At 42.5% G+C, this 115,343-nt stretch carries 112 protein-coding genes, 2 tRNA genes and 5 pseudogenes; 12 read left to right on the top strand and 107 right to left on the bottom strand.

What is annotated here, in order from left to right; translation table 11 throughout:
• Positions 1-33: 33 nt before the first annotated feature.
• The 10 genes from G4407_RS00585 to murB form a co-directional block, all read right to left on the bottom strand.
• A complete protein-coding gene (locus G4407_RS00585; protein ID WP_173687346.1) occupies positions 34-489 on the bottom strand; it encodes a DUF1700 domain-containing protein in 456 nt (151 codons plus the stop codon).
• Between the two features lie 261 nt (positions 490-750).
• The gene (locus G4407_RS00580; protein WP_173687345.1) at positions 751-2,865 is read right to left on the bottom strand and encodes a glutamine synthetase III family protein; all 2,115 of its coding nucleotides are present in this window, start codon (positions 2,863-2,865) and stop codon (positions 751-753) included.
• A gap of 205 nt (positions 2,866-3,070) precedes the next feature.
• Positions 3,071-5,191 (bottom strand): glutamine synthetase III family protein, encoded by a 2,121-nt coding sequence (locus G4407_RS00575; protein WP_173687344.1) that lies wholly within the window; start codon positions 5,189-5,191, stop codon positions 3,071-3,073.
• Between the two features lie 152 nt (positions 5,192-5,343).
• Positions 5,344-6,210: a class II fructose-1,6-bisphosphate aldolase gene (gene fba / locus G4407_RS00570; RefSeq protein WP_173687343.1), complete on the bottom strand. Its 867-nt coding sequence runs from the start codon at positions 6,208-6,210 to the stop codon at positions 5,344-5,346.
• A gap of 40 nt (positions 6,211-6,250) precedes the next feature.
• A tRNA-Glu gene (locus G4407_RS00565) sits at positions 6,251-6,322 on the bottom strand.
• Between the two features lie 96 nt (positions 6,323-6,418).
• Positions 6,419-7,315: a diacylglycerol/lipid kinase family protein gene (locus tag G4407_RS00560; RefSeq protein WP_173687342.1), complete on the bottom strand. Its 897-nt coding sequence runs from the start codon at positions 7,313-7,315 to the stop codon at positions 6,419-6,421.
• A gap of 122 nt (positions 7,316-7,437) precedes the next feature.
• Positions 7,438-7,701 (bottom strand): HPr family phosphocarrier protein, encoded by a 264-nt coding sequence (locus G4407_RS00555; protein WP_117558570.1) that lies wholly within the window; start codon positions 7,699-7,701, stop codon positions 7,438-7,440.
• Positions 7,698-8,657, bottom strand: coding sequence for a DNA-binding protein WhiA (whiA, locus tag G4407_RS00550; RefSeq protein ID WP_173687341.1), 960 nt, complete (start codon positions 8,655-8,657; stop codon positions 7,698-7,700). Before whiA ends, G4407_RS00555 begins: the two co-directional genes overlap by 4 nt.
• Before the next feature lie 8 nt (positions 8,658-8,665).
• Positions 8,666-9,547: an RNase adapter RapZ gene (rapZ, locus tag G4407_RS00545; RefSeq protein WP_173687340.1), complete on the bottom strand. Its 882-nt coding sequence runs from the start codon at positions 9,545-9,547 to the stop codon at positions 8,666-8,668.
• Between the two features lie 2 nt (positions 9,548-9,549).
• Positions 9,550-10,461: a UDP-N-acetylmuramate dehydrogenase gene (murB, locus tag G4407_RS00540; RefSeq protein ID WP_173687339.1), complete on the bottom strand. Its 912-nt coding sequence runs from the start codon at positions 10,459-10,461 to the stop codon at positions 9,550-9,552.
• A 288-nt stretch (positions 10,462-10,749) separates the two neighbouring features.
• Here murB and G4407_RS00535 point away from each other — a divergent pair, with 288 nt between their 5' ends.
• A complete protein-coding gene (locus G4407_RS00535) occupies positions 10,750-12,042 on the top strand; it encodes an HlyC/CorC family transporter (protein WP_173687338.1) in 1,293 nt (430 codons plus the stop codon).
• A gap of 286 nt (positions 12,043-12,328) precedes the next feature.
• A complete protein-coding gene (pckA, locus tag G4407_RS00530; protein WP_173687337.1) occupies positions 12,329-13,933 on the top strand; it encodes a phosphoenolpyruvate carboxykinase (ATP) in 1,605 nt (534 codons plus the stop codon).
• A 546-nt stretch (positions 13,934-14,479) separates the two neighbouring features.
• Here pckA and G4407_RS00525 read toward each other — a convergent pair.
• Positions 14,480-15,169, bottom strand: coding sequence for a hypothetical protein (locus tag G4407_RS00525; protein WP_173687336.1), 690 nt, complete (start codon positions 15,167-15,169; stop codon positions 14,480-14,482).
• Between the two features lie 390 nt (positions 15,170-15,559).
• Here G4407_RS00525 and G4407_RS00520 point away from each other — a divergent pair, with 390 nt between their 5' ends.
• Complete coding sequence (locus G4407_RS00520; RefSeq protein ID WP_173687335.1) at positions 15,560-16,513, top strand: N-acetylmuramoyl-L-alanine amidase; 954 nt, start codon at positions 15,560-15,562, stop codon at positions 16,511-16,513.
• 172 nt (positions 16,514-16,685) lie between these two features.
• Positions 16,686-17,621 carry an Rpn family recombination-promoting nuclease/putative transposase gene (locus G4407_RS00515; protein ID WP_173687334.1) on the top strand — a complete coding sequence of 312 codons (936 nt, stop codon included), beginning with the start codon at positions 16,686-16,688 and terminating at the stop codon, positions 17,619-17,621.
• Between the two features lie 165 nt (positions 17,622-17,786).
• On the opposite strand, the gene G4407_RS00510 is transcribed toward G4407_RS00515, so the two are convergent.
• The 3 genes and pseudogenes from G4407_RS00510 to G4407_RS17105 all read right to left on the bottom strand — a co-directional run.
• Positions 17,787-19,484, bottom strand: a complete 1,698-nt coding sequence (locus G4407_RS00510; RefSeq protein WP_330585901.1) for a glycoside hydrolase family 43 protein — start codon at positions 19,482-19,484, stop codon at positions 17,787-17,789.
• Between the two features lie 42 nt (positions 19,485-19,526).
• Positions 19,527-20,013 (bottom strand): annotated as a pseudogene (locus G4407_RS17110) (glycoside hydrolase family 5 protein); the annotation flags it as partial.
• Between the two features lie 150 nt (positions 20,014-20,163).
• Positions 20,164-20,355, bottom strand: a pseudogene (locus G4407_RS17105) (FadR/GntR family transcriptional regulator); the annotation flags it as partial.
• 215 nt (positions 20,356-20,570) lie between these two features.
• Between G4407_RS17105 and G4407_RS00500 the strand changes: the two are divergent.
• Positions 20,571-21,353, top strand: a complete 783-nt coding sequence (locus tag G4407_RS00500) for an HAD family hydrolase (RefSeq protein ID WP_173687333.1) — start codon at positions 20,571-20,573, stop codon at positions 21,351-21,353.
• Between the two features lie 592 nt (positions 21,354-21,945).
• Here G4407_RS00500 and G4407_RS00495 read toward each other — a convergent pair.
• From G4407_RS00495 to G4407_RS00455, 9 genes and pseudogenes are all read right to left on the bottom strand, one after another.
• The gene (locus G4407_RS00495) at positions 21,946-22,812 is read right to left on the bottom strand and encodes a phosphatidylserine decarboxylase (RefSeq protein WP_173687332.1); all 867 of its coding nucleotides are present in this window, start codon (positions 22,810-22,812) and stop codon (positions 21,946-21,948) included.
• A 96-nt stretch (positions 22,813-22,908) separates the two neighbouring features.
• A pseudogene (locus G4407_RS00490) lies at positions 22,909-23,549 on the bottom strand (CDP-alcohol phosphatidyltransferase family protein).
• Positions 23,543-24,580, bottom strand: a complete 1,038-nt coding sequence (locus G4407_RS00485; protein ID WP_173687331.1) for a lysylphosphatidylglycerol synthase transmembrane domain-containing protein — start codon at positions 24,578-24,580, stop codon at positions 23,543-23,545. The pseudogene G4407_RS00490 and the gene G4407_RS00485 overlap by 7 nt, the downstream one beginning before the upstream one ends.
• The gene (locus G4407_RS00480) at positions 24,570-25,109 is read right to left on the bottom strand and encodes a phosphatase PAP2 family protein (protein WP_243259074.1); all 540 of its coding nucleotides are present in this window, start codon (positions 25,107-25,109) and stop codon (positions 24,570-24,572) included. The genes G4407_RS00485 and G4407_RS00480 overlap by 11 nt, the downstream gene beginning before the upstream one ends.
• A gap of 253 nt (positions 25,110-25,362) precedes the next feature.
• Complete coding sequence (locus G4407_RS00475; protein ID WP_330585898.1) at positions 25,363-26,106, bottom strand: amino acid ABC transporter ATP-binding protein; 744 nt, start codon at positions 26,104-26,106, stop codon at positions 25,363-25,365.
• Entirely contained in the window at positions 26,096-26,785 is a 690-nt protein-coding gene (locus tag G4407_RS00470; protein ID WP_173687329.1) for an amino acid ABC transporter permease, read from the bottom strand. Before G4407_RS00470 ends, G4407_RS00475 begins: the two co-directional genes overlap by 11 nt.
• A gap of 24 nt (positions 26,786-26,809) precedes the next feature.
• Positions 26,810-27,583 (bottom strand): basic amino acid ABC transporter substrate-binding protein, encoded by a 774-nt coding sequence (locus tag G4407_RS00465; protein WP_173687328.1) that lies wholly within the window; start codon positions 27,581-27,583, stop codon positions 26,810-26,812.
• Between the two features lie 120 nt (positions 27,584-27,703).
• A complete protein-coding gene (locus tag G4407_RS00460; protein ID WP_173687327.1) occupies positions 27,704-28,522 on the bottom strand; it encodes an undecaprenyl-diphosphate phosphatase in 819 nt (272 codons plus the stop codon).
• Positions 28,523-28,534: 12 nt separating this feature from the next.
• Positions 28,535-29,377 (bottom strand): Cof-type HAD-IIB family hydrolase, encoded by an 843-nt coding sequence (locus tag G4407_RS00455; RefSeq protein WP_243259072.1) that lies wholly within the window; start codon positions 29,375-29,377, stop codon positions 28,535-28,537.
• A gap of 146 nt (positions 29,378-29,523) precedes the next feature.
• Here G4407_RS00455 and G4407_RS00450 point away from each other — a divergent pair, with 146 nt between their 5' ends.
• Positions 29,524-30,651, top strand: a complete 1,128-nt coding sequence (locus G4407_RS00450) for a cell wall hydrolase (protein WP_173687325.1) — start codon at positions 29,524-29,526, stop codon at positions 30,649-30,651.
• A 97-nt stretch (positions 30,652-30,748) separates the two neighbouring features.
• On the opposite strand, the gene G4407_RS00445 is transcribed toward G4407_RS00450, so the two are convergent.
• The 54 genes from G4407_RS00445 to rpsJ all read right to left on the bottom strand — a co-directional run bounded on the left by G4407_RS00445 (position 30,749) and on the right by rpsJ (position 76,097).
• Positions 30,749-31,765 (bottom strand): M20/M25/M40 family metallo-hydrolase, encoded by a 1,017-nt coding sequence (locus G4407_RS00445; protein ID WP_173687324.1) that lies wholly within the window; start codon positions 31,763-31,765, stop codon positions 30,749-30,751.
• A gap of 17 nt (positions 31,766-31,782) precedes the next feature.
• Positions 31,783-32,427, bottom strand: coding sequence for a beta-phosphoglucomutase (gene pgmB, locus G4407_RS00440; protein ID WP_022220168.1), 645 nt, complete (start codon positions 32,425-32,427; stop codon positions 31,783-31,785).
• Positions 32,399-33,304 carry a DMT family transporter gene (locus tag G4407_RS00435; RefSeq protein ID WP_173687454.1) on the bottom strand — a complete coding sequence of 302 codons (906 nt, stop codon included), beginning with the start codon at positions 33,302-33,304 and terminating at the stop codon, positions 32,399-32,401. The genes pgmB and G4407_RS00435 overlap by 29 nt, the downstream gene beginning before the upstream one ends.
• Before the next feature lie 21 nt (positions 33,305-33,325).
• Positions 33,326-35,638, bottom strand: coding sequence for a glycoside hydrolase family 65 protein (locus G4407_RS00430; RefSeq protein WP_173687323.1), 2,313 nt, complete (start codon positions 35,636-35,638; stop codon positions 33,326-33,328).
• Between the two features lie 21 nt (positions 35,639-35,659).
• Positions 35,660-38,653 (bottom strand): glycoside hydrolase family 2 TIM barrel-domain containing protein, encoded by a 2,994-nt coding sequence (locus tag G4407_RS00425; RefSeq protein ID WP_173687322.1) that lies wholly within the window; start codon positions 38,651-38,653, stop codon positions 35,660-35,662.
• 86 nt (positions 38,654-38,739) lie between these two features.
• Positions 38,740-39,561: a carbohydrate ABC transporter permease gene (locus G4407_RS00420; protein ID WP_117823731.1), complete on the bottom strand. Its 822-nt coding sequence runs from the start codon at positions 39,559-39,561 to the stop codon at positions 38,740-38,742.
• A complete protein-coding gene (locus G4407_RS00415) occupies positions 39,561-40,496 on the bottom strand; it encodes a carbohydrate ABC transporter permease (RefSeq protein ID WP_173687321.1) in 936 nt (311 codons plus the stop codon). The genes G4407_RS00420 and G4407_RS00415 overlap by 1 nt, the downstream gene beginning before the upstream one ends.
• A 68-nt stretch (positions 40,497-40,564) precedes the next feature.
• Positions 40,565-41,803 carry an ABC transporter substrate-binding protein gene (locus tag G4407_RS00410; protein ID WP_173687320.1) on the bottom strand — a complete coding sequence of 413 codons (1,239 nt, stop codon included), beginning with the start codon at positions 41,801-41,803 and terminating at the stop codon, positions 40,565-40,567.
• Positions 41,804-42,129: 326 nt separating this feature from the next.
• Entirely contained in the window at positions 42,130-43,119 is a 990-nt protein-coding gene (locus G4407_RS00405) for a LacI family DNA-binding transcriptional regulator (RefSeq protein ID WP_173687319.1), read from the bottom strand.
• A 270-nt stretch (positions 43,120-43,389) separates the two neighbouring features.
• The gene (gene araA / locus G4407_RS00400) at positions 43,390-44,889 is read right to left on the bottom strand and encodes an L-arabinose isomerase (protein ID WP_173687318.1); all 1,500 of its coding nucleotides are present in this window, start codon (positions 44,887-44,889) and stop codon (positions 43,390-43,392) included.
• Between the two features lie 398 nt (positions 44,890-45,287).
• Positions 45,288-45,974 carry an L-ribulose-5-phosphate 4-epimerase gene (araD, locus tag G4407_RS00395; RefSeq protein WP_173687317.1) on the bottom strand — a complete coding sequence of 229 codons (687 nt, stop codon included), beginning with the start codon at positions 45,972-45,974 and terminating at the stop codon, positions 45,288-45,290.
• A gap of 39 nt (positions 45,975-46,013) precedes the next feature.
• Complete coding sequence (locus G4407_RS00390) at positions 46,014-47,609, bottom strand: xylulokinase (protein WP_173687316.1); 1,596 nt, start codon at positions 47,607-47,609, stop codon at positions 46,014-46,016.
• Positions 47,610-47,659: 50 nt separating this feature from the next.
• On the bottom strand, positions 47,660-48,766 hold the full coding sequence (locus G4407_RS00385) for a GntR family transcriptional regulator (protein WP_179963079.1): 1,107 nt from the start codon (positions 48,764-48,766) through the stop codon (positions 47,660-47,662).
• A gap of 430 nt (positions 48,767-49,196) precedes the next feature.
• A complete protein-coding gene (rpiB, locus tag G4407_RS00380) occupies positions 49,197-49,640 on the bottom strand; it encodes a ribose 5-phosphate isomerase B (protein ID WP_173687315.1) in 444 nt (147 codons plus the stop codon).
• Positions 49,641-49,814: 174 nt separating this feature from the next.
• Positions 49,815-50,840, bottom strand: a complete 1,026-nt coding sequence (locus G4407_RS00375) for an ABC transporter permease subunit (protein WP_173687314.1) — start codon at positions 50,838-50,840, stop codon at positions 49,815-49,817.
• Positions 50,840-51,907: an ABC transporter permease gene (locus tag G4407_RS00370; RefSeq protein ID WP_173687313.1), complete on the bottom strand. Its 1,068-nt coding sequence runs from the start codon at positions 51,905-51,907 to the stop codon at positions 50,840-50,842. Before G4407_RS00370 ends, G4407_RS00375 begins: the two co-directional genes overlap by 1 nt.
• Positions 51,907-53,418 (bottom strand): sugar ABC transporter ATP-binding protein, encoded by a 1,512-nt coding sequence (locus tag G4407_RS00365; RefSeq protein ID WP_173687312.1) that lies wholly within the window; start codon positions 53,416-53,418, stop codon positions 51,907-51,909. Before G4407_RS00365 ends, G4407_RS00370 begins: the two co-directional genes overlap by 1 nt.
• Before the next feature lie 142 nt (positions 53,419-53,560).
• A complete protein-coding gene (locus G4407_RS00360; protein WP_173687311.1) occupies positions 53,561-54,658 on the bottom strand; it encodes an ABC transporter substrate-binding protein in 1,098 nt (365 codons plus the stop codon).
• A gap of 137 nt (positions 54,659-54,795) precedes the next feature.
• Positions 54,796-56,283 (bottom strand): sensor histidine kinase, encoded by a 1,488-nt coding sequence (locus G4407_RS00355; protein ID WP_243868731.1) that lies wholly within the window; start codon positions 56,281-56,283, stop codon positions 54,796-54,798.
• A gap of 3 nt (positions 56,284-56,286) precedes the next feature.
• Positions 56,287-56,802 (bottom strand): helix-turn-helix domain-containing protein, encoded by a 516-nt coding sequence (locus G4407_RS16455; protein WP_243868730.1) that lies wholly within the window; start codon positions 56,800-56,802, stop codon positions 56,287-56,289.
• 9 nt (positions 56,803-56,811) lie between these two features.
• Positions 56,812-57,903 (bottom strand): response regulator, encoded by a 1,092-nt coding sequence (locus G4407_RS00350; protein WP_243868729.1) that lies wholly within the window; start codon positions 57,901-57,903, stop codon positions 56,812-56,814.
• Positions 57,904-57,918: 15 nt separating this feature from the next.
• Entirely contained in the window at positions 57,919-59,256 is a 1,338-nt protein-coding gene (locus G4407_RS00345) for a substrate-binding domain-containing protein (RefSeq protein WP_173687310.1), read from the bottom strand.
• 159 nt (positions 59,257-59,415) lie between these two features.
• Positions 59,416-59,952, bottom strand: a complete 537-nt coding sequence (locus tag G4407_RS00340) for a bL17 family ribosomal protein (RefSeq protein WP_022220184.1) — start codon at positions 59,950-59,952, stop codon at positions 59,416-59,418.
• Between the two features lie 147 nt (positions 59,953-60,099).
• Complete coding sequence (locus G4407_RS00335; protein ID WP_008372575.1) at positions 60,100-61,059, bottom strand: DNA-directed RNA polymerase subunit alpha; 960 nt, start codon at positions 61,057-61,059, stop codon at positions 60,100-60,102.
• Between the two features lie 146 nt (positions 61,060-61,205).
• Positions 61,206-61,799 carry a 30S ribosomal protein S4 gene (gene rpsD, locus G4407_RS00330; protein WP_022220185.1) on the bottom strand — a complete coding sequence of 198 codons (594 nt, stop codon included), beginning with the start codon at positions 61,797-61,799 and terminating at the stop codon, positions 61,206-61,208.
• 26 nt (positions 61,800-61,825) lie between these two features.
• The gene (rpsK, locus tag G4407_RS00325; RefSeq protein ID WP_008372572.1) at positions 61,826-62,221 is read right to left on the bottom strand and encodes a 30S ribosomal protein S11; all 396 of its coding nucleotides are present in this window, start codon (positions 62,219-62,221) and stop codon (positions 61,826-61,828) included.
• Positions 62,222-62,262: 41 nt separating this feature from the next.
• Positions 62,263-62,631: a 30S ribosomal protein S13 gene (rpsM, locus tag G4407_RS00320; protein WP_022220186.1), complete on the bottom strand. Its 369-nt coding sequence runs from the start codon at positions 62,629-62,631 to the stop codon at positions 62,263-62,265.
• 457 nt (positions 62,632-63,088) lie between these two features.
• Positions 63,089-63,202: a 50S ribosomal protein L36 gene (gene rpmJ / locus G4407_RS00315; protein WP_005339020.1), complete on the bottom strand. Its 114-nt coding sequence runs from the start codon at positions 63,200-63,202 to the stop codon at positions 63,089-63,091.
• A gap of 119 nt (positions 63,203-63,321) precedes the next feature.
• Positions 63,322-63,540 (bottom strand): translation initiation factor IF-1, encoded by a 219-nt coding sequence (gene infA, locus G4407_RS00310; RefSeq protein WP_004607275.1) that lies wholly within the window; start codon positions 63,538-63,540, stop codon positions 63,322-63,324.
• Positions 63,541-63,801 carry a KOW domain-containing RNA-binding protein gene (locus tag G4407_RS00305; RefSeq protein WP_173687309.1) on the bottom strand — a complete coding sequence of 87 codons (261 nt, stop codon included), beginning with the start codon at positions 63,799-63,801 and terminating at the stop codon, positions 63,541-63,543. It lies immediately after the preceding gene.
• 19 nt (positions 63,802-63,820) lie between these two features.
• Complete coding sequence (map, locus tag G4407_RS00300; RefSeq protein WP_173687308.1) at positions 63,821-64,585, bottom strand: type I methionyl aminopeptidase; 765 nt, start codon at positions 64,583-64,585, stop codon at positions 63,821-63,823.
• Between the two features lie 3 nt (positions 64,586-64,588).
• Positions 64,589-65,233, bottom strand: a complete 645-nt coding sequence (locus G4407_RS00295) for an adenylate kinase (protein ID WP_173687307.1) — start codon at positions 65,231-65,233, stop codon at positions 64,589-64,591.
• 86 nt (positions 65,234-65,319) lie between these two features.
• The gene (gene secY / locus G4407_RS00290) at positions 65,320-66,672 is read right to left on the bottom strand and encodes a preprotein translocase subunit SecY (protein ID WP_173687306.1); all 1,353 of its coding nucleotides are present in this window, start codon (positions 66,670-66,672) and stop codon (positions 65,320-65,322) included.
• The gene (rplO, locus tag G4407_RS00285) at positions 66,672-67,112 is read right to left on the bottom strand and encodes a 50S ribosomal protein L15 (protein WP_008372558.1); all 441 of its coding nucleotides are present in this window, start codon (positions 67,110-67,112) and stop codon (positions 66,672-66,674) included. Before rplO ends, secY begins: the two co-directional genes overlap by 1 nt.
• Before the next feature lie 22 nt (positions 67,113-67,134).
• Positions 67,135-67,317 carry a 50S ribosomal protein L30 gene (gene rpmD / locus G4407_RS00280; protein WP_008372557.1) on the bottom strand — a complete coding sequence of 61 codons (183 nt, stop codon included), beginning with the start codon at positions 67,315-67,317 and terminating at the stop codon, positions 67,135-67,137.
• A gap of 13 nt (positions 67,318-67,330) precedes the next feature.
• The gene (gene rpsE / locus G4407_RS00275) at positions 67,331-67,840 is read right to left on the bottom strand and encodes a 30S ribosomal protein S5 (RefSeq protein ID WP_055297548.1); all 510 of its coding nucleotides are present in this window, start codon (positions 67,838-67,840) and stop codon (positions 67,331-67,333) included.
• A 15-nt stretch (positions 67,841-67,855) separates the two neighbouring features.
• Entirely contained in the window at positions 67,856-68,224 is a 369-nt protein-coding gene (gene rplR, locus G4407_RS00270) for a 50S ribosomal protein L18 (protein ID WP_008372552.1), read from the bottom strand.
• Between the two features lie 19 nt (positions 68,225-68,243).
• Positions 68,244-68,786: a 50S ribosomal protein L6 gene (gene rplF / locus G4407_RS00265; RefSeq protein WP_173687305.1), complete on the bottom strand. Its 543-nt coding sequence runs from the start codon at positions 68,784-68,786 to the stop codon at positions 68,244-68,246.
• 132 nt (positions 68,787-68,918) lie between these two features.
• On the bottom strand, positions 68,919-69,320 hold the full coding sequence (gene rpsH / locus G4407_RS00260; RefSeq protein WP_008372548.1) for a 30S ribosomal protein S8: 402 nt from the start codon (positions 69,318-69,320) through the stop codon (positions 68,919-68,921).
• Positions 69,321-69,339: 19 nt separating this feature from the next.
• Entirely contained in the window at positions 69,340-69,525 is a 186-nt protein-coding gene (locus G4407_RS00255) for a type Z 30S ribosomal protein S14 (protein WP_008372546.1), read from the bottom strand.
• Between the two features lie 13 nt (positions 69,526-69,538).
• Positions 69,539-70,078, bottom strand: coding sequence for a 50S ribosomal protein L5 (gene rplE, locus G4407_RS00250; protein WP_008372545.1), 540 nt, complete (start codon positions 70,076-70,078; stop codon positions 69,539-69,541).
• 23 nt (positions 70,079-70,101) lie between these two features.
• Positions 70,102-70,413: a 50S ribosomal protein L24 gene (gene rplX / locus G4407_RS00245; RefSeq protein WP_022220190.1), complete on the bottom strand. Its 312-nt coding sequence runs from the start codon at positions 70,411-70,413 to the stop codon at positions 70,102-70,104.
• 12 nt (positions 70,414-70,425) lie between these two features.
• Positions 70,426-70,794 (bottom strand): 50S ribosomal protein L14, encoded by a 369-nt coding sequence (rplN, locus tag G4407_RS00240; protein ID WP_008372541.1) that lies wholly within the window; start codon positions 70,792-70,794, stop codon positions 70,426-70,428.
• 36 nt (positions 70,795-70,830) lie between these two features.
• Positions 70,831-71,085, bottom strand: a complete 255-nt coding sequence (gene rpsQ, locus G4407_RS00235; protein ID WP_022220191.1) for a 30S ribosomal protein S17 — start codon at positions 71,083-71,085, stop codon at positions 70,831-70,833.
• 29 nt (positions 71,086-71,114) lie between these two features.
• Positions 71,115-71,321: a 50S ribosomal protein L29 gene (gene rpmC / locus G4407_RS00230; RefSeq protein WP_008372537.1), complete on the bottom strand. Its 207-nt coding sequence runs from the start codon at positions 71,319-71,321 to the stop codon at positions 71,115-71,117.
• Positions 71,311-71,748: a 50S ribosomal protein L16 gene (rplP, locus tag G4407_RS00225; RefSeq protein WP_008372535.1), complete on the bottom strand. Its 438-nt coding sequence runs from the start codon at positions 71,746-71,748 to the stop codon at positions 71,311-71,313. The genes rpmC and rplP overlap by 11 nt, the downstream gene beginning before the upstream one ends.
• On the bottom strand, positions 71,748-72,404 hold the full coding sequence (gene rpsC, locus G4407_RS00220; protein ID WP_008372532.1) for a 30S ribosomal protein S3: 657 nt from the start codon (positions 72,402-72,404) through the stop codon (positions 71,748-71,750). Before rpsC ends, rplP begins: the two co-directional genes overlap by 1 nt.
• An 11-nt stretch (positions 72,405-72,415) precedes the next feature.
• A complete protein-coding gene (rplV, locus tag G4407_RS00215) occupies positions 72,416-72,802 on the bottom strand; it encodes a 50S ribosomal protein L22 (RefSeq protein WP_008372530.1) in 387 nt (128 codons plus the stop codon).
• A 31-nt stretch (positions 72,803-72,833) separates the two neighbouring features.
• A complete protein-coding gene (rpsS, locus tag G4407_RS00210; protein ID WP_008372528.1) occupies positions 72,834-73,115 on the bottom strand; it encodes a 30S ribosomal protein S19 in 282 nt (93 codons plus the stop codon).
• Between the two features lie 25 nt (positions 73,116-73,140).
• Complete coding sequence (rplB, locus tag G4407_RS00205; protein WP_055261675.1) at positions 73,141-73,983, bottom strand: 50S ribosomal protein L2; 843 nt, start codon at positions 73,981-73,983, stop codon at positions 73,141-73,143.
• Positions 73,984-74,052: 69 nt separating this feature from the next.
• Positions 74,053-74,358: a 50S ribosomal protein L23 gene (gene rplW / locus G4407_RS00200; RefSeq protein WP_008372525.1), complete on the bottom strand. Its 306-nt coding sequence runs from the start codon at positions 74,356-74,358 to the stop codon at positions 74,053-74,055.
• Positions 74,358-74,978: a 50S ribosomal protein L4 gene (rplD, locus tag G4407_RS00195; RefSeq protein WP_008372524.1), complete on the bottom strand. Its 621-nt coding sequence runs from the start codon at positions 74,976-74,978 to the stop codon at positions 74,358-74,360. Before rplD ends, rplW begins: the two co-directional genes overlap by 1 nt.
• 30 nt (positions 74,979-75,008) lie before the next feature.
• Positions 75,009-75,689 (bottom strand): 50S ribosomal protein L3, encoded by a 681-nt coding sequence (gene rplC, locus G4407_RS00190; RefSeq protein ID WP_173687304.1) that lies wholly within the window; start codon positions 75,687-75,689, stop codon positions 75,009-75,011.
• Positions 75,690-75,779: 90 nt separating this feature from the next.
• Positions 75,780-76,097, bottom strand: a complete 318-nt coding sequence (rpsJ, locus tag G4407_RS00185; protein WP_008372521.1) for a 30S ribosomal protein S10 — start codon at positions 76,095-76,097, stop codon at positions 75,780-75,782.
• 469 nt (positions 76,098-76,566) lie between these two features.
• On the opposite strand from rpsJ, the gene G4407_RS00180 reads away from it, so the two are divergent.
• Together G4407_RS00180 and G4407_RS00175 are read left to right on the top strand one after the other, a co-directional pair.
• Positions 76,567-77,109: a nitroreductase family protein gene (locus tag G4407_RS00180; protein ID WP_173687303.1), complete on the top strand. Its 543-nt coding sequence runs from the start codon at positions 76,567-76,569 to the stop codon at positions 77,107-77,109.
• Between the two features lie 427 nt (positions 77,110-77,536).
• Positions 77,537-77,728 carry a hypothetical protein gene (locus tag G4407_RS00175; RefSeq protein WP_117834853.1) on the top strand — a complete coding sequence of 64 codons (192 nt, stop codon included), beginning with the start codon at positions 77,537-77,539 and terminating at the stop codon, positions 77,726-77,728.
• A gap of 507 nt (positions 77,729-78,235) precedes the next feature.
• On the opposite strand, the gene G4407_RS00170 is transcribed toward G4407_RS00175, so the two are convergent.
• Entirely contained in the window at positions 78,236-80,776 is a 2,541-nt protein-coding gene (locus G4407_RS00170) for a hypothetical protein (RefSeq protein WP_173687302.1), read from the bottom strand.
• 196 nt (positions 80,777-80,972) lie between these two features.
• On the opposite strand from G4407_RS00170, the gene G4407_RS00165 reads away from it, so the two are divergent.
• Positions 80,973-81,602: a TetR/AcrR family transcriptional regulator gene (locus G4407_RS00165; protein ID WP_173687301.1), complete on the top strand. Its 630-nt coding sequence runs from the start codon at positions 80,973-80,975 to the stop codon at positions 81,600-81,602.
• Between the two features lie 195 nt (positions 81,603-81,797).
• Here the strand turns inward: G4407_RS00165 and G4407_RS00160 are convergent, their stop codons facing one another.
• The 7 genes from G4407_RS00160 to G4407_RS00130 all read right to left on the bottom strand — a co-directional run bounded on the left by G4407_RS00160 (position 81,798) and on the right by G4407_RS00130 (position 88,154).
• A complete protein-coding gene (locus tag G4407_RS00160; protein ID WP_173687300.1) occupies positions 81,798-82,271 on the bottom strand; it encodes a glycine/sarcosine/betaine reductase component B subunit in 474 nt (157 codons plus the stop codon).
• A gap of 11 nt (positions 82,272-82,282) precedes the next feature.
• Complete coding sequence (gene prdD / locus G4407_RS00155; protein ID WP_173687299.1) at positions 82,283-83,047, bottom strand: proline reductase cluster protein PrdD; 765 nt, start codon at positions 83,045-83,047, stop codon at positions 82,283-82,285.
• A gap of 273 nt (positions 83,048-83,320) precedes the next feature.
• Positions 83,321-84,046, bottom strand: a complete 726-nt coding sequence (gene prdB, locus G4407_RS00150; RefSeq protein ID WP_173687298.1) for a D-proline reductase (dithiol) protein PrdB — start codon at positions 84,044-84,046, stop codon at positions 83,321-83,323.
• Between the two features lie 21 nt (positions 84,047-84,067).
• Positions 84,068-84,352, bottom strand: coding sequence for a CBO2463/CBO2479 domain-containing protein (locus G4407_RS00145; RefSeq protein ID WP_420314992.1), 285 nt, complete (start codon positions 84,350-84,352; stop codon positions 84,068-84,070).
• 5 nt (positions 84,353-84,357) lie between these two features.
• A complete protein-coding gene (prdA, locus tag G4407_RS00140; RefSeq protein WP_173687296.1) occupies positions 84,358-86,229 on the bottom strand; it encodes a D-proline reductase (dithiol) proprotein PrdA in 1,872 nt (623 codons plus the stop codon).
• Between the two features lie 77 nt (positions 86,230-86,306).
• On the bottom strand, positions 86,307-87,635 hold the full coding sequence (gene prdC / locus G4407_RS00135) for a proline reductase-associated electron transfer protein PrdC (RefSeq protein ID WP_173687295.1): 1,329 nt from the start codon (positions 87,633-87,635) through the stop codon (positions 86,307-86,309).
• Positions 87,636-88,056: 421 nt separating this feature from the next.
• Positions 88,057-88,154 (bottom strand) — tRNA-Sec (locus G4407_RS00130).
• 145 nt (positions 88,155-88,299) lie between these two features.
• On the opposite strand from G4407_RS00130, the gene G4407_RS00125 reads away from it, so the two are divergent.
• The gene (locus tag G4407_RS00125; protein ID WP_173687294.1) at positions 88,300-89,331 is read left to right on the top strand and encodes a proline racemase family protein; all 1,032 of its coding nucleotides are present in this window, start codon (positions 88,300-88,302) and stop codon (positions 89,329-89,331) included.
• A gap of 136 nt (positions 89,332-89,467) precedes the next feature.
• On the top strand, positions 89,468-90,055 hold the full coding sequence (locus G4407_RS00120) for a TetR/AcrR family transcriptional regulator (RefSeq protein WP_173687293.1): 588 nt from the start codon (positions 89,468-89,470) through the stop codon (positions 90,053-90,055).
• A 143-nt stretch (positions 90,056-90,198) separates the two neighbouring features.
• Here G4407_RS00120 and G4407_RS00115 read toward each other — a convergent pair whose 3' ends face one another.
• The 19 genes from G4407_RS00115 to yedF form a co-directional block, all read right to left on the bottom strand.
• Positions 90,199-91,401, bottom strand: coding sequence for a Wadjet anti-phage system protein JetD domain-containing protein (locus tag G4407_RS00115; RefSeq protein WP_173687292.1), 1,203 nt, complete (start codon positions 91,399-91,401; stop codon positions 90,199-90,201).
• A 6-nt stretch (positions 91,402-91,407) separates the two neighbouring features.
• On the bottom strand, positions 91,408-94,776 hold the full coding sequence (locus tag G4407_RS00110) for an ATP-binding protein (protein WP_330585892.1): 3,369 nt from the start codon (positions 94,774-94,776) through the stop codon (positions 91,408-91,410).
• Positions 94,760-95,386 carry a DUF4194 domain-containing protein gene (locus G4407_RS00105; protein WP_173687291.1) on the bottom strand — a complete coding sequence of 209 codons (627 nt, stop codon included), beginning with the start codon at positions 95,384-95,386 and terminating at the stop codon, positions 94,760-94,762. Before G4407_RS00105 ends, G4407_RS00110 begins: the two co-directional genes overlap by 17 nt.
• A 27-nt stretch (positions 95,387-95,413) precedes the next feature.
• Positions 95,414-96,772, bottom strand: a complete 1,359-nt coding sequence (locus G4407_RS00100) for a Wadjet anti-phage system protein JetA family protein (RefSeq protein ID WP_173687290.1) — start codon at positions 96,770-96,772, stop codon at positions 95,414-95,416.
• Positions 96,773-97,134: 362 nt separating this feature from the next.
• Positions 97,135-97,761, bottom strand: a complete 627-nt coding sequence (ttdB, locus tag G4407_RS00095) for a L(+)-tartrate dehydratase subunit beta (RefSeq protein WP_173687289.1) — start codon at positions 97,759-97,761, stop codon at positions 97,135-97,137.
• The gene (ttdA, locus tag G4407_RS00090) at positions 97,761-98,660 is read right to left on the bottom strand and encodes a L(+)-tartrate dehydratase subunit alpha (RefSeq protein WP_173687288.1); all 900 of its coding nucleotides are present in this window, start codon (positions 98,658-98,660) and stop codon (positions 97,761-97,763) included. Before ttdA ends, ttdB begins: the two co-directional genes overlap by 1 nt.
• 56 nt (positions 98,661-98,716) lie before the next feature.
• On the bottom strand, positions 98,717-99,985 hold the full coding sequence (locus G4407_RS00085; RefSeq protein WP_173687287.1) for an SLC13 family permease: 1,269 nt from the start codon (positions 99,983-99,985) through the stop codon (positions 98,717-98,719).
• Between the two features lie 432 nt (positions 99,986-100,417).
• The gene (locus tag G4407_RS00080; RefSeq protein WP_173687286.1) at positions 100,418-101,062 is read right to left on the bottom strand and encodes a GntR family transcriptional regulator; all 645 of its coding nucleotides are present in this window, start codon (positions 101,060-101,062) and stop codon (positions 100,418-100,420) included.
• A complete protein-coding gene (locus G4407_RS00075) occupies positions 101,059-101,676 on the bottom strand; it encodes a GntR family transcriptional regulator (protein ID WP_243259068.1) in 618 nt (205 codons plus the stop codon). Before G4407_RS00075 ends, G4407_RS00080 begins: the two co-directional genes overlap by 4 nt.
• Before the next feature lie 252 nt (positions 101,677-101,928).
• Positions 101,929-102,165: a DUF3343 domain-containing protein gene (locus G4407_RS00070; RefSeq protein WP_008372464.1), complete on the bottom strand. Its 237-nt coding sequence runs from the start codon at positions 102,163-102,165 to the stop codon at positions 101,929-101,931.
• Positions 102,165-102,368 carry a sulfurtransferase TusA family protein gene (locus tag G4407_RS00065; protein ID WP_022220208.1) on the bottom strand — a complete coding sequence of 68 codons (204 nt, stop codon included), beginning with the start codon at positions 102,366-102,368 and terminating at the stop codon, positions 102,165-102,167. The genes G4407_RS00070 and G4407_RS00065 overlap by 1 nt, the downstream gene beginning before the upstream one ends.
• Positions 102,369-102,437: 69 nt before the next feature.
• A complete protein-coding gene (gene yedE / locus G4407_RS00060) occupies positions 102,438-103,535 on the bottom strand; it encodes a YedE family putative selenium transporter (RefSeq protein ID WP_173687284.1) in 1,098 nt (365 codons plus the stop codon).
• 199 nt (positions 103,536-103,734) lie between these two features.
• Positions 103,735-104,874 (bottom strand): aminotransferase class V-fold PLP-dependent enzyme, encoded by a 1,140-nt coding sequence (locus tag G4407_RS00055; RefSeq protein WP_173687283.1) that lies wholly within the window; start codon positions 104,872-104,874, stop codon positions 103,735-103,737.
• Positions 104,875-104,887: 13 nt separating this feature from the next.
• Positions 104,888-105,805 carry a selenium metabolism-associated LysR family transcriptional regulator gene (locus G4407_RS00050; RefSeq protein WP_173687282.1) on the bottom strand — a complete coding sequence of 306 codons (918 nt, stop codon included), beginning with the start codon at positions 105,803-105,805 and terminating at the stop codon, positions 104,888-104,890.
• The gene (gene selB, locus G4407_RS00045; protein ID WP_173687281.1) at positions 105,802-107,718 is read right to left on the bottom strand and encodes a selenocysteine-specific translation elongation factor; all 1,917 of its coding nucleotides are present in this window, start codon (positions 107,716-107,718) and stop codon (positions 105,802-105,804) included. Before selB ends, G4407_RS00050 begins: the two co-directional genes overlap by 4 nt.
• Positions 107,715-109,109, bottom strand: a complete 1,395-nt coding sequence (gene selA, locus G4407_RS00040; protein ID WP_173687280.1) for an L-seryl-tRNA(Sec) selenium transferase — start codon at positions 109,107-109,109, stop codon at positions 107,715-107,717. Before selA ends, selB begins: the two co-directional genes overlap by 4 nt.
• Before the next feature lie 24 nt (positions 109,110-109,133).
• On the bottom strand, positions 109,134-110,177 hold the full coding sequence (selD, locus tag G4407_RS00035; protein ID WP_173687279.1) for a selenide, water dikinase SelD: 1,044 nt from the start codon (positions 110,175-110,177) through the stop codon (positions 109,134-109,136).
• An 85-nt stretch (positions 110,178-110,262) separates the two neighbouring features.
• Positions 110,263-111,183 carry a selenium metabolism-associated LysR family transcriptional regulator gene (locus tag G4407_RS00030; RefSeq protein WP_173687278.1) on the bottom strand — a complete coding sequence of 307 codons (921 nt, stop codon included), beginning with the start codon at positions 111,181-111,183 and terminating at the stop codon, positions 110,263-110,265.
• 357 nt (positions 111,184-111,540) lie between these two features.
• Positions 111,541-112,143: a sulfurtransferase-like selenium metabolism protein YedF gene (gene yedF / locus G4407_RS00025; protein WP_173687277.1), complete on the bottom strand. Its 603-nt coding sequence runs from the start codon at positions 112,141-112,143 to the stop codon at positions 111,541-111,543.
• A gap of 444 nt (positions 112,144-112,587) precedes the next feature.
• Here yedF and G4407_RS00020 point away from each other — a divergent pair, with 444 nt between their 5' ends.
• Positions 112,588-113,445 (top strand): class I SAM-dependent methyltransferase, encoded by an 858-nt coding sequence (locus G4407_RS00020; protein ID WP_055261631.1) that lies wholly within the window; start codon positions 112,588-112,590, stop codon positions 113,443-113,445.
• A 241-nt stretch (positions 113,446-113,686) separates the two neighbouring features.
• On the opposite strand, the gene G4407_RS00015 is transcribed toward G4407_RS00020, so the two are convergent.
• From G4407_RS00015 to G4407_RS00005, 3 genes and pseudogenes are all read right to left on the bottom strand, one after another.
• Positions 113,687-114,148 (bottom strand): low molecular weight protein-tyrosine-phosphatase, encoded by a 462-nt coding sequence (locus tag G4407_RS00015; RefSeq protein WP_173687276.1) that lies wholly within the window; start codon positions 114,146-114,148, stop codon positions 113,687-113,689.
• 174 nt (positions 114,149-114,322) lie between these two features.
• Positions 114,323-114,493, bottom strand: a pseudogene (locus tag G4407_RS00010) (tyrosine-type recombinase/integrase); the annotation flags it as partial.
• A 121-nt stretch (positions 114,494-114,614) separates the two neighbouring features.
• Positions 114,615-115,343: pseudogene (locus tag G4407_RS00005) on the bottom strand (recombinase family protein); the annotation flags it as partial.

The raw sequence follows: 115,343 nt of genomic DNA, 5'->3' as shown, positions 1-115,343 counted from the left end.
TGCAGAAGAATCTTATACCTCCGGCTTTTTTAATTACCATCGCCTTCTCAGCATTCTGACCAGCAGTATGATCACCAGAAGAGGGATCAGTACCGGTGCGATCAGGCTTACAATCCCGCTTATCACCGCAAAGATCACAACGATCACAGCCACAACCACAAGAATCAGCAGAAGTTTCTTCCACCAGCTATCCAGGCTCCACACATGGATATTGCTGCTTCCTTCTGTGCTGCTGTTGTCTCTGTAGGTCCTTCCATCCGAATCATAGATCACATCTTCTACACTTTCTTCTCCCTGCGCATCCACGATCGTTTTCGCAAGAATCCACGGATCTCCAAGTTCCGCCAGTACCTCACTCTCCGTTCTTCCTTTTCTGATCTCATCATCAATATACTGACTATAGTAGTTCAGATTCTCCTGCAACACCTGTGGTGTCACACCGGAAGAAAGTTCAATTCTCAGTTTTTCAAGGAACTCTGCTTTCGTCATCTTTCTTTCTCCTCTATTCTCATCATTTCATTGTTTATAATTATATTCCGATACAAAAATGTGCCTTGGCACATTCCCGCGCCTGTGATCGTTGCCTGCGACATCTTCCCTGTATCACAGTGCACATCCCGCCGAAGACTTTCTATATCCGGAAATACATTTCCGGATACAGAAAAGAACCTCAGACTTAGAGTAGCATAATTTCTGCTTCTTTCCAAGTCTAAGGTCCTTAAATTTCTATAAGTATTTTATATGTATTTTCTAAACTTCAAATAAAAGATCTCCGTAAGAAGGCATTGGCCATACTTCTTTATCCACGATCATTTCCAGTTCGTCTACCGGTGTACGGAGTCCTTCCATAGCCGGAACTACACTGAAGTGATAGAATTCAGACTGTACTTTTCCTTCTTCTTTTCCTGCTGCTTCTTCTGTGACTGCTTCCAGTTTCTTAAGGGCAGCCTTTGTTTCTGTCAGAAGTCCTGAAATGTCAGCGAGCATTTCTGCCTGTACAGATGCATCTGCTCCGGCTTCTTTTACTGCAAGAACCGTATCTGCAAGCTCTTTTGTATATTTTACAACTGCAGGAATGATCTGTTTTGCAGCAATATCGATCATAGCCTTTGCTTCGATATTGATTGCCTTTGCATAGTTCTCATATTTGATCTCTGCACGGGATTCCAGCTCTGCCTTGGTAAATACACCAAATTTTCCGAACAGATCTACCGCTTTTTCAGTCGTCAGTGCCGGGATTGCTTCTACCATGGACTTGATGTTCGGAAGTCCTCTCTTTTCTGCTTCAGCTACCCATTCATCAGAATATCCGTTGCCGTTGAAGATAATTCTCTGATGATCTGTCAGATATTCTTTGATCAGGCTGTGTACAGCTGTATCAAAATCATCTGCTTTTTCCAGGACATCGCATGCCTCTGCAAATGCCTCTGCTACGATTGTATTCAGTACTACGTTTGGTCCTGCAATGGAATCGCGGGAACCTACCATACGGAATTCAAATTTATTTCCGGTAAATGCAAATGGTGAAGTTCTGTTTCTGTCGGTTGCATCCTTTGTAAGATCCGGAAGGGTTGTTACGCCTGTTTCCAGCTTTCCACCATTCAGGCTGTGTGTTGCCTCACCTGTGCTGAGGAGCTGTTCTACAACGTCCTGAAGCTGTTCACCAAGGAAGATAGAGATGATTGCCGGCGGTGCTTCGTTTGCTCCAAGTCTATGGTCATTTCCCGGATCGGCAGCCGATTCACGAAGCAGGTCTGCGTGTACATCAACGGCTTTCAGGATACATGCCAGTACCAGAAGGAACTGTACATTTTCATGAGGTGTCTTTCCTGGATCCAGCATATTGATTCCGTCATCTGTTGTGATTGACCAGTTGTTATGTTTACCTGATCCGTTGACTCCTGCAAACGGTTTCTCGTGAAGCAGACATTTCAGTCCATGCTCGCATGCTACCTTTTTCAATGTCTTCATGATGATCTGGTTGTGATCTACTGCAATATTGGCCTCTGCATAGATCGGTGCGAGTTCGTGCTGTGCCGGTGCCACTTCGTTGTGCTGTGTCTTAGCTGCAACACCAAGTTTCCATAATTCTTCGTTGACATCTTTCATGTAAGAAGCAACTCTCTGACGGATTGTTCCAAAGTAGTGATCGTCAAGCTCCTGTCCTTTCGGTGGCATTGCTCCGAAAAGTGTACGTCCTGTGTAAATAAGGTCTTTTCTCTGTAAGAATTTCTTTGCATCTACAAGGAAGTATTCCTGCTCCGGTCCTACAGAAGGTGTTACTTTCTTTGATGTTGTATTTCCGAACAGACGAAGCAGTCTGATGGATTCTTTGTTGATTGCTTCCATAGATCTGAGAAGCGGTGTTTTTTCATCCAGCGCCTCACCTGTGTAAGAGCAGAATGCTGTCGGGATGCAAAGGATTGCTCCGGCTGCATCTTTTCTTACAAATGCCGGTGATGTACAATCCCATGCTGTATATCCTCTTGCTTCAAATGTAGCACGAAGTCCTCCTGACGGGAAAGAAGAAGCATCCGGCTCTCCTTTGATCAGTTCTTTTCCTGAAAAGCTCATCAGAACCTTTCCGCTTGGAAGAGGAGCTGAGATGAAGGAATCATGCTTTTCAGCAGTAACTCCTGTCAGTGGCTGGAACCAGTGTGTATAATGGGTTGCACCTTTTTCGATTGCCCATTCTTTCATCTCATGCGCAATTACATCTGCAGTCTCAAGATCCAGCTCTTTTCCTTCTTCAATTGTCTGTTTTAATTTTTTGTATACTTTTTTCGGAAGTCTCTCCTGCATTACTGCATCGTTAAAAACATCTTCGCCAAAAATTTCTGCCACGCTTAACCATTCACTACTCATAATTACCTTCCTTTCTCTAACGCAAAAAAACGAGGAAGCTCCACTTTGTGGAACTTCCTCGTTCATTGTGATCTCTGTTATTTAAGATACATTTACGATACTCTTTTTTCTTTCAAATTTCAAGACCAATTTTTTAATTTGTGTATATTTTCACAAAACTTCATGAGTTTTCAACTTCTTTTTCAACATTTATACCAGTCACTTCTTAGACCTCGAACAGCAGATCTCCATAAGAAGGCATCGGCCACATATTCTTGTTGACGATCATTTCCAGTTCATCCACTGGTTTTCTTAAAGCTTCCATTGCCGGTACAACTTTCTGCATGAAGAAGAATGCCTGTTCTTTTCCTTCTGTCTCCGGTACTTCTGCCACAACAGTTTCCAGTGCTCTGAGTGCTTCTTTTGTGTCTTTCAAAAGATCAGCCGACTGTACAAGAAGCTCTTCCTGTACGCCTGTATATGCTGCAGTGCATGCCTGTTTTACCTGGTTGATCGAATTAGCCAGCGAAGTTACATACTGGATCACAGCCGGGATAATATGCTTGCTTGCGATATCGATCATGGAACGTGCTTCAATGTTGATTGCCTTTGAGTATGCCTCATATTTGATCTCTGCACGGGATTCCAGTTCTGCACGGCTGAATACATCGAATTTTTCAAACATTTCAACCGCATTGTCATATGTCAGGCATTCAATAGACTCTACCATGGTCTTAATATTCGGAAGTCCTCTTCTTTCGGCTTCCTTCACCCACTCATCAGAATATCCGTTGCCATTGAATACGATTCTCTGATGTTTGGATGCATATTCCTTGATCAGATCATGGACTGCAAGATCAAAATCTTCTGCTTTTTCGAGTACATCGCAGGCATCAGAGAAGGACTCAGCCACGATTGTATTTAATACTACGTTCGGTGCTGCCACCGAGTCTCTGGATCCTACCATACGGAATTCAAATTTATTTCCTGTAAATGCGAATGGTGAAGTACGGTTTCTGTCAGTTGCATCCTTTGCAAAATCCGGGAGCGTACTTACACCGGTATGTAATTTGCCGCCTTTTAAGCTGTGTGCAGCTTCTCCGGTATCAATAAGCTGTGCAAGCACGTCTTCAAGCTGTTCTCCGAGGTATGCGGAAATAATTGCCGGCGGTGCTTCATTTGCTCCAAGTCTGTGATCGTTTCCTACGTCAGAAGCAGATTCACGGAGCAGGTCTGCATGCAGGTCTACTGCACGGAGAATACAGGTCAGAACCAGAAGGAACTGAATATTATCATGAGGTGTCTTTCCCGGATCCAGAATGTTGATCCCATCATCTGTAACCAGCGACCAGTTGTTATGCTTTCCGGAACCATTTACACCTTCAAACGGCTTCTCATGAAGCAGGCAGTGAAGGTTATGACGATATGCCACTTTCTTCAGCGTCTCCATAATCAGCTGATTATGGTCAACTGCTACGTTGCACTGTGCATAGATTGGTGCAAGTTCATGCTGACCAGGCGCTACTTCGTTGTGCTGTGTCTTTGCAGATACCCCCATCTTCCAGAGCTCTTCATTAACATCGGTCATAAATGCTGCGATTCTCTCGCGGATCGCACCAAAGTAATGATCGTCCAGCTCCTGTCCCTTCGGAGGGTTTGCACCGAATAAAGTACGTCCTGTAAATACAAGGTCTTTTCTCTTAAGATATTTATCTCTGTCTACCAGGAAATATTCCTGCTCAATTCCAACAGAAGGTGTAACCTTCTTAGAAGTTGTATTTCCAAACAAACGGAGCAGACGAATAGACTGCTTGTTAATTGCTTCCATTGAACGAAGAAGCGGTGTCTTCTGATCCAATGCTTCTCCTGTGTAAGAACAGAACGCTGTCGGGATATAAAGGATCGTTCCTTTTCCATCCGGGTTTTTCTTTACAAATGCAGGGGATGTACAATCCCACGCTGTATAACCTCTTGCTTCAAATGTGGAACGCAGTCCTCCTGACGGGAAGGAAGATGCATCCGGTTCTCCTTTGATCAGCTCTTTTCCCGAAAACTCCATCAGAATCTTTCCATCTGACTTCGGTGCTGAAATAAACGAATCATGCTTTTCAGCTGTTGCTCCTGTAAGAGGCTGGAACCAGTGCGAATAATGAGTGGCACCCTTTTCAATCGCCCACTCTTTCATCTCATGTGCAATAACGTCTGCTGTTGCAGCCTGAAGCTCTTTACCTTCTTCGATCGTCTTTTTCAGCTCTTTGTAAGTCTTCTTTGGAAGTCTTTCCTGCATAACAGCATCATTGAAGACGTTTTCTCCAAATATTTCTGCTACACTAATCCATTCGCTCATCCCATGTACCTCTCTTTTCTACTACTCATTTTCTACTACTCATACAAAACGGTCGTTTTTTGATTCAAATAAAGGAGTCTTGCACTTACGCAAAACTCCTTTTATACCGTTTTCTTCGGACGCCTTTGTCCATGATATTATCAAAAATCAGACTATTCAGCTTTTCCGTCAGAACCGAACAGAATCATTTTCTCTTTTACTTTTTCAACGATTGCATCTGCACCCGGTTTCAGAAGTTTACGTGGATCGTATCCTTTTCCTTCAAGATCTTTTCCTGCTTCAATGTATTTGCGGGTAGCTTCTGCGAATACCAGCTGACATTCTGTATTAACATTGATCTTAGAAACTCCAAGGTCAATTGCTTTCTTAATCATATCATCCGGAATTCCTGTACCTCCGTGAAGTACGAGCGGAAGTTCTCCTGTGAGCTCCTGAACTGCTGCAAGAGTCTCAAAACTGAGTCCTTTCCAGTTTTCCGGATATTTCCCATGGATGTTACCGATACCTGCTGCAAGGAAATCAACACCAAGGTCTGCGATCATCTTGCATTCCTTAGGATCTGCGCATTCGCCCATTCCAACAACACCGTCTTCTTCTCCACCGATAGAACCAACTTCCGCCTCGATAGAAAGTCCTTTTCCATGGCAAAGTTTAACAAGTTCTGTAGTCTTCTCAATGTTTTCTTCGATCGGATAATGAGATCCGTCAAACATAACTGATGAGAATCCTGCATCTATACATTTCAGGCAGCCTTCATAGCTACCATGATCAAGATGAAGTGCAACCGGAACTGAAATGTCCATTTCTTTGATCATTCCATTTACCATTCCTACAACTGTTCTGTATCCAGCCATGTATTTTCCTGCACCTTCAGACACACCAAGAATAACCGGTGATCTTAATTCCTCAGCTGCAGTCAGAACTGCTTTGGTCCATTCAAGATCGTTGATATTAAACTGTCCTACTGCGTAATGACCTGCTTTTGCTTTTTTTAACATTTCTGTTGCTGAAACTAACATTTTGTATTCCTCCACTTCTCTGTTAAAGGCTTTTATAGGCTGACCCCCAGGGGAATCGAACCCCTGATTCGACCGTGAGAGGGTCGCGTCTTGACCGCTTGACCAGGGGGCCAGATGTACGTTCATTAGCCGTCTTGCTAACTCACTTGCTTAGTATAGCGTACTTCTTTTCATTTGACAAGCCTTTTTTTTATTTTTTATTGCTTTTTTACTGCTCCTCTTCCGGAACTACGATTTTAAGTGCCTGCTTCGCATTCTTGATGCAGACGCTGTCATGCTCCCCACCGAACTCTCCATCCAGCGTCCACGGGATCTCTTCCACTGATTCAAAATGGATCTCACCTGTCTTAAATGAATAAATGTGCTTCGTATTGATCTGGCTGCTCAGAAGTGCCCCGATGATCTCCTGAAGCGCGATCGGGTTCTTCGGTGTCCGGATCAGGGTAACCTCAAATTCTCCGTCATCAAAGACTACATTCTTCCCGATCATATTACGGAAACCGCCTACAGATCTGGAATTCGTCACCATACCATAAATAAATTCGTCCTCGATCGTTTCACCGTCATGTGTCACTTTTAATTTATATGACGGGATATCAAAAATTCTGGTTGCTCCTTCCAGCACATATGCCAGATGTCCCAGAACATTCTTCATTTCCTGCTTTGTCTCATAAGATACATCCGTGAAGAGTCCGAATGCTGCAATGTATACGAACACATCTCCGTTAAACCGTCCGATATCACAAGGGAATTCTGTTCCCCCTGCTGCTGTACTTGCCGCCTGGAGAAGATTCTTCGGGATATGGAGACTGCTTGCAAAGTCGTTGGTCGTTCCTGTCGGTATGTAGCCGATCGGAATCTTTTTTTCTCTCTTCATCATTCCGGTTACGACCTCATCAAGTGTTCCGTCACCACCACTGCAGATCACACGGTCATACTCCTCTGTAAATGTCTTTACTTTATAATAAGCGTCTTTATATTTCTGCGTCGGATATACAACCACTTCATATCCTGCTTTTACAATAATGTCAATAATATCAGAAAGCTTCGGTTTTAAAAGTCCCTTTCCTGCATTCGGATTATAAATAAACAATGCTTTTTTCATACGTCCGTCCTCCTGTTATCTGTTCTTTTCTCTGTAAGGCCTTGTCCCCACAGCTCCTTACGGATACATGCATTATAGCATAAAGAGCCTGCTTTTGGCAGACTCTTCAAAGTTTTATGCAATTATCTGTTCTTAACGTTCACAAGAAACCTTTCGATACCAGCTGCTGCTTCCTTTTCATCTGTTCCGTTCGCAACAACGGTGATTTCCTCTCCCGGCAGCAGTGTCAGACTCATCATCCCCATAATGCTCTTTGCATTGACTTGCTTCTGGTCAACTTCGATATACACCGAACTTGAATACTGACTAGCTTCCTGAACAAGAAGTGCAATCGGTCTGGCGTCTAATCCCTCGGACAATTGAATCTTAACAGGTTTTTTGATCATAATGTTCCTCCTTGCTTAGCCCTTATCTCTTCCGCCATTTCACTTAACTTGCGCAATCTGTGGTTCACTCCGGACTTGCCTACCGGATTTTGCAGAAGTGCGCCTAACTCTTTTAAAGATGCCTCCGGATATGTAAGTCTTGTAAGGGCCATGTCCTTCAATCCTTCCGGCAGCTTATCGAGTCCTTTTGTTTCCTCAATATACCTTATATCTTCGATCTGCTTTACAGCAGCGGAAACCGTTTTATTGATATTCGCAGTCTCGCAGTTCACTTTTCGGTTCACCGTATTCCTCATATCTTTCAATATGCGGATATTCTCCAGCTCCATCAGTGACTGATGTGCCTCCATCACATTCAGCACATCCACGATCTGAGCTCCTTCTTTCAGATAAACCACAAATGATTTCTTCCTTGATACAATCTTTGCGTCCAAAGCAAAGCATCTCATTATCTTCTGAATCTGCTGTGCTTTTCCCATCGACGCACAGACAATTTCAAAATGATAGGATTTCTCCGGGTCGCTCATGGATCCTGATGCAAGAAAAACGCCTCGCAGGAAAGCCCGCTTACAGCAAGTCTCCTGAATCACGACATTCTTTACTACAGAAAGCTCTTCTTCCACCTCTCCATAAGGATTGATCAGCTTTGCCGCCTGAAGAACCCTGACAGCATCTTCGTGTTTTTTTACAACTATATAATAGTAGCTGCTGCCTTTTTCCCGGTTCACCCGAATAGCGATATCAACCACTATATTAAACGTTCTTCTCAATAAAGTAAAGCTTTTTCTTGCAACTGCCAGATTTTCCGTATGAATCTTAAGTGCCGCATGACCTCTGCTGTCGATCATGACAGCCCCGCACATGCTGATGATCGCTGCAAGTTCTGCAATCTGGCAATGCCTTGCAGGACTTAACTGGCGCGATATTTCTTCTTTAATATTTCCAGAAAAAGACATACTATCACCTATTTTGCTTTCGTAATTGCATCTTTCTCGATATCACGATGCTCTTTTCTTACACCGTACTCTTTCTCTGCCACAGACAGCCGTTCATACAACTCATTGGAAAGTGTCACGGAGCGGTGTTTTCCGCCGGTACATCCGATTGCGATCACAAGCTGGTTCTTTCCTTCTGCAACATAATTCGGAATCAGGAACTCAACCATGTCGACCAGCTTCTTCAGGAATTCTTTGGAAATATCGTTGTTCATCACGTAATCCCTGACCGTTTTGTCATTGCCACTCTGCGGGCGAAGTTCATCAATATAATACGGATTCGGAAGGAATCTGACATCAAATACCAGATCTGCATCACTCGGAATTCCATATTTAAATCCGAAAGATAGCACGGTAATGTACAGATTCTTGTATTCTTTATTCTCGGCAAAAATACGGTTCAGTTCACTGCGCAGCTCCCTGGTCAGCATCCGGCTTGTATCCAGGATATAATCTGCCCTTTCTTTTAAAAAGGCAATCTTCTTACGTTCTTTGGCGATCCCGTTCTCAATTCTTCCACCCTTTGAGAGTGGGTGATTCCTTCTTGTCTCTTTATATCTTTTCACCAGTGTATCGTCATTCGATTCAAGGAAAAGAATCTCCAGTGGTATCTTGGCTTTTTCAAGTTCGTCCAGAACCTGATCCAGTGCACGCAGATTCTGGCCACTGCGGATATCAAGCCCCAGAGCGATTTTCGTGATCTCACCATTTGGAACGATCAAAAGTTCTGCCAGTTTTGTCATTAAAGGAATCGGCATATTATCCACACAAAAATATCCCATGTCTTCCATCATTTTCAAAGTTGTACTTTTCCCTGCTCCGGACATTCCCGTTACAATTACGAATCTCATCCCTAAAATTCTCCTATTTGTTTCACTTCCGGTTCCATCGTAACACCGGTATCTTCTTTCACTTTCGCTGTTACCTGCCGGATCAGCTCCATCACATCAGCCGCCGTCGCATTTCCTTTATTGATCACAAATCCACTGTGCTTTTCAGAAACCTGTGCTCCACCTATTGTAAATCCTTTCAGTCCACTGTCCTGGATCAGTTTTCCTGCAAAATATCCTTCCGGACGCTTAAATGTGCTGCCTGCACTCGGATACTCCAGTGGCTGCTTCGATACCCGCTTCTGACGGAGATCATCCATCTGCGCTTTTATTTCTTCTTTTTTGCCTTCTGTAAGCGAAATCACGGCACCCAAAACGATATATCTTTTCTCCGGGATAATGCTTGTACGGTATCCGAGTCCCAGTTCTTCTGCCGGAAGCTCCATGATCTCGCCCTCTTCTGTCATAACCCTGACACTTGTCAGTACATCCTTCATCTCTCCGCCATACGCGCCGGCGTTCATCACAACCGCTCCGCCAAGCGTTCCCGGAATACCTGCTGCGAACTCAAATCCGGTCAGTGCTGCATCAAGTGCTGCATTTGCAATCTGCGCAAGCGAACATCCTGCCTGCGCCGTGATCTGATTTCCTTCTACCTGAAATGTTCCCATACTCTTATAAAGCTGGATGATCGCTCCTCTGAAGCCTTTGTCTCCAACCAGAAGGTTGCTTCCATTTCCTACTATATATATAGGTATCGAAAATTCCCGGCATACCCGGACTGCCGCTGTCAGTTCCTTTTCATTCGATGGCATGATAAAATAATCTGCCGGACCACCGATCCGGAAGGTTGTATGCTTCTTCATCGGTTCATCCTTCTGTACTTTGGATGCATCGATCACATTATACAAACATGTCTCAAAATTCTGTTCCATTTTCTTCTCCTAGTATCTATAAATATTCTATGCCATTCTTCTTTTTTTATTTAACAGGAAATTGCCATTGGCCCTCCCGCCAAATAGAAGTTACTACGTGCCAAAGCACGTTTTAATATCATCCTCTAATGATGTAAGTGTCAAAAGTAAATTTTGACACTTACATCATATAATACACCAAAAAATATGCAAGTTCAACGCGCTCTTGCAAAATTAAGAGAAATGCGATATAGTAGGGCATAACATAGAAATTTTATCATTATTTTCAAAAAGGAGTGATTTTTAACTGTGGACTCGAGTGTCTCGCAAATACTTATTTTGCTAGTCCTGCTGCTCTTATCCGGCATATTTTCGTCCGCTGAGACAGCACTTACAACCTACAATAAAATCCGGATGCGTGCCCTTGCAGACGAGGGTAACAAGCGTGCCAGCGCCGTACTTGCCGTAACTGAGAATTCAGGCAAAATGCTTAGCGCGATTCTCATCGGCAACAACATTGTGAATACTGCCGTGGCATCCCTTGCCACCACAATCGCATACCGCCTCGGCGGAACTGCCGTTGCAATTGCAAGTGGTCTCATGACCCTTCTCATTATCCTTTTCGGGGAGATTACCCCGAAGACGATGGCTACCATTCACGCCGAGAAGATGGCTCTCTTTTACGCACCGGCTATCAATATTTTCATGAAGATCATGACTCCGTTTATCTTCATTGTAAACGGCCTCTCCACCGGTCTTCTGATGCTTCTCCGCATCGATCCGAATGCCAAAGACAATACCATGACCGAAGCTGAACTCCGAAGTGTGGTAAATGTCAGCCATCAGGACGGCGTGATCGAATCAGATGAAAAAGAGATGATCTACAATGTGTTTGATCTCGGTGATGCCATTGCCAAGGACGTCATGGTTCCCCGTGTCAACGTAACTTTTGCTGATATTGACAGCAGTTACGACGAACTGATCGACCTGTTCCGGGAAGACAAATTCACCCGTCTTCCGGTTTACCAGGAAACAAAGGATAATGTTGTCGGAACGATTAATATGAAAGATCTTCTTCTTTATGACAGTAAGAAAAGTGAGTTCCAGATTAAAGACATTCTCCGTGAAGCCTACTTCACTTATGAATACAAGAGCATTTCCGAGCTTCTTGTTGAAATGCGTCAGGCCTCGTTCAATATCGCAATTGTCCTGGATGAATACGGTGAAACATCCGGTCTGATCACCCTGGAAGATATTCTTGAAGAGATTGTTGGCGAGATCCACGATGAATATGATGAGAATGAAGAAGAAAATATCAAAGCGGTAGGCGAACACGAATATATTATTGAAGGTTCTACCAATCTTGACGATCTCAATGATTCCCTGGATCTGAATCTGGAATCGGAAGATTATGATTCTCTCGGAGGCTTTATCATCGAAAAGCTGGACCGTCTTCCAAAAGCCGGTGACTCCGTTTCCACCGAAGACGGAATCCGTATGGTCGTAGAAAAGCTCGACAAAAACCGGATTGAGACAGTTCATCTGTATCTTCCGGAGAATTACCGCGAACATACGTCTGACTCGTTGGAAAATGACGACTAAGCAGACCTCCCGGGAAGAAATCCTGACAGATTTTTTCTTTATATTTTGCAGGATATACAACAATTTCAGGGCAGTCCAAAGTGGGCTGCCTTTTTCTTTTTCGGATTTCGTTATTTTTTAAACAATTTTTTCAAGAAATATTGGTTTTTTATTGATTTTATTGCGTAATTATGTATAATTATGGTAAATGGGTGAAGAATTTTACTTCATCAGATGATAAAATCTGCGCTCACAGCTTTTATCATTTAACCATTTAACTAGAATTAGGAGAAAGAGGTTAATTGCAATGGCAGAAATCAATTTAAGCAAGTATGGTATTACTGGAACAACAGAAATCGTGCACAACCCTTCTTACGAATTATTGTTTGAAGAAGAAACAAAAGCAGGTCTTGAGGGATTTGAAAAAGGTCAGGTCAGCGAACTTGGTGCTGTGAACGTAATGACAGGTGTATACACCGGACGTTCCCCTAAAGACAAATTCATCGTAGTTGATGAAAACTCTAAAGACACTGTATGGTGGACTTCAGACGAATATAAGAATGACAACCATCCGGCTTCACAGGAAGCATGGGAAGCTGTAAAGGAGATCGCCAAGAAAGAACTTTCTAACAAGAAACTTTATGTTGTAGATGCATTCTGCGGCGCCAACAAAGATACACGTATGGCAATCCGTTTCATCGTTGAAGTTGCCTGGCAGGCTCATTTCGTAACAAACATGTTCATCAAACCAACAGCTGAAGAACTTGAGAACTTCGAACCAGACTTCGTAGTATACAATGCTTCAAAAGCAAAAGTTGAAAACTACAAAGAACTTGGACTTAACTCTGAGACAGCTGTTTTATTCAACATCACAAGTAAAGAACAGGTTATCGTTAATACATGGTACGGCGGAGAAATGAAGAAAGGTATGTTCTCTATGATGAACTACTACCTCCCACTTAAGGGGATCGCCGCTATGCACTGCTCAGCAAACACAGATCTGAATGGTGAAAATACAGCAATCTTCTTCGGACTTTCAGGAACAGGTAAGACAACACTTTCTACAGATCCTAAGCGTCTCCTGATCGGTGATGACGAACACGGCTGGGATGACAACGGAGTATTCAACTTTGAAGGTGGATGCTACGCTAAAGTTATCAACCTTGACAAAGAATCTGAACCAGATATCTACAACGCAATCAGACGTGACGCTCTTCTTGAGAACGTAACTCTCGATGCTGAAGGAAAAATTGATTTTGCTGATAAGAGTGTAACAGAAAATACACGTGTATCTTATCCGATTAACCACATTGAAAATATTGTACGTCCGGTTTCTTCTGCACCGGCAGCTAAGAATGTAATCTTCCTGTCTGCAGACGCTTTCGGAGTACTTCCGCCGGTATCTGTACTGACTCCGGAACAGACACAGTACTACTTCCTGTCTGGATTCACAGCTAAACTTGCCGGTACAGAACGTGGAATCACAGAACCTACACCAACATTCTCTGCTTGCTTCGGACAGGCATTCCTTGAACTGCATCCGACAAAATACGCAGAAGAACTTGTTAAGAAGATGGAAAAGAGCGGAGCAAAAGCTTACCTCGTTAACACAGGATGGAACGGAACCGGAAAACGTATCTCTATCAAAGATACCCGTGGTATCATTGATGCTATCCTGAACGGGGACATCTTAAATGCACCGACCAAGAAGATTCCTTTCTTCAACTTTGAAGTACCTACAGAACTTCCGGGAGTTGATTCAGGAATCCTTGATCCTCGTGACACATATGCTGATGCTTCTGAATGGGAAGAAAAGGCTAAGGATCTTGCTGCAAGATTCGTTAAGAACTTCGCTAAATACGAAGGAAATGCTGCTGGTAAAGCACTTGTATCTGCTGGACCGCAGGCTTAATATGCGATTTGAAGAATGGATGTGGGAGAGAGTTTCTCCTGCATCCATTTTTTTGTGTATACGATGAGCCAAGTGCAGATTTGTGCTTGCACAAGGATCTGCATTTGGCGAATGTACATCATCGAGCTGTCAAGCGAGATGGTGTACAAAGTATACCAATCGAGTAGGCGTCAGCTTACTCGATTGTGCGAAGGGACGAGGGAGAGGCTGCAATAACCTCATCTGCTTCGTTGCACTGACCACTCCGATGAGCCTCTTAGGGCGAAAATTGTGTCAGCAATGGCTTCCACAATTTTTGAGTCTCATCTCCGTAGTGCAAAATGTCAGCAGACGAGGTTATTGCAGCCTCTCCCTCTGGTTTTTCAAGACAAAACAGAATTGAATGATTTATGAGAAACAGAACCCACAGCCATCTTCGGGCTGTGGGTTCTGTTGACTGTTGAAGTTTGTTGGTTGCAGCTATTCTTTTCGTACTTTTAGAGTATGACGATAGTGTAATATCAACTACATGTATTTATGTAAAATATTTTTTTCTGCAGTATATTTCTACTTCTCTTCCGGTGGAAGTTCTTCCCCTGCCAGTTTTAGAATGTCGCTGATTTCATCTTCTGTGATGTCGAGAAATTCTTCTAATTCGTCTACGCTGACTTTACGTCCCATTTCTTCAGAAAGTTTTTTGATCTGTTCGTCAAGATCATTCACTTTTTCCACCATACGGTTATCCTGTTTTTTGGTTTCTTCCTGGGATTCTAAGAGCGCCTGCATGCTTTCTTTTGCCATACTTAAAAGCGCTTCCATATCGCCTTCATGCTCTTCCATAGCAAGCATAAGTCCCATGTTGCCTTCCTGAACGAGATCTCCGATGTAGATATCTGTTCTGTGCATCTCTTTTGCCATAGACAGAATTGCCGGAAGGAGTTCTTTTAACGGATCCCCCTCTCTTAAGCCTTTCAGATCCTGTTCGTAAAGATTTAAATAATCCTGCTCTTCCTGGGTATATCTGACTACATCCTCTGGTTTTTCTGCGTTCTTAATGGATCCACCGGCTTTGACGTAGCCTTTTACGATCACTTTTTGAGAAAGAAGGTAATCAAATACCAGTTCCATCTGTTCTTTCGACAAATTGTCTTCTGCAAAATATTCTTCGACTGTAGTTTTATCTGTTATGTTATTCTGGCTCGCGCAAAGTGCAAGGATTCCTGCCAGTTTTTCACGAAATTCTAATCTTTCTGCCATGTTTTGATTCTCCTGACTATTATAGAAATAACTATTCCGCAGTTTTGCGGTACAGAATAATCATAACATTATATTTTCAGGCTGACAATTTATTTTTCATCAGATGCTTTTTGTCTGATTATTTTGTTCGAGGTATTCGGCTATTTTTTCTAAGAGATATGTGCCGCCTGCTATGATTGTTGTGCCTCCGATGATTCCGATGATAAATGGTGCCATGTCTGTCATTCCTTCCGTTTGTTCTTGTGTGGGTTTCTTTTGACGGTTTTATTGTACTATTTATCGTGGAACGGAACTATCATGATTGGTTTAAATGTTTGTAAAATCTGCTTCTTTTCACCCTTTTCATAGATTCACATATATTATATAAAATCTATCTATCGAGGTATATCTATGCCTGTATCTATCATGCTCGATGCCGGTCACGGGGGACGTGATCCGGGAGCTGTGTATAATGGTCGCCAGGAAAAGGATGATGTACTGAAGCTGGTGCTTGCGATCGGAGAAATTTTACAGAACAGCGAAATTGATGTGGAATACACACGGACAACGGATATTTATGAGACACCTTTCCAGAAAGCAACAGAGGCAAACGAAGCCGGTGTGGATTTCTTCATATCGATCCACCGGAATTCCAGCCCGCTTGCCAATCAGTACATGGGCGTGGAAAGCCTGATCTACAATCTATCCGGCATCAAATATGAAATGGCGGAAAATATCAATGCACAGCTGGAAACAGTTGGGTTCAAAGATCTCGGAGTAAAGGCGCGCCCAAATCTGGTTGTCCTCCGACGCACAAAAATGCCGGCGATCCTGGTCGAAGTCGGTTTTATCAATTCGGATTCTGATAATACAATCTTTGATAAGAACTTTAATGATATTGCGCAGGCGATTGCGGACGGAATTCTGGATACCTTAGAAGAAAAGGGACTCTGGAAACCGGAGGGGGCAAGAAACAGTTCAACAGAATCGGAGTTTTCTGGTGATTCCCGTGAAAATTCTTCTGATGATGATTCCAACTCAGAATTCCCAGGCACCTCTGATTCTGTCGAGCGCACCATGCCAAATACCAATTCTCAGCCTCCTTCAAACTCTGAAAACCGTTCTACCGCTTCGACTGTAACCTACAGTGTACAGATAGGCGCATTCCGCAATCCAGCTTACGCCAGACGGCTTCTTAACGAACTTACAGAAATGGATTTCCCTGCCCGGATTGATGACAGCAGCCAGTATGACCGGGTTCTGGTCGGTCAGTTCGATGTATTGAATGATGCCGCCATGATGGAACGAAGACTAAAACAAAGCGGATATCCAACTGTGATTGTGAGCTTTTCTGAAGAAGTCTGATTGATTTTGTGGAAAATTCACAAATCATTCTAAGTACAAAAGTAATATTTACAATTTCGGTTAGTGTAGGAACGAAGGTATTCCACGCATAACGAGATTCTTCGAAATTGCTTTTAAAGTCAACGGATTTTATACTTATATACCAAACACAAAAAACAAAGGAGGAAATGATATGTCACTGAGAAATACAGCGAAAGCGGATATTGTCCTGAAAAATTTCTGGAAAGACAATGCTCACTTCGCCGATTTGTTCAATGCAGTTTTGTTTAACGGGGAACAAAAACTGCACCCGGAAGATCTGAAAGAAGCAGACGTAGATCTTTCATCTGTCCTGAAATTCAACGGACATTTAGAAACAATCCAGCGACTGAGAGATGTCGTAAAAAAGACAGCCTATGGAATGGATTTTGTAATCTGGGGTATTGAAAACCAACAGAAAATCCACTATGCAATGCCACTAAGACACATGATAGAGGATGCACTTTCATACTTAAAAGAGTATAATGAAATTGCAAAAAAGAATCTGGATGAAAAGACCACAAATACAAAAGATGAATTTCTGTCCAGATTCAAAAAGACGGATCGGCTTCATCCGGTAATCACTCTGTGCGTTTATTACGGAGAAAAGGAATGGGATGGGGCAACCAGTTTGAAAGAAATGCTGGAACTGCCTGACTATATGGAACGTCTTGTGCCTGATTATAAGATGAATCTGATACAGTTCAGAAACAGCGAAAATCTAAATTTCAAAAATCAAGATGTCCGGACAATCTTTGATGTAAGCCGGTTGATTTATAGCAAAAATTATGGCAAAATTACAAGTATCTACAAAGAACAAAATTTAACCAATGAGTTAGGAATTGTGATCGGAGCAATTACAGGCTCGCAAGAACTGATAAACTATGCAGCATCAGAAAAAGAAGGAGGTCAATTTAATATGTGTACAGCTTTAGATGAATTAGTAGAATCTGGAAAAGAAAAACTACTTACTGAAATGGTAAAAAAGAAACTTGCCAAAAACAAAACTCCAGACACGATCGCAGATGAACTGGAAACAGATCTTTCTGTAATCAAAAACATTATCGAAAAGATTGAGAAAAGCGCATAAACAATAACCCTCTCGTTTTTACAGGATGGTTATTTTTTCCATTGCACCATGTAGTCAATTAAAAATCTCATTTCATTAAAAAGATCCCGTATAAAACCACTGCCTAAGCAAGCCTTGATTTTATCAGGATCTTTTTTAGCATCTCACAAAGATACACTTACATTTCTATCTCGGCATCCCTTTCTCCTCATCCGCAACATACTCGAAGAAATCAAAATCCGCATAATGCTTATGCAGCACTCTGTCCGCACAGGTCAGTCCTACAAAGGTTCCTGTAAACTCACCGTATTTGCAGTATTCATCCGAGAATTTTGTTGTATCAAATGGTCCGCCGATTTTCACAAACTGCTCTCCGTCATAGCTCCACTCAAACCAGGACTTTCTCCCCTCAATATTCAGCCGCAGATAGATCGGTACATCCTCTACCGGAATACGGGTATTCAGAAGTTCTGTCTTGGTTCCATTTTCCAGATGGATGATGGAAAGTGCACTCTGTCCCAGTGTCTGGCTGTAATATTTACGAAGGTTGATGTAGTTCATGTTGTCATAATACATGATCAGTCCGGCGCTGTGCTGATGGGTTTCCGGCTTGAATTCCATTTTGGTTGTCGCCCGTGCATAGACGCTGGTCAGCTTTCTTGCCAGAATACTTACTTTGTTCAGAGAGGTTCTGGATTCCTGTCCACGGATTCTCACATAGCCTGGACGAGCCTTCACATCTGCAAATCTCTGCGGCATGATTCTCGGCGCATAGTACCAGTTGCCAAGCTCTTCTCCATCGAAATCATCAAAAGAAGGAATCTGCGGAACCGGGTACTCTGGAAGCCTGCTCTCTTCCACATACTCTTTTGCAAGATTGTCATCATCATACATCCGAAGCCATCCGTCTTCTGTCCACTTCATTTTCTGGATCGCAGTCTCACGTCCCAGTGTACAGCGCAGCTCCGGTGCAAATGGTCTTGCGCACAGATGGACAAGATATACTTCTCCAAGGGAAGTTTCCACATAGCTTGCATGACCGGATTTCTGAAGAACGCTGTCCGGATTATAATATTTCGGTTTCAGATGATCCGGATCCTGACGTTCATAAGATACGCCCGGTACACTCGTTACGATTGGGTTCATCGGATCGCCTTCATATGGTCCCCATACATTTTTTGACCGTCCCATGGTAACACAGTGATTGTATCCGGTTCCACCTTCTGCGCACATAATGTAATAATAACCATTTCTCTTGGTCAGATGTGGTGCTTCGATACATCCCCGGTCGGTTCCACCGTTCCAGATACGCTTTGGATATCCGATCACTTCCTGCTTCTCCGGTGAATATTCGATCATGCAGATTGCTCCCGGCTTCTCATAGCCTTCACGGGTCTCCCACTCCAGAGATACTACCCATTTTCTTCCGTCATCATCGTGGAACATGGAAGCATCAAATCCTGCTGAATGCAGATAGACCGGTTTGCTCCACGGTCCGCGGATGTCTTTTGCCGTAATCACATAATTGTCCACATCAAAGTATCTTGCGTTCATGGAATTCATCACTCCATATACGACATAGAACAGATCCTCCTGCTCGCAATAAGTCAGGCACGGCGCCCAGATTCCCTTTGCTGACGGAAGCTTTTTCAGATCGACTTCTTCGTCATCTGTCAGTACATGTATGTACAGTTCCCAGTTCTTCATATCCTTGGAATGGTAAACCGGAATCCCCGGCATCCATTCAAATGTTGATACTGCTATATAATAATCGTCCCCTTTTCTGCAAATGCACGGGTCCGGGTTAAATCCTTTGAAAATCGGGTTATGAATCATGATTTCTCCTCCTATATGACCAGATGCCGTTCTCTTTTTCTCTGGCATCCCATTATCACCTTGCTATTAAAATCGGTCAGAACATTTCTGGCTTCCTGTATTCCATGCCGCAAGCTGCGCTTCTGCCACTGCCTGATAGATTTTTTTCTTTTCTTCATCACTTACGGAACTTTCCACTTCCCCGTCCAGACCATTCAATACGGACTGTCCTCCTTTGGTATCCCATCCACAAGCCAGAGAATTGAACAGGCACCATTCTCCGCAGATCACCGGGAAATATTCTTCCATTTCCTGAATATCTTTCTGAAAATGTTCTCTGATATAATTCAGATATCCTTCCATTGTCTGCTCGCAGCCATTTGCCTCTGCAACCATCAGATACTGATGGTTATCTCTCCGGTACCTTCATGGTTTCCCACATATTTTCTGTCACCGGTTCATTGATCACTTCAATTCCCCATAAGCCTTTTCTTTCCCCGTAACGCTCTGCCAGACGCTCCAGTACAGACAGGACAAATTCAACCTCTTCCGGATGCTTTGACCATTTACATACGCCGCAGATTCCTCCGTTGTCAAATGTCGCTTTTCTGCATGCCCAGGTTACAATTTCCGGTTCAATCATCAGACGTACATCAAACAGATCCAGTGCCAGCCTGTAACGATCCTCCACATTTCCAAAGCCCAGCACATCATTTTCCATATAACTGGTACTGATGACATAAGTCCCGTCTCCTCTGCGCACTTCCAGAACACCTCTTGTGACCAGACCTTTTACTGCCTCTCTTACCGTACTTCGTCCAACTCCAAACAATTCCGTCAGTTCGTATTCATTCGGGATCTTCTCGCCGATTTTTACCGGTTTATCCAGAATATATTTCATCAATCGGTCTTCTGTCTGCTGTCCCAGCGTCTGTTTCATTCCATTTTCACCCTTTTGCATCTGCACATCTCCGAAACCTCTTGTTTTTCTAAAATTTTATCATGCAATTTTTCCCATTTCAACTCTGCATTGCCAGTCTCTGGCATTTTTGCTATACTGTCGATGTAGTTTTACAACAGTGAGTGGCATAATTTGTTTTTTGACACTCACATCATTTTTATTAAGTACATTCAAATTTACTACTGGAGGTTATTATGATCAAATTAATTGCAAGCGATCTGGACGGCACTCTGCTCCACGATTATCAGCAGACTGTTCCGGAAGATATATACGATACCATAAAAGCTCTTCACGACAAAGGAATCCTCTTCACAGCTGCCAGCGGACGTCAGTATGCCAATATCCGCAGACTGTTTTCCCCTCTGGGCTTCGATATTCCCTATATCGCAGAAAATGGTTCCCTTTGCATTTATAAAGAAGAAGTCCTTGCCACCGGCCTGATTCCATCCGAGACGATCCGCCACATTCTGGACGTACTGATGGAATACCGGAAGATCTATCACACCGGACACTGTATCCTTTCTGTAAAAGATACTTATTACAGCGACTCAACCGATGAACGTTTCATTGATTATATGGAAAATGATATGCATAACATTGTTACCTACGTGCCGGATCTCTATGCAGTCAAAGAACCGATCATCAAAGCTGCTATCTGTGATTTTAACGGTACCCAAAATCTGGCACCATTCTTCCAGGAGCGCATCGGAAATGAAATCAGTGTCGTAACCTCTGCCGATCACTGGATCGACTTCATCGCACCAAACGCAAACAAAGGAAGTGCACTAAAAGTACTCATGAAAAAATTCGGGATAAAAAAAGAAGAATGCATCTGCTTCGGAGATCAGCAAAATGATATCGAGATGCTGAAGGCTGCGGGAACAGCGTATGTCATGGCAACCGGCCATCCTCTCGCCAAGAAGGCGGCGGATTACGTTGTGGACTCGCCTTTGCCGGTGATGCAGGGGTTGTTGTAGGTTGAAATGGGGGGACGCTCCATATAAAGAATTGGACTGGTAACTGTTTCGGAATATAAGAATCTCTAAGGCCACAGAAATTTATTAAAAGCATTCTGAAAAATCCATAACTCGCTTCGCTCAGACAGATGGATTTTTCAGAATAACATAAATTTCTGTAATCTAAGAGCTTCTAATATTCTTCCAAATGTTACCAGTCCAATTCTTTATATGGAGCTGTTTTTTCAAGACAGACAACTCCTGAATGATGGAGGGGCGGTGACTCCAGAACATAATGGAGAAAGTGCGCCTGTAACCCGAGGAGCGCTGGACGGCTGCGGAGCAGCCTGCAGCTAAATAAGCTAAACATTTTTCTGAAATGAACAGCGCAGCTGAATGTTTCCGTCTTGACGGCATTTGAGACTTTTAGGGAATCTTAGGTTTTGAGAAGATGCGTTAGGGGAAGAAATCCACACTGTCTGAGCGACAGCGAGTTTGTGGATTTCTTCCCCTGTTTTTAGCATCTTTTCAAAATTTTAGAGTCCCTTAATGCCTCAAGCCTGTCCGGCAAGATGGAAACATTCAGCTGCGCGTCCCTTTTGAACCAGCAAGCTTATATAACTCCCCCAATCCGTTCTCCCATCTTCACAATGGTTTCTGCTCCCTGCAGCGTGTTCTGGATCAGATCACTGTCTGGCAGCACTTTTCCCGGTTCCAGGAGCAGCACAACCGTTGAACCTCCGAATTCAAATCTTCCTTTTTCTTCGCCGCGTTTTACCTGGCAGCGTTCTTTTTTATAATTCCGGATCTTTCCGACCATCAGTGCACCGACTTCCATCATCAGGACGGTGCCGAGTTTTTCATTTTTTACAAGACAGTATTCTCTGCTGTTCATTTTGTAGATTTGGCAGATATCATTTGCGATCGGATTTACAGTGTGAAAAATTCCCGGAATCCTTCTCTGATAGGTCTTTTCTCCATCCGCCACGTAGCAGTATCTGTGGTAATCGTCTACTGTAAGACGGATCACTACCGCCCAGCCTCCCATATAATGTCTGGCAAGCTTCGCATCGCGGATCAGGCTGTGGGTTGTATATGGTGTATGTTTAATGAAGAATCGTCCGTTTTCGTGAATTGGATAGACACTCACCTTCCCGTCACATGGACTGATCAGTACGGTATCTTCCCTGTTAACCGGGCGTTCCTCAGCTTTTATTTTCCTGGTAAAGAAATCATTATAGGAATCAAATTTCTGTTTTTCATATTTGTTCAGATCGATCCCGTGGGTTCTGGCAAATAGTCCGGCAAAAACAGCGGATACTTTTGTATTCAACAGCTTCCCTCCAAGTCTGGATACTGCCGGTAAAAGAAGTGGACGCATCAGAATTCTGGTTGCCGTATGGGTATAAGCAACTTTCAAAAGCTTATCCTGTCCGGTTGTCTTTTTTATCCGATGGCCTTCTCTGTCCATATAATCCATTTTTCTACCTCCTGTCCGTCTTATCCATGCCTGATAATGCAGCTGTCAGGCAGATCTCTGCCCTTCACTTTGCTGCCTGCTCATAACCTGGTTTCATTACATCATGCTCATATAACGCATATAGTGCCGGACCAGAATAGCAATCACTGCCATTGCCACAACAGCTACAATCGCACCCATGGTTACATTTTTCGGCTTTTTCAGTTTGAAATTGGTGATAAACAAAATGCCGACCACCAGCATGACCACATGAAGCGCAAGCATAAATTCACAACCTAAAAATGGTTTTAATACAACCACGATCGGAAGTGCGATCGCCATCGAAGTGATTGGAAGTCCCTGGTAGCATTCTCTCTTCTCTGAGGTTTCTTCCTGCCGCTGTTCTTCCATTACATTGAACCATGCAAGGCGGATCAGACCTGCAAGCACATAGAACATCAGGATTGCCACACCGATCACACCCCGAATTCCGGCACAGTAACAAAGAACCGCCGGTCCTACTCCGAAACAGACGATATCGCTCAGCGAATCGATCTGGATCCCAAAACGCTTTTCCACCTCTGTCCGGTTCTTTTTCGTCCGTGCGATCTTTCCATCGAACATATCACAAAGCCCGGAGATTGCAAGGCACATCACCCCAGATGCAGATGCCCGTTCACTGCAAACATCATTCCTCCGACCGATACCATCAAACTGACATATGTAAGTATTACCGTATAATCATAAACCCCTAACATTTTATCTCCCTCTTCTTTCTTCCTATCGTAAAATTCGCCACAATCGTAAGTATAGCACTTAATCCTAATTCTGTATAATACCCAAGCCCTCTGCTGAGAATCATTCCCGGCAGAAGCAGATGGCTTCCGAATACCGGAATAAAGATCATGGTAAACAGTTTTTCACTGATTCCCATACCTCCCGGAAGTGGAAGCATATCCACAGACACTGCAATAACTGCCTGCAGTGTAATGACCACAATTGCCTTTGCATCACTAAGTCCAAACGCCTTATAAACAAACCACGTTGCTGTAAACAGCGCAAACCTCTGGAACATGGTGATCGCAAATACATTGACAATCACCTGCCTGTGTTCTTTCAGATAAACAGCTGTATCACGGTACTGATCCATAGACGCATTGAGTTTCTCAAGACGCGATCTCTTATGTCTCAGAAAATGCAGTTTTTCCAGCAGTGCCATTCCCTTCACAAGAATCGCCCTTGCCAGTACCGGATGAAACACCAGCACCAGCATCGCCGTCACGCAGAAAACGTTCAGAGCTGTCCCCAGATAAAAGATATGCCGGATACTCCAGAGATACTTATGGATAAATCCCTGTCCGAACAGTACCAGCCCTAATCCGACAACCACAAGTACCAGCTTATAGGTGATCGTAACGATCATCAGCACCAGCGTCGAAACCGGTATTGGTATCTTTTCTTTTTTCATATAATAAATCTGTGCCGGCTGTCCTCCGGATGCCGAAGGTGTAATGCAGCTGAAAAAGAATCCAACCGATGAAAAAAGGAAACAAGTCCACTTTTTCAGCCGGATTTTCAGTGTCCGCATCATATAATAGATAATGATCGATTCTCCCCAGATAAAAATCACAACACAGATCACTCCCGGAATCAGCCATAATACATTGACCTGCCCCAGGATCTTCACAATTTCACCAATATCTTCCCCATGAAATACGCCATACATTGTACCGGCAAATACCACCAGCAAAAATATGACATTGAAGATCGTCTTCTTTTTATTTTCCATCTCTCTTCATTCCTGTCCGGTTTCCAAGTTTATTTGCTATTTTTTCTGTCAGACGCCGATAAATCCGCCATCCATTTGTCCGTCTGCTGATCTGCCAGGTTACTTCTGCAAGAAGAATTCCTGCTGCTGCATCTTGCCATACATGCTGCCTAAGCGCCAGTGTCGATATCACAACCATTACCGTCATCAGGACAGAAAAAGCTTTATACCAGTTGGGAATCTTCCGATTCTTCCTGACCGCAATACAGCTGAACCAACTTGCCATGCAGTGAATGGACGGAAACAGGTTGATCGGCTTATCAACCGTATACAGAAACCGTACTGCCTGCGTCCAGATATCCGTCCCTGTCAGAACCGGTCTCGTATTCGTGGTCGGGAAAAAAATAAAACACAGCATACATACCAGCCGCGCATAAAAATCCGCAGTAAAAAACTGGTATTTTACCTTTTCTTCCCGCATCGATGCCATGAAATAGTTCACTACCCAGAAAAGATAACACCCAAAATAAATAATAATAAACTGTGGCATAAAAGGAATCGCCTCATCCGCCGGACCAGAAAGATTATGAGTCTTAATTCCCGTCCGTAGTAGCGGCACTCCCCAATACACCACAGCATTCATACAAAATGTAATAATAAGTGGAATTAAAATTTTTAATTTTTTCTTCATACTGACTATACTATACACAAATAAAAAAATAGCAAGTGTTTTTAATAATTCTTAAAGAAAAAAGTCCTGTCTCTTAAGAAAACAGAACTTTTTCTTTCATATTTCTTTAGTTTTACAAAACCTTTGACAAAAATTCTTTCAACCGTTCATCTTTCGGATTTGCAAAGAACTCCTCCGGAGTCCCCTGCTCTTTTACTCTTCCTTCATCCACAAACATGACACGGTCAGCAACCTCTCTTGCAAATCCCATTTCATGTGTAACGACAACCATGGTCATGCCTTCCTGGGCAAGCTGTTTCATCAGCTCCAGAACCTCTCCAACCATCTCCGGGTCCAGTGCGGATGTCGGCTCATCAAAGAGCATTACATCCGGGTTCATGGCAAGGGAACGCACGATCGCGATCCGCTGCTTCTGTCCACCGGAAAGCTGTGACGGATAAGAATCTGCCTTCTCTTCCAGTCCGACTCTCTTAAGAAGTTCTCTTGCTTCTTTTTCTGCCTCTGCTTTATCCTTTTTCAGAAGTTTGATCGGAGCCAGTGTGATATTTTCAAGAATCGTCTTATGTGGGAAAAGATTAAAGTGCTGGAACACCATTCCCATCTTCTGACGATGTTTGTCAATATCTACCTTTGCATCTGTAATATCCACACCTTCAAAATAAATATGACCCCCGGTCGGCACCTCCAGAAGGTTCAGGGAACGGAGGAATGTAGATTTTCCGGATCCTGACGGTCCGATGATTACCACAACTTCTCCTTTGTGGATCTCTTCTGTAATTCCATTCAGTGCATGAAAATCGCCAAATGCTTTCTGCAGATTTTCTACACGGATCAATACATCTCCATTAGTGGTCACTGTTCCTTAACCTCCTTTCCAGCATACTTACCAGTTTACTGAAGATCATAACCATAACCAGGTAAATGATCGCAACTGCCATCAGCGGCATAAACGCATCATAGGTTCTGCTTCGGATGATATCTCCACCCTTTGTCAGATCCTGAAGGGCAATATATCCGGCAACAGAAGTCTCTTTTAAGAGAACGATAAATTCGTTTCCAAGTGCCGGAAGGACATTTTTAAATGCCTGCGGCATGATAATATAGATCATCGTCTGACAATAATTAAATCCAAGGCTTCGTCCTGCCTCAAACTGTCCGTTATCAACTGCCATAATACCGGAACGGAAAATCTCAGCAACATAAGCACTGGAGTTCATACCAAATGACAGAATCGCTACGATTGTCTTACTGACATCAACACTTGCAAAAATTACAAAGTAAATGATAAGCAGCTGTACAACAGCCGGTGTACCACGGATGACCGTAATGTAAATCTGGCAGATCAGATTCAGGATCTTCAGCTTGCCGGTCTTATCGTATGTGGAACGGACAATTGCCAGAAGGAATCCGAGAACTACACCGATCAGGACAGCACAAAAGGTTACAATTAATGTAACCTTAAGTCCGTCTGCAATGTAGTGCCACCTGTCATCTTTTATAAAATTCATTATAAATCTTGCTTTAAAATCACTCATAAGACACCACCAGTCTGTACCCGATTAGTCTGTAATATATTTTGCAACGATTTCATCAAATGTTCCATCTTCTTTTAACTCTTTGATCGCATCATTGACTTTCTTAACCAGATCATCATTACCTTTTTTGATTGCCAGTGCATAATCTTCTTCTACATAAGAAGTCTCCAGGATCTTCAGACTTTCATTTTCTTCTACGAATGTCTTAGCCGGCTGGTTATCAATGATCACTGCATCGATCTTGCCCTGCTGCAGAGCCTGTACAGCTTCCATACCTTTGTTGAAACGCTCTACGTTATCATCACCGAAATCATCTGTAGAATAAATATCCCCTGTTGTTCCCTGCTGAACACCAATCTTCTTTCCTTTCAGATCATCCGGTCCTGTAATATCACTGTCATCTGTTACAATGATAACCTGAACTCCTGTGTAATAGCTGTCAGAAAAATCAACCTGTGTAGCACGGTCTTCTGTTACAGTCATACCTGCTGCTCCGATATCTGCTTTTCCGCTCTGAACAGCCGGGATAATAGAATCAAATGCCATATCTTCGATCTTCAGATCCATTCCAAGCTTGTCAGCGATTGCTGCTGCGAATTCTGCATCGATTCCGACAACTTCATCTCCGTCATAGTATTCAAATGGTGGGAATTCTGCGTTTGTAGCCATAACAAGCTTTTCTTTCTTGTCTGATTTTGCAGAGTCACTCTTTGATGAATCACTCTTTGATCCACAAGCTGCAAAACTGAATACACATGCACATGCAAGTACAACACTGATTACTTTTTTCATTTTCATAATACCAACCTCCAAATTTTATCCATTTCCCCTATTCTATCATGTTATAAAGAAAAAACAAAGTGGGTTTTTATACATTTTTCTGCATAAATTCCCACCTTTTTTCGTGATTATTCTCTTTTAGCCGAAGATCAGGAAATAAAGAAGTACCAGAACCCCAAGTACGATACGGTAATAACCGAATGCCTTAAAGTCATGCTTCTTGATATATCCCATCAAAAATTTGATCGCAAATACGGATACGAAGAACGCTACCAGACATCCCACAAGCAGAATGACCACTTCGATCGCGGTATAATGGAATCCGAATTTGATAACCTTTAAAAGACTTGCTCCGAACATAACCGGGATCGCAAGGTAGAAGGTAAATTCTGTTGCCACATAACGGGATGTTCCGATGAGCAGCGCTCCAAGGATGGTTGCTCCCGAACGGGAAGTACCCGGGATCAGTGCCAGGACCTGGAAACCTCCAATGATCAGTGCCATCTGATAGGTAAGCTCTGTCAGCTTTGTAATCTGCGGTCTGGTGTGTTCATTCTTTTTCTCGATCAGAATGAAGAAGATACCATAAATGATCAGCATCAGTGCAACAACTACATAATTGTAAAGATACTTGTCAAGGATATCATCAAATAACAGCCCGATCACAGCTGCCGGCAGACAAGCCACAATGATCTTGCACCACAGGTTGATCGTATTTCTCTTCTGCTTCGCTGATTTTCTCTTTGAAAACGGATTCAGCTTATTGAAATACAGAACAACGACCGCCATGATCGCACCGAGCTGTATCACAACACGGAACATACTGTTGAATTCATGACTTGTACTCATATGTAAAAACTGCTCTACCAGAATCATATGCCCTGTACTACTGATTGGAAGCCATTCTGTGATACCTTCCACAATCCCCAGAATGACAGCAATTAAAATATCTAACATTTTTCCCTCTTTCTATCCCCTCTCGGGATTCAATACAAATTTTTCAATGGCAGCCGCCACGCCATCCTCCTCATTGGACAATGTGATATAATCTGCCACCTCTTTTACTTCATCTGCTCCGTTTGCCATCGCAACACCAAATCCGACTTCTTTTAACATCATCAGGTCATTGTTGCCATCCCCGCATGCCATGATCTCTTCCCGTTCAATCCCAAGAAGCCTGCCAAGCTGGATCAGTCCCATGCCTTTGTTGACTCCCGGTGCATTGATCTCCAGGTTCGTTCCCATCGAATCACTGATGCTTAAATCCCCAAGCTCCATGATCCGCCGCTTTGCTTCCAGCCGTTCGTCCTGGTTCTTAAAAAGTGCATGGATCTTATCCATCTCATGCCCATTCATCTCTTCCATCTTCTCCCAGAGACTCGTAATGCCTTTGCGGGTGGTTCGGATATAATCTGCCATCGCGGGATTTTGCAGATACTCTCCGACCTTCAGAAGTTCATCTGCCTGCACGAAACCTCTTCCATCAAAATAAATCTCCTTGAACGTATCATAATCTCCAAAAATCTTAAGGATCGCCGCGCCCATCTCATACGACAGCATGTTGGCATAAAGTATTTTATCTTCCTGCAGGTCCAGGATCCTTCCGCCATTCGATGTCAGTGCATAACGCATACCCGAAAAATTACGGAGCACTTCCGGGATTCCTGTCACCGGACGCCCTGTTGCAACCAGTACTGTTACTCCCTGATCGATTGCACGTGTAAGTATTTCTCTTGTGTGACTGGTCAGTTCTTTCTTATCATTCAGTAAAGTACCATCCAGATCAAGCCCTATCATTTTTATCTTTTTCATGAATAATTCCCTCATTTATGGCAAAGCTAAAAATACATTTCAAATCTTAGTATAACACGATTCCCCGTGTATGTATAACAAAATTTGCGGATTCAGGCATTTTGTAGTATACTGATAAAGGCTCAATTTTGAAGAAAGGAAGAATTATGAAGAAAAGGTTAAAAGCATTTTCAAGGACAACCATCGCACTCCTTACCGCTGCCCTGGTCTGTTCCCCATTTACAAAAGCTTACGCCGATGACACTGTAGACTCTCTCGAAAAGCAGACAAACGGTCTTCAGAACCAGCTCGACTCTCTGAATCAGGACCTCACAAGTCTCAGCGCTGAGATCACAGATCTTGCATCAAAAATTGAGGATACGGATGCTTCCGTACAGAAAGTAGAACTGGATCTTGCCGCCGCAAAGCTGGACGAGCAGTTACAGTACGCTGCGATGAAGAAAAGGATCAAATATATGTATGAATCGGGAAATACTTCCTTATTACAGATCATCTTTTCTTCCGAAAGCATGGGAGATTTTCTAAACAAAGCAGAATTTGTCAAGAACATTACAGAATACGACCGAAATATGCTGGATGAATTACAACAGGTTCACGATCTTGTCGCGAAGAAAGACGCTGATCTGAAAGCAGAGCAGGCTTCTCTGGCAGAGATGAAAACAAATCTCGACCAACAGGAACAGGAACTGAATGACAAGATTTCCTCTACTTCCGGTGAGCTTCAGGCTTCATCCGAAGCACTGGCGAAAGCAAAAGAAGCGCAGGCAGCCGCTGCTGCTGCACTTAAGAAAAAGCAGGAAGAAGAAGCCGCTGCCGAAAAGCAGAAGCAGGAAGAAGCTGCTGCAAGCAATACCTCAGGCAGCTCCGGGAACACGGATTCCGGTAGTTCCGGCGGTAATACGACGATCACAGTTCCGGATACACCTGCTGAGACAACCGACCTTGTTCTTTTTGCTGCAATCCTGCAGTGCGAAGCCGGCGGATACAACTATGACGGTATTCTCGCCGTTGCAACGGTCATTATGAACCGTATGGAAAGTCCTGCATATCCGAACACTATAAGCGGTGTCGTCTACCAGAGCGGACAGTTTGCTCCAACCTGGGATGGAAGCTTAAGCCGCGTCCTGCAAAGCGGACCTGTATCCTTATGCTATCAGGTCGCTCAGGAAGCGCTCGGCGGAGCACGGCTCGCATCCGTAAGCGGATGCTACCAGTTCCGAAGCGCAAGTACCGGTGTGTCCGGGATCAACGTTGGGGGAAATGTATTTTTCTAAATCCTGTCCCTGTGGATGTGCGTTTGATTCATTCACAGGACAGAATACAAAAACGGTATTTACTCATCTTCACGAGTAAATACCGTTTTTGTATTTTTTACGCATTATAGTTTGCAAGAAACTGTGCAATCAATTCTACACAACCTTCCACATCTTTTTCATCTGCTACCTCTGCAGGCATGTGCATATAACGAAGCGGGATTGATACCAATACCATCGGTACTCCCTGATTTGAAAAATGAATCTTATCTCCATCCGTATAACTAAGCCTGCTTGCAGCTTCTCTCTGAACTGGAATTCCTACTTTTTTTGCACATTCTTCCATTTTGACATTTAAAGTTTTTACCACGATCGGACTGTTGCAAAGAACCGGTCCACCCCCCAGAAGAACCGTTCCCATCTCAGCCGGATCCATTCCACTGCAGTCGCTTGTGTAAGTCACATCCACAACAATCGCAAGTGTCGGATTAATCCGTGTACTTGTCCAGAAAGCTCCGGTTTTCGTTGTCTCCTCTCCAGTTGTAGAAGCTCCATAGACACCAACTTTACATCCAAGTTCTTTCGCTCTCTTGATTGCTTCCATAATGATATAAACACCAAGTCTGTCATCCAATGCTCTGGCTGTAAATTTACCATTTGTCATCTTACGAATATGTGTATCCGGAACAATCGGATCTCCCAGACTTACATTCTTTAACGCATCTTCTCTATCTTTCGCCCCAATATCGATCAGAAAATGCTTTGTTCCCAGATTTTCTTCTTTGAACAAATCACGATATGCTTCGACAACACCGTAAACCTCTCCGTTTTTTGTCTTGATACGCACCTGACGTCCCGGATAAGTTGCCGGAACAATTCCGCCTCTGTCGATCACCTGCAGTCTTCCATCTTCCCGGATGTTCGAAATCATAAGTCCGATTTCATCTGCATGGGCCGAAAGCATGATACGTACATCGCTTTCCGGATTCAGAATACATGTCAGATTCTGCATCTCATCACGGCGAATCTCATCTGTATATTCTTTCATTTCTTCTGTTACAACATCCTGCACCTGCTCCTCATAACCCGATACAGAAATACTGTTAAGAAGGTTCTTTAAAAATTTTTCATTCATTCTACTCATCTTCTTTCTTACTTAGCCGTAACTTTCAGAAGATCTGCAAATGCAGACAGATTATAGGTTCCAAGTCCACTTGCAACTGCATCCCCGATAGCAGCACAATCCATTCCCCCTGCGATTGCTGCCTGCAGCCCTGCTTTTGCGTCTTCTACAACCAGACACTTATCAGCCTGTTCGTCTACATACTCTGCTGCTTTCACAAATACTTCCGGATCCGGCTTTGATTTTGAAATATTATTTCCGTCTGAAATTGCATCGAAATACTCTCCAAGTCCCAACTGCCCGAGAATAAATCTTGCGTTTTTGCTGGATGATCCAATCGCCAGTTTATGTCCATTCGCACGAAGATCATCCAATGTTTCCTTTACTTCTGCAGACAGATCTGCAGGACTCATATTTTTCAGAAGTTCTTTATAGATATCATTTTTCTTTGTTGTCCAGCATTCTTTCTCTTCTTCGCTCATTTCTCCTTCATAGCGTTCCAGAATAATTTCAAAGCTTTCCATACGACTCACCCCTCTGAGCCGGTTATTGATTTCTTCATCAAAATAGATTCCCAGTTCATCTGCAACTGCTTTCCATGCCTGATAATGATATTTATCAGTATGACAGATTACTCCATCCAAATCAAAAATTACTGCATTGTATTTCTTCATCTTTTGCTTCTCCTTCTGTTTCAGACAAGTTAGAAATGATGACAGCGGCCAGGATGATCGCACATCCGATCACCATGCGAAGTGTAATCACTTCATGCAGAATGATGATAGAAAAAATCGTTCCAAATACAGATTCCATTGAAAGTACAATCGCTGCTTTTGTCTCATCTACATACTTCTGGCATGCGGTCTGGAGCAGATAACATACAGTCGTACTGATTACACCCAGATACAAAACACTTAACCATCCCTGTGTTGTGACCTGAAAATCGGTCTCTCCAAAAATCACAAGACTGACTGCCGATAATACAAATGCTGTGATCATCTGCACCATATTCAGTACAGATGCCGGATATTTTTTCACAAATTCTCCGGTAAAAAAGATCTGGAACGCAAATCCTACCGCACAGAGAAGTGTAAGACCATCTCCCAGACTCAGTGTAAGATTTCCATTCAAAGAAAGCAGTGCTACTCCAATAACGGACATGATTGCTCCAATGATTCCTTTCATGCCTACTTTCTTCTTCAAAATTATAAATGCAATGAACGGCACTATAACTACATTCAGTGCTGTAAGGAATGCATTTTTGGAAGGTGTTGTATATTGCAGACCGATAATCTGAAGTGCAAATCCTGCAAAAAGTGCAATTCCCATCAGAATACCTGCTTTTATTGCACCTGCGCGGTCCTCAAGTTTCCCTTCTTTTTTATGCTGTCCCATGCTGATCATCCCCATCAACACAGATGCCAGCAAAAATCTTACCATCATAATCTGGAAAGGCTTCATGCTTCCCAGTGCCATATCACTTGCGACAAAGCCGCCTCCCCATATGACCGTAACCAGTATAAGTCCTCCGATTGCCAGCCATTTTTTCATCATATATCCTCCCGTCTCTTTTTAGATTGTTGTTACTTTTCCATTTATTTCAACTTCTACAGGTTCTCCTGCAAGACGACTGACCTTTGCCTGATTACTACTATCTGCCGTGATTTCAAGCCATGCCCCTCTATAATGCAGACGGAATGTTAATCCCTGCCATTCCTTTGGCATATTCGGATGAACTTTCAACATACCATCTTCTCTTTGCGCTACACCTGCAAATCCAAATACAATTGTCTGCCATACTCCACCAGTATTTGCCGCATGGATTCCTTCTCTTGTATTTCCCTGCATATTTAACAGGTCAATAAAGGCTGCGCGGCGAAGATACCGATATGCTTTTGAATCATCCCCTACTTTAAGCCCCATAACAGAGAAAATACTCGGACTCAATGAAGAACCATGAAGTGTACGCTTTTCGTAATAAGCGTAGTTTTCTTTAATTGTTTCTTCATCAAATTCATTTCCCATAAGGTGCAACAGCATAACAACATCTGCCTGCTTATTGATCTGTGTCTCTCTTGCCCTTTTTGTCTTAAGTGCTTCCGGACGTACTGGCCAGTCATTCTCATCATATTTTTCGATTGTTACATTATCCAGCTCGAAATATCCTTCAAACTGTTCCAGAAGTCTTGTGCCTTCTTTTCTTGGCAGATACATCTTTTCCTGCACTTCTTTCCAGTGTGCAGTTTCCGCCTCTGTAAGTCCTGTCTTTTCGATCAGGATGTCATACGCTTCCTGATTCTCTTTCTCGATTGATGCAAGCAGTGAAAGAACATATCCGAGATTCCATCTCGCCAGATAATTGGTATAGAGGTTATTATTAACCGGTTCATGCCATTCATCTGGTCCCGTTACCTGATTGATTTCATAACGATCCTGCTCTTTGTTGTACTCACAGCGGCTTGCCCAAAATCTTGCTGTCTCTGTCAGAATCTCCGCTCCTTTACTGTAAAGGAAATCCATATCCTGTGTGATCTTAACATAATTATAGATTCCATAAGCAACTGCTGCTGTTACATGATGTTCATATACCGCAACATAACATCTATAACAGGTTCCATCCGGTTCGATGGTCCAGTCCGGGCACTGCTCTGTCCCGTCATCTGCTGACTCCCACGGATACTGTGCTCCTTCATATCCATTCTTATGTGCATTTGCACGCGCTGCGTCCAGAAGATGGTATCTGTAATTTTCCAGATTCTGTGCAGTCTTCGGAAATACCCATGAGAAAAACGGAAGCATAAAAAGTTCGGTATCCCAGAAAGCATGTCCACCATATTCTTCTCCTGTCAAAAGCTTTGCCCCAACATTCACATGGTCATCATGTTCATTTCCCGTACTCATCAGATGGAAGATGTTAAAACGGACTGCACGGTTCAATTCATCATCCCCTGTAATCTGAATATCTGCATTTTCCCACATATTCTTATAAACATCTTCATGTGCTTTCAGTTCCTGATCAAATCCCGTTTCAACAAATCCTTCAATTTCTTTTTCGATTGTTGTATGAAGGGCATAAGCCGGGCATTCTCTTTCTGTATACATCGAAACATATTTTACGATTTCTACTTCTTTTCCTTCTTCTACATGGATGTCACCAAATTCCACACTCTGCTCACCGAATCTGCTTATCATTCTGTTTCCAAGAATCTGTTTTCCATCTGCATAAGCTTCGATACGGCATCCACAACCTACATGCAGATGATTTTCTCTGGTTGCAACTTCCACATAACAGCCATCTGCTGCCAGTTTTTCATTCGCTGTCATATAAGTATGTTTTACCTTAAAGCGTGGTGCATCATAAAAATTAATGATCGTACCATCAATAATACTTTCTACTTCAATAATTCCACTGTAGTTGAGCGGTGTCACATAAAGCCGAATTCCCATCCGGTGTACATTATTTCTGCTCACAAACCGGATTCCTTCAATCAAAGTCTCTCTTCCTTTTGAGTCCTTCAGACGAACTCTTTTTCCAAGAAAAGCTCCTTTCATATCAAGCACTCTTGAAAATTCCAAAATTTCACAGTCTTCAATTCCAATCAATTCTTTTTCTACATAAAGTCTGATTCCAAGCCAGTTCGGAAGTGTGGAAAGTTCACGCATAAATGTCTCTGACTTGTCAAACACTCCATTGATATAAAGATATGGAAGTGTAATCTTTGTTCCTTCCTCATGACTTCCCCGGATTCCAAGGTAGCCATTGGAAAGTGCAAACAAACTCTCATATTTGAGATTCTCTTTTGCCTCATACTGATCCTGCCAGATGAGCCATTCATCGCTATGTAATCTGTTTCTCAGATTTTCTGAAAACATTTCTCTGCTCATATATGATTGTCTCCTTTATTCTTAATCGATGTACTGTTTTCTTGCTTCCCGGATTTCGGTTCCGCATTCTGCTGCCTGTACAGTAAATGCCATTGCAAAATCCTGAAGTTTTACTTTATTTTCTTCCAACTGTTCTTCTCCACAGCTGTTGCTTCCAAGTCCTGACTGGCGATAATCCAGATGGATAATCACATCATCCGCTTTCTCAATTTCAAATGGATGCTGTGCTTTTTCCAGACTTTCATCGGTATAATTTGCAAGGTTCAGACCAAGCTTCTCCTCCATCTTGCATAACAGACCATCTTTTCCATCTCCAATACGGAACCATTTTACCTGTTCACGATGTCCGTTTTCCTGTGGGAACACATAATCTGTCATCATTCCGTCGACTGTATTTTCATAAACTCCCATAACAGATGCAGCCTTGCTGTCTACATAGCTTTCACCAGGTCCCATACCATACCACATTGTCTTCTGGAAGTCTTTATTTCCCTTCATAACAATGCCGATTCGTGGGAAGAATGCCGGTTCCAATTTTCCTCTCTGCACTGCCTTACCCTGCAGTTCAACTTTCATCTGACCACATGAATAGATTTCATATGTATAGTCACATTCAAATCCCCAGGACTGGTTATAGCAACTGAAGAATGTTCCGATCTGGACGATCACCTTATCGACTTCTTCCTGGCAACTGACATACTCTGTCTCTTCTACCGGTTTCTGAATGAAATATTTATTCATCCAGTCCTCTTTCTTGTACATATCGTTATCGATTGTTGCACGATATACGTTCATCCTCGGTCCTTCAGTCAGATATTCTTTTCCATCTTTTCCAAAGGAAACTAATTTTCCAAATACAGTACTGAATTTTGCTGTCACACGACTGTTCTGTACGGTAAGAACTCCCTGACCTTCTGTTACCTGAAGCTTATCAGCTGTTTCTCTTACTGAAAATTCATCTTTTCGGATCTGCATCGGAATCTGAACTTTCTTGATTTCATGTCCTGCCGGTGCATAGCTCCTTTCTTCTTTCTGGCATACAGTCAGATTCAGATAATAATCTGTATTTGCCTGTAATTCAAATGCAGTAAGCGGTAAGGTAATGATCTTTCCTTCATGTGGAGCAACAGAAAGTCTTTCAATAGTTCCTTCCTGTACCGTCTGATCTTCAGCCTTCACTTCCCAGTGAATCATTACGGTATCCAGATTCAGGAAATCATAATAATTCCGGATCTGAATTTTTCTCATGCTTCCTTCAACAGCCATAATTTCTACCGGTGCAATGATCTGTTTGTATTCTTCCATTCCCGGAGACGGTGTTCTGTCCGGCATCAGAATCCCATCGATACAGAAGTTCCCATTAGTTGGAAAATCTCCATAATTTCCACCGTATTTATAATACTTCTTATCCTCTTCTTCAGTGTAAATTCCATGATCATACCACTCCCAGAGAAATCCACCCTGAAGACGTTTGTACTTGCGATACATATCCTGGTATGCTTTTAATCCTCCAGGACCGTTTCCCATCGCATGTCCATATTCACACATTACGTGTGGTTTATCCCCTTTGATCTGATATTCAGCAATCTCTTTGAGACCTTTCAGTCTGGTATACATCGTAGAATATACATCTGTCACTTCTGCCTCAAAATCTCCCTCGTAATGAACCAGTCTGGTATCATCCAACTCACGGATTGCTTCTGCTGCACTGCGGAAATTGCATCCGAATGCGGATTCATTTCCCATAGACCACATAATAATCGATGGATGATTTCTGTCTCTCTTTACCATACGGACACTGCGGTCTACATAGGCATCTTTCCATGTCTCATCATCTGTGATCCATGTATAATTTTCTACCCATTCAAATCCATGGCATTCCAGGTCTGCTTCATTGATCACATAAAGTCCATATTCGTCACACAGATCATAAAAATATTCATTTGCCGGATAATGCGAGCAACGAACAGCATTGATATTGTACTGTTTCATCAGACGAATATCTGATTCCATCTGCTCTCTTGTCACTCTTCTTCCTTCTCTTGGATTATAATCATGATGATTGACTCCGTTCAGAAGGATTACCTGATTATTGACACGGAAGTTCTTATCTTTGATCTCGATTTTGCGGAATCCACATCTGACTGTTACTTCCTGTTTTTCTGTCATTACTGTAAATTCATATAACTCAGGTGTCTCGGCTGTCCATGTATGAACTTCCGGAATCTCAGCCTCAATACATATATCTTTTCCTTCTGAAACAAGTTCACCTTCAAGAACAGTCTTTCCTTTATAAGAAAGCTTCCAGCCAAGATTTGTACCAGCCTGTTTCATTGTAATTCCAGCTGTAAAAAGACCATTTTTGTAGCTGTCATCCAGTGTTCCATTTACCCGAAGATCCAGAACTGCATTCTTTTCCTCATTGATCAGTTCTACATCCCTGTAGATTCCTGATAACCACCACATATCCTGATCTTCCAGATAAGTACCGTCTGACCACTTATATACACGAACGGTAATGTCATTTTCACCTGTTTTTACAAACCCGGTAATGTCAAATTCTGAAGGCAGTCTGCTGACTTTTCCAAATCCAACATGGTTTCCATTTACCCATACATCAAATGCACTGTCAACACCGTGGAATTTCAGAACCGTGTCTTTTTCCATCCACTGTTCATCTAATACAACTGTCTTTTTATAAATTCCAGTTGGATTTTCATCTGGTACATACGGTGGGTTTACCGGAAATGGATATAACACATCTGTGTAATGCATCTTGTCATACCCTCTAAGCTGCCATACGGACGGAACATCAATCTTATCCCATCCTTCACATGCCCTTGACTGTTCAAATCCTTCCGGTGATAATTCCGGTGCATCAACATATTTAAAATTCCATTCCCCATTTAAACTGATTTTCTTTTGCGAATCTTTATAAAAAGCCGTTCGTGCTTCTCTTCTCCCAATTCCGGTAATCCGATGGTCTTCCCATCTTTTTACTGTTTTTCTTGCCATAATTTTCTCCTCTCAAGCGGTATCCCATATAAGACAACAACAGCGGTCAGACAGATACAGTCTGCCTGACCGCTCCATACGCCTGTCTATTTGATAGAACCACTGGTTCCTTCAACAATATATTTCTGCGCGATAATGAAAATAATGATCGGCGGAATAATCATAATAATCGTAATACAGAGCATCGGAATAATCTGTGTACTGTGAACTCCTTTAAATGAAGCAAGTCCAAGTGCCAATGTATATTTGCTTCTGTCCTGTAAGAAAATGAGTGGTCCAAGATAGTCATTCCATACAGTCAGCATATTAAGTACACCGACAAGAATCAACGAAGGTTTCATGATCGGCATGAAAATCTTCCAGTAAATCTGGAACTGATTTGCGCCGTCAATTCGTGCTGCTTCCTCAAAATCCTTCGGGATTCCCATAAGGAACTGTCTCATCAGGAATACATAATAGGCAGATCCGAACCATGCCGGCACGATCAGCGGCTTCAGTGTATTGATCCATCCGAATAAGTTGAATTCCATGTACTGCGGAATCATGGTAACATCCCATGGAATCATCATTGTTGAAAGCAGGATCATAAAGAGAATATTTTTCCCTTTAAAGTTAAATCTTGCAAATCCATAAGCAACCAGTGAACATGAAAGAACCTGTCCGACTGTTGTCAGAACTGTTACAAGAATTGAATTCCAAAGATATGTTCCAAACGGCTGTGATTTCCATGCATTAATAAAGTTCTCAAAATGCCATTCTGACGGCAGAAGTTTCGGTGGATATGCAATTGCTTCTCCTTCTGTCTTAAATGCAGAAAACAGCATGTAAATAAACGGTGCAAGAAAGTAAATGGCTACCAGTCCGAGTAATATGTAAATTACAATTTTTGATTTTTTAGACATCTTCATTACTTTCTACCCCCTTTTTTCTTTTTTGTTTTCTTTGCTCCGCTGTTTTTAGCTTCTGTCTCATAGAATACCCATGCGGATGATGACTTGAATACCACGGCAGTCAGCAGCAGAATGATGATAAACATTACCCATGCGTTTGCACTGGCATATCCAAGTTTGTGATGTTTGAATGCGTTATTGTATGTAAACAGTCCATAGAAGTAGGTAGATTTAAGCGGTCCGCCTCCGGTAAGAAGCATAACCAATGTTACCTGTTGGAAAGAACTGATAATTGACGTAATCAGGTTAAATAAAATTGTAGGTGTAATAATCGGAAGTGTAATACTGAAAAATTTCCTTGCAGGACCTGCTCCATCAATGGATGCAGCTTCGTATACATCAACCGGAATATTTTTGATATCTGTGTAGAAGATAAGCATCATCGTTCCAACACCAAACGCACTTGCAATTATAACTGCAAGGAGTGCCCATGCCGGATCAACCAGCCACTTCGGTCCTTTGATTCCCAGAAGAGATAACAGATAATTCAATACACCATAATCTCCGTTGAGGATCCATCCCCAGATGATAGAAACCGCTACACCTGAGATAACTGCCGGAATATAGAAAATTGTACGGAATACTTTTACTCCTTTAACCGGCTGTGTGATCAGCATTGCAAGGAACAATGCAATAATCATGTTAAGCGGTACGAAAATTGCCGCATATTTCAAACTGATTATAAGGGATTTCCAGAACTGTTTGTCCTTTGTAAACATATCAATATAGTTCCCAAGTCCCCTGAATGTTGGCGCTGTTGTAAGCGGCCAGTCAAAAAAGCTCATGATCAAAGACAGAATCAGGGGACCGATTGTAAATACAAGGAATCCGATAATCCACGGCATAATAAACAAATACGGTGTGGCCGTCTTCAGGAATTTTCTCTGCTTCATTTTTCTTCTCTCCTATTTATCGACGCCGGAATCATAAATTGTTCCGGCGCCGGTTTGTTTGTATGCTATTACTGTGCGTCTGCTGCTTCTTTTAAAACATCTTTTACATCCATGTATGAGCTTGGATTGAAAATCTGTTCAAATGATAAGCTGAGGTTTTCTGAAATTTCTGACCAGTCTTCAATCAGGAAGCTTGCCGGAGTATGTCCGTCACTCTGCTCAAGCATCTCATAGAATGGTGCATATTCTGGTTCATCCATGATACCCTCAGATTCTACAACACTGTTAAGTACCGGAAGTTCCATACCGATTCTTGCTTTGTTGCATTCTTCGCCTGTCCAGTATTTTACGAATTCCCATGCAGCATCTTTGTTCTTGCTGTCTTTTGAAATAGAAAGTCCTGAAGAGCTCAGAATACTTACAGAGGTCTTTCCGTCAAAAGAAGGAATTTTTGCCACACCATAATTCATTCCATCCTCATTAAGAGAAGCAATTGACCATGATCCATATACATACATTGCTGCTGTACCGGCACGGAATTCATCAGTTCCGTTCTTTTCTGTTGCAATTGCATATCCGTCTTTTTCCATATCCTGGAACATTTTAAATACTTCCTGAGATTCTTTTGAATCAATCTGACCTGCCATCTGTCCGTCTTCGTCACAATAAGCAGTTCCATTGCTCCACAGATACATTTCAAAATCATACGGATCTGGTTTCATCTGGAATGCAAAACCTTTCTGACCTGTCTTTTCTTCAATTGTCTTGGCAGCTGCCTGAAGATCTGACCATGTCCAGTCATCTGTAGGTTCTTCTACACCAGCCTGTGCAAAAAGGTCTTTGTTATAGAAAAGTGAATGTGTTGTAAATCCCACTGGAATACCATATGTTGTTCCGTCTAATGAGTTGTAATTCCACAATGTGCTGTAGAAATCATTCTTATAGTCATCGCCTTCTTTGTCGATATACTCATCCAGAGGTTCAAGACCATCTGCATATGCCGGATAGTTCCACATATACATAACATCCGGTGTATCTCCAGATCCCATACCTGCACTGATTTTTGTATCAAAATCACTTCCGTATGCTTCCAGTGTTACTTCAATATCATCATGTTCCTCATTAAATTTATCTACAAGTTTCTGCTGAGCATCTACATCATCAGCTACATCCCATGTTGCAAAACGGATTGCTGTCTTTCCGTCACTTGTCTTTCCGTCATTACTGTCTTTCTTGTTTCCACAAGCAGTCAACATCATTGTTCCTGTAAGTGCAAGTACGCACATTACTGCAATTTTCCTCTTCATAAATCATTTCCTCCTTTGATTCACTTATTTTATTTGGTAAAACCAATATACTATTTTACTGGTTAAATGTAAATACTTTTTACCCTATAAATATTTTTTCTCTATTTTACCTATTATTTACACCATATTTTTATATACTTTTCACAATTTTTATCTTGGTAAAACCGTATCTTATTTTAAATAAAATTATATATTTTTACTTGGTTGATTTTAACTCTTTATTTTCATCAAAAAATCATAATCAAACAATCTGTCATTACTCGATCTGTATATATAAAGAGGCTATAGGACACACTCCGTTCCATAGCCTCTTACTTTTTACCTTATTAAAATTTTTTAACACTGTCACGTATATAAAGTTTAGTCGGGATTGAAACTTTTACACAAATCTCTCTTCCATGCATAATTCGCTCTTCCAGAAGTTTTACTGCATATTCTCCCATGAACTCCATGTACAATCTCACTGTAGTAAGTGGAGGAACCATGTATTTCGCAGTTGGGATATCATTAAAGCCAATAATACTGATATCATCCGGTATTTTAAGCCCAAGTTCATATGCAGCCCGATAACTTCCTGCTGCCATCGAATCATTCGCAACAAACAAAGCAGTCGGCAGATTTCCTTCCTCGTAAAACTCTTTCAGAAGTTTGTATCCATATTTTGCATAATAAGCACCAAACTTTGTATATTCCGGGTGATACAGTCCCCGTTTTTTCAAAGCGTCTTGAAAATGCTGTATTCTCGTATCCAGTACTTCATCCCCCTCCTTATCAACTTCTCGACAGCCGATCATCCCTATTTTCGTATGTCCACACTCTACCAGATAGGAAACAATCTCTTCTACTGCCCGTCTATAGTCTACCACAATTGAATCGAATCTCTTTGGGTTTGGATCTGCATCAATAAATATAACCGGGCATTCCCATATCTCTATTGCTTCTACCATTTTTTTTGTAAATGTACCAGTACAGATTACACCATCTAATCCGTTGATCATCTCCGGCGAATCATCCAGTTTCACAATCACCTTTGTATATCCTTCTTCTTCCAGTTTTTTTTCTATAGCAAGTCTGATACAAAGATAATAAGGATCTTGAAGTTCTTCTTCAGGAGAATAAGAATAAAATACACCTATCTTCAGTTTTCGCCTTCGTTTTTTCTGTGCGCGTACTTCGTATTCTAATTCCTCCGCAATTTCAAAAATTCTTTTTTTTGTTTCTTCCTGCGCATTCAAAGTTTCATCATGATTCAACACTCTGGATACTGTCGCTATTGAAACCCCCGCTTTTGCCGCAATGTCCTTAATCGTCGCCATGTCCTTCCCCATTATTTCTCTTTCTTTTTATTTTCTTTCAATATTGCCTTAATGCATTTTCCCTTGATGACTTTCCTTTGCAATTTATTTAATTCATTATAGCACACATTTCGGAGAAATAAATCACTTTAGTAAAATTTAACTTTTTTACTGTTCTGTTTTCCAACTTTTACTTTACCTAGAACTTTATACGTTGTAAAAAACCGGGCAGTTCACTTTTAAATGTGCTTCTGCCCGGCTTTCTATTCCTTAGAATTCATCTGCTGCCATTTATTTTCTATACGCAGCTTCATTCCATCTTAATTCATTTTTGAAATCTCTGATCTTTGTATCTTTATCAATATAAACAGCTTCAATTCCCATTTCTTCTGCCCAGTCACCCATCTGTTCCGGTGTCAGGTCATAAGAGAATGCTGTATGGTGAGCTCCACCTGCCAGAATCCAAGCTTCTGCGCCTGTTCTGAGGTCTGGCTGTGGTGTCCAGAATGCAGTTGCAACCGGAAGCTTCGGCATCGGTTTCTCTGTCTTCTTGCAGTCTACACTGTTGATGATCAGGCGGAATCTGTCGCCAAGATCAACAAGTGATGTTGCGATAGCCGGTCCTTCTTTGGCTGTAAATACAAGACGTGTAGGATCTTCTCTGTCACCCATGCTAAGTGGCTGGCACTTGATGCTGATCGGTCCGTCTGCGATTGTCGGGCAAACTTCCAGCATATGAGCTTCCAGGATGCCTTCTTTTCCAGGTACAAGGTTGTATGTGTAGTCTTCCATGAAGGAAGTTCCCTTTGCATCTTTCTTGCCCTGTGTCATGATCTTCATTACACGGACCATAGCTGCTGTCTTCCAGTCACCTTCCGCACCGAAACCATATCCTTTTTCCATCAGTCTCTGCATTGCAAGTCCCGGAAGCTGCTGAAGTGATCCAAGATCTCCGAAGTGTGTAACAATTGCCTGATAATTGTTTGCTTCGAGGAATCTTTCAAATCCAAGTTCGATCTGAGCCTGAACTGCTACATGTTTTCTGAATTCAGCTTCATCTCTTCCTTCAAGAAGGATCTGATATTTGTCATAATATTCTTCAACAAGAGCATTTACATCGCCCTGTCCAACCTGAGCTACTGCGTCAGCAACTTCATTTACCGGGTAAGCATCAACTTCCCATCCGAATTTGATCTGAGCCTCTACTTTGTCACCTTCTGTTACGGCAACGTTTCTCATGTTGTCAGCTACACGCATAACACGTACATGGCTGCTTTCGATGACGCCAACTGCTGTACGCATCCAGTCACCGATTCTTTCCTGTATTTCTTTGTCTTCCCAGTAACCCATGATGACTTTACGGTTCTTATGAAGGCGTGTGAAAATGTGTCCGAATTCACGGTCGCCATGAGCTGCCTGGTTCTCATTCATAAAGTCCATATCGATGGTGTCGTATGGGATTTCACGGTTGAACTGTGTATGAAGATGAAGTAATGGTTTTCTCAGTTCCTTTAATCCGAGGATCCATGATTTTGCCGGTGAGAATGTATGGCACCATGTAATAACACCTGCACAGTTTTCATCTGTATTTGCTTCGTTGAAGGTTCTTCTGATTACTTCATTCGTGATCAGGGTTGGTTTCCAGACTACTTCGTATGGAAGAATTCCTGATTCGTTGAGGGCTTTTACGATGATCTGTGAATGTTCTGCTACGTGTGCGAGGCATTCATCTCCGTATAAATCCTGTGATCCTGTGCAAAACCAAAATTTGTAATCTTTCTGTACTAACATGTTTTTATTCTCCTTTTTATTTAATTTCTTTGTTGAATGATTTACTACGCTATGTGGGCGCATCTCGCGAGCACAGCTCGTTCGATGCTCATTGGCATTCGCATGAAAACCGTAAGATAGCTAACTGTCAGCAAGCTGACTGTGTTGTCTGAATGATTTACTCTATCTTCCCAACACAAGTTCGGTCTTACTAAGCTCGCGGTCGCATACGCTCCCGCTCACTAAGTGCGCCGAACAGGCAACGCACTAAATTCATGTGTCGAATGATTTACTACGCTATGTGGGCCATCTCACGAGCACAGCTCGTTCGATGCTCATTGGCATTCGCATGAAAACCGTAAGATAGCTAACTGTCAGCAAGCTGACGCCAGCTATCTCCCGGTTTTCGCCCTCATAGCTTATTGTCCATAGTACGCGTCTTTACCGTGTTTTCTGTAGTAGTGTTTATCCTGTAATTCCTGTGGGGCAGGTTTTACGTCTGGATTGATCATTTCACAGCGGGCTGCCATTTTTGCTACTTCTTCGAGTACGACTGCGTTGTGAACTGCATTGTGAGGATCGGTTCCCCAGGTGAACGGTCCGTGGTTCTTGCAGAGTACTGCAGGCATTGCCATGTATTCTGTGTCTTTGAAATGTTCCACAATGAGAACTCCTGTATTCTTCTCATATGCTTCGTCGATTTCTTCTTTTGTCAGATTGCGGACACATGGGATCTCACCGTACATATAGTCGGCATGTGTGGTTCCGTAGCAAGGAATTCCTCTTCCTGCCTGTGCCCAGCTGGTTGCCCATGGGGAATGTGTATGGACGATACCCCCCATCTCCGGGAACGCTTTATAGAGTTCCAGATGTGTTGCCGTATCAGAAGACGGATTTAAGTTGCCTTCCACGCGGTTTCCTTCCAGGTCTACAACAACCATGTCATCTGCTGTCATTTTGTCATAATCCACACCGCTCGGTTTGATCACAACAAGCCCGCTTTCACGGTCGATTCCGCTGACATTGCCCCAGGTAAATGTGACAAGTCCATACTTAGGCAGAAGCATATTGGCTTCATAAACCTCTTTTTTCAGTTCTTCTAACATTACTTTAGCCTCCTGTGTTTATGTAAAATATTTCGGGTTCTATTTCATAGTCTCTGTTGCAGCTTTCATGATCGGAAGCGTCTTCTTGAAGCGTTCGATAAATGCATTGTATCCTTCTACATCCTTCGGATCCGGATTCATCTTTGTACCCTTCTGTCCTGCAAATACTTTTGCATCCAGATAATCATCCAGAGCCTCGCCTTCTGCCTTGTTGTTCATGTAAGATGCAAGAAGTGCGATTCCCCATGCTCCGCCTTCTCCGGCTGTCTCCATAACAGATACCGGTGTGTCAAGTGCTGCTGCCAGGATGCTCTGTCCAACGCCTTTTGTCTTAAAGAGTCCGCCGTGTCCGAGGATCTCATCAACAGCTACTTTCTCTTCTTTCAGAAGAATGTCCATTCCGACTTTCAGGACTTCCAGAGATGCATATAAGTTTGCTCTCATGAAGTTTGCAAGATTGAATTTGCTGTCCGGCATACGAACAAATAACGGACGTCCTTCGTCAAATCCAACAACCGGTTCTCCTGCGAAGAAGTTATAAGACATCAGACCGCCACAGTCTGCGTCACCTTCCAGAGCTTTGTTGTAAAGAGTTCCGAACAGATCGTTCATATCGACTTTCATACCGAATGCTTCTGCAAATTCTTTGAAAATATTTACCCATGCATTCAGATCTGAAGTACAGTTGTTGCAGTGAACCATTGCCACGGCATCTCCTGCAGGTGTTGTTACCATATCGATCTCTTCATGTACTTTCACAAGTGCTTTTTCAAGAACAACCATTGCAAATACGCTGGTTCCTGCTGATACATTACCGGTGCGGACTCTGACGCTGTTCGTAGCTGCCATACCGGTTCCTGCATCACCTTCCGGAGGGCATACCGGAATGCCTGCCTGAAGCTTTCCTGTTGGGTCCAGAAGCTTTGCACCTTCTTCGGTAAGTGTTCCTGCCTTTTCACCTGCAACCAGGACTTTCGGAAGGATATCTTCTACTTTCCAAGGATATCCCTTCGGTGCAACCAGTTCATCGAACTTGGCAAGCATCTCTTTATTCCAGTTACGTGTTGTGCTGTCGATCGGGAACATTCCGGATGCGTCACCAACCCCAAGGACTTTCTCCCCTGTCAGTTTCCAGTGTACATAACCTGCAAGCGTTGTAATAAAATCAATATCCTTTACATGCTCTTCTTTGTTCAGGATTGCCTGATACAGATGTGCTCCGCTCCATCTCTGTGGCATATTGAACTGGAATAATTCTGTCAGTTCTTTTGCTGCCTGCTCTGTCATTGTATTTCTCCATGTACGGAACGGTACAAGCTGTTCTCCTGCTTTGTCAAATACCATATATCCATGCATCATGGCACTGAATCCAAGTGCTCCGACAGTAGTAAGCTCAACGCCATACTGCTTCTTCACATCTTCGGCAAGATCTTTGTAGCAGTCCTGAAGACCTGTCCAGATATCCTCTAACGTGTAAGTCCAGACACCGTTGTCAAGACGGTTCTCCCATTCATGGCTTCCCGAAGCAATCGGTGCATTATCTTCTCCTACCAGAACTGCTTTGATTCGTGTGGAACCAAACTCGATTCCAAGGGAAGTCTTTCCTGCTTCGATCATACTCTTTACATCACTCATTTTTTCTTTACCTTTCCTTTCATAAAATATATTTGATTTGATAAATATTTTTATTTGATAATTTTTACAGAACTCCGGTTGATAATCTCCGGTTTCAGTTCCACACTGTCCGGCACTTCTTTCTCCTGCATAAGATCAAGGATCTCTTCTGCTGCCTTCTTCGCAAGCTCCCGGATCGGATTTTTCACAGAAGCAAGCGGTACTTCGCAATAATTTGCCAGATCAGAATCATCGATTCCAATGATCGACATCTTGTCCGGCACTTTGATCTTCTGTTCCAGACATGTCGCTGCAAGACTGCTCGCGACCTCATCGTTGTAGCATACACATGCCGTACATCCCTGGATCCTTCTTAAGATCCAGCTGCTTTCCTCACGCATATTGCGATTGCGCACATCTTCGGTATCAATCCAGACAACCCGTTCATCTTTGATCCTGATATCTGCTTCCATCAAAGCTTCGATATAACCGGCATACCTTCTGTGTCCCTGCCCGTCATCTGCCTTGAAAATCGCTGCGATCTCACGGTGTCCGCACTGGATCAGATATTCCGTCGCCATCTTTCCTGCCATCTTGTCATCAAGACTTACATGCGGCGCTTTCAGTTCCGGATAATAGCTGTTGATAAAGATTACCGGGATTCCCTGCTCCATGATATGCCTGTACAGATCAAGATTTGGATTAGGAAGACCACTCTTTGTCGGTTCCGCTATAATTCCATCCACTCTTTTCTTATCCAGAATGCTTTTCAATATAAAACGTTCTTTTTCTACAGAATTGTTGGTGATGGAAATCTGGATTCCATATCCGGCGCTTGACATCTTGTTCTCGATTTCCTGAATAATACCAGAAAAAATGTATTCCTGAACAAAAGTTGTCATCACTGCGATCTGCATCGTCTTTTTTCGTCTCACCCCGATGATGCCACTTTCCTTTATATAAGTCCCACTTCCACGGCGTTTCTCGATCATACCTTCTTTTTCCAGAACAGCGATCGCATGTCGGACGGTCTGACGACTTACCCCAAAACGGTCACAAAGCTGGTATTCCGACTCTATCCGCTCTCCCGGCTGCAGTTCTTCCGCTTCAATCTGTTCTCGGATCCATCTTACAATTCCTTCATACTTTGCTGATGTTTCTTTCACTTTTTTCTTCATCCCCCCTGATTTACGTACAAATCCCCTGCTCTCGTTATCTCTAATATACCTTAAAAAACACCTGATTTTCAACCCGTAATATGTTACAAATTATCGTACAACTTTTGTATGTTTTTGCTAAGTTGTATTTATCATATGCGTACAACTTGAATACATATTTGCATTTTATTGCCGTTCCAACTTGTATTCTTCTTTTTGTACCTTTTGTACACTTCTTATAAAACATTAAGTAATATGGAATTGTTTTTTGACACCACCAAAACAAGTATAACAAGCTTTTTCCGGTTCCTGCACTCCTGTAACACCTTCCCTTCACCAGATACAGAACCTTGTGCAGCCACAAATCTGCACTTGGCTCACCGTATACACAAAAAGAGCAGATAAAAGCTTTTTCATTGCCTTTATCCGCTCTTTTTGTTTTTCATCCACTCTACTGATTATCTTCGATCGCCATAATCATATCTACACGATCCTGGTGACGTCCCCCAAGGAACTCTGCACCAAGAAATGTATCAAGGATCATCTTTGCCATCTCGATTCCAATTACTCTTGCACCAAACGCAATCACATTTGCATTGTTATGTTCTCTTGCCATCTTTGCCGTATATGGTTCAGAACATACCGCTGCGCGAACACCGTGAACCTTATTGGCTGCCATTGAAATTCCAAGACCGGTACCACAGATTGCAACTCCGAGATCCACTTCTCCGTCTGCAACTGCTTTTCCAATCTTTTCTCCATATTTCGGATAAGGACAGCTCTCATAAGAATCTGTTCCGTAATTGACAACTTCGTATCCTTTTTCCACAAGATACTCTACCACCTGCTTTTTCATATCCACTGCAGAATGGTCATTCGCAATCCCAATTTTCATATCTTATCTTTCTCCTTCCACTTTATACTCAATACTTACAAAAAGAACACCGGATGTACGATATGAACATCCGGTGTTTAAATCCTACTTTTTTATTATAGGCAATTAAAAAGTTTCCGTCAATACCCGTCGTTTTCTCTTTTCGCCTGTAATGTTTAAAGTACTGTTCTTTCTTTAGTTTTTCTTCTTCAGGCTTGCAAATACAGACTGCAGAACGATGAAGAAGCAGAGGAGTGCGGAAAGTACGATTCGTACCCACCAGCTTGAAAGTGTTCCCTGTGTTGTGATCAGGCTGGAAATCGTTCCTTTGATCAATACACCGAACAGGGTTCCGAATGGAGTTCCGACACCACCACTAAGCAGTGTACCACCGATAACGGCGGATGAAATCGCATCCATCTCAAGACCTTTTGCCTGCTCTACGAATCCGGCACAGCTGTTCATACAGAAGAGGAATCCACCAAGTCCTGCAAGGAAGCCGTCCAGAAGGTATGCACACATTTTTGTTTTCTTAACATTCAGTCCCATCATAAGTGCACTCTGTTCATTTCCACCGATCGCATATACAGAACGTCCGAATTTTGTATACTTCATAATGATCATGATCACGATCAGAACGATGATTGCGATGATAACCGTCGGGTAAATATATGCCGGGAGGAATTTTCCTCTCTTACTGTAAGAACCAAACGGCATGTAAATTTTGTATTTAGCCCATGCCATGAAAGTTGCATTTTTGATAGAAATCATATCTGTACTGATGATCGATGTCATACCACGTCCAAAGAACATACCTGCCAGTGTTACGATGAATGGCTGGATCTCCAGATAAGATACCAGGAATCCCTGAATCAGACCAAAGAGAAGTCCGATCACCAGCGCCATAAGAAGTGCTGTATAAGCGCTTGCGCCGTGATTTTCCATCTGGTTTGCAGCAACCATACATACAAGTGCTGTAACGGAACCAACTGAGATATCGATTCCGGCTGTGATCATAACAATTGTTTCACCCATTGCAATGACCAGAAGACCTGCATTGGAAATGAACAGGTTCAGGAACATCTGCGGTTTCGCAAAACCTTTATCGTTGAACACGATCATACCTGCTGCATACATTACAACAAACAGTAAAATTGTGATCATAAGGAGGAATGTCGTTCCGTTAATTTTCTTTTTTGTTCCGGATACTTTTGCTTTCATTAGTTAGCTCCTCCTTTCACTGCAGCCTTTGATGTTCTTTTTTCTTTCTGTACTGCAATAAATTTCTTGAATACCGGGCTCTGAAGGACAACGATGACTACAACAACGATTGCCTTGTAGACTGGAAGCTGATCGGCTGATACATTCAGTCCGTAAAGAACTGTTGTAAGTGCCTGGATTGTATAAGCTCCGATTACAGATCCCATCAGGCTGAACTTACCACCACCAAGGGCGTTTCCACCGAGGGCAACTGCAAGGATGGCATCCATTTCAAGGTTCAGACCAATGTTGTTGGCGTCTGCAGAATAGATACGGCTGGAAGCCACAAATCCTGCAACACCTGCAAGTACACCACAGATCAGGTAAGTAAGGAATTTGATCATGGTTGAGTTCAGTCCGACCAGTCTGGATGCGGTTCCGTTAATACCAACACTCTCGATGTAAAGTCCAAGAGCTGTCTTTTTCAAAATTGCATATGCAATGATAACTACGATAATCGCAATTACAACCGGCATCGGAATCGGGAATTTTCCGGCATAGCTTCCGAATACCTGATAAGATTTTACACGGATATATGTAATCTGTCCGTCTGTGATCAGCTGTGCAATACCACGTCCTGCTGTGTAAAGGATCAATGTTGCGACCATCGGCTGAATGTTCAGCTTCGCAACCAGCAATCCGTTAAATGCACCGCAGATTCCTGAAGCAACCAGTGCTGCAAGAAATGCAACGATGATCGGTGCTGACAGAGAGTTTACAGATACTTCTCCACCGGAAAGAATCTGGCAGCATACAGCTGCGGCAACTGCCATAACAGCTCCGACACTGATATCCTGTCCACCGGAAGCTGCTGTAACAAGCGTCATACCAACAGCCAGGATAACCAGCTCGGACGCACGGTTGATAACATCGACCGGATATCCGTATGGAACTCCATTTTTAAGAGATATACTTAAGAATCCCGGAATTGTAATTGTTGCTACGATAATGATTGCAAGCAGACATACCAGTGGCATGAAAAGTCTCATAGAGGTAAGCTTTTTCCATCCTGATTTATTTGTGCTCATTACTCTTCACCTCCTGCGATTGCTTTCATGATGCCTTCCTGTGATAATTCATCACCGGAAATTTCTCCAACCTTCCTGCCGTCTCGCATGACTGCCATACGTGAGCAGGTACGGAGCATTTCTTCTACTTCAGAAGAAATAAATGCAACTGACATTCCCTGATCTGCAAGATCAAGTACCAGCTTCTGGATCTCTGTCTTGGTTCCGATATCAATACCTCTTGTAGGTTCGTCCAGGATCAGGAAATCCGGATTGGTAAGAAGCCATCTACCGATGATAACCTTCTGCTGGTTACCACCTGACAGACTCTTGATCGGAGTCTCACGGCTTGCTGTCTTAATCTGAAGCATCTTGATGTATTTATCTGCTGCTTCATCCATCTCTTTTCTGCTCATTGGATGGAACATACCTTTTTTCGCCTGAAGAGCGATAATGATGTTTTCACGCACAGACAGGTCTGCAATGATACCATCTTTCTTTCTGTCCTCCGGAAGATATGCCATACCAAGCTTCATTGCATCGATTGGAGCATGGATCTTTACTTCTTTTCCATTTACTTTCAATTTACCGGAATCTGCTTTGTCTGCTCCGTAAATTGCACGGACAAGTTCAGAACGTCCGGATCCAAGAAGTCCTGTAAATCCGACAACCTCACCTTTATTGATCGTCATATCGAACGGTTTGATCGTTCCTTTATGACCAAGTTCCTCAGCTTCGATAACCGGGATAAACTCTTTGAGTTCTGCATGATCACCTTTGATATCTGCAAGATCGTCAAAGTCTTTACCCATCATCTTGGCTACGAGCATAACTCTTGGCAGATCTTTGACTTCATATTCTCCAACCAGTTCACCATTTCGCAAAACAGTGATCCTGTCGCAGACTTCATATACCTGCTCCAGGAAGTGGGTTACGAAAATAATACCTACGCCTTCTCCTTTCAGTCTGTTCATCAGTTTGAACAGCTTTGCAACCTCATCATCATCCAGAGATGAAGTTGGTTCATCAAGGATCAGAACCTTACATTTCATATCAACTGCACGTGCGATTGCGATCATCTGCTGTCTTGCCAGAGAAACCTCTTCCAGCTTCTGTGTTGCTGAAGCATCGATTTCAAAACTTTCAAGCAATTCTGTTGCACGCTTGTTCATTGTACGCCAGTCAATAAATCCTGCTTTTCTTGGTTCGCGTCCAATAAACAGATTTTCTGCCACCGTCAGGTTCGGACAAAGGTTAACTTCCTGATATACAGTACTGATACCATTATTCTGTGCGTCCTGTGGTGATCTATTGATAATCGGACCGTCTTTTCCATCCAGACGGATCTCGCCATTTTCAAATTCATGTACACCGGTAAGAACTTTGATCAGTGTAGATTTTCCTGCACCGTTCTCACCCATCAGAGCGTGAATCTCGCCCTTGCGAAGTGTAAAATCAACATGCTGCAATGCTTTTACACCGGGAAATGTCTTGGAAATATCCCGCATTGTAAGTACAACATTACCCTCCATACTCTTCCACCTGCTTTCCTTTTTTCAATAAAGAGGGCGTAGTATAAATACCCGGCACATTCCGATTATTATCTACCACGCCTCTCTATTAGTTCACCCTTATGTGTCTGTCAGATGATGTATCCGACTCTCCTAGTGCATCTTAGTATGCACGTCCGTCAAGAATATCCTGTGTAAGTGGTGTTACGTCAAAATCTTTTTCTTCGTCTAAGCTGTTTGTAGCTTTTACAGATTTAACTGTATCATCTTTAGCAAAGATTTCTTCATCTACATAGTTCAGTTTTTCAACGTCTTCGCCAGCTTCAAGTTTTTTGATAAGTTCTTCAGCACGTGGTCCGTGAAGTGGGTTACACTCAACGTCACATTCGATCTTTCCGTCAAGAACATCCTGAAGTCCTGCATGTGTTGTATCGAAAGAAATTACCATGATTTCGCCGTTAGCGATATCAGATCCAACTGTCTTACCAGCTGCTTCAATTGCGTCGATTGCTCCGAATGCTTCGTTATCATTCTCGCAGTATACTACGTTGATGTTGTCATACTGTTTCAGCATAGACTCCATAACTTCCTGACCTTTAGCCTGTGTAAATTCACCTGTCTGCTGAGCTACAAGATCCCATCCGTATTTTTCAACGCCTTCTTCAAGACCTTTTGTACGTCCGATCTGAGCTGTAGAGCCGATTGTTCCCTGGATATCAGCGATATGGATATCAGATGCTGCGATTCCTTTTGCTTCTGCAAATCCGTTCAGCCATTCAGCTGCTTTACGGCCTTCGCAAAGAGCATCGGTTCCGATCCATGTTGTGTAAAGGCTGTCATCAGATACATCAACCATACGGTCAACGATGATTACCGGGATGTCTGCATCTTTTGCTTCCTGAAGAACTGTATCCCATCCTGTCTCTGTAACAGGTGCAAGAAGGATGTAATCAACCTCCTGCTGGATGAAGTTACGGATTGCTGTGATCTGGTTCTCCTGTTTCTGCTGAGCATCATCAAAGATCAGGTCATATCCGTTTTCTTTGCTGAATGTGTCTTTCATTGACTGAGAGTTTGCTGTACGCCAGTCAGATTCTGCACCTACCTGTGAAAAACCTACTGTGATCACATCATCGGATGAGCTTGATGAATCACTGCTCTTGTCGCTGCTGTCAGATCCTTTACTTCCACCGCATCCAACTGCTAAAGCTGCTGTCATCGCTGCACATAACAATACTGCTAACACTTTTCTTTTTTTCATTTTACATGTTCCTCCTTTATTGGGTTTCCTCAACCTCTTGATGTACTTATAATAATAAAAAATATATAATTTTTAAACGGACATTTTTCCTTTATTTGTTAAAAATCTTCCACTTTTCAGCAAAAAAGTAGGATTTTTTATGATGGAGGTTGAATATTTTTCGCTGCTATAATGATCGTTGCATTCGTACCTTCATTTTCCTTACTTTCAAAGAACACTCCGTATTCATCCCCGTAATAATACTTGATTCTCTGATTGACATTTGACACACCAAAGCCCTTTTCCTCATTTCCTGTATCTGTTCCTGCCATCTTTTTCCGGAGATTGTTCAGCTCCTCTTCCGTCATTCCTTTTCCATTATCAACAACCTGGAAAATGATCTTATCCCCCTGTTTTTCCCCGGTGATCAGGATTTTCCCTTTTCCACGCTTATTCTTAATTCCATGATAAAGTGCATTTTCAACCAGGGGCTGAAGTGTCAGTTTCGGTATGATATAACCATAGATCTCCTCATTCATCCGGATCTCATAATCCAGAATATCCTGATACCGGAACTGCTGGATCTCCAGATAACTCTCGATATGGGTTCTCTCTTCCTTCACAGTAATGTAATCATGTCCTTTGCTCAAAGTTGTGCGGAAGAAATCGGAAAGGGAAGTTACCATTTTTACGACCTCTGCGCTTTTGTTTTCTTCAGCAAGCCATACAATTGCATCAAGCGTGTTATAAAGAAAATGTGGATTGATCTGCTCCTGCAGAAGCCGATTCTCAATGATTCTGAGATTCTCCTGTTTCTTCCGGATATCATCTACCAGAATTCCGATCTCTTCCGTCATATCATTAAAGCTTCGTGTGAGTACTGCAATCTCATCACCTGCTTCAACATGTGTTTTTACAGAGAAATCTCCACCGGCGACCTTTTCAGTCAGATTACACAAATCATGGATCGGTCTGGTCACACTTCTGGAAGCCCGTCCGCTTAACAACAGAGAAATGCTCATTGCAACGATCGCCACCCCGATCGCCAGCATCGTTGAATTACGGTTATTCCGGTTCAGCTCTGTCTGTACAGTCACAAAATTGGAAGTTTCCAGATAGACATAGTCCTGGATTCCGGTCTGTACCAGTGTCGTCAGATCTTTGACATTACTGTTAAAATATTCCATTCTCTCATCATAAGGAGTCCGTTCTTTAATCTGTTTATCCAGATCCTGTACGCAAAAACGGAGTGAAGACAGTGAATTTTTAATACGTCCCGCCTGTGACTGGTTGAGCGGAACCGTCGCATTTTGCGTCATCTTATCACACGCCTCTTCCATCTCCGTAATATAGTCGTATGGATTCACCGTCACTACTCCGTTTACCGTCGTAACTCCATCTCCGACCTCCTTAAGCTGCATATTACTTACCACAGCAAGATACACGCTGTAATCCAGCCGGCTTTTAAAGTCTTTCACATAACGGTTGGCATAGGCAACACTTTTTGTAATCTCAGAATAGGCTGATGCCGCATTATTTAAAGACACGATCAGATAGGCGGCCAGAATTACCATCGGCAGAAATGCTGACAGCGAAATGGAAAGCAGTTTCTTATTGATCGACCAGTTCTTATATTTCACCTTCATATTCTATCCCCTTCCTCTTGAACGGAATTCCTTCGGCGAACATCCCTGTGTCTTTTTGAATATGTAGCTGAAATAATGGGAATCCTTGTATCCCACCTCATATCCGATGTCCGATGTCCTCTTATCCGAACACATCAGAAGCTCTTTTGCTTTTTCCATACGGACGCCCGTCAGATATTCTACAAAGGTTGAGCCAACCTCCTGACTAAACAAAGAGCTGAAATAGCTCGGACTGATGTTGACACTCGCAGCCACCAGGTTCAGTGAAATATTCTCTGACATATAATTCTGTCCGATATAATCTCTCGCTTTTTCGATAATTTCTGAATAGCGTCTGCCCGATGCCTGCTCTCTTAACCGGATCATTCGTCTGACTATATTTTCCAGATACTTTCTCGTTGCCCCCAGTTCCTGCACATACTGCGATACCTCCCGTACATCGCCAAGCTCCCTTTCAATATCTTCTTTTTCAATGTTCAGACTGTCTCCCAGACTTTGGACGCTGATAAAGGTATCCATTACAATATACTATCTCAGCATCATCGACTGCAGGTTCTGTTCACCAACTGCATCAAAATATGCATCCATAAAACTATTTACTTCATTTTCTGTTCCTGTCTTCAGGAAACGCTCCAGCATTTTCCGGTTCTCCGCCATGGTTCCGAGTCTGTGCATCTCAACGTCATTCTGAACCCCCACCTGATGAACCTCTGAATAACTCACAAACTGGCTCAAGCTTCTTGAAAAACGCTCTGCAAAGGCTCTGTTTGCATCATTGTAGGATTTTTTAATCTCACTGAACCGCCCCACCTGACTTCCAATTCCTCCAAAATATCCCAGATTTTTATATTTTTCCAGAACTTTTTCAAGATCTCCCCTAAACGTCTGAGCTCTTGCAGTCAGTTCTTCCCCAACAGCTCCCTGTGCAATAAATCCCCATCCTTCTACACCTCTCCGGAACCACAGGAGCTTTTCTGTCTGCTCACTCAGATTTTCTATATCTTCAGTTGCACTTACAATATCCTCGTTATAATCCATCGGATGATCGATCATAATGATCTTAAAGAGAATCACACAATATCCCTCTGCACTTATTTCAATTCCCAGCTGCTTTCCCTGCTCCAGGCATTCTCCAAATGGCATACTTCCTGCAAACACCTGATTGAAAAACTGAAACTTTTCTCTTTCTTTGTTTTCCTGCATTTCACGGGCATATTGATTCATCTGCTCTTTTTCACTTTGCTCTTTCCGAATTTCTTCTGCTACTTTGTTAACTGCCTCCAACAATTTTTCTGAAGAAATTGGCTTGAGAAGGTAATCGGTTACACCGATCTTGATTGCCATCTTTGCATAATCAAACTCATTGTATCCACTCAGAATCATAATTTTCGTAGCCGGAAGTGCTTTTTTTACCTGCTCACTGAGTTCCAGTCCATCCATAAAAGGCATCTTAATATCCGTGATCAGGATGTCTGGTTTCTTTTCAAGAATCATCGGTAACGCAAGTTCTCCATCACTTGCCTCTCCGACAAAGTCATATCCATGCATTTCCCAGTCAATACTGTTCTTAATCCCGTTTCTGATAATAATTTCATCCTCAACCAAAAATACTTTTATCATTTCTCTTTCCTGCCTTTAATATGTTCTGTTGTCTATAATTTCATCCAAATCCATAGTTGTATCGAAATATGTTTCTTCCACGTACTGTTCCTTATCAATGGAAATATCGGATTCCAGTCTCTGGATCAGTTCTGCCGCTTTCGGTCCCTGGTTTGGATTGCATTCAAAGGTTACATTCAATTTACCTTCTTTTACAGCTTCGATCCCTGCTTTGCTTCCCCCAAATGAAATCACAATAATATCTCCATCCTCTCCGCAGGTCTTTCCGGATTCCTCGATCGCATCGATGGCTCCCAGTGCCATCTCGTCACTCTCTGCAAACACTACCCGTAAATCCGGTTCCTGCTCAAGAAACAGTTTCATGACTTTCTGTGCCTCTTCTCTGGAATTGTCACCGGTCTGCTGTGCCACCATCTCCCAGTCCGAATACTTCTCCAGCATAGTCTGATATCCCTGTGCTCTCGTCAGCTGCTCTTCCGAGCCGATGGATTCCTGAATCGCGGCAATCTTGATGGTAATGTCTTCTTCTGTCTGCTCCTCCTCTGTCGAATCCGTCTGGTCTTTCGCTGACGAACTACCTTTTATAATCTTATTCAGAATAGATGTACTGCTGTCTGATGACTCAGTCCTGGTGTTGCCCGATATATTTGAACTGCTATCGGTTGTTTTAGAACCATCCACTGATGTTTTGCTATCTGTCGCTTTGGAACTATCTGACGCCTTACTATCCATTTTCTGAGAATCCTCCGCCGAATCCTCTACCGCTTCACTTTCCGTCTGTTCTGCTTCTCTCTGTGCATCAGCAGCCGCCTTTTCTTCCTCTGCCTTTTTCTCGTCCTCTTCTTTCAGATATTCATCCAGCCATTTTCCTGCCTTTTTCATCTGTTTACCGTAATCACTTCCAAGCATGCACGAATAAAGGCTGCTGTCATCCGTATCAATACCATTATTTACAAGGATTACAGGAATATGTGCCTTTTTCGCATCTTCCAACACATCATCCCAGCCAATTTCTGAAATCGGATTCAGAATGATATAGTCCACGCCCTGTTTTATAAATCCTTCCACATCTTCAATCTGTTTTTCCTGATCGCTACCTGCATCTGCATACACCGCTTCATAGCCGTTTGATTTGACAAATGTATCCATAAAAGACGCTGTATTTGCATCCTTCCATGAGCTTTCTTCTCCACTCTGTGAAATTCCCACTGTGATCAGATAATCAAACTCGCTTTGCAGATTATCCCCATTTCTGGTCTCTCCTGTAAACAAAGAAAGTGCAAATGTACCCGCCGATACAATCAATATCAATACTGCCGCAACCTTTAAAATAAATCGTCCTACACGTCCCATGTCGTTCCTCCTTCACGTCTGCTAAAGGACATTCTTTTCAGATGTTTTCTATTATACACTGACTTTTATCAGAAAGAAAGGTAGAAATCGAGCAGGCCGGCTCACTATATACACAAAAAGCCACAGGCATAAATGCCTGTGGCTTTCGATCTCATTTGATTATACAAGCTCAAGAATAACTTCCATTGCAGCGTCACCTTTACGCTGTCCAATTTTGATGATTCTTGTGTATCCGCCGTTGCGGTCTGCATACTTAGGAGCGATCTCTGTAAACAGTTTGTCTACCAGATCAACTTCTTTTGTATTTTTCTTCTTTCCAGCTGCAGCAGTCGGAACTTCTGTTACAGGGTAAAGTACTTTCAGCATCTGACGTCTTGCATGAAGTCTTGACGGATTGTCTTTTTTGATTGTCTTTTCAACTTCTTCGTATACAGTAACTTTCTTACCATCTACTACTTCTTTAACTCTCTTGCCTTCTGCATCTTTCTTAGCAACTTTAGCTTTGATTGTAACTTCTTCGAAGTTATCTTTTTCTTTTACAGCTGAAGCGATAAGACCTTCTGCGATCTTACGGATTTCTTTAGCTTTAGCTTCTGTTGTTCTGATTTTTCCGTGCTGAAGAAGCATTGTTACCTGATTTCTCAGTAATGCTTTTCTCTGACTTGCTGTTCTTCCAAGTTTTCTATACTTTGCCATTTTTTTAATCCTCCATTATTCGGGACATACCGGCATGCACCTTCGGTCTTACTGCGGATATGCCATCTGGTTATGCTTTCATCGGGCTTACTAGCCAGATCGTGTGTCAGTGTTTCTGCCTGTATTCACATGCGAAACGGGAACTTCTTATTCGTCTCCCTGGCTGAGTTCAAGACCAAGTTCTTTTAATTTAGCAAGAACTTCTTCAAGAGATTTACGTCCAAGGTTACGAACTTTCATCATATCTTCTGATGTTCTGTTTGTAAGTTCTTCTACAGTATTGATTCCTGCTCTCTTCAGACAGTTGTATGAACGAACAGAAAGTTCAAGTTCATCAATACTCATTTCAAGAACTTTTTCTTTTTCATCGTCTTCCTTTTCAATCATAACTTCCGCTGACTGAGCAACTTCAGAAAGATCAATAAAGAGCTTGAGATGTTCATTTAATACTTTTGCAGCAAGGCTGACTGCTTCATCCGGTGCAAGAGTACCATTTGTATAAACATCAAGTGTGAGTTTATCATAATCGGTAATCTGTCCGACACGAGTATTCTGAACTGTAAGATTTACACGCTCAACCGGTGTATAGATAGAGTCGATCGGAATCACACCAATCGGCATATCTTCTGTCTTATTCTTATCAGAACCTACATATCCTCTTCCCTTTGTGATAGTCAGTTCCATATAAAGCTTGCTGTCTGCACCACCGTTAAGTGTAGCGATTACAGTTTCCGGATTCATGATTTCAATATCAGAATCTGCCTGAATATCAGCAGCTGTAACTACGCCCTCTCCCTCAAATTCGATGTAAGCTGTCTTCGGCTCATCTGTCTCGGAAGAATTCTTAATTGCGAGTGTTTTTAAGTTCATGATAATTTCAGTTACGTCTTCCTTTACGCCCGGAATAGAACTGAACTCATGCAATACTCCGTCGATTTTAATCTGGCTGATTGCAGCTCCCGGCAGAGAAGAAAGCATAATTCTTCTCAGAGAGTTTCCAAGTGTTGTACCATATCCTCTTTCGAGTGGTTCTACAACAAATCTGCCATACTTCTTATCATCTGAAATCTCTGCAATTTCAATATTAGGTTTATTAAAATCAAACACTATTTTAGTCCCTCCTTATGGGTTTTTGTATGTTGAGGGTGTCAGTTTTTGTCCTGTTTTCGATAAAAAACAGGATATTTCCTAACAGAACCTTAACGAACCCAGAAATCAGGTCCGTTAAGTATTGCATTTTATATAAATGCGTTCTATTTAGAATATAACTCGACGATCATCATTTCGTCAACTGGAACATCGATTGCTTCACGAGTAGGAAGTTCTTTAACTGTTCCTTTCAGGTTTTCGATATCTGATTCAAGCCATTCCGGAACAAGACGTCCGCCTGTAACTTCTACGATATCTTTGTATCTCTGTGAAGACTTTTTGCCTTCTTTGATTTCGATTACGTCACCAGCTTTGATGAGGTAAGAAGGGATGTTAACCTGTTTTCCGTTAACAAGAACCTGTTTGTGATCAACGATCTGTCTTGCTTCACGTCTTGTTCTTGCAAATCCAAGACGGAATACTACGTTATCCAGTCTTGATTCAAGAAGAACCATCAGGTTTTCACCTGTCATTCCGCTCATCTGATCTGCTTTCTTGAAGTAGTTCAGGAACGGTTTTTCTAATACACCATAGATGAATTTAGCTTTCTGTTTTTCACGTAACTGAAGACCATACTCGCTCATTTTTCTATTGGATCTCTTTAACTGTCTGTTAGACTTTTTATCAATTCCAAGATATACCGGATCCATTCCAAGGGAACGGCATCTTTTAAGAACCGGGACTCTATTTACTGCCATGTTCGTATCCTCCTATAATAATTCGACTAGACTCTTCTTCTCTTCGGCGGGCGGCATCCATTGTGTGGTACCGGTGTTACGTCTCTGATGCTTGTTACATCAATTCCGCATGCCTGAAGAGCACGGATTGCTGCTTCTCTTCCTGAACCTGGTCCTTTTACGAATACGTCTACTGATTTAAGACCATGCGGCAGAGCTGCTTTAGCTGCTGTTTCAGCTGCCATCTGAGCTGCGTATGGAGTAGATTTTCTTGAACCTCTAAAACCAAGACCACCGGCACTTGCCCATGATAAAGCATTTCCCTGTGCATCTGTCAAAGTAACGATTGTATTATTGAAAGATGACTGGATATGTGCCTGTCCGCGTTCAACGTTTTTCTTGACACGTTTTTTTGTCACTTTTTTTGTAACTTTCTTAGCCATTTAAACTAACCTACACTTTCCTTATTTATTATTTGTCGAAATTATTTCTTCTTGTTTGCTACTGTTCTCTTAGGACCTTTTCTTGTTCTTGCATTGGTCTTTGTCTTCTGACCACGAACCGGAAGTCCTTTTCTGTGACGGATTCCTCTATAGCATCCGATTTCCTGAAGTCTCTTGATGTTAAGAGCGATCTCTCTTCTAAGATCACCTTCAACAGTCTGAGTTTCATCGATCACTGCACTGATCTTTTTAACTTCGTCGTCTGTAAGATCTCTGCAGCGAGTATCAGGATTAACTCCTGCTTCTGCGAGAATACGGGTTGCACTTGTTCTTCCGATTCCATAGATATAAGTCAATCCGATTTCTACACGTTTGTCTCTTGGTAAATCTACACCTGCAATACGAGCCATTTGTGATTTCCTCCATTTTCTTTCTTTTTTTGGTTTCACATTGTCCTATAATGAGGCTGCGGGCATCCCGTTATCAAAAAGAGCCCTACCGGACTTTTCAAAATGTATCCAATGCCTCAGATACGTCCGATATCCCAGCCCAGATGCGGTTCGGTATCCGCATCCTTTCCGGCAACCGATCTCTCGGCTAATGACCGCCGGTTTTTAAGCAATATACTAGAAACCACTTGCCCGTGGTGTTCATGTATATTAAATAGTGGATAGCGCTCTACACACACCCTGGCGTATCCTCTATCAGCCGCCTAATTAAGTTTAACATAAATCAAATCTGTCAACGCTCCGTGCGCCTAAATTCCTCTGTCGCTCTTACGAGCTCGTCGTCATTAAGGCTTGGGAGCAGCTTTCACACTAAAATTCAAGCTTCGCCTGTGGCTTGCTTTCATTAAGTGTGAAATGCTTATCCCTGACGCTGTTTATGTTTCGGATTCTCGCAGATAATTCTGACGCTTCCTTTTCTCTTGATAACTTTGCATTTTTCGCAAATCGGTTTTACTGATGATCTAACCTTCACGTCAAATCCTCCTTTCATACCTTGCCTGGTCTGCATTTTCCCCCTGTGCGCAAAAAAAGTCCTTCGCACAGTTCGCATAAAATTATATCACCTGGCTTTTGGTTTTGTCAAGTAATATTTTATTTATCTCTCCAGATAATTCTTCCTTTAGATAAATCGTATGGTGACAGTTCCAGAGTAACTTTGTCACCCGGTAAAATTTTGATAAAGTTCATACGCAGCTTTCCGCTGATATGAGCAAGTACCTGATGTCCATTTTCCAGTTCTACCTGAAACATGGCATTCGGAAGTTTTTCTACTACTGTTCCTTCGATTTCAATTACATCTGCTTTAGACATTTATTTGTCCTCCTTCTTTTCTGACATCTTATATTCTTTTAATATCCGTTTCAGCTTTACATCATCCGCTTCGGAAATCTCATGTTTTTCTCTAATGAGCTGTACATGTTTCTTTTTCTTTTTCTTTGGACTCTGAAGCGTTTTCCTCTCCCCGTCTGCAAGATATGTATACTGTTCATCCAGTCCGACGATCACATATACCTTATCTTTATCATGACCGGCCAGAGATTTCGCAAGCATTCCTGTTTCCCATCTATCCATTTTCTGTTCCTCTGTTCTGTTATACATTTCCATCTGCAATCGACAGGATCTTCGGTTCGTCTTTTGTGATCAGAATTGTATTTTCATAATGTGCTGATGCTTTTCCGTCTGCCGTCACCACTGTCCAGTTATCACTCATCCAGCGGATCCGCTCAGTTCCGAGATTGATCATCGGCTCAATTGCCAGTGTCATTCCGGCTTTCAGTTTCGGTCCTCTTCTTCGCATCTGGAAATTCGGAATCTCCGGTGACTCATGAAGACCGGTCCCTATTCCATGTCCGCACAGTTCCCTGACAACACCGTATCCAAAGCTTTCCGCATACTCACCGATCGCTCTGGATATATCATATAGATGATTGCCTTCTTTTGCGAACTTTATTCCTTCGAAAAAGCTTTCCCGCGTTACATCGATCAGTTTCTGAAGATCCGGTCTGATCTCGCCGACAGCATGTGTCCTCGCAGCATCAGAATGGTAACCTTTGTAGATCACTCCTGCGTCCAGGCTCACGATATCACCTTCTTTTATGATATGCTTTGCTGACGGGATCCCGTGAACGATTTCATCATTTACAGAAACACAGATAGACGCCGGATATCCATTGTAATTCAGAAAAGAAGGTTCGCAGCCATAGCTGCGAATAACTTCTTCACCTAATGCATCGATATCCAGTGTACTCATTCCTGGTTTTAATGCCTTCTCCAGTTCCTTATGTACGATCCCCAGAATCCTTCCGGCTTCTGTCATCAGTTCAATTTCTCTTTCTGATTTAATCGTAATCGGCATCTGTTACTCTCCTAATATAGAAACAATGGCTCCGAATACATCTTCCATATCCACTGTTCCATCAACGCTTTTCAGAATTCCCGCTTTTGTATAATAATCGATCAGCGGCTGTGTCTGTTCATGATATACATGCAGTCTCTTTTCAACTGTCTCCGGTTTGTCATCATCACGAAGGATCAGTTCTCCTCCGCAGACATCACAGATTCCGTCTTTCTTCGGTGCTGCATATACAAGATGGTAAGTTGCGCCACATCCTACGCATGCGCGTCTTCCACCCATACGCTTTACAATATTTTCGTCCGGAACATCTACATCGATTGCATAGTCCATCTTCTGTCCCTTCGCTTCCAGTGCCTTATCAAGCGCCTCAGCCTGTGGAATTGTACGTGGAAAACCGTCCAGTACATATCCCTTCGTACAGTCATCCTGACTCACACGGTCTACAACCAGATCTACGACCAGTTCATCCGGAACAAGAAGTCCCTGATCCATATAAGTCTTCGCTTTCTTTCCAAGTTCTGTTCCGTTCTTAATATTTGCGCGGAAAATATCTCCTGTTGAAATATGAGGAATTCCGTACTTAGCGGCAATTTTTTTTGCCTGTGTACCTTTTCCTGCACCAGGAGCACCTAACATAATGATTTTCATTTTACTATTCCTCCTTCAAATGTCATAATGGCAAAAGAGCCCGTTGTCTTTGATTATACTCTAAAAGACAACGGGCTACAATTGTTTTAATATCCAAGAAAACTATTTTTCATAGATTTTCCTTTGACATTCAAAAATCCTGTGTAATTACGAACGAGCATCTGAGACTCAATCTGTTTGAGTGTCTCAAGAACAACACCGATGATAATGATCAGGGAAGTTCCACCGAATGATACATTCGCTCCAAACACACCATTGAACACAAACGGAATTACCTGTACAATTACAAGTCCGCATGCACCAATAAAGATAATATAATTCAATATCTTATTTAAGTAGTCCACAGTAGGTTTTCCTGGTCTGATACCTGGGATAAATCCACCGCTTTTTTTCATATTATTTGCAATTTCCAACGGGTTAAAAGTAATGCTCGTATAGAAATATGCAAAGAAAATCGTAAGTACGATATATACTATAAGTCCCCAGGAATAGTAAATCTTATCCGGATTACACCAGTTTCCTGAACTTAAGCCTCTGAGGATTTCACTTCCGATGCCTTTTCCGTTGCCCTTGCCCATAAATGAAGCAATAACAACCGGGAACTGCATAATAGATGAAGCGAAAATAACCGGAATTACTCCGGCGGTATTAACCTTCAGCGGAATGTTCGTTGACTGTCCACCTACTGATTTTCTTCCCTGTACTTTCTGCGAATACTGAACCGGAATTCGTCTCTCCGCATCCTGAAGTATTACCGTAAATACTACAAGTACGAGAATGATTGCAATGATAATGATCGCTGCAAGTCCTCCACTGGCAAGACCTTTGCCACTGATGAACTTCTCATACAGTGAAGTCATATCACTTGGAATACGTGATAAAATGTTAATGAGCAGGACGATAGAAATACCATTTCCCACTCCTTTTTCTGTAATTCGTTCCCCGATCCACATAAGGAATGCAGATCCTGCAGTTAATGTAAGAACTACAATTGCAGCATTTACAAAATTGAACTTTTCCAGAAGTCCCTGACGTCCAAATCCGACAGCCATAGCAGTAGATTCGATCAGAGCAAGCACAACTGTCACATAGCGAGTTAATGCGGTAAGCTTCTTCCTTCCATCTTCTCCTTCTTTCTGCATTTCCTCAAGTTTCGGAATTGCAATCGTAAGAAGCTGGATGATAATGGAAGATGTGATATACGGGGTAATACTCAATGCAAAGATGGACATTGTCTCAAACGAACCACCGGTGAAAGCGTTAAAGAAGTTAAACGAATCACCGGTCTGGTTCGCAAAGAAATTCTGAATATAGGTCGGATCAACTCCCGGTGTCGGAAGCTGAGATCCGAGTCTTACTACAAACAACATTGCAAGGGTATACAATATTTTTCTCCGTATGTCTTCAATCTGAAATGCTTTACGGAATGTTTGTAGCATTAGATCACCTCTGCTTTTCCACCAACAGCTTCAATCTTTTCTACAGCACCTGCGCTGAATGCATTTGCCTGAACAGTAAGCTTTTTGGTTAACTCTCCATTTCCAAGAATTTTAACACCATCTCTGGCATGTTTTACGATTCCTGCTTCAATCAGAGTTTCAACTGAAACTACTGCATCGTTGTCAAATACTTCGAGAGCACTGACATTGATTCCAACGATTTCCTTAGAGTTTCTGCAAGTGAAACCTCTCTTAGGAATACGTCTGTATAATGGCATCTGTCCACCTTCGAAACCTGGTCTCGGAGCTCCGGAACGAGCTTTCTGACCTTTGTGTCCCTTACCAGCAGTCTTACCATTTCCTGAGCCGTGTCCACGACCTCTTCTGAAATTATCACTATGTTTTGATCCGTCAGCCGGTCTTAAATTAGATAAGTCCATTGTGACACCTCCTATCTAAGATTTATGCTTCTTCTTCTACTTTTACCAGATGTCTTACCTGCTGAACCATTCCTCTGGTTGCAGCGTTATCCGGAAGGACAACTGTCTTATTAACCTTCTTAAGGCCTAATGCTTCTACTGTTCTTCTGTGTTTCGGAACAGCACCGATTGTTGATTTTACTAATGTGATTTTTAAATTTGCCATTGTAATCTCCTCCCTAGCCTAAGATCTCTTCTACAGTTTTACCGCGAAGTTTAGCTACGTCTTCTGGAGCTTTCAGCTGACTTAAACCTTCGATAGTAGCAAGTACTACGTTCTGTTTATTGTTAGATCCGAGAGATTTTGTACGGATGTTCTTGATACCTGCAAGTTCGATTACGGCACGAGCCGGTCCACCTGCGATAACACCAGTACCTTCCGGAGCTTTCTTCAGAAGTACAGAAGCACTTCCGAATTTTCCAATATAATCATGTGTAATACTTTCATTTTCATCTAAAGTAACTTTGATAAGTTTCTTCATAGCATCTTCTTTTCCTTTGCGGATTGCTTCCGGAATTTCAGCTGCTTTTCCTAAACCTGCACCAACATGGCCGTTTCCGTCGCCAACAACTACTAAAGCTGTGAATCTCATGTTACGACCACCCTTAACAACTTTGGTAACACGTTTGATTGATACTACTTTTTCGGTAAGTTCTAACTGATTAGCATCAATACGTTCCTGTTTCATGTGTCCGTCCTCCTTCTAGAAATTCAAACCAGCTTCTCTTGCTGCGTCTGCTAATGCTTTGATTTTTCCGTGATAGATAAATCCTCCTCTGTCAAATACAACAGAAGTGATACCTTTCTCGATTGCTTTCTTTGCAATTACTGTTCCAAGGTATGCTGCTGCTTCAACGTTGTTGGTTTTTTCCAGTTCAGCTTTCACATCTTTCTGAAGAGTGGAAGCGGAAACCAGAGTGTTTCCAACTGTATCGTCAATAATCTGAGCATACATATGATTATTACTTCTAAACACAGCGAGACGCGGTCTTTCAGCTGTACCACTGAAACGGTTACGCAGTTTTCTATGTTTATTTACACGAACTTCGCTTCTTGATTTCTTACTAACCATTTGTTCACACTCTCCTTACTTATTTTTTACCAGTTTTACCAACTTTACGTCTGATAACTTCATCAGCATATTTGATTCCCTTGCCCTTATAAGGTTCCGGTCTTCTCTTATCTCTGATTTCAGCTGCGTACTGGCCAACTTTTTCTTTACTGATTCCCTTAACGATGATTTTGTTCTGTCCGTCAAGAACAGTTTCGATTCCTTCCGGATCTTCCATCTCAACCGGGTGAGAGTATCCCAAATTCAATGTTAATTTGTTTCCAGATTTGGAAGCTCTGTAACCTACACCGTTTACTTCAAGAACTTTTTCATATCCTTCAGTAACACCGATTACCATGTTGTTGATCAGTGTTCTTGTAAGACCATGAAGAGATTTCATCTTCTTGAGATCGTTCGGTCTTGTTACGATAACTTCTTCGCCTTCTTTTTTGATTTCCATTTCAACTGGAAGTTCTCTTACGAGAGTTCCCTTAGGACCTGTTACAGTCACTACATTGTTCTCTGCGATTTCAACAGTTACGCCTGCCGGGATCGCTACTGGATGTCTTCCGATACGTGACATACCCTTTACCTCCTACACTTACATTTTCGGAACAGCACCTTTTGGCTGCTCTGTTTTCAGTTGCAATTTATTGAGTATCGAATGAAATCACGGAAACATGATTCCATTCGTTTTCTCCATTTTATCTGGTTATTACCATACGAAGCAAAGAACTTCTCCGCCTACGCCGAGCTTTCTTGCTTCTTTGTCTGTAATCACGCCCTGGTTTGTAGAGATGATTGCAGTTCCAAGTCCTCCAAGTACTCTCGGAAGTTCGTCTTTACCAGCGTAAACACGAAGACCTGGTTTAGAAATCTTTTTGATTCCAGAAATAACTTTTTCGTTCTTATCTGCACCATATTTTAATGTGATGCGGATTGTATTGAAGTTTCCTTCTTCAACGATATCATATTTTGTGATGTATCCTTCGTTAACAAGAATGTCAGCGATAGCAATCTTCATCTTTGAAGCCGGAACATCTACTGTATCATGTTTTGCAGTGTTTGCGTTACGGATTCTTGTAAGCATATCTGCAATTGGATCACTCATAGTCATTGTGGATTATCCTCCTTTTCTACCAACTTGCTTTCTTTACGCCCGGAATTTCACCTTTGTATGCCAGTTCACGGAAGCATACACGGCAGATTCCATATTTTCTTAAATATGCATGTGGACGTCCACAGATTCTGCAACGATTATATTCTCTAGTAGAGAATTTCTGTTTGCGCTGCTGTTTCAGTTTCATTGCTGTCTTTGCCATGAAAATTTCCTCCTTATTTTGTGAATGGCATGTTGAACTGTGTTAACAATTCACGTGCTTCTTCGTCTGTGTTAGCAGTTGTTACGAAGATAACATCCATACCTCTAACCTTATCTACTTTATCATATTCGATTTCCGGGAAGATAAGCTGCTCTTTGATACCAAGAGCGTAGTTACCTCTTCCGTCGAATGCGTTCGGATTAACTCCTCTGAAGTCACGTACACGAGGCAGTGCAAGGTTGATGAGACGATCAACGAACTCATACATCTTTTCTCCTCTTAAAGTAACTTTGCATCCGATAGCCATTCCTTCACGGATCTTGAAGTTAGCTACTGAATTTTTAGCTCTGGTCAGAACTGCTTTCTGTCCAGTGATCTTTTCCATATCAGCTACAGCTGAGTCTAATGCTTTTGCATTGTCTTTTGCTTCGCCAACGCCCATGTTGATAACAACTTTGTCGAGCTTCGGCACTTCCATAATATTCTTATAACCAAATTTCTTGATCATTGCGTCAATGATCTCGTTCTGGTACTGTTCTTTAAGTCTACTCAAAGCCTTTGACCTCCTTCCTAGAACTAATCAATTACTTCGCCTGTTGATTTTGCAACACGTACTTTTTTGTCTCCATCAAGTTTGAAGCCTACTCTTGTAGCTTTTCCCTTGTGAACATACATTACGTTAGATGCATCGATCGGTCCTTCCTGATGAAGGATTCCACCTTCCGGATTAGAAGCGCTTGGTTTAGCATGTTTTGTTCTCATGTTAACGCCTTCTACCAGGACTGTACCGTTTTTCTGATCTACTGCGATTACTTTGCCTTCTTTGTCTTTATCTTTTCCAGCGATAACTTTAACGGTGTCGCCTTTTTTGATCTTCATTGTTGACATACTCGAACCTCCTTACAGTACTTCCGGAGCCAGTGAAACAATTTTCATAAACTGTTTCTCACGAAGTTCTCTGGCTACAGGTCCAAAAATACGAGTTCCTTTTGGGTTTTTGTCATCTTTAATAATAACAGCAGCGTTTTCATCGAATCTGATGTATGATCCATCTTTACGACGAGTGCTGTTTACAGTACGAACAACTACAGCCTTAACGACATCACCTTTTTTAACAACGCCGCCTGGTGTTGCATCTTTAACCGAAGCAACGATTACATCACCGATAGCTGCATATCTTCTTGTAGAACCGCCTAATACACGGATACAGAGTAATTCTTTAGCACCTGTATTATCTGCTACTTTTAATCTGCTTTCTTGCTGTATCATGCAGGTAAACCTCCTTATACTTTTATCAAAGTCAAACTATTTAACTTTTTCTACGATTTCAACAAGTCTCCATCTCTTATCTTTAGATAACGGTCTTGTCTCCATAACTTTTACTCTATCACCAATATTGCATTCATTATTTTCATCATGCGCTTTCAGTTTGTAAGTTCTTTTTACGATCTTATTGTAAAGCGGATGTTTTACATGGTCTTCTACTGCAACGACGATTGTTTTGTCCATCTTGTTGCTTACAACCTTACCAACTCTCGTTTTTCTCAGGTTTCTTTCCACGGTTATACTCCTTTCTGAATATCACCTAATTAAGCATTCTGGCTTTTTTCTGTGATCACTGTCTGGATTCTTGCGATATTCTTTCTTACTTCTTTGATTCTGCTTGTATTATCTAACTGATTTGTTGCGTTCTGGAATCTCAGATTGAAGAGTTCCTTTTTAGCAGCTACTAATTCTTCATTTAATTCTGCAACAGATTTTGCTTTTAAATCTTCTACAAATGTCTTAATTTTCACTGTTATCACCGCCTTCTAAGTCTGCACGAGAAACGATTTTACATTTACATGGTAATTTGTGCATAGCAAGACGTAATGCTTCTTTCGCAACTTCTTCAGGTACTCCTGCAAGTTCGAACATTACACGTCCTGGCTTAACTACAGCTACCCAGTATTCAAGAGTTCCTTTTCCAGAACCCATACGTGTCTCAGCCGGTTTCGTTGTTACTGGTTTATCAGGGAAGATCTTGATCCAAACCTTACCACCACGTTTGATGTAACGTGTCATAGCGATACGGGCAGCTTCAATCTGGTTAGATCTGATCCAACATGGTTCCATTGCTACAAGACCATATTCACCGTTTGTGATCTTGTTTCCTCTTAATGCTTTACCTTTCATGGAGCCACGGAACTGTTTTCTACGTTTTACTCTTTTTGGCATTAACATTATTTATCGCTCCCTTCCTTACCTGCCTTTGTTGGAAGTACTTCGCCTTTGTAAATCCATACCTTAACACCAACTTTTCCGTAAGTTGTGTCTGCTTCAGCGAAGCCATAGTCAATGTCTGCTCTCAGTGTCTGAAGCGGAATAGTTCCTTCGCTGTAAAACTCTGTACGAGCCATATCAGCTCCGCCGAGACGTCCGGATACGGATGTCTTAACACCAAGTGCTCCTGATTTCATAGTTCTTGACATGCAAGATTTCATTGCACGACGGAAGGAAATACGATTTTCCAGCTGCTGTGCGATGTTTTCAGCAACAAGCTGAGCATCTTTGTCAGGTCTTTTTACTTCTTTGATGTCAACGATAACTTTCTTATCTGTCATTTTCTGAAGTTCAGCTTTTACTTTTTCGATCTCAGAACCGCCTTTACCGATTACAACACCCGGTTTAGCAGTATAAACGATGATCTTAACACGATCAGAAGCTCTTTCGATTTCAATCTTAGAAACTCCTGCGCTGTATAATTTATTCTTCAGAAATTTTCTGATTTTATGATCTTCTACTAAATAGTCAGCAAAATCTTTTTCTGCATACCATTTAGAGTCCCAGTCTTTGATAACACCGACTCTTAAGCCATGAGGATTAACTTTCTGTCCCATTATTGCCCTCCTTATCTTTCATTAAGCACAAGTGTAATATGACTCATTCTCTTTTCGATTCTGTAAGCTCTGCCCTGTGCTCTCGGTCTGATTCTCTTCATTGTTGGTCCTTTATTTGCGTAGCATTCCTCAATATAAAGGTTTTCAACACTCATACCGTTGTTATTCTCAGCATTTGCGATAGCTGATTCCAATAATTTCTTTATAATGCTTGAAGCGTATCTTGGATTGTATGTTAAAATACCAAGCGCTGTTGTTACATCCTTACCTCTGATGGCATCTAATACGAAGCATGCTTTCTGAACAGAAACTCTGGCGTAAGATAACTTAGCTGAAGGTCTGGTGTCCTTGTTTGCATTTCTTTCTCTCTTAATTTGACTTCTATGTCCTTTTGCCATGGGATGAAACCTCCTTTCAATACGTTAAATATTATCTAACTTTCGATTTCTTTTCGTCTTTTCCATGTCCTCTGTATGTTCTGGTTGCTACGAACTCTCCGAGTTTGTGTCCAACCATATCTTCTGTTACATATACCGGAACATGTTTTCTTCCATCATGAACTGCGATTGTATGTCCAACCATAATCGGGAAGATTGTAGAACGACGAGACCATGTTTTGATAACACCCTTGTCTCCTGATGCGTTCATTGCTTCCACTTTCTTAAGCAGGCTTGCGTCTGCGAATGGTCCTTTTTTAAGTGAACGAGCCATAGGTTCTAACCTCCTTGAAAATTAACTATTTGATTCCTCTACCGTCTTTTCTTCTGATGATCAGCTTGTTAGACTGTTTGTTTTTCTTACGAGTCTTAAGACCAAGTGCCGGTTTACCCCAAGGAGTGCACGGACCCGGACGACCGATTCCAGTCTTACCTTCACCACCACCATGCGGATGATCATTCGGGTTCATAACGGAACCACGAACTGTAGGTCTGATACCCATGTGACGTTTACGTCCTGCTTTACCAATGTTTACAAGGTTGTGATCGCCATTTCCAACAACACCAACTGATGCGCGGCATTCGATCGGAACCATTCTCATTTCTCCTGAAGGAAGACGAAGTGTTGCGTACTTTCCTTCTTTAGCCATGAGCTGTGCGCTGTTTCCTGCTGAACGAACCATCTGTCCGCCTTTTCCAGGATGAAGCTCAATGTTATGAACCTGTGTACCAACCGGGATAGCTGAAAGCGGCAGGCAGTTTCCTACTCTTACTTCTGCTTCTGGTCCGTTCATAACCTTCATTCCGTCTGTAAGTCCTTCTGGTGCGATGATGTAAGCTTTTTCTCCATCAGCGTAGCAGATAAGTGCGATGTTAGCACTTCTGTTCGGATCGTATTCGATTCCGATTACAGTTGCCGGAATTCCGTCTTTTTTACGTTTGAAGTCGATTACTCTATATTTTCTCTTAACTCCGCCTCCGCGGTGTCTAACAGTGATTTTACCCTGATTGTTACGTCCGGCAGTCTTGCTCAGAGAAACTACTAAAGATTTCTCCGGTGTTGTTTTTGTGATTTCTGAGAAATCAGAGCCGGTCATATGTCTTCTGGAAGGTGTATATGGGCGGTATGTTTTAATTCCCATTACTCTATCTCCTTTCGCATTTTGCTAGTTATTTTTGTCACGGATTTGCACCGTTTAGGTTCCAGTTTCTTACAGTCCCTGGAAAATTTCGATCTCTGCTGATTCTTCTGTCAGCTGAACGATTGCTTTCTTTGTCTTAGCTGTTTTTCCGAATGTCATGGTTCCGCGAACTCGTTTGTTCTTTCCATCCATGTTGATCGTGTTAACGCCAGCAACTTTTGTTCCTGGGAACATTTTTTCTACAGCTTCTTTGATCTGAGTCTTATTAGCTTCTGTGTGTACAAGGAATGTGTATTTCTTGTCAGCCATAAGAGCCATTGTCTTTTCGGTTACTACCGGTTTAAGGATTACATCATAATACTGAATGTTTGCCATTATGCGTACACCTCCTCGATTGCCTGTACAGCAGCCTTAGTTGCGATTACTGTATTGTACTTCAGGATGTCATACACATTGATTGTGTTTGTCTTAGCAGTTTTAACATCAGCAATGTTTCTAGCTGAAAGTTCTGCGTTCTTGTTTCCGTCTTCCAGAACTACGAGAGCTTTGGATACTGACAGGTTGTTAAGAACATCCTGGAATTTCTTTGTCTTGATCTCGTCGAAGTTGATTTCGTCAACAACGATGAATTTCTTTTCTTCTACTCTTGATGTCAGAGCGGATTTGAGAGCTGCTCTTCTTTCTTTCTTGTTAAGTTTGAAAGAGTAATCTCTCGGTGTCGGAGCAAATACTACTCCACCGCCTGTCCACTGCGGAGCTCTTGTAGATCCCTGTCTTGCATGACCGGTACCTTTCTGTCTCCATGGTTTTCTTCCGCCGCCGGAAACTTCTGAACGAGTTTTCGCTTTCTGTGTTCCCTGACGTTTATTTGCAAGCTGGCTTACAACTGCCATGTGTACAAGGTGTTCGTTTACTTCTACACCGAATACAGCATCGTTTAAGTCGATTGTTCCAACTTCTTTACCTTCGATATTGTAAACAGATACGTTTGCCATCTGTATGTTCCTCCTTTCCTAGTGCCAATCTTAGATAGATTTTACAGATTCTTTAATCGTTACAAGAGATTTCTTTGGTCCCGGAACTGCGCCTTTAACCAGAAGAAGGTTGTTTTCAACGTCTACTCTTACGATTTCAAGGTTCTGAATTGTAATCTTCTTTGCTCCCATGTGTCCTGGCATCTTTTTGCCCTTGAATACTTTACTCGGGTCAGATGCAGCACCGTTGGAACCAGCATGACGATGGAACTTAGAACCGTGAGCCATAGGTCCTCTGTGCTGGTTGTGTCTCTTGATAGCACCCTGGAATCCTTTACCTTTGGAAATAGCTGTTGCGTCTACTTTGTCGCCAGCCTCAAAGATATCTGCTTTAATTTCCTGAGCTAACTGATATTCATCAGCGTTCTCGAATTTGAATTCTCTTACGAATCTCTTTCCTGTTACTCCAGCTTTGTCAAAGTGTCCTTTTTCAGCTTTTGTAACACCGTGTCTGTGCACGATTTCTTTCTTTCCGTTCTTGTCAACGTTAACAATTTTTTCTTTCTTATCAACGTATCCAACCTGAACTGCGCTGTATCCGTCATTTTCAACGGTTTTGATCTGTGTTACAACACATGGTCCAGCCTGAAGAACAGTTACCGGAGTAAGTACTCCATCTTCGTTGAAGATTTGAGTCATTCCGACTTTGGTAGCTAAGATAGCTTTCTTCATTTTATTTTACCTCCTGTGATTTACAGCGGAACGCCCTTACGGGTGTTCATCCTAAATATTAGGAACTACTGTGTTTTAATTTATTAGAACTTATTTGTTCTTCATTTTGATATCGATGTATACACCAGCTGGCATTTCCAGTCTTGACAGAGCATCTACAGTCTTCTGTGTCGGTGCAATGATATCGATCAATCTCTTATGAGTTCTCTGTTCGAACTGTTCTCTGGAATCTTTGTATTTGTGAACCGCTCTTAAGATTGTTACAACTTCCTTCTTAGTCGGAAGCGGTACCGGTCCGCTAACCTTTGCTCCATTTTTCTTTACAGTTTCGATAATTTTCTTGGCAGATGCATCTACAAGCTGATGATCATATGCCTTCAATGTGATTCTCATTACTTGACTTGCCATAAAAAAAGTCGCCTCCTTTTCGTACTTAAACCTCAGTACGACAAGCGGTGACTGTACACTTCCCCGTGTGTGTCGCGAGAAACTCACACGTTGTTACTGCATCTCAGCAGCTGTTATGATTTCGTACAGTGACTTGTCGCCAGTTTCCTAACTTGACATTCGCTCCACGGAAAACCTGCCATTCTTCTCGGCAGCAACCTCGCGCTTCTTTGCTATCATGTCACAGCTTTTTTAGTATACCCGATGTTTCTGCATTTTGCAAGCATTTTATTTTATTTTTTGTACTTTTTTTCATACAAAATTTTCTTGAAAAAACTTCTCTTTTTGTGCTATTTTGCTTACACTCTTTTTGCGGTATAATATTCTCATATTCAGTGGGGTATCAGATCCATAGGCTTCTTCGCTAAATGCAGCCTGTCTTTCAATCTTCCCCCGCATCATCTTATATATTAGAAGGAGGACACATATTATGCAGACATTAGATGCAATCAAAACAAGAAGAACGATCCGCAAATTTACAGAGGAGCCTGTCTCACATGAAGTGATCGAGAAAATCGTAGAAGCAAGTGCCTACGCTCCATCCTGGAAGAATACGCAGACAGCAAGATATATTATAATAGAAGAAACAGCGCTCAAAGACAGGATTGCCAGAGAAGCTGTTATGGGCTTTGAATGGAATACAGGTATCATTCTTGGTGCTCCGGCACTGGTTGTTCTCGCTTCCGTTTCGGGGAAAAGCGGTTACGAAAAGGACGGAGCTTATTCCACCTCTAAAAAGGATAAATGGGAAATGTTTGATGCCGGTATCGCTGCGCAGACTTTCCAGCTCGCTGCACACGAATGTGGAATCGGTTCTGTTGTCATGGGCATCTTCGATGAAACACAAGTAAAAGAAATTCTCGGTCTCGATGACAGTCTGAATGTATCTGCCCTGATTGCGATCGGTCATCCGGCTGTCAGCCCAACTGCTCCGGCACGTAAATCAGTCCAGGAGCTGATCCAATACCGTTAATCTCTCACAGGCATACAGTTGACCGTGTTGTACACATTTCAATACACAAATTATCTAAAAATTTACCAGTTTCTTGTTGACACTACCGTGATAAAGTGATATAGTTTAACCAACTTAATCAGAGAGCTAAACCAAAGGCGGTTTCCAACACAAGGATACCGCTATTTTAAAAAACACTTGATTAAGCTACAACATTGGTTGTTATTGCAGTTATATTGTTGCCGGTCGTTTCCCCCAAGAATGGTCTTGCAACGATAAAACTCCAATTTATATATACATCCTCTTTGTAGGAGCATTCCCCAGCTTTGTATATAAGGCAAACTGCAATGCAACGAGGAAAAACCTCTCAATGACATACCAAAAAGAAAAGACATGACCTCGAGGGGGCATGTTTTTTCTTTCCAAAAAGTAAAGGAGACGTGAAAATATGAGTAGTTCAAGACCAATAGATAACCCGAAAGATCCCCGTACAGACGAGAAACCCGTATTTTCAAAAGAGCTGGTGCAGGAAGATCTGAAAGATGAATTCAAAGCAGGCTCCAACTCCGAATGGGCCACTGATTCCCAGGATGAACTCGAAGACTGGATTGAGGAGCAGGGGATACAGTTGCGGTACTAGATTTTTTGTTAAATAAATACAGATATTTATGCCGGGAAAGCTTCTTTGACTTCCCGGCATTTTTTTCATTCATATTTTTTATACACATCTTACGTTTCCAAAGGATGATTGTGAAACACGAATTTTGATCTCGAATTGCAAAACCAAAAATCAAATCAATAAAAATGAATTAAATTTTTGACTTTAAATCGCAAATATTAAAAGCAAATCAATAAAATGAGATTGAAAACTTGATTTAGAATTAGAAAAAGCCCAAACCAATCAATATAATAATCTTAAATGCTTGACTTAGAATTGTAAAGTTCAAAAACAAATCAATACAACAAGCTCAAATACTTGATTCAGAATTGTAAAGTCCAAAAGTAAATCAATACAGCAAGCTTAAATACTTGATTCAAAATTATAAAACTTAAAAATTAGTCAACAAATCTAAATGTCCTGCACTCTTAATACGAAAAGGAGACAGATTCAAAACCTGTCTCCCATGTTCTATCCATTATTCATCCATTATTTATCACTTACGAAAATGAATTTTACGCTTCCATCCATTCCGTCTGCGATTCCAGAGAAGTTCTTGTATTCTTTGGATGCATCCAGAAGTTCGTTTGCCTTATCCAGAAGTGCATCGATGTCCCCGTCAAATACGCTTACCAGTTTTTCAATTCCTTCTTCGTTGAACTGGATCATACCACTGTTCAGTTCAGCTGCTCCGGAATCAAGCTGTTCTACACCAGATACCAATGCGCCTGTGCTGCTCTGGAGAGTACTCAGACCTGTTGACAGAGTTCCGGCTCCGCTGTTGAGCTGGGATGCACCGCTTGCCAGCTGACTTGATCCTGCTGCAAGCTGACCAAGCCCAGATGCAAGACCATTCGTTCCATCAACTCCGGCTAACAGCTGTGCTGTACCACTCTTAAGCTGAAGAACACCGCTATTTACCTGGCTTACAAGTCCATCTTTTCCATTTACGCCTTCATTTAACTCAGTTGCTCCATCTGCAACCTGTTTAATTCCAGCGGCAAGCGCCGGTGTGCCTGCTTTCAATTCTTTCAGTCCTTCATTTACAGCACTTGCAACTGCAACCGCGGATGGATGTTGCTCATCGGTTCCTACATTAACTGCTGTATTCAAGGCAGCCACGTTAGCAGCCAAATTATATCCTCCATGCGCAATATCATCTTTATTAAACGCATCGTCAATACTTTTTGTGCCTTGTTCAAGTATTGCAAGATTGTTTAACGCTTCTTTTACTTTTGGATTTTCCACTTCTATTGTCGTATTTACAGTTGCTTTTCCTTTTTCCATATTTGCATTTTCTATGGTAGCATTATTGATAGTCGCTTCTTGAATAGTTGCATTTTCAATAGTAGCATTTCCTTTTACACTTTGATCGCTTGCGGAAAGAGAATCTATTGCTGTTTGAATAGCCCTTGTTGCCTCTTCATTTCCTTCCACTTTACCCAATGCCTCTTGCAAGCTATCTATCGCTGTTTTATTTTGAATTGCTCCATTATATAATACAGTTGCCGTTCCTGTAGCCGTTCCTGTAGCTGTTCCTATAGCTGTTCCTGTAGCCGTTCCCACAGCATTCGATACATCCATTTTATCGCTACTCACATTCACTTTTTGTTTGCTATTATCTGCCACATCTTTCAGACTACTATATGCTTTTTCAGCTGTACCCTTTAATTCATCTGTTTTACTTGCAACTCCACGAATCACATCATTCAAACTGCTTACACTTTTTCCAATGTTGGCAACACCTACATTTAATCCACTTGCGCCTGTTGCCGCTGCCTGTACTCCATCATTTACACTCTTTGCAGCTACAACCAGACTAGGCTGACCTTCTGCTGCATTCCCCGTATTCAATGCAGCATCTAATGTTGCAACTCCTGTCGTAAGCTTCGGCAGTGCATCATCTGCTGCAAGCTTGCTCTGCATCTCAGACACCCCGAGGTCCAATGCTTTTACTCCCGGAAGGAGAGTTCCGCTTACCTTTGATGACGCTGTCTGTAATCCTGCATTCAGTGTATTTGCTCCGCTCACCAGACTACCAGTTCCGCTAGCCAATGTATTTCCGCCACTTGCCAGCTGATCAATTCCGCTTACCAGTGTTCCTGATGAAGAAAGCAGTGTATCCAGTCCGTCTTTCAACTGTCCGGAACCATCTACAAGTTTGTTTGATGCATCCTGAAGCTCTGCCATAGAATCTTTCAGTTCATCCAGGCTATCAAATTTATCTGCATCTACTTCGTTGAATACTTCATTTGTCGCAACAGTAACAGCTTCTACTTTTTCATAATCTGTCACATCTGCTTCTACCGTAAATGAATCCGGAATGTCCAGATCATCTACTTCGCTGCTTACTGATGTGAGCTGTTCTTTCAACTGTGGAAGTCCCATTCCGATTACGATGTTTCTGTCACCATCTGAGATAACTTTTCCATTATCAACCGTTACATTCGAGAATTTTTCACCATCCATCAGAAGTCCGGTTGCCATCAAAAATGGTGTATATTTTCCGCTGTCAGCACTTGTATTCTGATATTCATAATGGATCTTTAAGTGTCCACTCTTTCCTTCCAGATCATCTGCGCTGACTTTCTTTCCGTCAAGTTCATAAGTAACCTTCATTCCTACAGGAATCTTCTTGGTTGTAGTTCCCTGATAGCAGATGTCCTTCTTATCTCCCTGCCATACCAGTTTACCGTTATTTTCTGAATAGGTCTCGTCGCCTTTTACATTCTTGATGTCTTTCAGATCTGACACATCATCGATGGTTCCAAGACTTGAAATATTTTTCAGCTGATCAGATACTGTCACATCTTTCTGGTTTCCTGCATCATCTACTTTTACATATACAGTCTCATCTTTTGTAGGTGTTCCTGTACTGCTTGTTTTTGTTTCGCTTGTTTTCTTTGTCTCTGTACTTTTATCTTTATTATCTGCCGCCTGTACATTTACAGATGTTCCTGCAACATTTCCAACTACAAGCGATGCCATAAGTGCAAGTGTAACTAATACTCTGTATTCCCTGTTCTTCATAATTAAAAACCTCCTGTAAGCCTCTACTGACTTTCCTGTCGGTATGCTTTTTTCTTTTTGACTACTGGTCATTTTCTAACTCGCACTTACTATAACTCAAAAATGACCACAAGTCAATATTTTTCTATAAAAAAGTTGACTCCGAGTCATTTTAATTTTATAATAAGGATAATTCAAAGGAAAAGAGGAATGAATCATGGGAAAAGTAGATGAAAACAAGCATCAGAAAATGGATGCTCTCTTTCAAAGCGCATACGATTTATTTCTGAATCAGGGGATCGAGAAAACATCAATCAGTGATATAGCAAAAAAGGCCGGAGTTGCGAAGGGAACCTTCTATTTATATTTTGCAGACAAATACGAGATACGCGACCGGCTGATTGCACGGACAGCCAGCCGGCTTTTCCAGAGAGCGCATAAAGCCCTGGAGACAGCCGACATTCCTGAATTCGAAGATAAGATTATTTTTATTGTAGATTATGTGTTAAATGCGATGCAAAAGAACAAACTGATTCTGAGATTTATCTCTAAGAATCTCAGCTGGGGAATCTTCCGCCAGGCAATCACCAATAACGCGCAGGATGATTCCGGCGATATTCTTGCTTATTTCAGGAATATCCTGACCGATCATCCTACCATTCATTTTCGCGCGCCGGAGACCATGCTCTTTCTGATCATTGAGCTCGCAAGTTCAACTTCATACAGCACGATTCTGGACAATGATCCGATGTCATTTGAGGAGTTAAAGCCTTACCTCAATGAAAGCATCCGTGCGATCATCCGTAACCACATCATTGAAGATGCATCAGAAACTCAAGTGAACTGATCTACTAATATTTTTGACAGGGAAAATCATCCTTACACCGTCCATTGCAGGCAATCCTGTTTCCGGCGGTTAAAAAAGAGCAAAAAAGTCCCGTTAAGAAGCCAGATTCAATATCCGGCAGCTTAACAGGACTTTTTCTATATCTTCTTTTCCAGCCAGATTTACTTCTGGCAATTTTCTGCAACTTCCAAAGCCTTAACGCTCCTCATTTTTTCGCATTTTCAGCTTCAGCATTGCTGTGACTTTTTTTGCATCAAGCTCTGTCACATTATTTTCGCCGAGCACATCCGTCTCAACGCCCTCTTCACTTTTATTGATATCCAGAATTCCACCCAGATGTTCATTCTCTACTACGAACTGTCCAACCATACCGCTGAATTTCAGCCCTGTGACCGGGATTCCCCTGATTTCCATCTGCTCTGCCATATTTGCAAAGTCCACATCACTGTTGCCCCACCCATCCGTTGAAAGAATGGCTCCATCTGCGCGCATGGCTTCTGCCCACACTGCCGCACGGGTTCCCACAAGTAGCTTATCTGTATTATCATCCGGGGTTCCAACAATCATAATTCCCATCAGATCCAGGTCTTCATCTGATGATACAACATCAAGAAGCGGATCCCTGAAATGGTGTAGTGATGTTTCCTTTGTCGATGGTCCAATTCCCATAATCGCACCTCCTACTGCATAGAACGGATGATTCCGTCCCGATATTCATTTGGTGTTACGATCACCGGCATATTTCCCATATCAATGATCGAGCGTCCATTTTCAGTTCCCGAAGGCTCTTCTGCAAACAGCGAAGTGTCATACATTGCGCCCTGTCCGGCAACCTGCTTCACGATCAGGACACGCTTTTTGCCCGGGCGGACCACATCATGATATTCGTGTCTCTCTGTGCAGAGATCGCCCCTGAACTTCTTCATCTGCTCGCGGAAAATCTGTATAAATTCGTCACAGGCATGGTGCGCTGCAAGCACGCCTTCTCTTTCCTGCCCCATTCCCGGCTTCAGGACCACATCAAACGACACAATATAGTCGCCTTCTCCCGGAGTACCTGCCCGGTTCAGATACAGCATCTCTTTCAGATTACCTTCACTGGATCCGAACTCATGTGCCTGCTTTCCGTTTTCATCTACACCGGTAAGGATCACATAGACACCGGTGAGTGTATGCGTGATCCCGTCCCCGATCTTCCCAAGTACCTTTGTTGATATCGGAATGATATCCATCATCGTATTGGTATATCGGTCATGTTCTCCCGGCTTTATGATCTGTACATCCAGTTTAGAAAGCTGTGGATATTTCGGTAAAATATCATCCAGGATTTTCTTCTCGATCATCATTTTCCCGGATGCTGTCACTTTGTTTTCTTCGCCTTCTTCCACATCAGTAATATGGAAGGCTTTGATCACAAGCCGGCGCAGATCTATTTCTTTCTCCATATATCATCCTCAATTCTAAATTGAACAAAAATGTGTCCTGGCACATTCCCGACATGTAATGCCTTTTATTTAACAGGAAGTTCCATCAAAATATCCAGTTAAATAAAAAGGACATCCCCGGCACAAACCAGGGCTTTCGCCCCAATCCTGCCGGGGATGTCCCCTTCTAGCCAGTCTTTTGCCTTATTCGGCAATTTTCACTTCGTAAGCGGATAATCGCAATCCGCTTCACTACCTGTTCATAATCAAACAACTGCTTCGCAGTGGATTTGATTATACTTTCGCTACATATTCGAACGGAAGCGGAACAACTTTTCCCGGAGTATCCAGCTTCACAAGCTGTTCCAGAGTTGCTTTTACGATGCCAGTCTGCATCTCAACATTGTGTGGTTCACCAGCGTTAGCTCCCATAGGAACACGCGGAGCAACCGCACGTGGGGTACCGGTCTGACGTACAACCGGTGGAAGCGCAGCAATAATAATTGTAGGAATTCCTGCGGCTTCAATCGCTCTCTGCACCAGAACTGCAGAGCGGTGGCAGGTACCTCAACCAGCGGTCAGGATAACTGCATCTACCCCTTCTTCAACGAACATCTTTGCAATGGCCGGACCAGTTTCATGTTTGAATTTCTCCTGGTTTCCACCACCACCCATGAATCCGGCATGTACCGGTGCACAAGCTTTGATAAATCCTTCTTTTGCAAGTTCATGGATACGGTCAATCGGGAACATACAGTTGATATCTTTGTTTACATCACTGTTATCATATCCACCGTGAGATACCATTAATTCATCTGACGGCATTTTATCTGTTATTTTTCTCCAGGTAAAGTCACCGGCAAGGTTGAATCTCTTCTGTTCCTTGTGGTGTACACCTGCTGCTGTAGCGAGGGCAATTGTCATATCCTTCAGTTCCTTTTTCACCGGAGCCCATACTGGCGGCGGAGTTACCGGAACGAAGATTTCTGACTGAAGTCCTTTAACAACGGTCAAACTCATGTCTATTTCCTCCTGATATAATTACACTTCATCTTTTTTATGAGACTTCATTTCTTCCTGACGTCTCTGGTATGTCTGCAGGTTACTAACATATTTTTCATTGGCGTCCGGACCAAGCTGTTCAACAAAACTCATATTCCATCCAACTTCCTGTCCTACCACTAATGGATAATCCGTAATCAGCATTCTCATCGGGATCTTCAGGTAACCCAGTCTTCCCTTTAAGTCGATTCCAACACATCCATCATGGATTTCTACGATTACGCCTTCCATATAAATGATCTTATCGCCATATTTCATAGTCATTCACCTTAATCGTATTTTTCTTTTCTCTTCTGGCTCATTGGCAGTGACTGCTCGTTTTTAACCAGTTCGATTGTTCTGTCCATAGTTTTTGAAATCAGTTCAATGTTGTTTGCTTTTACATTCGGATTCCATTTTCTTTCTGCCTTCTTAACTTCTTCTCCAGCCATTCCTGCTTTCAGCATAGCAAGTGCACGAATTGCTTCTTCCTGGCAAAGAGTGTTGCATGCAAGGACTTCGTTTTCGATTCCAGATTCAGATTTGTTGTTATCTACCATGTACTGCATGTATTTGTTTCCAACTACAAGTGCTCCCTGTACTGCGCAGAATGAAAGACCAACAACCGGAATTCCTCTCATACCAATCTGTTCAATATGGCTTGCGAAATCGATGTGGTTGTTACCAAATCCTTCAGTTGTAACGAATGCACCGTCAACATCAAGAGCTTCTACCATCATACCAACACGTTTTGATACATAGAATTTTTCTGTATTGATCTGTGGGCTACCAACAAAGATAACGCCGCAAAGGTCAATTTCTTCATCATGAAGAGTTTCAAGAACCAGTGGTTCTCTCCAGTAATGTCTTGACATTTCTTTTGATGCAGGTCCGATACAGGTAAGTGCATGGATACATCCATCAAGTACTTCCAGTGGAGATGCCATGATCGGTACGTTTCCAAGGTCAACGTTCGGTCTTGCACCAAGTACTCCGACTGGTTCCATAGGAAGAATCAGGTTATCATGCATAGCGCCCTGTCCCATGATTTCTTTTACGATAACGACTTTCTTTTTACCAGGTCTTCTTACCTGATTGAATGTCTCTGTATCTACTACAAGGCTTTCGTCTTCTACTTTCTTCAGAGCTTCACGGATTTCCTGAGTAATAACATCTGTTGCAGAATGTGCTGCAAGCGGGCCAGGTCTTTCCATGTTGGTTCCTGCTTCGATGATAACTTCTGTCTTAATGAAGATTTCACCTTTATCAGGAGCTCCCGGACGTCCCCACATGATATTTTCATCCAGGTATCCTTCGGAAGAACCGAATTCACCGATCTGAACACCATTGTCGTCTGTTCCGGTAACCATCATGATAACGCCATCAAGTACTCTTGTTGTACCTGTACCGATTTCGTCTTCGCCCTCTTTTGTAGCGATCGGCTGTACGTCCATGATTGTATTAGAATAAGTATGGTACTGATCCGGTGTAATGATATCAATCTTTAACTGATGAACCAGTTCCTGTGAAGCAACTGCTTCTTCTTCAATTCCTTCTCGGATGTAAAGAGTTGTTCCTTCGATCTTTGTCTCCGGTCCACGCTTTACTTCTGTAATTTTATAATGCTTTCTGGTAACGCTTCTTACGACTTTCGGTTCCAGCTCTTTTGTCGGTGCTGCGCCTGAAACCACGCCTGCCGGTAATTCTACCTCTGCCGGTACTTCCGCTACTGCAACACCGTTATTAAAACCCATCGGCATTTCGATATCGATATCTTTGCCTTCTCCAATGTGGATTTTTAACACGCCGCCAACTTTCTGTACACTTGCTGTAGGATTTGCAGTAACTGCTGGTGCTTCTTCTTTCACTTCTTCTTTTGCTTCTTCAGCCGGTGCTTCCTCTGCTGCAGGTGCTTTTGCGCCTTCAACAAGATCAGCTGTAAGTGGTGTAAGAGAATCGCAGGTCTTAACAAGCTTTGCTCCAAGTACCTGTTCGATTGTAAGTGTTCCATCAAGTTTCAGAAGTCCTGAATCTACCAGATCATCAAAGATAGCCGGATCTTCAAGGTTTGCAGCCTGGATTGTAATGCCGCCTTCTGCTCTACAGCATAATACTGCAGGATCTTTTGCATGTTCTTTTGCGGTTTCCGCTGTAATTGACATAATAATTTCCTCCTTGTTAATTTAACAATCATTCAATTAACTATTTATACACTCACCGAAGTGAGGTATCAACTTATCTATTTACCTTCCGGTAACTGTTCTACCTGCTTTGAAACGCGCAGATATCTGTAAAGTGGATGTCCGATCGTACGCATGACATGGTCTGTCTGGTGGAATACCTTAAGCCCCATCTTCGGTGCTGATCCCATGACTGTATTCGAACAGTCTGAGCAGTTACCAATAATAATGTACTCACATCCATCCTTCTTGAACTGGATATTATTCTTAGCCTGTCCAGGACAGTTTCCAGGTCTCTCGCATTTAAGCGGAGCTCCCGGTTTGTTTTCAATTGCCTGTTTACATCTGGCTACTGATTTCACTACACCATTCATCTTCTGGCAAATATCTCTCATACGTTCTTCGCTACCACCGCAGGCACATACCAAAAGACCTACGCTTGCACCATGAAGATCCGGGAAATCAATTGTAACAATGATTCCACCGGTTGTCTTTGTAATCGGTGCATCCTCTGTAGTAGCACGTCCGGTAAATGGACCACCCATGATGATTTCCCCATATACACCATCAATACCGCCGGCACGTTCGATCATTTCCCCAACGCTTGTGCCGACCGGTACATCCATAAATACATGTGGCTCATTACCGCCATTGATCTTACCGATAACAGTAAGGTTCTTAGAAAAGCATGGCTTTCTCTCTTCAATTGCTTCCGCAACTCTTGCAAGAGTTTCTACATTACAGACAATCGCATTTGCTGCTGACGGAAGCTGTGTTGTATTCAGTTCGATTCCAAGACATTCTCTTACAACCGCACGTTCTTCTCCCATCGGATAAATATCTGGAAGTAAGTGGATCGTGATCGCCTCTTCATCTTTTAATGCTTCGCGCAGTGCATTTACTGCTTTTTCATTTTTCTTCTTAATTGCAAAAATAGCTTTTGATGCATTGGAAATCTCCATGCAGTGTTTAACTCCGCGGATAACTTTCGCACAGTCATCTTCCAGCTGCTGAATGTTATGACGAAGTCCCGGCTCACACTCCGCTGCATTTACAAGGATATATCCCCCCTGCAGATCTGTTCCGAGTTTTACACCTGTCGGGAATCCGGCGCCGCCCATTCCGACAACACCTGCCGCTTTTACCATATCAAGCTTGCTGCCTTCCGGAATCTTTACATATTCATCCTTCTGTTCTTCATCCGGCTTGATGATGATACGGTCTTCCAGTACGTCTTCTACCACACCATATGCACTTGAAAAAATATTAGCTCCAAGACCTGTCGGTGTTGCAATCAGAGTCCCTTTTTCTACTCTGTCTCCGGCTTTTACAACCGGTGCACAAGGAGCTCCTACATGCTGACGCAGCAAAATCTGTAAGTTTGCCATGTCTCTTCTCTTCCTTTCTCCTCTACGTCGAAATCTATATCTTATCTTGTCCTACGCGTATTTGACTATAGTTTAACAAATAGATATATCTTTTTCAATAGCATTTATAGATTTTCACTCTTCATGTTGGACTCAATACTAGAATCTAGTCTAGTGATTGATCTGTACTATAGTCTATATGATTTTACTTGAAAATTCAATATCTTTTTTATATATAATCTATTTATTTTTTTCATCGGTTCTGTATGATTTTTACAGATTGTCTATTTCTTCTCATTTTACTTATTCATATTATCTATAAGTATTCTATTCAACAGGATCTACGTCAAAAAAAGAAAAGCCACCGTACTATTTCCCCTAAAACAATACAGCAGCTTTTCTCTTTATCTTTTTAAGGCTTTCGCCCAAAAACCTCTCTTTTTGGCGAGGGCATGTGGGAATCGAACCCACCCAGGACGCTCCTAACGCCCCACACTGGTTTTGAAGACCAGGAGACACACCAGTTATCCATCTACCCCCATATATTGATTATTTCAATCAAGCTTATTCATTATAGCAAATTACCATTGACTTTTCAAGTGTTTTCGTACATAATATTTTTAAAGAAAACTGAACTGCATACTAGACTCTGGTCTGGTCTTTCAACTAAGGAGGAATATTAAAAATGGAAATCAATCCAAAACTGAATCTTGACGCATTTGAGGCATCTTTCCATGCGATCGACACACATACAGTTGGGGAATTTACAAGAATCATTACATCAGGTTTCCCGAAGCTTGAAGGGAATACAATGATCGAACGTAAGAACTTTCTCGCAGAGCATTACGACAAATACCGTCAGGCTCTGATGTTTGAACCACGTGGACATCATGATATGTTTGGTGCTCTTCTGACAGATCCGATCCACCCGGAAGCTGATTTTGGTGTGATCTTCATGGACACCGGAGAATATCTGAATATGTGCGGCCACGGAACAATCGGTTCAGTTACAGCAATCATTGAAACAGGACTTGTCCCTGCCGTAGAGCCTTATACAGAAGTTGTTCTGGATGCTCCTGCAGGAATTATCCGTACCAAAGCAGAAGTCAAAAACGGAAAGGTACTTAATGTAACACTTACTAATGTACCGGCTTTCCTTTACAAAGAAAATCTCACCACAGAAGTTGATGGCAGAGAAGTTCACTATGATATTTCTTTCGGCGGAAGCTTCTTCGCACTTGTTGATATCGAACAGTTCGGATGGCACGTAGATCCACAGTCAATCCCACAGCTTACCGATTTCGGTATGAAGCTGATCGAAAAGGTCAATGCCGAAGTAGAGATCCAGCATCCGGAACTTGATATCACAACTGTCGACCTCGCAGAGCTTTACTGCTCTACCGATACTCCTGGATGTGACAAACGTAATGTCGTTATCTTCGGAGATCATATGGCTGACCGTTCTCCTTGCGGAACCGGAACCAGCGCAAAGCTCGCCACTCTTTACAAAAAAGGTGAGATCAAAATCGGACAGCCTTTCGTATACGAAAGCTTTATCGGCTCTCAGTTCAAAGGCGTAATCTTAGACACTACAAAGGTTGCCGACTATGATGCCGTTATTCCGCAGATTACCGGAAGTGCTTATCTGACAGGGGAAGCTACTTATGTGATCGATCCAGATGATCCGTTAAAATATGGTTTCAAAGTAGGCCGTTAAGTCGAAATCTTTCAGAAGACAGAGCTATGTATATGGTTTTGTCTTCTTTTTTTGTAAACAAATTACTTTCTTGTTATTTCATGCCCATTCTGCTATAATAAAAAAAGATTACTATTTTCAAAGGAGGGGAATTTTCATGCCAAAGAAAAGAAGTTCCACCAAAAGCCGTATCATAAAAGCCGCGTGGAATCTATTCTACAAGCATGGTTATGAACAGACTACCGTTGATGAGATCATCTCGGCTTCTAAGACCTCAAAAGGAACCTTTTACCACTATTTCAAAGGAAAAGAAGCTCTTCTCAACACACTTTCTTATCTGTTTGACGAAAAGTATGAAGAGCTTGCAGGAATCGTAGATCCGGATCTTTCTGCTTATGACAAGCTGTTATTTTTTAACCATGAACTATTTCATATGATTGAGACCAGTGTCGATGTCGGGCTTTTAGCCTCCCTCTACTCGTCCCAGCTGATCACCAAGGATAAGCGCTCCCTTCTTGAAAACGATCGTTACTATTTCGTGTGGCTGACTGAGACAATCAGCACTGCACTGAAAAATGGAGAATTCAACGCCACCAGTACTGCCGATGAACTTCTGAAGATTTACGCAATGTACGAACGTGCTGTTCTTTATGACTGGGCATTATGCAAAGGCAAATATTCTCTCACCGCATACAGCGACAAGCTTCTCCCACATGTACTTGACCAGTTTGTAGAAGGTTTTTAATTCTGTCATTTTTTCATTGACAGTATGGACACCAGTCTGCACATGGATCATCGCATACATAAAAAGACCAGAACTCACCCCACTACAAGGGCATTCTGGTCTTTTTCTTTTCACTGCCGCACTTTTTCCTTAAGCACTGCACTCTATTCTTCAATCAGGAAGCTTTCCTGTTCGATTCCCTTTCCGGTCTCAAGAAGCTTTTCTTTTAACTCCTCCAAAAGCGGAACATTTACCTTTTCCAGCTTTTCCATCGTCTCTTTCGAGATCGTTTTCGCATATTCTTCGTATTTCTCATAAGTTTCCACATCCATCTGCAATGGCTTTATTCCCGGAAAAATATGCTTCTGGATATATTCAAAAATCCGGATTCCACCGTAATCCATATCTCCGCTGTGGAATACTTCCACGTCTTTTCCCTCGATCACTCTCTGCAGCTTCTTCAGAAATTCTCTTTCAAGTGGTGAAAAATATCCATGACTGTAGATATAAAGGATCTCCGGATCATATTCCATTGCAAGGTAATTCGTCTTATTCTCGATCGTCACGATTTTTTTCAGTGCCGGCTGCTCTACCTCAACCATTGCATGCTTGACTGTCTGGCTGTTCAGCACAACTCCATATGTAAAATCGGAAAGATCCACTCTTTTTGCTTCTGATCCCTTCCAGATCTTCAGTTTAAGCGGTCCTTTCACTGCCAGCTCCTGGGAATTTTCTTCAATCAGCAGCTGCTCCAGAACCGTCTGGATATCCATATCTGCCGTAATCTCCGGGCAATATCTTCTTGCAGCCGTCACCACATTTCGTTCCATCTCCCGCTCGAAGATCTTACTGTCCTTCAGATAGCGTTTACTGAAAATCCGCTTCATCATCGGTTCTTCCAGAGAATCCAGTCCCCGGTAACAGTCCAGATATTTTTCCAGCTTCTCTATATTTTTCGGCAGATCACCTTCTGCGATCCGCTCTTTCAGCTTTTCCAGATAATTCTCGATCCATTCTTTCTGGAAGCCTTCCGAAAGCTCCTGGTCAATCTTACGTATATAATAATTTACCTTCGCCTGCTTCGGCCAGTATTCTTCTCCACTTTCGCTGTCTGCAAGACGGTAAAAATCCGGAAGATGCTCCACCTGATATGCCACAAGCTCTACATCACTGTCCGGAACAACCCATTTTTTCACAGTCAGAAGTCCTGCTCTTTCCAGGCGCTGCACCTCTTCGATCAACTCTTCTTTCCCACAGGCATCATAATCCTCCTGTGTGATCCGAAGAGTCCTCCCTCCAGCCGCTCCTTCCCGCCAGTCTCGGCTGCTGTTCTCACATCTTTCTATAATCCTGTCTACCAGATACATTTTCTATCACCCCTGTTCTTCCTCATCCGCAAGCTGTGCGAACTCGGTTTTTTCAAATTCCTGAATTGATATATGCCGTTTATTCGGGTTGGCATATACAAAGGTTTTATCAACATTTTCCAGATAATTCTGAATCTTATCATTTGTGGCACTGATGATTGCCTGGAAACCAAGTCCACGGATCAGCGCAATACAGCTTGCCACCTTCTCGGCATCCATTTTTGAAAATGCCTCATCCAGAACGACCAGTCTGAGCGTCGGATTCCTGTGGATTTTCGGGGAAAGATTGATCCTGTAAACCTGTGCAAAGCTTGCAAGAAGTGCAACATAAAGAGGATTCTGTCCTTCTCCTCCGGAATTCTTGCGGATCATCTTGCCAAGACCGATTTTCATATCTTCCTCACCCTGGACGATCTGCTGCATATCAAACGAAAGATAAGTACGGTAATCCGCGTACTTGTCCATATTTTTCTTCGCCTCTTCCAGTTCCTCATGGGTAGCATTTTCCGGTGGGATAAAGATGCCGATCAGTTCATTCATCATATCACCGTAGTTTTCTTCATGCTCCATCGTGAACAGATTCATCTGGTTCTCAATAGAACCTGAAAGCTGTGCCGGATTGATCTGCAGGGTATCGTCCATAAACATCTTATAGTACTTTCCGTCTGCACCCTTATTCTTCGTGATCACAAACTGGTACTTATCTTTTCCGAAATCCAGCCGGCTGATGATCCGGTTCAGCTCATCTCTTCTCTGGTAAGCCTCACGGATCGCACTGCGGATTTTGAAAACGAAGTCATCCTTGAAGTGCTCGACCGCTGCCTTTGCCTGTTCATTCGCTGCCTGCCGGTAGGTTTCCAGATCGTCACATGACAGGTTTTCCAGAAGCTCCTGATAAACCTTATTATCTTCTTCTACCACTGAAAAATTACGCTGCGTATATTTTTTGGTATAAGCACTGCGGGCTGCCACCAGCTCCTGATAGATCTCTTCTTTTTTCTTTCCAAGCTGCTGCAGCTGCCTTGTACTTGCCTCTTTCAAATAAATATAGTTCCTGCTTTTCTGTGCTTCCAGATACTCTTCAAACTGCTTCTCAAACCCTTCGTTTTCCTGAAATTCTTTCTGGATTCCCGTAAGTGCAGATTCAGACTCTGTAATGCTGTTCTTGAATTTTTCAATCTCTTCTCCGTTTTTCCAGATTTCTTTCTCTGTCTTCGTGATCTCTCTCTGCATTGCATCCCGTCTGTCCTGCACTTCTTTCATCTGTGCTTCCAGGATATCAACAGATTCTGCACGTAGCTTCTGAAGCTTTTCAAGCAAATCCTTTTTACGGTTTTCTTTTTCCTTTATTGCTTTTGCATCCAGGATCTGGCTGATATAATCCTCTGTCGGGAGCGGCATTGCCTCCAGTTCCAGAAGCTTCTTCGCCTCTTCCACAAGTGCCGCAAGCGGTAGTCTCTTCTCCTGAAGCTGCTCGCAGTACTTTTGAAGCTGCCGGATCCTCTGCCGGAGACTGATCTCGCCGATATAAGCACGTCTGGTGTAATTTTCCGGATTGATGTGCTGCAGACGATAGCTGTGATAAAGCATACAGTCTGGTGTCACACCGATCCTGCATTCCCGGAGTTCCTCAATACTCTCACATTTCATAACGTTTCCAAGGAAGAAATTGATGTAAGACTGCACGTATTTTTCTTTTGCTTTTACTTCTTCTGCAAGAGCTCCCTGACGGACGATGTGCTCTTCTTCCATTACTTTTTCCGTATCCAGAATTGCAGCACGGAAGAATTTCTTCTTATCCATCTCCTGATAAATATCCATTGCCGCTTTCGCGTATTTTGGCTCTACGATCAGCAGAAGCTTATTATTTCCCATATAGCCTTCCACTGCATTGTGCCATCTTTCATCCCGGATCTCCAGAAGGTCTGCAAGGATCTGTACAGAAACAAATTTTCCACAATCCTCCTGCAGCCGGTTCTGCAATTCCAGTCTCGCCTCTTCCAGTTCTTTTGGATATGCTTTTCTCCCCTGTTTCAGCTCTTTTAACTCTTCTTTGGCTTCCCGTTCTTCTTTTTTGATCTGACGAAGCGTACTGTCCGTATCCCGGCGCTCTTCTTCAATCTCTGCACGCATCTGCGTAATATTTTCTTTGAGCCTTGTAAGCTCACCTTCCGAAATCGTACCGGCTTCAAATTTATCAATATCCCAGATTGTCTGGTTGGAAGTAATCTCCTGTTCTTTCCATTCCTTAAGTCTCTGCGCAGTCTTTGTCAGACTCGCCCTGCTTTTTCCGAGATGCTCCAACGTTTCATTTAAACCTGCAAGTTCTGCTTCCAGTGCTTTATAACCACTGTTATTCAGACGAAGCAGCAACTCCTCATGTTCCTTTTGCAGCTCCCCGCTCTGACGCACCAGTTCTGCTTTCGCATGCTCCTGTACCTTGATGCCTTCTTCTCTGGTTCTGATCTTATCATGGAGTCCCTGGATATCTGCCTGCAGCCGGAGCATTTCCAGACGGGTAAGTCGGTACTCACATTCCCTGCTTTTTTCCCTTTTTTCATCAAAATCCTGATAGATTCCATCGATCTTCTTCAGATCCTCAATCTCTTCCATCGTTGACTCGATCTTGCTGCGCATTCTTCCATACTGCATGATACTTTCTTTCAGATCCTCGATCTGGATATCCTGTTCCATGCAGATATATTCTTTTACAAATTCTTCCAGCTTGATATTCATCCGAAACGGGATTGCCCGCTTAAAAAGACGTGGGAACTTTTCTTTATCCAGTCCGCCCAGATACACATCATAAAGCTGACGTCGGAAACGCTCATTGCTTGGTCCGCAGTAGAATGCCTCTTCCCCAAAGGTACGCTGCAGATATTCTCTTATTTCCACAGTAGAAAGACATCTCTTTTCCCCACGGTAAGCATTTTCAAGCAGACCACTCCTGTGCCAGAAGAACAGGCGGCTTATCTCATTCGTCGCCGTCTCCACGTCAAATACAACTCCCACACACTGTTTTTCATGGGTTCTTGTCTGCTCCAGCTCGATCACGATCGTACTGGAAAAATTCTTGTTCCGCAGATACTGGGACTCATTATTTTCACTGATGTTCACCATTCCGCGCAGATACTCGATCAGAGTACGGTCCGAATCATCCGCTGCTGCCTTGTTGAAAAATCCACGCCCATCCGTGTTGGCATAGAGCACAATCTGAATTGCATCGATAACCGTTGATTTTCCACTTCCGGAATGCCCGGTGAAAAAGTTGATCCCTTCGCTCAAAGTCAGTATTTTTCTGTCTATATAATGCCAGTTGTTCAGGCAGATTTTTGAAATCGCCCAGAACGGCTGCCTGTTATCCAATGTCTCCAAGAGTCTCCTCCTCTTCTTCCCGGCTGTTTCCGAATGATTCCAGAACTTCTCTCACCGCATCTCCCTGCAATACTGCATGGATACACGGATAGATCAGAAGTCTTGTACTTTCATTTAACTCTTCCAGTAGATCCAGCGGCTCGATCAGCTGGTATTTTTTCAGCATGGCAATGGTCCTTTTCATCTCTGTCGGTGACGGGATACTGCGAAGCACACGAAAATCTCCTGCTTTTCCGTTGAGTGCCCCAAGCGTTGTCACGATCTGACTACTTGACGAAACCGATGCCATCTGTTCATCATAAATCAGCTTCAGTAATAAGATGTAAATCGTTGCAAGACGCGGAAGCTTTTCTCCCCAGATCATTTCATCCTGAATGTAGATCAGTCCCAGGTGTACGTTCTCACATAATGTGATCCCGGCGATCTGAAAATACATTTTCAGAAAATCAATGTGCTTTTCACAGATGCGGTACTCTCGCTGATACTTAAGTCTGCCCGCACGCTTGTCGAACTTCCTCTCCAGAAGGAACGTCTGTCTGTAGAGAAGCCGGATCACATCTGTCAGGTCTTCCTGTTCTTCCTGCGTAAGCTGCTCAAAATATTCTATCATCCATTCTCTCCAATTTCCGTATACTTTTTATAAATGCCTTCTTACAAACTTCAGTGCCGGATAACGGTATCCGTTCTTTTCAACCGTTTCCGCATCCTCTTCCAGCGCTTTGTATTTGCTGTTCTTACGGGTACTGAGGTCGTATGCAAGAATCAGCTTTTCAAAATCATCCTCTGATGTAAGGGAAAGCTTTTCCGTATCCAGCACATCTTTCTCCATATGTTCTTCGATAAATTCTTCAATCTGCTTTTTGCTGAATCTGAGCTTGATCCGGTTCAGCCGGAGCACATCTTCTCTGTCCAGATCATCTACTTCCTCTTCTTGTGCCATCTTGCTGACAAAATCCTTCCGGCTTCTTCTTCGCTTATAAAGAGATTTTTCTGACAGGATTTCGGTCAAAGACAGATTCATCTTCTCTCCCGTCTTTTGAATGACCTCTTCATAGTCATTCTCTGACATCCGGTTCAGGAGCTGAATCACCAGTCCCTTCGTGTCGCTCTCTCCGCTCAGAAGATAATTCAGCCTTGTCACCGTCGCACGCACATATTTGCTGTGCTCCTTATCCATATTGGAAATGCGGTGCTCGATATCATCAAAGCCTCTCTCGATCATATCCAGAAGCTCCAGAACGTCTTCTCCCGTATCTCCGGTTGCCCTGGCGCGCTCACGGATCTTCTCGATCCATTCCTCATCATCACGCATCTGACGCAGGCATTCTTTGATATCTGTCTTATAGATATAAAAATTATCCGAAGTCTTCAGGATATGGTATTTTTTCCGGACAATCTCTTCCACATATCCGTCCAGATGCTCCTTCAGAAGATCTCCGTAAAACTGCTGTTCCAGAAGCCTTGCAAAGAACTTGTCCATATTGTGCAGCATATCCTGCAATGCCTTATTAAGTCTTCGGGTATTGACAAGCGCTGTCCGGAGCATATTCATGTTCACTCTTGGATCATTCCTGAACGAAAACAGCGTTGCATACACATTCTGGATATAGATCTCTGTCTCCTCCAGATCCTCCGAGGAAAGCCGCTCAAACGCATCAACAAAGACTGCCGCATAATCCGGAATCACGATGTTCGTCACCAATGTATTATAATCTTCAATTTTCTTCAGCCATCCTTTTCGGATCAGCCAGTTCAGAATCCTTGCTGACGGGGTTTCCAGCATATCAAACTCGGTCTCATCTTCCTCCCGTTTAAGTTCGATCTGCTTCTTCATATACAGGTCACGAAGCACCTGAATACAGACCTCCCTGGTCAGGAAATAATTGCTGTACTGGTATTCTTCATTGATCGCCATCAAAGCTTCAATGTATGTCTCTCTGTTCACAGACCGGAACAGACTCCAGAAACTCTCCGGAATTTCAAAACGTAACTGCATGCTTTGCCTTTCTGTAAATCCATAAATTTTTCCATTATCTATAAGTATACCATATTCTACCCTTTAAATGGGAAAAACATTGTAAAAAGGCATTACGAATAGAATGTGCCTTGGCACATTCTTGCGCCGAGCACAGTCGCTTGCGATATCCTTCTTCTTCGTGCGAGTGCGCATCCCTGGCACGTAGTGCCTTTTGGCTAACAGGAAATTCCTTTGGAATTTCCTGTTAGCCAAAAAAGTGCTGCAAAACCGATCACTCTCATCGGCTTGCAGCACTTCTCCATAACGAGACCAAATATCTGGCAGAATATTTGATTATTATTTTAATTAAGCAAGTATGGGTTCCATATTTTTCAGTATGACTATTTGATAAAGCCTACCTGTTTACTGATAATTTCATACTGTTCGTCTTTTCTCTTATTGTAGACTACTTTTCTTTCTTCAAAGAGGTTGTTTCCTTCTGTATCGATGGATACGATCAGCGGTCCAAACTCTTTTACGCGGCAGTTCCAGAGAGTTTCCGGCATTCCGAGATCTCTCCACTCAGCTCTTACGATCTCTTCAACCTCTGTTGCTGCTACTACGGCATTACCAGCCGGGAATACACAGTGGATTGCTCCGAACTCTTTACATGCACGTTCGGTGTTTTCTTTCATTCCACCTTTTCCGATGATCACACGTACACCAGATTTCTGTACGAATTCATATTCGAATTTTTCCATACGCATACTGGTTGTCGGTCCTACGGAAACCATCTCGAATTTATCATTTTCCAGTGGACGGATGATCGGTCCTGCATGGAAAATTGCGTTGTTTCTAACATCTACAGGAAGTTCTCTTCCTTCTTCTACCAGACGACGATGCGCAACGTCACGGCATGTTGTCATACTTCCGTTCAGGTAAATGATGTCTCCGACTTTAATGTCTTTTAAATCCTCTGCTGAAATTGGTGTTGTTAAAATTTTCTTTCCATCTTTTACTTCTACCATTATAATTCCACCCCCGAATGTGTTGTGATTGTGTAATTAAGGTCCTTATCAAATACAATGTGTCCTCTTCTGTGGCTCCAGCATCCTACGTTTACAGCTACACCGATTGCAGATGGATGACGTGCTGTATTTTCGATGTTAACACCCATTACAGAGTATTTTCCACCCATTCCCTGTGGTCCAAGGCCGATTGCGTTGATTCCGTCTTCCAGAAGGGTTTCCATCTTTGCAGCTCTTTCGTTGTCATTGTGAGAGCCGATCGGACGCATCAGAGCTTTCTTTGAAAGCAGGGCTGCTGTTTCTACAGAAGTTGCTACACCTACACCTACAAGAAGCGGAGGACATGCATTTAGTCCGTAGCTTGTCATAACATCGAGAACGAATTTTGTTACACCTTCATATCCTTCACCTGGCATCAGAACCATAGCTTTTCCCGGAAGTGTACATCCGCCACCTGCCATGTATGTGTAGATCTCACATTTGTCAGAGTTCGGAACGATATCCCAGAATACGGTCGGTGTTCCTTTTCCTACATTCTTTCCTGTGTTATATTCGTCGAATGTCTCAACGCTGTTGTGACGAAGCGGTGCTTCGAATGTAGCCTTTACAACTGCTTCTTTCAGTAATGCTTCCAGATCATCGATCAGTGGGAATTTTGTTCCACATTTTACCCAGAACTGAAGGACACCTGTATCCTGGCAGCTTGGTCTGTTAAGCGCTACTGCAAGTTCCTGATTACGGAACATGGTGTCATAGATTGTCTTAGACAGCGGACTGTCCTCTTTCTCTCTGAGTTCCTGAAGTTTTGCGATGACATCATCCGGAAGTTTTTTGGCAACGTGTGCAATGAACTTTGCCATGTAATCTGTAAGCTGTGTTACCTGTTCTTCTCTTGACATTTTAAAATCCTCCTCTTTTTATATTGCATTTAATTTGATTACTTTGTTATCCCTTCTTACGGGAAGAATGGATAGAATATCGGAAGTAAGATCATACTTACTACGGTGGATACCAGAATCAGCGGCACACCTGCTTTTGCATAATCTTTAAATGTATATCCTCCGGCTGTGACAACCATTGTGTTCGCCGGCATTCCGATCGGTGTTGCGTATGCGCAGGATCCTCCGATGACACATGCCATAAGTACTGCGCTTGGGTCTGCTCCCATTCCCTGTGCGATTGACACAGCGATTGGTGCCATAAGTGCTGTTGTTGCTGTATTTGACATAAAATTGGTAAGTACACAGCACAGCATGAAAATTACAAATGTAAGTACATAAGGTGACGGGTTCTTTCCAAGAAGTCCGATTACTTTATCCGCGATCAGCTCACCTGCTCCTGTCGAATCAAGTGCTGCTGCAAGGGAAAGGGTTCCACCGAACAGGAAGATCGTCTTCAGATCGATGGAAAGAAGTGCATCTTTCTCACTGATAACTCCTGTAAGGATCAGGGCGATTGCTCCGACACATCCTGTCACACAAAGCTTGATTCCGATCTGTTCTTCAAAGATCATTCCGAGAAGTGTAAGAATCAAAATAACCAGGGAAAGTGTCTGTTTCCACTTTGGCACATTGCTGAAATCCTGTACCTCATCATAAATGCTGTCTCCGGCTGCATCTGTCTTGTTCGGAAGAAATTTGTATCCGATCAGTGCGAAATAAATGATTCCGACGATCAGGATCGGTACACCTACTTTTGCGTAATCGAAGAATCCGAATTTCAGTCCGATACTTTCCATTTGTGACTGTGCGATCATGTTACCCGGAGCTCCGATCAGGGAAAGGTTACCTCCCATCGCTGCAGCGAATACAAGCGGCATCAGAAGTCTTGATCTTGAATATCCCGACTTTGCTGCGATACCGATGACTACCGGAATCAGAATTGCGGCTGTTCCTGTGTTGGAAAGGAAACCGCTCATCACTCCTACGATGATCATAATCGCAACGATCAGCTGCTTCTCTGTCTTGGCGAAATGTGTTACAACTCCCCCTATTTTGTTTGCCATTCCTGTTTCAAAAAGTGCGCCACCTACAATGAACATCGCAACAAACAGAATGACGTTGCTGTCAATGAATCCCGAAAATGCTGTCTTCCAGTCCAGAACTCCTGTGACTACCAGTCCCACACAGACAATCATGGATGTCAGTCCCAACGGAATTTTCTCCCACATGAACATCACGATTGCAAACAGCAGGAACAATAATGTGATAGTTACCTGACTCATTTTGCTACCTCCTCATTTCTCTTTTTAGTTTCTTTTCTGGATGCCTTTTATTTGATATCTGATTTATGATATCTGATTTTGTATCCAAATCTTGATTTTAATATAATTCATTGACACCAAAATGTCAATCACTTTTTATCATTTTGGCGGATAGCATAATTCTGCATATTCTGTTTTGTATATTCTGACTAAGATTCTTCTGTTATATTGCACGAAATCGACTTTAAAAACGAGTTGTTGTATGCAGTATACAAATATTCATATAGTCCAAGATGATTATCAAAAATCTTTTTTACAAAATGTATGTCAAAGCCAAGACTGTTTTGAAGTATACTCTGAAATTTTTACAAATAAAAAAGATTTCAAGAAACACTCTATGCTCTCAAAATCTTTTCATATCTTATGTATAACTTTTCTATTTTCGTACTGTGTCTATTTGTAATACGTCAGCATATCATCACGGCTACGCATGATATGCGCATACATCTCTTTTTCCGCCGCTTCGGCATTATGCTCCTGAATTGCCTTCAGAATCCTTCCGTGCTCTTTGATCGATACCTTTGCGTAATCGCCTTCGGAAACCATGCTTCCCATGGAAAGTCCGTTCCACAGCTCGGAGATCATCTTTTTCATCTTTCCATTGCCTGCCGCGCTCCAGATCTCATTGTGAAATGCGCGATTGAGATCTGTATATTTCTGGGCTTCCCCACTTTCCAGAGCCTCACAGGATTCCTGATAAACGTCTTCTATTTCCGAAATATCCGTTCCCTGTTCTGCCGCAAGCTTTGCTGCCGCACTCTCAAGGATCGCGCGGAGCTGGTAATGTTCCCGGATATAGGTCTCCGTGATTCCAAGAACGACTGCCCCTTTATTCTTCCGAAGCTGGATCAGCCCGTCCCTCGCCAGGATCTGAAACGCTTCTCTTACCGGCATTGCCGACACATTCAGCTGGGATGCTACACTGTCGAGTGAAAGGATCTCTCCTTCTTTCATCTGCCTTGATAAAATTGCTTTTCTGAGCTCCGCAGCAACTTTTTCTTTCGCTGACGGCATCTTGATCGGTTTTAAACCATTCATCTATTCTTCCTTCTTTCTTCCTTCACCTGCTCTGCCAGAAGCAATACCCATCTGTCAATCTCACTATTGACCGCTTTTGCAAATGTTTTTGTATATTTTTCTGCGCCATTTAATGCACCTGTTATCTGTTCGCAGATTGCTCTTTCTGCCTCTTTTTTCCCGTCCGTTTCTTTACATTTTACGGCAAACCGGATATAACACTCCGAAGCATTTTTCAGCAGATTCGTCAAATATCCATTCTCCATCTGTGCAAGAAGCAACTGATCCGGTCTTGTTTCCACCGAAAATACTTTCTTTTCCCCTGTCTGCTTTTTCGTATTCAGGACATGCTGAACCGCTTTTTTGAGGATTTCCCCGATCATTTCAAAAATCAGTTCTATCTGTTCCTCATCCAGCTCAACTGTGTAAATTCTTTTTGTTGCCAGCCGCACGATCAGACCCTGACTCTCCAGCACCTGAAACGCTTCTCTGATCGGAATCCGGGATGCGCCAAACACTTCCGCCAGTTCTTCCTGCTTTAACTGACTTCCCCCTTCGATTCTGCCAGACAGAATTTCATCCGCAATCTGCTCTGCCATATAATCACTCAATCGCTTTTCTGATAACGCCCTCATCTTCTCCTCCAACATACTTTAGTTAATTAGTAGGATATATTTACAATAATAATGTATCCAAAATCATGCTAAATGTAAAGAATTATTTTTCTTGTTCCACTAATATTCTCAGTAAATCAATAAAATATGGACATATCACCGGCGCACAGTGCCTTTTATTTCACAGAAAGTTTCTTTGTAACTTCCCATGAAAGCAAACAGGAAACCGCAAAAATGATTCCTCATCTTGCGGTTTCCTCATTCTAACTCTTCTTATACCATACACTCGTGAATCTCTTCTTCTTCAAGACCGATTCCCTGCATGACATTTTTCAGTTCTTCCCTGCATTCCAGTGGTGCGCACCAGGAAAGCCCGCATCCTGCTGAAATACTTCTCGGTACCGGGATCATACGTCCCTGTGCACCAACTTTTTTACATTCTTTTTCCATCGCCATCGCATCCGCTGTTGTATGGAATGTGATGACCAGCTTTAACTCTTTTTTTCTCATTATTCAATCACAATTTCAAATTCAGAGCCCTTCTCGGTAGAAGTTGCCTTCTTTCCTTTGTCCTTCGCAAACTTTTCAATATTAGTCTTCTGGTGAGGTTCGCTCACAAGAACCTTGATCGGTCCGTTCGCATTCTTCAGTGCTTCTGCGGTAAGCATCAGCGGTTCCGGGCATGAAAGTCCTCTTGCATCTACTTCTTTCATATTTTTTACCTGCCTTCCTAGCATATCATATTTCTTATGGATTATCCATCTAAATCTTGCGGTTTCTGACTATTTTGCCTGCTCTCTTTTGTTTGTAAATGCAATGATAAAGCATGCGATAATACAGATAATGCAAGCAACTTTTCCATTCGGCGTTACGGCTCCTGCAACGAGTTCGCCTGTCTCTGCATTCATAGCTGTTCCGCTTGATGCAAGTCCGAAGTTATGGCAAAGTGCTGCAGCAAAGAACATACCAAGTACAGTCACTGCTGAATCAGAAGATCCCTGTCCTGCAAGGATCAGCTGACGAAGCGGGCAACCACCGGCAAGAACTGCCGCGAATCCTACCGCATACATGCCAAGGATATTCCACAGATGGTTGGAATGTGCAATGATCCCAGGAGTGTTAAATCCAAGTACGAATCTTCCTGTTGCCAGATTGAAGATCAGCATTACAACAAAAAGACCTGCAATAATTGTAAGAAGATCAAAGTTCTTCATTAAGATCGCATCACGGATTCCGCCGGCGAAGCACATTCTTGATTTCTGAGCAAGTGCTCCGAAAATAAGTCCGCCGATAAGTGACATGATAATTGGTGCATGAAGACTTCCAGGACCTGCTTCACTTGCTTTGAGAAGTGTTGAGCAGGTTGCAAGGATCAGAATACCAAGCATCAGTACCGGAAGCACTGCTCCATTTTCTTTATTCGTCTCATGCGCACGTCCAAGACTGAATCCTTTTTTCAGGGCAAATGCTCCTGTTCCTACTCCAAGTACAAAACCGATCAGTGCTACCCATGCATTCAGGTCACCTGCTGACATACGGATCACCATACGGAGCGGGCAGCCAAGGAAAATCAGGGAACCGATCATAATTACCATACCAAGGATAAAGCGGATCATCGGTGAAGATCCTGCTGTTGAACGGTATTCTTTTGTTGCCACTGAAATAATAAATGCTCCAATCACAAGACCGATGATCTCCGGTCTTGCATACTGTACAACTTCGGCCTGGTGGAATCCCAGAGCTCCTGCCGTATCACGGATAAAGCAGGCAATACAAAATGCCATATTTGCCGGATTACCAAAGTAAGCCAGACATGCTGCTACAAGCCCACACAATACCCCCGCAAGTGCAAGCTTCTTCTTTGAATCTGATAAATTCATTTTTCTTCCTCCTTCGCCTTTCTCTCATTCGTCATTTTAACTATTAAAGACTTTTTTATTACCTTATAATTATACCTTTTGCACAACTTCTTGTCCAATTCATAATTAAAATAGACCGATATATATATTGATACTATCAATATCATATCGGTTTTCTATCAATTTATATTCTTATATAAAATCCTGACTTTACAAAATTCTACTCTTCTTCTGCAAGCTCGCGGATTGCCCGGATTGCTGTATCCACTTCTTCCTCTGTGTTATAGTGTGAAAAACTGAATCTGACAGCCCCCTGCTCTACGGTTCCAAGTGCCTCATGCATCCGTGGTGCACAGTGTCCTCCTGAACGGGTAGAAATCCCATAATCTGTCAGAAGTGCATCGCTGACTTCTCCGGAATCATACTCTCCAATATTCAGACTCACGACTGCACAACGATCCATGCTGCTGAAATCTCCATAAATTTTGACTCCCGGGATTTCTTTTACACCTTCATAGAACCGCTTCATCAGTGCCTGTTCCTTTGCACGGATCGTGTCAATTCCTGTTTCTTCCAGATATCCGATCGCAGCATCCAGTCCGGCAATTCCATGTCCGTTGAGGGTTCCGGCTTCCAGTGCTGTCGGCATCTCTTCCGGCTGGGTCTTACTGTAAGTCTGTACACCAGTACCACCAGAAAGAAGCGGTCTGACATGCAGCCCTTTTCTTACATACATTCCACCGGTTCCCTGCGGTCCTAAAAGTCCCTTATGACCGGTAAAACACAGAATATCAATGTGCATCTTCTGCACATCAATCGGAAATACGCCTGCTGTCTGTGAAGCATCTACCACAAATAAGAGATCATGTGCTTTTGCGATCTCTCCGATCCGCTCCACGTCCACTTTATTTCCTGTCAGATTCGATCCATGGGTGCAGACGATCGCTTTTGTGTTTTCTTTGATCGCCTTTTCAAAATCTGCGTAATCCAGAGTTCCTTTTTCATCACTGTTAAGGAATGTTACTTCTACCCCTTTTTTCTCCATCTCATAAAGCGGTCTGAGAACTGAATTGTGTTCCAGAACCGTCGAGATCACATGGTCTCCCGGATTTAAGATTCCTTTAATTGCGATATTCAGACTCTCTGTTGAATTCATCGTAAATACAATCTGTCTTGCATCTTCCGCTCCGAAGAAAGCTGCAAGCTTTTCTCTTGTATCATACACCGTTCTTGCTGCTCCGAGAGATGCCTCATTGACACCTCTTCCGGCATTTCCCATGGAACACATTGCTGCGGTGATCGCATCAATTACTTCCTGTGGTTTACGCATTGTCGTTGCCGCATTATCTAAATATATCATTTTTATCCTCTTTTCATTTCCCCATATGTGCATCTGGATAGAAATCCTTTACAATCCGGATCAGATGCTCTGCTGCTGCAGGCAGCTGATAGTTTTTATTGTATACAAGGTTCAGATAACGACTGCTTTCATCCTTCTGTAACGGAAATTCCAGGACCTGTCCGGTCCGGATCTCCTCTTCTGCTGCAAGTCTTGATATGATCGTGATTCCAAGCCCACTCTTTACTGACCTTTTTATCGCTTCCGGATTCTCAATGCATGCTACTATATTGAGGGTATCAGGCATAATTCCTGCTTTTCTCAATATTTTTTCTGTTTCCTTGCGGGTTCCCGATCCTTCTTCCCGCATAATGACCGGTTCATTCTTTATCCATGTTGCTGTCTTATAGCGCTTCTGTATTTCCTGATAAAACTCGGTATTCGGCATGATAACAACCAGTTCATCCTGATAAAAAGGCATATATCTGCAATGTTTCTTTTCAAGTACCGTACCTGTGAATCCAATATCTACCATATGCCCTGCTACCTGTTCAACAACACCGCAGCTGTCATTTTCTGAAATCCGGAACTGCTCATCCGGATATGCTTCCCTGAATTTTGCCAGAATTGCCGGCAGAACATACTGTGCCGGGATTGTCGAAGTTGCAATCGTAATACATTTTTCTTCACGCTGTGCATCTTTTGAAAACACATGCTCGATTTCTTCTTCCAGTTCTACCATCTGACGCGCATACTGATATAACTGCTTTCCTTCTTCCGACAATTTCACTTCTTTTGTATTTCTTACAAAGAGGCGTGAATCCAGCTCTTTCTCCAGAGCAGAGATATGTGCACTGACCGTTGGCTGTGTCAGGAACAAAAGCTTTGCCGCTTTCGAAAAGCTTCCCGACTCAGTTACCTTAACAAATGCCTCCAGCTGCTTTAAATTCATAAGTATGCCACCCTCTCACTTTCTCCGCCTGTCTTCTTTGTCACCTTAATGCTGTCCATATATTCTAAAATCGGTTTCGCACTCTTTCTGCTTGTTGAGAACATATCTCTCACCTGTGCGATCGTGATCAGATTTTCTTCCTTCAGATGATTCTGAATTTTTTCCTTCGCTTCATCCATCAGGTGTTTCATCGTAAACATCTCTTCATTGATACGGAGTACTTTTCCTTCGTCAATCATCATGAGAACCACATCTTCCGCTGTCTGGCGCGGAATTTTTCCAAAATCAATCTCTGAAAATCTCACAAAATCATATCCTGCTTTTTCAAATGTATCTTCGATCAGCTTCTCTGTCTGAAGATACATCGCGTCCTTCGGAACTTCATATCCCGGAAGTGAAAGATATTCTTCCCTTCTTCCATAGACGTTTTCTTCCGTCATTCTTTCGATATACGCATCAAATATGTTTGGTTTGATCTTTTTCAGGAATGTATTGTGAATTTCGGCTTTCTTCATTCCATATCGGTATGGATGCTCACTATGATATTTCTGCAGTGTCTCCTCTATCTTCTGACGTACTGCAAATTCGCTGTCTCTGTGCCACAAATATGTGTCCTTCTTCATTGGGAATACAAAGATTGTTCCCGATTCTTCCAGTTCTTCAAGATACTCCTTCAGTTCATCTACGGAATGTGCCATCACCTTTGCAAGCTCAGCAAGTGTGATCATCGTGTCGCCGTGTTCTTTGATCTGAAGCTCCATAACATCGCCAAGAGAACCGGATTCTTTTTTCTTCAGTTCTTCGATTGCCTGCGCATCAAAACGTTTCTTACGCACCGGATTCGGTTCCAGCACAATCCCACCTCCGATGGTCTCCATCGGCGAATAGAAACGTACTACAAAACGGTCGCCTCGTTTGACCGCAATCTCTTCTTCCAGTCTGAGCTGTACCAGTCCCTCTTCTCCCGGTCCGATCTGCTCCTTATCCAACAGAACCGCACGGCAGAGGATCTCACTCGTACCAGTGTACAAATGCAGTCTCTCATGATTTGTAAGGATACGCATAGAATCTTCCAAAACGGTCAGCTTCACATCCAGAAGATCTGTATTTTTCATACTGTTCTTCGGCGCAAGCACACACCCTCTGCGGATCTCCTTTTTCTTCACATTTGACAGATTGATCGCCACTCTCTGTCCGGCATAGCATTTGTCCTGATTCTGTCCGTGTACCTGAATATTACGGATCTTGCACTCTTTTCCGATCGGATACATTTCCAGAACGTCTTCCTTGGTGATCGTACCGGAGATAAGTGTCCCTGTGATAATCGTCCCAAAACCTGACAGGGTAAATACCCGGTCAATCGGAAGTCTTGGAATAGTCTGTGTATCCTTTGCAACCACCTCATCCGACATCAGCTGCTGGATCGTATCCGTCAGTTCATCAAGACCCTGCCCGGTTGCAGCCGATACTTTGACAACCGGTGCACCTTCCAGAAAAGTACCTTCCAGTTCTTCCTGGATTTCTTCCTCGACGAGTTCCAGCCATTCTTCATCGACCAGGTCACACTTGTTGATCACCAGAATGCTCTTTTTGATCCCAAGGAGTCCCAGAATGTCCATGTGTTCTCTTGTCTGTGGCATGATTCCTTCATCCGCAGCCACAACCAGGAGTACCAGATCCATTCCGACAACTCCCGCAACCATGTTGTTGATAAATTTTTCATGTCCCGGAACATCAATGATCCCTACACGGTCTCCATTTTTCAGATCAAAATAAGTAAACCCGAGGTCAATGGTGATCCCTCTTCTCTGTTCTTCTTCCCACCGGTCTGTGTTGCGTCCGGTAAGTGCTTTTATCAATGTCGTCTTCCCGTGGTCAATGTGACCTGCGGTTCCTACGATAATGTTTTTCATAATAATTCTCCCAGCATCTCTGCTATCTTCTTAAAGTAGCAGGATTCAATTGTCCGCACATCCAGATAAATCGTATCGTTGGCTGTACGCGGAATGATCGGCATAGAAAGATGCCGCATCTCTTCTTCCAGCTTCGGTACACTGATATTCTCCGGCTTAATCGTAACTGCCATACTCGGAATACGTTCAAGTGGAAGAGATCCTCCACCGATCTGTGATTCACATGGTTCCATCCCAATTGTTGCAGCAAGATGTGCATTCTGCAGAATCCGTTTCAGAGATCTTGCACGCTTTTCCACATCCTCTTTGGACTCTGTGATCATACGCAGTACCGGAAGATTCTGGATTGCCTTTTCTTCTGATAAATATTCCTGTAATACCAGTTCCAGTGCTGCTGCTGTAAATTTATCAATTCGCAGTGCACGTGTCAGCTGGTTCTTCTTCATCTGGTCAATATATTTCTTCTTACCAATGATGATTCCAGCCTGCGGACCACCGAGCAGCTTGTCTCCGCTGAAGCATACAACGTCCGCTCCCTTGCGGATAGAATCCTGAACCGTCGGTTCATAGGTCAGTCCGTATTTACTCAGGTCGATCAGCACACCACTTCCAAGATCTTCAATGATCGGAATATCGTGTTCCTGTGCAATCGGAATCAGTTCATCGATCGTAACCGTCTCTGTAAATCCAACAATACGGTAGTTGCTTGTATGAACCTTAAGGAGTGCTTTTGTCTCCTCTGTGATCGCTTCTTCATAATCAGAATAATGTGTCTTATTCGTCGTTCCGACTTCTACAAGTGAAGCTCCGCTCTGCTCCATTACATCCGGAATCCGGAATTTGCCACCGATCTCAACCAGTTCTCCGCGGGATACTACAACTTCTCCGCCCTTTGCCATTGAACTTAAGATCAGCATAACAGCCGCAGCATTGTTGTTGACCGCCATCGCAGCCTCTGCCCCGGTCAGTTTGCAAAGCAGTTTTTCAAAATGAGAATATCTCTCTCCACGTGCCCCTGCTTCCAGATTGTATTCCAGATTGGAGTAACCACTCACAATTCCTGCCAGTCTCTCAACATGCTCCTTACTGATAGGCGCACGGCCGAGATTGGTGTGGAGAACTGTTCCTGTTCCGTTGATCACCATTTTCATATTCGGCTCATGCAGCTTTCCGGCATGTCGTTTTATATTCTGCGTAAGCATCCCGATCTGCGCTTTCGCTTCCTCTTCTTCCTCGCACTTTCCGATAAATGCTCTGAGCGCATCCATCTCTTCACGGATCACATCCATCACAAGTTCACGTCCATATGCATCAATCAGATCCTGTATTTCCTGTTCTTCAAGCAGAATATCTACTTTCGGAATACTGCGAAATAATAAATTTTTATTCATTTTCTCCTCTACCTCTTTGGATTCCTAGTGCAGACGAATCAGTTTATCGCTCTTTTCTGTTACGGTTCCGATCAGGGATACCTTGGTATCCAGTCTCTTCTTCTCGAATGCTTCCATCACGGCTTCCGCATACTGCGCTTCCACGCTGATGAGCAGTCCACCTGATGTCTGCGGATCATATAACAGATCGATAAAATGATCTTCTACATTTCTGAAATCTACTTTCTGATAAGAATATCCCTTGTTCTTGTAAGCCCCCGCCGGAACAAGACCCATCTTTGCATAGCTGATTGCTTCATCAAGATATGCAATATCGTGAACATTCAGTTCAAATGTCACATTACTTGCCTCTGCCATTTCAACGCAGTGACCTAAAAGACCAAATCCTGTAATATCTGTACATGCATTTACAGGAAAATGATCCACAACTTCTTTTGCTTTCTTATTTAATGAAGACATAACGATCTCTGCTTCTTTGATTGCAGCTGCAGATGCCATCTCTCCTTTAATTGCCGTATTAACAATTCCTGTTCCGACCTGCTTGGTAAGGATCAGCACATCTCCAGGTTTGCATCCGTAATTCTTGAAAATCTTTTTCGGATGTACAAAACCAGACACACAAAGACCGTACTTCGGCTCGTCGTCCTGTACGGTATGTCCCCCAACCAGAACAGCTCCTGCCTCTTTTACCTTATCGGCTCCACCGGCAAGAATATCTCCTAAGATTTGTGGATCAAGACAGTTCGGAAACCCTACGATATTAAGTGCTACCTTCGGCTCTCCTCCCATTGCGTAAACATCACTGAGCGAGTTTGCTGCTGCAATCTGTCCAAACATATACGGATCATCCACGATCGGTGTAAAGAAATCTACCGTCTGGATCATCGCAATATCATCTGTAACCTTGTAAATCGCTGCATCATCCGATGTCTCAATTCCGACGATCAAATTTTCATCTTCAAATTTTGGTAACTTACCCAGAACCTGGGCAAGGGTCTCCGGACCTACTTTAGCGGCTCACCCGGAAGTTTTTGCATACTGTGTCAGTCTTACTTTTTCTTTATTCATTGTTTATCCCCAACTTATACTTTGCATTTAACATGTTACCTGCCGCAAAAATGCGCACATAGATGTATTCTATCATTGATAATTTCTATTGTAAAGATTGCTTTTGCAATTCATACTTTTCTATAATCAATTCTCTCACATGTTCAGCCGCCGCCGGAAGTTTATAGTTCTTATTGTATACAAGATTCAGGTTTCGACCGCTTCCATCCTGTGAAAACGGGAATTCCAGAACTTCTCCTGACTCGATCTCATCTGCAGCCGCAAGTCTTGAAATAATCGTAATGCCAAGACCACTTTTGACAGATCTCTTGACTGCTTCCGGATTCTCAATTGTCGCAACAATATTCAGATCATCCAAAGAGATTCCCATCTTTTTTAATTGCTTCTCTGCTTCTTTTCTGGTACCGGATCCCTCCTCACGTATAATCAGAGGTTCTCCTTCCAACCATTTTAAATCCTTCTGCTCTTTTACGATTTTCTGATATTCTTTCGTATTCGGCATAATAACAACCAGATCATCCTGGTAAAACGGTATGTATTTACAATTTGCTTTTTCGATTACTGTACCGGAAAATCCAATATCAACCAGATGCGATGCTACCTGTTCAATGACAGTACTGCTGTCACTTTCCACGATTCTGAACTGTTCTTCCGGAAATCTCTCCCGGAATTTCACCAGAATATCCGGCAGAATATACTGTGCCGGTATCGTCGAGGTTGCGATCGTAATGCATCTTTCTTTCTGCTCTGCTGCTTTTGAAAACATTGACTGGATTTCCTGTTCCAGTTCGATCATCTGACGTGCATACTGATAAAGTGTCTTTCCGTCCTCAGATAATTTAACAGTCTTGGTATTACGCACAAACAATCTCTCTTTCAGTTCTTTTTCAAGTGTCTGTATATGCGCACTTACTGTTGGCTGTGTCAGATATAATTCCTGTGCTGCTTTTGAAAAGCTTTTTGAATCGGATACTTTAATAAATGCTTCCAGCTGCTTTAAGTTCATAATTATTCCCTCTTTCTACTCGATCAAATTCGTATAAATACAACCTCACCGGATTCCTTAATTTCCTTCGATCAAATCGCGCAGCCACATCCATCTTCTGCTATCCGACATCAAATACCAGAGAGCAAAGTGTATCTGCCCGAACAGACAAATTCTTTCTGTCCAGGAGGTTACCATCTTCAGTTTTTAGTAACTTGTCCAGAGCCTGAACAAGGGTCCTTCGACCTGCTTTGATGCCTCAACATGATGTCCTTATACACTGTGTCTCTCTGATATCTTTATTCATACTTAATTTCTCAACTTTTCTTAAATATTCTCTGTCCGTTATACGGACTTCTTTATTATATAGTTCTCAAACTATGGTCTAATGATCTTTCCTGCTTCAGCCATGGATTCAACAATACTGTACATATTGGTTACACCACCAACAACAAGTTTGTCTTTTAAGTGATAGTAATCAAGACATGTACCACATGTAAGAATCTCTACTCCCTGTGCCTCCAGAGACTTCAGATCTTCAATGGAATCTGATCCTTCTGTTGTAAGAGTAGCTCCTCCATTGTAGAAAAGCATCTTCTTCGGAAGTGTATCAAGCTGTGTAACTGCATAGATAAATCCTTTGATCAGGACTTTACCAAGTTCATCGTTACCACTTCCCATACGGTCAGAAGATACGACTACGATAAGATCACCCTTCTGATCCGGTGCACATGTAGCTTCTGTATCTGCCGCTGCCGGTGCTCCCTGCATCTGGATCGTTACTTTGTATTCTTTTTCCCCAAGCTTTTCAGAGCTTACTTCTCCGCCCTGTTCTTTTCCAAGCTTTGTAACATTCTGTACAGCGATCTCATTATCTACTAATACTTCGATTGTCTCCGATCCTGTAAGTGCCTGCATCGCTTTTTTTGTTTTGATTACCGGAATCGGGCAGTTATCTCCCATTGCATTAACTGTTACCATAATATTCATTTCCACCTTTCTTTTACGTGAATCATTTCACTTATAGATACATTCTATCACCCTTCGCCTTTGATGTAAACAGATTACACCGTTATTTTCAACAAAAACCTTTTGTTATCGCGATAGCTTTTTGTGAATTATGATGTGAATACCAAAAATAGATTTTCCCGTTCACTAATGTATCCGAATTGCTCCATTGCTATGCGATTTTTGCATTTCTATATATTATTGCGATATTTTCCATTCACTTCTTGCAGTATCTTTCCTTCTATAATAAAATAGAACAGAAAGAACGTATATCTATAAATATGTATTAAACAAAACTATAGAAAGCCGTAAATTCATCAAAAAAATTGTGTCAAGGCACGTAATACCTTTTATTTAGCATGGATTTTATTGAAATTTCCTGTTAAATAAAAAAATTTAGAAAGGATTTAGTAATATATGTGGTTAGCAGATGGTTGGAAAGATTATGAAGTCATAGACTCCTCAGACGGAGAAAAGCTGGAACGCTGGGGGCAGTACATTCTGGTTCGTCCGGATCCGCAGGTAATCTGGGATACTCCGCGCACAGACAGACGCTGGAAACACCCGAACGCACACTATCACCGCAGCAAAAAGGGCGGCGGTGAATGGGAATTTTTCGATCTCCCGGAACAATGGCAGATCAGTTATAAGAATCTTACTTTTAACTTAAAGCCGTTTAATTTCAAACACACCGGACTCTTTCCGGAACAGGCAACCAACTGGGACTGGTTCTCTGAAAAGATCCGCAATGCCGGACGCCCGGTAAAAGTCCTGAATTTATTCGCTTATACCGGTGGTGCAACACTTGCAGCAGCTGCTGCCGGCGCACACGTAACCCACGTTGATGCTTCCAAGGGAATGGTCACATGGGCAAAAGAAAATGCTGTTTCATCCGGACTCGGCGATGCACCGATCCGCTGGCTGGTTGACGACTGTGTCAAGTTCGTAGAACGCGAAATCCGCCGCGGCAATCATTACGATGCGATCATCATGGATCCTCCTTCCTACGGTCGTGGGCCAAAGGGCGAGATCTGGAAGATTGAAGACGCAATTCATCCACTGGTAAAACTCTGTACGAAGATTTTATCCGATGATCCGCTGTTCTTCCTGATCAATTCCTATACGACAGGACTTGCTCCGGCAGTACTGACTTATATGATCGCAACTGAGCTTAAGAAATACGGCGGTCATGTGGATTCACAGGAGATTGGACTTCCGGTATCTTCCAATGGACTGGTGCTTCCTTGTGGGGCAAGTGGAAGATGGGAGAGATAAGACTGGGAACCGAGTTGTTCATTCTTTCTTAGAATCGATTATTTTCTGAATAGTATAAATTTAATTTATGCAATCATAAGAGCTCTAAAATAAAAGAGAAGTCATCTGATATGAAATGGATTTTCCTTGCAATAAAGCTTGTGCTTTAAAGTGAAATCCTTTTCTAAACTCAGATGACTTCTCTTTTTATTTTTCGTTTTCCTTTGGTTACATCTTTTCTTTGGATTACCCATCTGATGATTTATTGAGGATGCTCCATCAGATAGCCTAGAAATGCCTGGCATCCTTCCATCACATCATCGAATGTCTCATCAAAATTCCCCGTATACCATGGATCTGCAATGTCTCCCGGGCGATCCGTGTAGTCCAGAAGTCTCTGTACCTTGTGTTCCGGATCACTTCCGATAATTCTCATAATATTCTGTATATTGTATCGCTCCATACAGATAATGTAATCGAACGCGGCATATTCTTCTCTACGCATCTTGCGTGCACGGTGATTGCCACACGGGATGCCTTCCTTGCGGAGCTTCTTTTGTGTGCCACGGTGGACCGGGTTTCCATACTCCTCGTTGCTTGTACCGGCGGAATCGATGAAAAAATCGGATTCTATGCCGGATTGTTTAACTAAATGTTTCATAACGTATTCTGCCATGGTGGAGCGGCAGATATTGCCGTGGCAGATGAATAGTATTTTAATCATCGTTGCATAACCTCGCATTTTGTGTTTTTGCTTGATATTTCAAGCTTTATTCGTTTCAGATAAATTTTACATTCTGGCATAATCTGGTGTATTTTTGTATATTTTAGTCTGCAAAAGGTATAAATTTCGGTATAATTCTTTAGATTTTATACCTCGGTATTCTCCGCTTTAAATTTACACAATTTTAAGTCGTACAATTTCTTCTCGTGCGTCCTCAAGGTTCATATGTGTATAAGTATTCAATGTTACACTAATATCAGAATGTCCCATCAAATACTGTAAAGCCTTTGGATTCATACCTGATTTTGCCATATTAGAACAATAAGTATGTCTACATACATGTGGATGTGTCAAGTATAGGACAAAAAAAATTTTATTTTTTTCTGCCGAAGACTATCTGACGCTCCCATCAGGTAGTCCCAGCACCTTTATTATCTTCTAATAAGTCATTCTTGTCCTGCTCAAGTTATCTCTGTTCCGAAAAAATATCGTCAAAATTCCATTCGATTTCAATTTCATCTTGACTATGAACACGGATCACCTTGATAATCTCACGCAGCTTCTCTGTATCGAACTTCTGAATTCCCAAGAAATCTTTTAGTTTTATTTTATCAGAAAGTTCATTTTGTTCAAGAAGCTTTTTACTATTCTCCGCATCTTCTATCTTTCGTTTTATTTCCTCCAGCTGCACACTTATCTTTCTAGCTCTCTGCTTATACGAATCACAATCTATACGACCATCTTTGTAATCATCATAGAGTTTCATCTTTTCCGAGGTCAACTGTCGGCTCTGTTTTTGCAATTCTGCGGTATTGATCTCTTTGTAGTCGCATTGCCTGTTGGAAGATACTTTCTTTTCTTTTTCCAACATTGACGCTACATACTGATGGACAAGCCCAAGGATATTCTCCTCCAGCGGTTCCCGTCGGATCACCAGACTTCGACACACAGGATTTCCATTTGTTCGAGCATCTGAGCATTTTAGCAGATGCTCCGTTTCTTTTAGTAAAGAATGCCCACAGTTGGCACACAACAGCAATGCCGGCTGTTTTTTACGTCTTTCCAGAGTAAAATTGGTGCGTGATTCCGCAACACTTCTCTTCTTTTTCGGATGCATTTCATTTGCTTTTTCAAACAATGCCCTGTCTATAATTGCCGTATGATGATTTTCCAGGCGAACCCATTCTGTTTCATC

The sequence above is a fragment of the Allocoprococcus comes genome (assembly GCF_013300725.1).
Classification (GTDB): domain Bacteria; phylum Bacillota; class Clostridia; order Lachnospirales; family Lachnospiraceae; genus Allocoprococcus; species Allocoprococcus comes_A.
This window is presented reverse-complemented; position numbering and strand designations above follow the sequence as displayed.

Excerpts from the sequence above, each read along its gene's own strand:
- G4407_RS00585 (WP_173687346.1), bottom strand. The coding sequence starts at position 489 with ATGACGAAAGCAGAGTTCCTTGAAAAACTGAGAATTGAACTTTCTTCC.
- G4407_RS00580 (WP_173687345.1), bottom strand. The coding sequence starts at position 2,865 with ATGAGTAGTGAATGGTTAAGCGTGGCAGAAATTTTTGGCGAAGATGTT.
- G4407_RS00575 (WP_173687344.1), bottom strand. The coding sequence starts at position 5,191 with ATGAGCGAATGGATTAGTGTAGCAGAAATATTTGGAGAAAACGTCTTC.
- fba (WP_173687343.1), bottom strand. The coding sequence starts at position 6,210 with ATGTTAGTTTCAGCAACAGAAATGTTAAAAAAAGCAAAAGCAGGTCAT.
- G4407_RS00560 (WP_173687342.1), bottom strand. The coding sequence starts at position 7,315 with ATGAAAAAAGCATTGTTTATTTATAATCCGAATGCAGGAAAGGGACTT.
- G4407_RS00555 (WP_117558570.1), bottom strand. The coding sequence starts at position 7,701 with ATGATCAAAAAACCTGTTAAGATTCAATTGTCCGAGGGATTAGACGCC.
- whiA (WP_173687341.1), bottom strand. The coding sequence starts at position 8,657 with ATGTCTTTTTCTGGAAATATTAAAGAAGAAATATCGCGCCAGTTAAGT.
- rapZ (WP_173687340.1), bottom strand. The coding sequence starts at position 9,547 with ATGAGATTCGTAATTGTAACGGGAATGTCCGGAGCAGGGAAAAGTACA.
- murB (WP_173687339.1), bottom strand. The coding sequence starts at position 10,461 with ATGGAACAGAATTTTGAGACATGTTTGTATAATGTGATCGATGCATCC.
- pckA (WP_173687337.1), top strand. The coding sequence starts at position 12,329 with ATGGCAGAAATCAATTTAAGCAAGTATGGTATTACTGGAACAACAGAA.
- G4407_RS00525 (WP_173687336.1), bottom strand. The coding sequence starts at position 15,169 with ATGGCAGAAAGATTAGAATTTCGTGAAAAACTGGCAGGAATCCTTGCA.
- G4407_RS00520 (WP_173687335.1), top strand. The coding sequence starts at position 15,560 with ATGCCTGTATCTATCATGCTCGATGCCGGTCACGGGGGACGTGATCCG.
- G4407_RS00515 (WP_173687334.1), top strand. The coding sequence starts at position 16,686 with ATGTCACTGAGAAATACAGCGAAAGCGGATATTGTCCTGAAAAATTTC.
- G4407_RS00510 (WP_330585901.1), bottom strand. The coding sequence starts at position 19,484 with ATGCCAGAGAAAAAGAGAACGGCATCTGGTCATATAGGAGGAGAAATC.
- G4407_RS00500 (WP_173687333.1), top strand. The coding sequence starts at position 20,571 with ATGATCAAATTAATTGCAAGCGATCTGGACGGCACTCTGCTCCACGAT.
- G4407_RS00495 (WP_173687332.1), bottom strand. The coding sequence starts at position 22,812 with ATGGATTATATGGACAGAGAAGGCCATCGGATAAAAAAGACAACCGGA.
- G4407_RS00485 (WP_173687331.1), bottom strand. The coding sequence starts at position 24,580 with ATGGAAAATAAAAAGAAGACGATCTTCAATGTCATATTTTTGCTGGTG.
- G4407_RS00480 (WP_243259074.1), bottom strand. The coding sequence starts at position 25,109 with ATGCCACAGTTTATTATTATTTATTTTGGGTGTTATCTTTTCTGGGTA.
- G4407_RS00470 (WP_173687329.1), bottom strand. The coding sequence starts at position 26,785 with ATGAGTGATTTTAAAGCAAGATTTATAATGAATTTTATAAAAGATGAC.
- G4407_RS00465 (WP_173687328.1), bottom strand. The coding sequence starts at position 27,583 with ATGAAAATGAAAAAAGTAATCAGTGTTGTACTTGCATGTGCATGTGTA.
- G4407_RS00460 (WP_173687327.1), bottom strand. The coding sequence starts at position 28,522 with ATGTTAGATATTTTAATTGCTGTCATTCTGGGGATTGTGGAAGGTATC.
- G4407_RS00455 (WP_243259072.1), bottom strand. The coding sequence starts at position 29,377 with ATGAAAAAGATAAAAATGATAGGGCTTGATCTGGATGGTACTTTACTG.
- G4407_RS00450 (WP_173687325.1), top strand. The coding sequence starts at position 29,524 with ATGAAGAAAAGGTTAAAAGCATTTTCAAGGACAACCATCGCACTCCTT.
- G4407_RS00445 (WP_173687324.1), bottom strand. The coding sequence starts at position 31,765 with ATGAATGAAAAATTTTTAAAGAACCTTCTTAACAGTATTTCTGTATCG.
- pgmB (WP_022220168.1), bottom strand. The coding sequence starts at position 32,427 with ATGAAGAAATACAATGCAGTAATTTTTGATTTGGATGGAGTAATCTGT.
- G4407_RS00435 (WP_173687454.1), bottom strand. The coding sequence starts at position 33,304 with ATGAAAAAATGGCTGGCAATCGGAGGACTTATACTGGTTACGGTCATA.
- G4407_RS00430 (WP_173687323.1), bottom strand. The coding sequence starts at position 35,638 with ATGAGCAGAGAAATGTTTTCAGAAAATCTGAGAAACAGATTACATAGC.
- G4407_RS00425 (WP_173687322.1), bottom strand. The coding sequence starts at position 38,653 with ATGGCAAGAAAAACAGTAAAAAGATGGGAAGACCATCGGATTACCGGA.
- G4407_RS00420 (WP_117823731.1), bottom strand. The coding sequence starts at position 39,561 with ATGAAGATGTCTAAAAAATCAAAAATTGTAATTTACATATTACTCGGA.
- G4407_RS00415 (WP_173687321.1), bottom strand. The coding sequence starts at position 40,496 with ATGAAGCAGAGAAAATTCCTGAAGACGGCCACACCGTATTTGTTTATT.
- G4407_RS00410 (WP_173687320.1), bottom strand. The coding sequence starts at position 41,803 with ATGAAGAGGAAAATTGCAGTAATGTGCGTACTTGCACTTACAGGAACA.
- G4407_RS00405 (WP_173687319.1), bottom strand. The coding sequence starts at position 43,119 with ATGGCGACGATTAAGGACATTGCGGCAAAAGCGGGGGTTTCAATAGCG.
- araA (WP_173687318.1), bottom strand. The coding sequence starts at position 44,889 with ATGTTAGTACAGAAAGATTACAAATTTTGGTTTTGCACAGGATCACAG.
- araD (WP_173687317.1), bottom strand. The coding sequence starts at position 45,974 with ATGTTAGAAGAACTGAAAAAAGAGGTTTATGAAGCCAATATGCTTCTG.
- G4407_RS00390 (WP_173687316.1), bottom strand. The coding sequence starts at position 47,609 with ATGAGTGATGTAAAGAGTATGATCGAAGCAGGAAAGACTTCCCTTGGA.
- G4407_RS00385 (WP_179963079.1), bottom strand. The coding sequence starts at position 48,766 with ATGAAGAAAAAAGTGAAAGAAACATCAGCAAAGTATGAAGGAATTGTA.
- rpiB (WP_173687315.1), bottom strand. The coding sequence starts at position 49,640 with ATGAAAATTGGGATTGCGAATGACCATTCTGCAGTGGATATGAAAAAG.
- G4407_RS00375 (WP_173687314.1), bottom strand. The coding sequence starts at position 50,840 with ATGAAAGCAAAAGTATCCGGAACAAAAAAGAAAATTAACGGAACGACA.
- G4407_RS00370 (WP_173687313.1), bottom strand. The coding sequence starts at position 51,907 with ATGAGCACAAATAAATCAGGATGGAAAAAGCTTACCTCTATGAGACTT.
- G4407_RS00365 (WP_173687312.1), bottom strand. The coding sequence starts at position 53,418 with ATGGAGGGTAATGTTGTACTTACAATGCGGGATATTTCCAAGACATTT.
- G4407_RS00360 (WP_173687311.1), bottom strand. The coding sequence starts at position 54,658 with ATGAAAAAAAGAAAAGTGTTAGCAGTATTGTTATGTGCAGCGATGACA.
- G4407_RS00355 (WP_243868731.1), bottom strand. The coding sequence starts at position 56,283 with ATGAAGGTGAAATATAAGAACTGGTCGATCAATAAGAAACTGCTTTCC.
- G4407_RS16455 (WP_243868730.1), bottom strand. The coding sequence starts at position 56,802 with ATGGATACCTTTATCAGCGTCCAAAGTCTGGGAGACAGTCTGAACATT.
- G4407_RS00350 (WP_243868729.1), bottom strand. The coding sequence starts at position 57,903 with ATGATAAAAGTATTTTTGGTTGAGGATGAAATTATTATCAGAAACGGG.
- G4407_RS00345 (WP_173687310.1), bottom strand. The coding sequence starts at position 59,256 with ATGGGACGTGTAGGACGATTTATTTTAAAGGTTGCGGCAGTATTGATA.
- G4407_RS00340 (WP_022220184.1), bottom strand. The coding sequence starts at position 59,952 with ATGGCAAAGTATAGAAAACTTGGAAGAACAGCAAGTCAGAGAAAAGCA.
- rpsD (WP_022220185.1), bottom strand. The coding sequence starts at position 61,799 with ATGGCAGTAAATAGAGTCCCGGTTCTTAAAAGATGCCGTTCCCTTGGA.
- rpsK (WP_008372572.1), bottom strand. The coding sequence starts at position 62,221 with ATGGCTAAGAAAGTTACAAAAAAAGTGACAAAAAAACGTGTCAAGAAA.
- rpsM (WP_022220186.1), bottom strand. The coding sequence starts at position 62,631 with ATGGCTCGTATTGCAGGTGTAGATTTACCAAGAGACAAACGTGTAGAA.
- infA (WP_004607275.1), bottom strand. The coding sequence starts at position 63,540 with ATGTCTAAAGCAGATGTAATTGAAATCGAAGGAACAGTAGTAGAAAAA.
- G4407_RS00305 (WP_173687309.1), bottom strand. The coding sequence starts at position 63,801 with ATGGATAGATGGGAAACAGGAATGCTTGCGAAATCTCTGGCCGGTCAT.
- map (WP_173687308.1), bottom strand. The coding sequence starts at position 64,585 with ATGCCGATTACGATTAAATCAGAAAGAGAAATTGAACTGATGACAGAA.
- G4407_RS00295 (WP_173687307.1), bottom strand. The coding sequence starts at position 65,233 with ATGAAAATCATTATGTTAGGTGCTCCTGGTGCAGGAAAAGGTACACAG.
- secY (WP_173687306.1), bottom strand. The coding sequence starts at position 66,672 with ATGCTACAAACATTCCGTAAAGCATTTCAGATTGAAGACATACGGAGA.
- rplO (WP_008372558.1), bottom strand. The coding sequence starts at position 67,112 with ATGGACTTATCTAATTTAAGACCGGCTGACGGATCAAAACATAGTGAT.
- rpmD (WP_008372557.1), bottom strand. The coding sequence starts at position 67,317 with ATGGCAAATTTAAAAATCACATTAGTAAAATCAACAATCGGTGCTGTT.
- rpsE (WP_055297548.1), bottom strand. The coding sequence starts at position 67,840 with ATGAAACAGGAACGTATTGATGCTAATCAGTTAGAACTTACCGAAAAA.
- rplR (WP_008372552.1), bottom strand. The coding sequence starts at position 68,224 with ATGGTTAGTAAGAAATCAAGAAGCGAAGTTCGTGTAAATAAACATAGA.
- rplF (WP_173687305.1), bottom strand. The coding sequence starts at position 68,786 with ATGTCACGTATCGGAAGACATCCAGTAGCGATCCCGGCAGGCGTAACT.
- rpsH (WP_008372548.1), bottom strand. The coding sequence starts at position 69,320 with ATGACTATGAGTGATCCAATTGCAGATATGCTTACAAGAATCCGTAAC.
- G4407_RS00255 (WP_008372546.1), bottom strand. The coding sequence starts at position 69,525 with ATGGCAAAGACAGCAATGAAACTGAAACAGCAGCGCAAACAGAAATTC.
- rplX (WP_022220190.1), bottom strand. The coding sequence starts at position 70,413 with ATGTCAACAATGAAGATCAAAAAAGGCGACACCGTTAAAGTTATCGCT.
- rplN (WP_008372541.1), bottom strand. The coding sequence starts at position 70,794 with ATGATACAGCAAGAAAGCAGATTAAAAGTAGCAGATAATACAGGTGCT.
- rplP (WP_008372535.1), bottom strand. The coding sequence starts at position 71,748 with ATGTTAATGCCAAAAAGAGTAAAACGTAGAAAACAGTTCCGTGGCTCC.
- rpsC (WP_008372532.1), bottom strand. The coding sequence starts at position 72,404 with ATGGGACAGAAAGTTAATCCTCATGGCTTAAGAGTCGGTGTTATCAAA.
- rplV (WP_008372530.1), bottom strand. The coding sequence starts at position 72,802 with ATGGCAAAAGGACATAGAAGTCAAATTAAGAGAGAAAGAAATGCAAAC.
- rpsS (WP_008372528.1), bottom strand. The coding sequence starts at position 73,115 with ATGGCTCGTTCACTTAAAAAAGGACCATTCGCAGACGCAAGCCTGCTT.
- rplB (WP_055261675.1), bottom strand. The coding sequence starts at position 73,983 with ATGGGAATTAAAACATACCGCCCATATACACCTTCCAGAAGACATATG.
- rplW (WP_008372525.1), bottom strand. The coding sequence starts at position 74,358 with ATGGCAAACATTCAGTATTATGATGTAATCCTTAAACCGGTAGTAACC.
- rplD (WP_008372524.1), bottom strand. The coding sequence starts at position 74,978 with ATGGCAAACGTATCTGTTTACAATATCGAAGGTAAAGAAGTTGGAACA.
- rplC (WP_173687304.1), bottom strand. The coding sequence starts at position 75,689 with ATGAAGAAAGCTATCTTAGCTACCAAAGTCGGAATGACTCAAATCTTC.
- rpsJ (WP_008372521.1), bottom strand. The coding sequence starts at position 76,097 with ATGGCAAGTCAAGTAATGAGAATCACATTGAAGGCATATGATCATCAG.
- G4407_RS00180 (WP_173687303.1), top strand. The coding sequence starts at position 76,567 with ATGCAGACATTAGATGCAATCAAAACAAGAAGAACGATCCGCAAATTT.
- G4407_RS00175 (WP_117834853.1), top strand. The coding sequence starts at position 77,537 with ATGAGTAGTTCAAGACCAATAGATAACCCGAAAGATCCCCGTACAGAC.
- G4407_RS00170 (WP_173687302.1), bottom strand. The coding sequence starts at position 80,776 with ATGAAGAACAGGGAATACAGAGTATTAGTTACACTTGCACTTATGGCA.
- G4407_RS00165 (WP_173687301.1), top strand. The coding sequence starts at position 80,973 with ATGGGAAAAGTAGATGAAAACAAGCATCAGAAAATGGATGCTCTCTTT.
- G4407_RS00160 (WP_173687300.1), bottom strand. The coding sequence starts at position 82,271 with ATGGGAATTGGACCATCGACAAAGGAAACATCACTACACCATTTCAGG.
- prdD (WP_173687299.1), bottom strand. The coding sequence starts at position 83,047 with ATGGAGAAAGAAATAGATCTGCGCCGGCTTGTGATCAAAGCCTTCCAT.
- G4407_RS00145 (WP_420314992.1), bottom strand. The coding sequence starts at position 84,352 with ATGACTATGAAATATGGCGATAAGATCATTTATATGGAAGGCGTAATC.
- prdA (WP_173687296.1), bottom strand. The coding sequence starts at position 86,229 with ATGTCAATTACAGCGGAAACCGCAAAAGAACATGCAAAAGATCCTGCA.
- prdC (WP_173687295.1), bottom strand. The coding sequence starts at position 87,635 with ATGGCAAACTTACAGATTTTGCTGCGTCAGCATGTAGGAGCTCCTTGT.
- G4407_RS00125 (WP_173687294.1), top strand. The coding sequence starts at position 88,300 with ATGGAAATCAATCCAAAACTGAATCTTGACGCATTTGAGGCATCTTTC.
- G4407_RS00120 (WP_173687293.1), top strand. The coding sequence starts at position 89,468 with ATGCCAAAGAAAAGAAGTTCCACCAAAAGCCGTATCATAAAAGCCGCG.
- G4407_RS00115 (WP_173687292.1), bottom strand. The coding sequence starts at position 91,401 with ATGTATCTGGTAGACAGGATTATAGAAAGATGTGAGAACAGCAGCCGA.
- G4407_RS00105 (WP_173687291.1), bottom strand. The coding sequence starts at position 95,386 with ATGATAGAATATTTTGAGCAGCTTACGCAGGAAGAACAGGAAGACCTG.
- G4407_RS00100 (WP_173687290.1), bottom strand. The coding sequence starts at position 96,772 with ATGCAGTTACGTTTTGAAATTCCGGAGAGTTTCTGGAGTCTGTTCCGG.
- ttdB (WP_173687289.1), bottom strand. The coding sequence starts at position 97,761 with ATGGTAGAAGTAAAAGATGGAAAGAAAATTTTAACAACACCAATTTCA.
- ttdA (WP_173687288.1), bottom strand. The coding sequence starts at position 98,660 with ATGTCAAGAGAAGAACAGGTAACACAGCTTACAGATTACATGGCAAAG.
- G4407_RS00085 (WP_173687287.1), bottom strand. The coding sequence starts at position 99,985 with ATGAGTCAGGTAACTATCACATTATTGTTCCTGCTGTTTGCAATCGTG.
- G4407_RS00080 (WP_173687286.1), bottom strand. The coding sequence starts at position 101,062 with ATGAATGGTTTAAAACCGATCAAGATGCCGTCAGCGAAAGAAAAAGTT.
- G4407_RS00075 (WP_243259068.1), bottom strand. The coding sequence starts at position 101,676 with ATGAGGGCGTTATCAGAAAAGCGATTGAGTGATTATATGGCAGAGCAG.
- G4407_RS00070 (WP_008372464.1), bottom strand. The coding sequence starts at position 102,165 with ATGAGAAAAAAAGAGTTAAAGCTGGTCATCACATTCCATACAACAGCG.
- G4407_RS00065 (WP_022220208.1), bottom strand. The coding sequence starts at position 102,368 with ATGAAAGAAGTAGATGCAAGAGGACTTTCATGCCCGGAACCGCTGATG.
- yedE (WP_173687284.1), bottom strand. The coding sequence starts at position 103,535 with ATGAATTTATCAGATTCAAAGAAGAAGCTTGCACTTGCGGGGGTATTG.
- G4407_RS00055 (WP_173687283.1), bottom strand. The coding sequence starts at position 104,874 with ATGATATATTTAGATAATGCGGCAACGACAATGCGTAAACCACAGGAA.
- G4407_RS00050 (WP_173687282.1), bottom strand. The coding sequence starts at position 105,805 with ATGAATTTAAAGCAGCTGGAGGCATTTGTTAAGGTAACTGAGTCGGGA.
- selB (WP_173687281.1), bottom strand. The coding sequence starts at position 107,718 with ATGAAAAACATTATCGTAGGAACCGCAGGTCACATTGACCACGGGAAG.
- selA (WP_173687280.1), bottom strand. The coding sequence starts at position 109,109 with ATGAATAAAAATTTATTATTTCGCAGTATTCCGAAAGTAGATATTCTG.
- G4407_RS00030 (WP_173687278.1), bottom strand. The coding sequence starts at position 111,183 with ATGAACTTAAAGCAGCTGGAAGCATTTATTAAAGTATCCGATTCAAAA.
- yedF (WP_173687277.1), bottom strand. The coding sequence starts at position 112,143 with ATGGTAACAGTTAATGCAATGGGAGATAACTGCCCGATTCCGGTAATC.
- G4407_RS00020 (WP_055261631.1), top strand. The coding sequence starts at position 112,588 with ATGTGGTTAGCAGATGGTTGGAAAGATTATGAAGTCATAGACTCCTCA.
- G4407_RS00015 (WP_173687276.1), bottom strand. The coding sequence starts at position 114,148 with ATGATTAAAATACTATTCATCTGCCACGGCAATATCTGCCGCTCCACC.